110 protein-coding genes and 1 tRNA gene (2 of these 111 running past the window's edge) are annotated in these 112,718 nt (G+C 61.2%); 64 read left to right on the forward strand and 47 right to left on the reverse strand.

Going from position 1 to position 112,718, the window contains the following annotated elements; genetic code table 11:
- A protein-coding gene (locus tag FCL40_RS12180) for a DUF368 domain-containing protein (RefSeq protein WP_136853573.1) crosses the window boundary here: on the reverse strand, positions 1-164 show its start. The gene continues 757 nt to the left of window position 1, outside the view; 164 of the gene's 921 nt are visible here — the first part of the coding sequence; its start codon is at positions 162-164; its stop codon lies beyond the left edge, outside the window.
- A gap of 83 nt (positions 165-247) precedes the next feature.
- Here FCL40_RS12180 and FCL40_RS12185 point away from each other — a divergent pair, with 83 nt between their 5' ends.
- The gene (locus tag FCL40_RS12185; RefSeq protein WP_136853574.1) at positions 248-1,393 is read left to right on the forward strand and encodes a MalY/PatB family protein; all 1,146 of its coding nucleotides are present in this window, start codon (positions 248-250) and stop codon (positions 1,391-1,393) included.
- On the opposite strand, the gene FCL40_RS12190 is transcribed toward FCL40_RS12185, so the two are convergent.
- Together FCL40_RS12190 and yfcE are read right to left on the reverse strand one after the other, a co-directional pair.
- Complete coding sequence (locus FCL40_RS12190) at positions 1,390-1,968, reverse strand: VOC family protein (protein WP_136853575.1); 579 nt, start codon at positions 1,966-1,968, stop codon at positions 1,390-1,392. The genes FCL40_RS12185 and FCL40_RS12190 overlap by 4 nt on opposite strands.
- Positions 1,958-2,533, reverse strand: coding sequence for a phosphodiesterase (gene yfcE / locus FCL40_RS12195; protein ID WP_229360326.1), 576 nt, complete (start codon positions 2,531-2,533; stop codon positions 1,958-1,960). The genes FCL40_RS12190 and yfcE overlap by 11 nt, the downstream gene beginning before the upstream one ends.
- Before the next feature lie 172 nt (positions 2,534-2,705).
- On the opposite strand from yfcE, the gene FCL40_RS12200 reads away from it, so the two are divergent.
- The 5 genes from FCL40_RS12200 to FCL40_RS12220 all read left to right on the forward strand — a co-directional run bounded on the left by FCL40_RS12200 (position 2,706) and on the right by FCL40_RS12220 (position 5,838).
- Complete coding sequence (locus FCL40_RS12200; RefSeq protein ID WP_136853576.1) at positions 2,706-2,987, forward strand: hypothetical protein; 282 nt, start codon at positions 2,706-2,708, stop codon at positions 2,985-2,987.
- Positions 2,988-3,141: 154 nt separating this feature from the next.
- Positions 3,142-3,594, forward strand: coding sequence for a hypothetical protein (locus FCL40_RS12205; protein WP_136853577.1), 453 nt, complete (start codon positions 3,142-3,144; stop codon positions 3,592-3,594).
- An 86-nt stretch (positions 3,595-3,680) separates the two neighbouring features.
- A complete protein-coding gene (locus FCL40_RS12210) occupies positions 3,681-4,139 on the forward strand; it encodes an ATP-dependent zinc protease family protein (RefSeq protein WP_136853578.1) in 459 nt (152 codons plus the stop codon).
- A 3-nt stretch (positions 4,140-4,142) separates the two neighbouring features.
- Complete coding sequence (locus FCL40_RS12215; protein ID WP_136853579.1) at positions 4,143-5,015, forward strand: EamA family transporter; 873 nt, start codon at positions 4,143-4,145, stop codon at positions 5,013-5,015.
- A gap of 67 nt (positions 5,016-5,082) precedes the next feature.
- Complete coding sequence (locus tag FCL40_RS12220; protein ID WP_136853580.1) at positions 5,083-5,838, forward strand: NYN domain-containing protein; 756 nt, start codon at positions 5,083-5,085, stop codon at positions 5,836-5,838.
- Between the two features lie 143 nt (positions 5,839-5,981).
- Here the strand turns inward: FCL40_RS12220 and FCL40_RS12225 are convergent, their stop codons facing one another.
- Positions 5,982-7,172, reverse strand: coding sequence for a class I SAM-dependent methyltransferase (locus tag FCL40_RS12225; protein ID WP_136853581.1), 1,191 nt, complete (start codon positions 7,170-7,172; stop codon positions 5,982-5,984).
- Positions 7,173-7,320: 148 nt separating this feature from the next.
- Positions 7,321-8,295: a CDF family Co(II)/Ni(II) efflux transporter DmeF gene (gene dmeF / locus FCL40_RS12230; RefSeq protein WP_136853582.1), complete on the reverse strand. Its 975-nt coding sequence runs from the start codon at positions 8,293-8,295 to the stop codon at positions 7,321-7,323.
- 186 nt (positions 8,296-8,481) lie between these two features.
- Between dmeF and FCL40_RS12235 the strand changes: the two genes are divergently transcribed.
- From FCL40_RS12235 to FCL40_RS12245, 3 genes are all read left to right on the forward strand, one after another.
- On the forward strand, positions 8,482-9,255 hold the full coding sequence (locus FCL40_RS12235) for a methyltransferase domain-containing protein (RefSeq protein ID WP_136853583.1): 774 nt from the start codon (positions 8,482-8,484) through the stop codon (positions 9,253-9,255).
- Between the two features lie 96 nt (positions 9,256-9,351).
- Positions 9,352-10,599 (forward strand): peptidoglycan DD-metalloendopeptidase family protein, encoded by a 1,248-nt coding sequence (locus FCL40_RS12240; RefSeq protein WP_136853584.1) that lies wholly within the window; start codon positions 9,352-9,354, stop codon positions 10,597-10,599.
- Between the two features lie 110 nt (positions 10,600-10,709).
- Entirely contained in the window at positions 10,710-11,312 is a 603-nt protein-coding gene (locus FCL40_RS12245) for an AAA family ATPase (RefSeq protein ID WP_136853585.1), read from the forward strand.
- Between the two features lie 9 nt (positions 11,313-11,321).
- Here the strand turns inward: FCL40_RS12245 and FCL40_RS12250 are convergent, their stop codons facing one another.
- Both FCL40_RS12250 and FCL40_RS12255 read right to left on the reverse strand, forming a co-directional pair.
- Entirely contained in the window at positions 11,322-11,933 is a 612-nt protein-coding gene (locus FCL40_RS12250; protein WP_136853586.1) for a GNAT family N-acetyltransferase, read from the reverse strand.
- A 208-nt stretch (positions 11,934-12,141) separates the two neighbouring features.
- Positions 12,142-13,623 (reverse strand): methyl-accepting chemotaxis protein, encoded by a 1,482-nt coding sequence (locus tag FCL40_RS12255; RefSeq protein WP_169307109.1) that lies wholly within the window; start codon positions 13,621-13,623, stop codon positions 12,142-12,144.
- Positions 13,624-13,767: 144 nt separating this feature from the next.
- Between FCL40_RS12255 and FCL40_RS12260 the strand changes: the two genes are divergently transcribed.
- From FCL40_RS12260 to FCL40_RS12290, 7 genes are all read left to right on the forward strand, one after another.
- On the forward strand, positions 13,768-14,715 hold the full coding sequence (locus tag FCL40_RS12260) for an NAD(P)H-quinone oxidoreductase (RefSeq protein WP_169307110.1): 948 nt from the start codon (positions 13,768-13,770) through the stop codon (positions 14,713-14,715).
- Between the two features lie 110 nt (positions 14,716-14,825).
- Complete coding sequence (gene pheS, locus FCL40_RS12265; RefSeq protein ID WP_136853589.1) at positions 14,826-15,809, forward strand: phenylalanine--tRNA ligase subunit alpha; 984 nt, start codon at positions 14,826-14,828, stop codon at positions 15,807-15,809.
- A gap of 10 nt (positions 15,810-15,819) precedes the next feature.
- A complete protein-coding gene (gene pheT / locus FCL40_RS12270) occupies positions 15,820-18,207 on the forward strand; it encodes a phenylalanine--tRNA ligase subunit beta (protein WP_136853590.1) in 2,388 nt (795 codons plus the stop codon).
- 4 nt (positions 18,208-18,211) lie between these two features.
- On the forward strand, positions 18,212-18,517 hold the full coding sequence (gene ihfA / locus FCL40_RS12275) for an integration host factor subunit alpha (protein ID WP_136853591.1): 306 nt from the start codon (positions 18,212-18,214) through the stop codon (positions 18,515-18,517).
- 85 nt (positions 18,518-18,602) lie between these two features.
- The gene (locus FCL40_RS12280; RefSeq protein WP_136853592.1) at positions 18,603-19,337 is read left to right on the forward strand and encodes an SGNH/GDSL hydrolase family protein; all 735 of its coding nucleotides are present in this window, start codon (positions 18,603-18,605) and stop codon (positions 19,335-19,337) included.
- A complete protein-coding gene (locus FCL40_RS12285) occupies positions 19,334-19,693 on the forward strand; it encodes a VOC family protein (RefSeq protein ID WP_324614079.1) in 360 nt (119 codons plus the stop codon). Before FCL40_RS12280 ends, FCL40_RS12285 begins: the two co-directional genes overlap by 4 nt.
- Positions 19,690-20,160 (forward strand): hypothetical protein, encoded by a 471-nt coding sequence (locus tag FCL40_RS12290; RefSeq protein WP_136853594.1) that lies wholly within the window; start codon positions 19,690-19,692, stop codon positions 20,158-20,160. The genes FCL40_RS12285 and FCL40_RS12290 overlap by 4 nt, the downstream gene beginning before the upstream one ends.
- A gap of 46 nt (positions 20,161-20,206) precedes the next feature.
- On the opposite strand, the gene FCL40_RS12295 is transcribed toward FCL40_RS12290, so the two are convergent.
- Positions 20,207-21,973 (reverse strand): sensor domain-containing diguanylate cyclase, encoded by a 1,767-nt coding sequence (locus tag FCL40_RS12295; RefSeq protein WP_136853595.1) that lies wholly within the window; start codon positions 21,971-21,973, stop codon positions 20,207-20,209.
- Between the two features lie 178 nt (positions 21,974-22,151).
- Between FCL40_RS12295 and FCL40_RS12300 the strand changes: the two genes are divergently transcribed.
- Positions 22,152-22,628 (forward strand): GNAT family N-acetyltransferase, encoded by a 477-nt coding sequence (locus tag FCL40_RS12300; RefSeq protein ID WP_229360327.1) that lies wholly within the window; start codon positions 22,152-22,154, stop codon positions 22,626-22,628.
- 20 nt (positions 22,629-22,648) lie between these two features.
- Here the strand turns inward: FCL40_RS12300 and FCL40_RS12305 are convergent, their stop codons facing one another.
- On the reverse strand, positions 22,649-23,080 hold the full coding sequence (locus FCL40_RS12305; RefSeq protein WP_136853597.1) for a nucleotide triphosphate diphosphatase NUDT15: 432 nt from the start codon (positions 23,078-23,080) through the stop codon (positions 22,649-22,651).
- Between the two features lie 130 nt (positions 23,081-23,210).
- On the opposite strand from FCL40_RS12305, the gene FCL40_RS12310 reads away from it, so the two are divergent.
- From FCL40_RS12310 to lpxM (FCL40_RS12320), 3 genes are all read left to right on the forward strand, one after another.
- A complete protein-coding gene (locus FCL40_RS12310; protein ID WP_136853598.1) occupies positions 23,211-23,636 on the forward strand; it encodes an OsmC family protein in 426 nt (141 codons plus the stop codon).
- A 167-nt stretch (positions 23,637-23,803) separates the two neighbouring features.
- Positions 23,804-24,757 carry a lauroyl-Kdo(2)-lipid IV(A) myristoyltransferase gene (gene lpxM, locus FCL40_RS12315; protein WP_136853599.1) on the forward strand — a complete coding sequence of 318 codons (954 nt, stop codon included), beginning with the start codon at positions 23,804-23,806 and terminating at the stop codon, positions 24,755-24,757.
- Positions 24,758-24,886: 129 nt separating this feature from the next.
- Complete coding sequence (gene lpxM / locus FCL40_RS12320) at positions 24,887-25,837, forward strand: lauroyl-Kdo(2)-lipid IV(A) myristoyltransferase (RefSeq protein ID WP_136853600.1); 951 nt, start codon at positions 24,887-24,889, stop codon at positions 25,835-25,837.
- Positions 25,838-25,929: 92 nt separating this feature from the next.
- Here the strand turns inward: lpxM (FCL40_RS12320) and FCL40_RS12325 are convergent, their stop codons facing one another.
- Entirely contained in the window at positions 25,930-26,181 is a 252-nt protein-coding gene (locus FCL40_RS12325) for a hypothetical protein (RefSeq protein WP_136853601.1), read from the reverse strand.
- 594 nt (positions 26,182-26,775) lie between these two features.
- Between FCL40_RS12325 and FCL40_RS12330 the strand changes: the two genes are divergently transcribed.
- From FCL40_RS12330 to FCL40_RS12350, 5 genes are all read left to right on the forward strand, one after another.
- Complete coding sequence (locus tag FCL40_RS12330; protein ID WP_136853602.1) at positions 26,776-27,042, forward strand: hypothetical protein; 267 nt, start codon at positions 26,776-26,778, stop codon at positions 27,040-27,042.
- A gap of 407 nt (positions 27,043-27,449) precedes the next feature.
- Positions 27,450-28,424 (forward strand): transposase, encoded by a 975-nt coding sequence (locus tag FCL40_RS12335; protein ID WP_136853603.1) that lies wholly within the window; start codon positions 27,450-27,452, stop codon positions 28,422-28,424.
- Positions 28,425-28,781: 357 nt separating this feature from the next.
- The gene (locus tag FCL40_RS12340) at positions 28,782-28,997 is read left to right on the forward strand and encodes a hypothetical protein (protein WP_136853604.1); all 216 of its coding nucleotides are present in this window, start codon (positions 28,782-28,784) and stop codon (positions 28,995-28,997) included.
- Between the two features lie 23 nt (positions 28,998-29,020).
- Complete coding sequence (locus FCL40_RS12345; RefSeq protein ID WP_136853605.1) at positions 29,021-30,835, forward strand: GGDEF domain-containing protein; 1,815 nt, start codon at positions 29,021-29,023, stop codon at positions 30,833-30,835.
- A gap of 68 nt (positions 30,836-30,903) precedes the next feature.
- Positions 30,904-31,707 carry an SAM-dependent methyltransferase gene (locus tag FCL40_RS12350; protein WP_136853684.1) on the forward strand — a complete coding sequence of 268 codons (804 nt, stop codon included), beginning with the start codon at positions 30,904-30,906 and terminating at the stop codon, positions 31,705-31,707.
- A gap of 78 nt (positions 31,708-31,785) precedes the next feature.
- Here FCL40_RS12350 and hisIE read toward each other — a convergent pair whose 3' ends face one another.
- The 8 genes from hisIE to hisG are packed head-to-tail and all read right to left on the reverse strand — an operon-like array spanning position 31,786 to position 38,812.
- On the reverse strand, positions 31,786-32,382 hold the full coding sequence (gene hisIE / locus FCL40_RS12355) for a bifunctional phosphoribosyl-AMP cyclohydrolase/phosphoribosyl-ATP diphosphatase HisIE (RefSeq protein WP_136853606.1): 597 nt from the start codon (positions 32,380-32,382) through the stop codon (positions 31,786-31,788).
- On the reverse strand, positions 32,379-33,152 hold the full coding sequence (hisF, locus tag FCL40_RS12360; protein ID WP_136853607.1) for an imidazole glycerol phosphate synthase subunit HisF: 774 nt from the start codon (positions 33,150-33,152) through the stop codon (positions 32,379-32,381). Before hisF ends, hisIE begins: the two co-directional genes overlap by 4 nt.
- On the reverse strand, positions 33,134-33,871 hold the full coding sequence (gene hisA, locus FCL40_RS12365; RefSeq protein WP_136853608.1) for a 1-(5-phosphoribosyl)-5-[(5-phosphoribosylamino)methylideneamino]imidazole-4-carboxamide isomerase: 738 nt from the start codon (positions 33,869-33,871) through the stop codon (positions 33,134-33,136). Before hisA ends, hisF begins: the two co-directional genes overlap by 19 nt.
- A complete protein-coding gene (hisH, locus tag FCL40_RS12370) occupies positions 33,868-34,488 on the reverse strand; it encodes an imidazole glycerol phosphate synthase subunit HisH (RefSeq protein WP_136853609.1) in 621 nt (206 codons plus the stop codon). Before hisH ends, hisA begins: the two co-directional genes overlap by 4 nt.
- A complete protein-coding gene (gene hisB, locus FCL40_RS12375; RefSeq protein WP_136853610.1) occupies positions 34,488-35,555 on the reverse strand; it encodes a bifunctional histidinol-phosphatase/imidazoleglycerol-phosphate dehydratase HisB in 1,068 nt (355 codons plus the stop codon). The genes hisH and hisB overlap by 1 nt, the downstream gene beginning before the upstream one ends.
- A 2-nt stretch (positions 35,556-35,557) precedes the next feature.
- The gene (hisC, locus tag FCL40_RS12380; RefSeq protein ID WP_136853611.1) at positions 35,558-36,604 is read right to left on the reverse strand and encodes a histidinol-phosphate transaminase; all 1,047 of its coding nucleotides are present in this window, start codon (positions 36,602-36,604) and stop codon (positions 35,558-35,560) included.
- Between the two features lie 17 nt (positions 36,605-36,621).
- Positions 36,622-37,902 carry a histidinol dehydrogenase gene (gene hisD / locus FCL40_RS12385; protein WP_136853612.1) on the reverse strand — a complete coding sequence of 427 codons (1,281 nt, stop codon included), beginning with the start codon at positions 37,900-37,902 and terminating at the stop codon, positions 36,622-36,624.
- Between the two features lie 10 nt (positions 37,903-37,912).
- A complete protein-coding gene (gene hisG / locus FCL40_RS12390) occupies positions 37,913-38,812 on the reverse strand; it encodes an ATP phosphoribosyltransferase (protein WP_028110612.1) in 900 nt (299 codons plus the stop codon).
- A gap of 359 nt (positions 38,813-39,171) precedes the next feature.
- Here hisG and FCL40_RS12395 point away from each other — a divergent pair, with 359 nt between their 5' ends.
- The 9 genes from FCL40_RS12395 to FCL40_RS12435 all read left to right on the forward strand — a co-directional run bounded on the left by FCL40_RS12395 (position 39,172) and on the right by FCL40_RS12435 (position 51,248).
- Positions 39,172-41,085 carry an ATP-dependent DNA helicase gene (locus FCL40_RS12395; RefSeq protein ID WP_169307111.1) on the forward strand — a complete coding sequence of 638 codons (1,914 nt, stop codon included), beginning with the start codon at positions 39,172-39,174 and terminating at the stop codon, positions 41,083-41,085.
- Entirely contained in the window at positions 41,085-41,774 is a 690-nt protein-coding gene (tsaB, locus tag FCL40_RS12400; RefSeq protein ID WP_136853615.1) for a tRNA (adenosine(37)-N6)-threonylcarbamoyltransferase complex dimerization subunit type 1 TsaB, read from the forward strand. Before FCL40_RS12395 ends, tsaB begins: the two co-directional genes overlap by 1 nt.
- A gap of 20 nt (positions 41,775-41,794) precedes the next feature.
- Entirely contained in the window at positions 41,795-42,073 is a 279-nt protein-coding gene (locus tag FCL40_RS12405; RefSeq protein ID WP_136853616.1) for a hypothetical protein, read from the forward strand.
- 173 nt (positions 42,074-42,246) lie between these two features.
- The gene (locus FCL40_RS12410) at positions 42,247-43,131 is read left to right on the forward strand and encodes an alpha/beta fold hydrolase (protein WP_136853617.1); all 885 of its coding nucleotides are present in this window, start codon (positions 42,247-42,249) and stop codon (positions 43,129-43,131) included.
- 100 nt (positions 43,132-43,231) lie between these two features.
- Positions 43,232-44,917 (forward strand): long-chain-fatty-acid--CoA ligase FadD, encoded by a 1,686-nt coding sequence (gene fadD, locus FCL40_RS12415; protein WP_136853618.1) that lies wholly within the window; start codon positions 43,232-43,234, stop codon positions 44,915-44,917.
- On the forward strand, positions 44,914-46,029 hold the full coding sequence (gene rnd, locus FCL40_RS12420) for a ribonuclease D (protein WP_136853619.1): 1,116 nt from the start codon (positions 44,914-44,916) through the stop codon (positions 46,027-46,029). Before fadD (FCL40_RS12415) ends, rnd begins: the two co-directional genes overlap by 4 nt.
- A gap of 225 nt (positions 46,030-46,254) precedes the next feature.
- Positions 46,255-47,925 (forward strand): long-chain-fatty-acid--CoA ligase FadD, encoded by a 1,671-nt coding sequence (fadD, locus tag FCL40_RS12425; protein WP_136853620.1) that lies wholly within the window; start codon positions 46,255-46,257, stop codon positions 47,923-47,925.
- Between the two features lie 224 nt (positions 47,926-48,149).
- The gene (locus FCL40_RS12430; RefSeq protein WP_136853621.1) at positions 48,150-50,057 is read left to right on the forward strand and encodes a methyl-accepting chemotaxis protein; all 1,908 of its coding nucleotides are present in this window, start codon (positions 48,150-48,152) and stop codon (positions 50,055-50,057) included.
- A 183-nt stretch (positions 50,058-50,240) separates the two neighbouring features.
- Positions 50,241-51,248: an AraC family transcriptional regulator gene (locus FCL40_RS12435; RefSeq protein ID WP_136853622.1), complete on the forward strand. Its 1,008-nt coding sequence runs from the start codon at positions 50,241-50,243 to the stop codon at positions 51,246-51,248.
- Positions 51,249-51,264: 16 nt separating this feature from the next.
- On the opposite strand, the gene rimO is transcribed toward FCL40_RS12435, so the two are convergent.
- Together rimO and FCL40_RS12445 are read right to left on the reverse strand one after the other, a co-directional pair.
- On the reverse strand, positions 51,265-52,707 hold the full coding sequence (gene rimO / locus FCL40_RS12440; RefSeq protein WP_136853623.1) for a 30S ribosomal protein S12 methylthiotransferase RimO: 1,443 nt from the start codon (positions 52,705-52,707) through the stop codon (positions 51,265-51,267).
- A gap of 101 nt (positions 52,708-52,808) precedes the next feature.
- On the reverse strand, positions 52,809-53,738 hold the full coding sequence (locus FCL40_RS12445) for a LysR family transcriptional regulator (RefSeq protein WP_136853624.1): 930 nt from the start codon (positions 53,736-53,738) through the stop codon (positions 52,809-52,811).
- Positions 53,739-53,847: 109 nt separating this feature from the next.
- Between FCL40_RS12445 and FCL40_RS12450 the strand changes: the two genes are divergently transcribed.
- The 7 genes from FCL40_RS12450 (at position 53,848) to FCL40_RS12480 (ending at position 60,495) form a co-directional block, all read left to right on the forward strand.
- Positions 53,848-54,027, forward strand: coding sequence for a hypothetical protein (locus FCL40_RS12450; protein WP_136853625.1), 180 nt, complete (start codon positions 53,848-53,850; stop codon positions 54,025-54,027).
- A 2-nt stretch (positions 54,028-54,029) separates the two neighbouring features.
- Positions 54,030-54,971, forward strand: coding sequence for a sodium-dependent bicarbonate transport family permease (locus tag FCL40_RS12455; RefSeq protein ID WP_136853626.1), 942 nt, complete (start codon positions 54,030-54,032; stop codon positions 54,969-54,971).
- 18 nt (positions 54,972-54,989) lie between these two features.
- A complete protein-coding gene (purE, locus tag FCL40_RS12460) occupies positions 54,990-55,469 on the forward strand; it encodes a 5-(carboxyamino)imidazole ribonucleotide mutase (protein ID WP_136853627.1) in 480 nt (159 codons plus the stop codon).
- Complete coding sequence (locus tag FCL40_RS12465) at positions 55,466-56,596, forward strand: 5-(carboxyamino)imidazole ribonucleotide synthase (RefSeq protein ID WP_136853628.1); 1,131 nt, start codon at positions 55,466-55,468, stop codon at positions 56,594-56,596. The genes purE and FCL40_RS12465 overlap by 4 nt, the downstream gene beginning before the upstream one ends.
- Positions 56,597-56,722: 126 nt before the next feature.
- A complete protein-coding gene (locus FCL40_RS12470) occupies positions 56,723-58,165 on the forward strand; it encodes an MBL fold metallo-hydrolase RNA specificity domain-containing protein (RefSeq protein ID WP_136853629.1) in 1,443 nt (480 codons plus the stop codon).
- Between the two features lie 324 nt (positions 58,166-58,489).
- Positions 58,490-59,944 (forward strand): methyl-accepting chemotaxis protein, encoded by a 1,455-nt coding sequence (locus FCL40_RS12475; protein ID WP_136853630.1) that lies wholly within the window; start codon positions 58,490-58,492, stop codon positions 59,942-59,944.
- 104 nt (positions 59,945-60,048) lie between these two features.
- Complete coding sequence (locus tag FCL40_RS12480) at positions 60,049-60,495, forward strand: YaiI/YqxD family protein (protein WP_136853631.1); 447 nt, start codon at positions 60,049-60,051, stop codon at positions 60,493-60,495.
- A 46-nt stretch (positions 60,496-60,541) separates the two neighbouring features.
- On the opposite strand, the gene FCL40_RS12485 is transcribed toward FCL40_RS12480, so the two are convergent.
- Positions 60,542-62,377 carry a M2 family metallopeptidase gene (locus tag FCL40_RS12485; protein ID WP_136853632.1) on the reverse strand — a complete coding sequence of 612 codons (1,836 nt, stop codon included), beginning with the start codon at positions 62,375-62,377 and terminating at the stop codon, positions 60,542-60,544.
- A 227-nt stretch (positions 62,378-62,604) separates the two neighbouring features.
- Here FCL40_RS12485 and FCL40_RS12490 point away from each other — a divergent pair, with 227 nt between their 5' ends.
- Both FCL40_RS12490 and FCL40_RS12495 read left to right on the forward strand, forming a co-directional pair.
- Positions 62,605-63,270: a TetR/AcrR family transcriptional regulator gene (locus FCL40_RS12490; RefSeq protein ID WP_136853633.1), complete on the forward strand. Its 666-nt coding sequence runs from the start codon at positions 62,605-62,607 to the stop codon at positions 63,268-63,270.
- Positions 63,267-65,546 carry an acyl-CoA dehydrogenase gene (locus FCL40_RS12495; protein WP_136853634.1) on the forward strand — a complete coding sequence of 760 codons (2,280 nt, stop codon included), beginning with the start codon at positions 63,267-63,269 and terminating at the stop codon, positions 65,544-65,546. Before FCL40_RS12490 ends, FCL40_RS12495 begins: the two co-directional genes overlap by 4 nt.
- A 129-nt stretch (positions 65,547-65,675) precedes the next feature.
- Here the strand turns inward: FCL40_RS12495 and pyk are convergent, their stop codons facing one another.
- Together pyk and FCL40_RS12505 are read right to left on the reverse strand one after the other, a co-directional pair.
- Entirely contained in the window at positions 65,676-67,112 is a 1,437-nt protein-coding gene (gene pyk / locus FCL40_RS12500; RefSeq protein WP_136853635.1) for a pyruvate kinase, read from the reverse strand.
- A gap of 239 nt (positions 67,113-67,351) precedes the next feature.
- Complete coding sequence (locus FCL40_RS12505) at positions 67,352-68,206, reverse strand: MurR/RpiR family transcriptional regulator (protein WP_136853636.1); 855 nt, start codon at positions 68,204-68,206, stop codon at positions 67,352-67,354.
- 267 nt (positions 68,207-68,473) lie between these two features.
- Between FCL40_RS12505 and zwf the strand changes: the two genes are divergently transcribed.
- From zwf to FCL40_RS12525, 4 genes are read left to right on the forward strand one after another with little or no spacing between them, the layout of a single operon-like run.
- Positions 68,474-69,952, forward strand: coding sequence for a glucose-6-phosphate dehydrogenase (gene zwf, locus FCL40_RS12510; protein ID WP_136853637.1), 1,479 nt, complete (start codon positions 68,474-68,476; stop codon positions 69,950-69,952).
- A 10-nt stretch (positions 69,953-69,962) separates the two neighbouring features.
- Positions 69,963-70,667, forward strand: coding sequence for a 6-phosphogluconolactonase (gene pgl / locus FCL40_RS12515; RefSeq protein WP_136853638.1), 705 nt, complete (start codon positions 69,963-69,965; stop codon positions 70,665-70,667).
- A complete protein-coding gene (gene edd / locus FCL40_RS12520; protein ID WP_136853685.1) occupies positions 70,667-72,478 on the forward strand; it encodes a phosphogluconate dehydratase in 1,812 nt (603 codons plus the stop codon). The genes pgl and edd overlap by 1 nt, the downstream gene beginning before the upstream one ends.
- Before the next feature lie 12 nt (positions 72,479-72,490).
- Positions 72,491-73,132 (forward strand): bifunctional 4-hydroxy-2-oxoglutarate aldolase/2-dehydro-3-deoxy-phosphogluconate aldolase, encoded by a 642-nt coding sequence (locus FCL40_RS12525; protein ID WP_136853639.1) that lies wholly within the window; start codon positions 72,491-72,493, stop codon positions 73,130-73,132.
- Between the two features lie 93 nt (positions 73,133-73,225).
- Here FCL40_RS12525 and FCL40_RS12530 read toward each other — a convergent pair whose 3' ends face one another.
- The 3 genes from FCL40_RS12530 to FCL40_RS12545 form a co-directional block, all read right to left on the reverse strand.
- Positions 73,226-73,756, reverse strand: coding sequence for a hypothetical protein (locus tag FCL40_RS12530; RefSeq protein WP_136853640.1), 531 nt, complete (start codon positions 73,754-73,756; stop codon positions 73,226-73,228).
- Positions 73,757-74,179: 423 nt separating this feature from the next.
- Complete coding sequence (gene gap / locus FCL40_RS12540) at positions 74,180-75,190, reverse strand: type I glyceraldehyde-3-phosphate dehydrogenase (RefSeq protein WP_136853641.1); 1,011 nt, start codon at positions 75,188-75,190, stop codon at positions 74,180-74,182.
- A 235-nt stretch (positions 75,191-75,425) separates the two neighbouring features.
- Positions 75,426-76,214, reverse strand: a complete 789-nt coding sequence (locus tag FCL40_RS12545) for a DUF2989 domain-containing protein (RefSeq protein WP_136853642.1) — start codon at positions 76,212-76,214, stop codon at positions 75,426-75,428.
- Positions 76,215-76,436: 222 nt separating this feature from the next.
- Between FCL40_RS12545 and FCL40_RS12550 the strand changes: the two genes are divergently transcribed.
- A complete protein-coding gene (locus FCL40_RS12550) occupies positions 76,437-77,864 on the forward strand; it encodes a glyceraldehyde-3-phosphate dehydrogenase (protein WP_136853643.1) in 1,428 nt (475 codons plus the stop codon).
- A gap of 60 nt (positions 77,865-77,924) precedes the next feature.
- On the opposite strand, the gene FCL40_RS12555 is transcribed toward FCL40_RS12550, so the two are convergent.
- From FCL40_RS12555 to FCL40_RS12575, 5 genes are all read right to left on the reverse strand, one after another.
- Positions 77,925-78,254, reverse strand: coding sequence for a TusE/DsrC/DsvC family sulfur relay protein (locus FCL40_RS12555; RefSeq protein WP_136853644.1), 330 nt, complete (start codon positions 78,252-78,254; stop codon positions 77,925-77,927).
- A 2-nt stretch (positions 78,255-78,256) separates the two neighbouring features.
- A complete protein-coding gene (gene tusB / locus FCL40_RS12560) occupies positions 78,257-78,538 on the reverse strand; it encodes a sulfurtransferase complex subunit TusB (RefSeq protein ID WP_136853645.1) in 282 nt (93 codons plus the stop codon).
- 2 nt (positions 78,539-78,540) lie between these two features.
- A complete protein-coding gene (gene tusC / locus FCL40_RS12565; protein ID WP_136853646.1) occupies positions 78,541-78,897 on the reverse strand; it encodes a sulfurtransferase complex subunit TusC in 357 nt (118 codons plus the stop codon).
- Complete coding sequence (gene tusD / locus FCL40_RS12570; protein ID WP_136853647.1) at positions 78,897-79,286, reverse strand: sulfurtransferase complex subunit TusD; 390 nt, start codon at positions 79,284-79,286, stop codon at positions 78,897-78,899. Before tusD ends, tusC begins: the two co-directional genes overlap by 1 nt.
- Before the next feature lie 63 nt (positions 79,287-79,349).
- Positions 79,350-80,006: a Bax inhibitor-1/YccA family protein gene (locus FCL40_RS12575; protein WP_136853648.1), complete on the reverse strand. Its 657-nt coding sequence runs from the start codon at positions 80,004-80,006 to the stop codon at positions 79,350-79,352.
- Positions 80,007-80,362: 356 nt separating this feature from the next.
- Between FCL40_RS12575 and FCL40_RS12580 the strand changes: the two genes are divergently transcribed.
- The 5 genes from FCL40_RS12580 to FCL40_RS12600 all read left to right on the forward strand — a co-directional run bounded on the left by FCL40_RS12580 (position 80,363) and on the right by FCL40_RS12600 (position 85,051).
- Entirely contained in the window at positions 80,363-80,743 is a 381-nt protein-coding gene (locus tag FCL40_RS12580) for a nuclear transport factor 2 family protein (RefSeq protein WP_136853649.1), read from the forward strand.
- 4 nt (positions 80,744-80,747) lie between these two features.
- Entirely contained in the window at positions 80,748-81,236 is a 489-nt protein-coding gene (locus tag FCL40_RS12585) for a GNAT family N-acetyltransferase (protein WP_136853650.1), read from the forward strand.
- A gap of 74 nt (positions 81,237-81,310) precedes the next feature.
- Positions 81,311-81,401 (forward strand) — tRNA-Ser (locus tag FCL40_RS12590).
- Between the two features lie 746 nt (positions 81,402-82,147).
- Positions 82,148-84,235, forward strand: a complete 2,088-nt coding sequence (gene fusA, locus FCL40_RS12595) for an elongation factor G (RefSeq protein WP_136853651.1) — start codon at positions 82,148-82,150, stop codon at positions 84,233-84,235.
- A gap of 138 nt (positions 84,236-84,373) precedes the next feature.
- Positions 84,374-85,051 (forward strand): nitroreductase family protein, encoded by a 678-nt coding sequence (locus FCL40_RS12600; protein WP_136853652.1) that lies wholly within the window; start codon positions 84,374-84,376, stop codon positions 85,049-85,051.
- On the opposite strand, the gene FCL40_RS12605 is transcribed toward FCL40_RS12600, so the two are convergent.
- Entirely contained in the window at positions 85,052-85,717 is a 666-nt protein-coding gene (locus FCL40_RS12605; RefSeq protein WP_136853653.1) for a substrate binding domain-containing protein, read from the reverse strand.
- Positions 85,718-85,755: 38 nt separating this feature from the next.
- On the opposite strand from FCL40_RS12605, the gene FCL40_RS12610 reads away from it, so the two are divergent.
- The 4 genes from FCL40_RS12610 to FCL40_RS12625 all read left to right on the forward strand — a co-directional run bounded on the left by FCL40_RS12610 (position 85,756) and on the right by FCL40_RS12625 (position 91,899).
- Complete coding sequence (locus FCL40_RS12610; RefSeq protein ID WP_136853654.1) at positions 85,756-86,172, forward strand: LuxR C-terminal-related transcriptional regulator; 417 nt, start codon at positions 85,756-85,758, stop codon at positions 86,170-86,172.
- Positions 86,173-86,238: 66 nt separating this feature from the next.
- A complete protein-coding gene (locus tag FCL40_RS12615; protein ID WP_136853655.1) occupies positions 86,239-87,894 on the forward strand; it encodes an isovaleryl-CoA dehydrogenase in 1,656 nt (551 codons plus the stop codon).
- Between the two features lie 185 nt (positions 87,895-88,079).
- Positions 88,080-89,987 carry a methyl-accepting chemotaxis protein gene (locus tag FCL40_RS12620; protein WP_324614082.1) on the forward strand — a complete coding sequence of 636 codons (1,908 nt, stop codon included), beginning with the start codon at positions 88,080-88,082 and terminating at the stop codon, positions 89,985-89,987.
- 211 nt (positions 89,988-90,198) lie between these two features.
- Positions 90,199-91,899: a hypothetical protein gene (locus FCL40_RS12625; RefSeq protein ID WP_136853657.1), complete on the forward strand. Its 1,701-nt coding sequence runs from the start codon at positions 90,199-90,201 to the stop codon at positions 91,897-91,899.
- Between the two features lie 60 nt (positions 91,900-91,959).
- Here the strand turns inward: FCL40_RS12625 and FCL40_RS12630 are convergent, their stop codons facing one another.
- Positions 91,960-92,739 (reverse strand): AraC family transcriptional regulator, encoded by a 780-nt coding sequence (locus FCL40_RS12630; protein ID WP_136853658.1) that lies wholly within the window; start codon positions 92,737-92,739, stop codon positions 91,960-91,962.
- A gap of 118 nt (positions 92,740-92,857) precedes the next feature.
- On the opposite strand from FCL40_RS12630, the gene FCL40_RS12635 reads away from it, so the two are divergent.
- The 4 genes from FCL40_RS12635 to cydH all read left to right on the forward strand — a co-directional run bounded on the left by FCL40_RS12635 (position 92,858) and on the right by cydH (position 95,916).
- Positions 92,858-93,982, forward strand: coding sequence for an MFS transporter (locus FCL40_RS12635; protein ID WP_136853659.1), 1,125 nt, complete (start codon positions 92,858-92,860; stop codon positions 93,980-93,982).
- A 93-nt stretch (positions 93,983-94,075) separates the two neighbouring features.
- On the forward strand, positions 94,076-95,023 hold the full coding sequence (locus FCL40_RS12640; RefSeq protein WP_136853660.1) for a LysR family transcriptional regulator: 948 nt from the start codon (positions 94,076-94,078) through the stop codon (positions 95,021-95,023).
- A 67-nt stretch (positions 95,024-95,090) separates the two neighbouring features.
- Positions 95,091-95,702, forward strand: a complete 612-nt coding sequence (locus FCL40_RS12645; RefSeq protein WP_136853661.1) for a LysE family translocator — start codon at positions 95,091-95,093, stop codon at positions 95,700-95,702.
- 124 nt (positions 95,703-95,826) lie between these two features.
- Complete coding sequence (cydH, locus tag FCL40_RS12650) at positions 95,827-95,916, forward strand: cytochrome bd-I oxidase subunit CydH (RefSeq protein WP_136853662.1); 90 nt, start codon at positions 95,827-95,829, stop codon at positions 95,914-95,916.
- 268 nt (positions 95,917-96,184) lie between these two features.
- On the opposite strand, the gene FCL40_RS18780 is transcribed toward cydH, so the two are convergent.
- From FCL40_RS18780 to rsxA, 12 genes are all read right to left on the reverse strand, one after another.
- Positions 96,185-96,460 (reverse strand): PIN domain-containing protein, encoded by a 276-nt coding sequence (locus FCL40_RS18780; RefSeq protein WP_229360329.1) that lies wholly within the window; start codon positions 96,458-96,460, stop codon positions 96,185-96,187.
- 168 nt (positions 96,461-96,628) lie between these two features.
- Positions 96,629-97,795 carry a glutathionylspermidine synthase family protein gene (locus tag FCL40_RS12660; RefSeq protein WP_136853663.1) on the reverse strand — a complete coding sequence of 389 codons (1,167 nt, stop codon included), beginning with the start codon at positions 97,793-97,795 and terminating at the stop codon, positions 96,629-96,631.
- Positions 97,795-98,454, reverse strand: coding sequence for a DUF1190 domain-containing protein (locus FCL40_RS12665; RefSeq protein WP_169307112.1), 660 nt, complete (start codon positions 98,452-98,454; stop codon positions 97,795-97,797). Before FCL40_RS12665 ends, FCL40_RS12660 begins: the two co-directional genes overlap by 1 nt.
- 9 nt (positions 98,455-98,463) lie before the next feature.
- Positions 98,464-98,880: a DUF350 domain-containing protein gene (locus tag FCL40_RS12670; RefSeq protein ID WP_136853665.1), complete on the reverse strand. Its 417-nt coding sequence runs from the start codon at positions 98,878-98,880 to the stop codon at positions 98,464-98,466.
- Positions 98,881-98,933: 53 nt separating this feature from the next.
- Complete coding sequence (locus FCL40_RS12675; protein ID WP_169307113.1) at positions 98,934-99,413, reverse strand: DUF2919 domain-containing protein; 480 nt, start codon at positions 99,411-99,413, stop codon at positions 98,934-98,936.
- A gap of 208 nt (positions 99,414-99,621) precedes the next feature.
- A complete protein-coding gene (gene nth, locus FCL40_RS12680; RefSeq protein WP_136853667.1) occupies positions 99,622-100,263 on the reverse strand; it encodes an endonuclease III in 642 nt (213 codons plus the stop codon).
- A 38-nt stretch (positions 100,264-100,301) separates the two neighbouring features.
- Complete coding sequence (locus FCL40_RS12685) at positions 100,302-100,994, reverse strand: electron transport complex subunit E (RefSeq protein ID WP_136853668.1); 693 nt, start codon at positions 100,992-100,994, stop codon at positions 100,302-100,304.
- The gene (rsxG, locus tag FCL40_RS12690) at positions 100,991-101,623 is read right to left on the reverse strand and encodes an electron transport complex subunit RsxG (protein ID WP_136853669.1); all 633 of its coding nucleotides are present in this window, start codon (positions 101,621-101,623) and stop codon (positions 100,991-100,993) included. Before rsxG ends, FCL40_RS12685 begins: the two co-directional genes overlap by 4 nt.
- Complete coding sequence (gene rsxD, locus FCL40_RS12695) at positions 101,623-102,678, reverse strand: electron transport complex subunit RsxD (protein WP_136853670.1); 1,056 nt, start codon at positions 102,676-102,678, stop codon at positions 101,623-101,625. The genes rsxG and rsxD overlap by 1 nt, the downstream gene beginning before the upstream one ends.
- 3 nt (positions 102,679-102,681) lie before the next feature.
- The gene (rsxC, locus tag FCL40_RS12700; RefSeq protein WP_267873510.1) at positions 102,682-104,976 is read right to left on the reverse strand and encodes an electron transport complex subunit RsxC; all 2,295 of its coding nucleotides are present in this window, start codon (positions 104,974-104,976) and stop codon (positions 102,682-102,684) included.
- Between the two features lie 7 nt (positions 104,977-104,983).
- Positions 104,984-105,535, reverse strand: coding sequence for an electron transport complex subunit RsxB (rsxB, locus tag FCL40_RS12705; RefSeq protein ID WP_136853671.1), 552 nt, complete (start codon positions 105,533-105,535; stop codon positions 104,984-104,986).
- Positions 105,536-105,538: 3 nt separating this feature from the next.
- Positions 105,539-106,117, reverse strand: coding sequence for an electron transport complex subunit RsxA (gene rsxA, locus FCL40_RS12710; protein ID WP_136853672.1), 579 nt, complete (start codon positions 106,115-106,117; stop codon positions 105,539-105,541).
- Between the two features lie 534 nt (positions 106,118-106,651).
- Between rsxA and FCL40_RS12715 the strand changes: the two genes are divergently transcribed.
- Positions 106,652-107,557, forward strand: coding sequence for a DMT family transporter (locus FCL40_RS12715; RefSeq protein ID WP_205729137.1), 906 nt, complete (start codon positions 106,652-106,654; stop codon positions 107,555-107,557).
- A 29-nt stretch (positions 107,558-107,586) separates the two neighbouring features.
- Here FCL40_RS12715 and FCL40_RS12720 read toward each other — a convergent pair whose 3' ends face one another.
- Positions 107,587-110,550: a putative bifunctional diguanylate cyclase/phosphodiesterase gene (locus FCL40_RS12720; protein WP_136853673.1), complete on the reverse strand. Its 2,964-nt coding sequence runs from the start codon at positions 110,548-110,550 to the stop codon at positions 107,587-107,589.
- A gap of 321 nt (positions 110,551-110,871) precedes the next feature.
- On the opposite strand from FCL40_RS12720, the gene amrA reads away from it, so the two are divergent.
- Complete coding sequence (amrA, locus tag FCL40_RS12725; protein WP_136853674.1) at positions 110,872-111,438, forward strand: AmmeMemoRadiSam system protein A; 567 nt, start codon at positions 110,872-110,874, stop codon at positions 111,436-111,438.
- Here the strand turns inward: amrA and amrS are convergent.
- Positions 111,435-112,532, reverse strand: a complete 1,098-nt coding sequence (gene amrS, locus FCL40_RS12730) for an AmmeMemoRadiSam system radical SAM enzyme (RefSeq protein ID WP_136853675.1) — start codon at positions 112,530-112,532, stop codon at positions 111,435-111,437. The genes amrA and amrS overlap by 4 nt on opposite strands.
- A 64-nt stretch (positions 112,533-112,596) precedes the next feature.
- Between amrS and amrB the strand changes: the two genes are divergently transcribed.
- A protein-coding gene (gene amrB, locus FCL40_RS12735; RefSeq protein WP_136853676.1) for an AmmeMemoRadiSam system protein B crosses the window boundary here: on the forward strand, positions 112,597-112,718 show its beginning. 661 nt of this gene lie beyond the right edge of the window; 122 of the gene's 783 nt are visible here — the first part of the coding sequence; it begins with the start codon at positions 112,597-112,599; its stop codon lies beyond the right edge, outside the window.

The raw sequence follows: 112,718 nt of genomic DNA on the forward strand, positions 1-112,718 counted from the left end.
CGGCGGATGCGGCCGATCAGGCTGGGGTTGATGCGGCGGATGCTCTCCAGCAGCTGATCGTAGATGCCGGTGATGAAGGCGATGGTGCCGCCGGAAACCCCGGGCACCACGTCGGCGGCCCCCATGGCCATCCCTTTCAGGAAGGTCTTAATGTCCAATCTCATTAACAACGTCGTATCTGGTTGAGTTTGTCGGCATTATAGGGCGAGGATATGGAAAAGTCGTGCATTGTGAGGAGAGCGGGCCCATGAGTTTTGAGCGATTGATCGACCGGCGCCGCAGCGACAGCCTGAAGTGGCAAAAATATCAGGACGCCGATGTGCTTCCCCTGTGGGTGGCGGACATGGATTTTGCCATCCCCTGGGAGGTGACCAAGGCGCTGCGGGCGCGGCTGGAACACGACATCTTCGGCTACGGCGTGCTGTCCCAGAGCACCAAGCAGACCCTGTGCCGCTGGCTCCATCAGCGCTGGCAGGTCGAGGCGACCCCCTCGCAACTGGTGACATTGCCGGCGGTGGTGCCGGGCCTGAATTTTGCCATCGAGGCGATGGCCTGCAGTGACATCGGCTTCTTCTCACCCATCTATCCCCCGATACGTCAGGTGGCGCAGAACCTGGACATTCGCGGCCGTGCCCTGGAGATGCCGCTGGAACAGGGGCGTTACCGCATGCCCCTGGAGGCGATCGAGCAGGCGGCCAGGGAGGGGATGCAGGCGCTGCTGCTGTGCAACCCCCACAACCCCGGGGGCACCATCTGGCACGCGCGGGAGCTGGAGGCGCTGCTGGCGCTCTCCCGCCAGTACGACCTGCTGCTGGTCAGCGATGAGATCCATGGCGATCTGATCATGCCCGGCAATCGGCATCACTCCCTCTCCGCCCTGGCCACAGAGGAGGACGCGGTGATCACCCTGATCTCCGCCGGCAAGAGCTTCAACCTGGCGGGACTGCCCATCGCCTTCGCCCTGGCCAAGCAGGGGGAGATACGCCGCCGTCTCAAGGCGCAGTTGACCGGACGCTGTGCCACTCACAATGTGCTGGCGGCGGTGGCCATGGAGGCCGCCTTCGGCCGCTGTGCCCCCTGGCTGGATGAGCTGAGGCAATACCTGGGGCAGAACTGGGGGCGCATCGAGGCGCGACTGGGCGGTGTCGACGGGATCAGGTTGATGAAGCCGGAAGCGACCTACCTGGCCTGGATAGACTGCCGGGGCCTGGGGTGGGAGGAGGAGCCCTCCAAGGTGTTTACCCGGTTCGGAGTGGGGCTCTCCTGTGGCACCGAGTTTGGGGCCCCGGGGTTTGTCAGGCTCAACTTTGCCTGTCCCGAGCAGACCCTGAACCAGGCCCTGGAACGGATGGTCAGGGCCCTGACAGATCATGGGAAGCGGGTGGCAGGCTAGCCCTGGGACGGGGCGGGGCGGTGGCCGATCACCTCGCGGATATCGTAGGGGTGCAGCTTGATGGTCAGCGGCCCCTGCTTGAACGACACCGTCGGGTTGGGCAGGGGCTCATCATCGGCCTTGGACCCGCTGCTCTTCACCTCGATATCCAGGGTGCCATCGACGATCACCGGCCACTTGGCGGTGATCACCGGCAGTTTGCGCACCGCGTCCAGCATCTCCTCCTGGGTCTGGGCGCCGCAGGGCAGCACAAACTCGATGTGCTCCCAGCCATCCCGGCGCCTGCGGCCATCGGGGAAGGGCAGCTCAATCACCTCGACCTGCCACTCACCCACCTTCAGTGGCTCATCCAGCTCGATCAGATAGATGGGGCGGCCGCCGATCACCTTATCGGAGAGCACCCGGCCTCGCTTGCGCAGATGGTTCAGCAAGTGGTCGGCGTCGGCCTTCTCGGTCACCCTCAGGGCGATGTGGTCGACCTGCAGCGCCGCCTTGACCAGCCCGAGCCGGTTGGCGAACAGGGTGATGTTATGGCCAAACTCAGGGAGTTTGGATAGCAGTTGTTCAATATTCATTGATCTCCGCCTGCTCTATGGTGTTGCCGTCCAGGCCCATGACGGTGAGGTGTGTACCATCGAAATGGCCCAGGCTCGGGGCGTAGCCGCCCTTGGGCAGGGTCACCGAACCCGGGTTGAACATCAGGCGCCCCTCCTGCCAGCGGGCCATGGGGATATGGGTGTGGCCGAAGCAGAAGATATCGCCCCGGGCCAGCGGCGGCAGCTTGGTGTCGTTCCACAGGTGGCCGTGGGTGATAAAGGCGCGCTGTTTGCCCAGCAGCATGTTGGAGTAATCCGCCAGGAGCGGAAACTGACACAGCATCTGGTCCACTTCGCTGTCGCAATTGCCCCGGACCGCCAGGATTCGCTCGGCGTGCTCATTCAGCCGCTCGGCCACCCTGGGCGGGTTGTAGCCGTCGGGTACCGGGTTCCTGGGACCATGGTTGAGAATGTCGCCCAGCAGGATCAGGTGGCGGCAGTTCAGCTTGTCCGCCCATTCCAGGGCCCTCTCAAGGGCCGGCAGGCAACCGTGGATGTCAGAGATAAACAGCATCAGTGAAACTTCGTTCTTGGTAGGATTCATCGAGTGTAACTGGCCCCTGTTCACATGGCCAGCTAAGAGCCGCTTAACGCTTTCAGGCTGTGAACTCTTCGAACAATTTCACCCAAAACCGCGGATTTTCGGCGTTTTCATTCCGGAGAAGCTGGGGTAACGTCAAACGGCAACCTCACAACGTCGATGAAGGGGAGTGGCTATGAGCAGCAGCGACAAGCACCCACTGGAGGCCGGTCCATTGGAGGGACGGGCCCAGGTGGACCAGGAGGTCAGCAGCGGCGCCGTGGCGGAGATGTGGCTCTGCCTGCTGACCAACCTGAAAAAGCACGAGGTTAACGCCCTGGGCGACTGCAACATGGCCCTGGCGTTCGATCTGGAGTTGGCGGTTCGGGTGGCGCAGCGTGAGAGTCAACCGGTGGCGGCAGTGATGGGGGAGGTGCTCGCCTACTACAACGACAGGCTGTCTCTCTCTGGACTGTGACCAACTGGCGCCGAAACTGGCGGTCAGCGTCAGCCACCATCGTCGCGGCGGAACCCGGCTGCACTGATACCGGGATCACCCCCTCAGCCTGCGCCGCTGGCCAACGGTCGGCGTGGGCGCTACCCTGGGGACCCCTGGCCAGTTCGGTGCGGTAATGTTACGCAGTTTTCTGATAATCCTACTTTTTTATCCATTCATTCTGCTGGCGGACAGCCTGCCGCGCCTGCTCGGCGAAGACCAGTTTGGCCAGCCCTGCGCCGTGGACCGCGCCACCTCGCTGCTGCTGCTCTCCCACGACAAGGCCAGTGCCCACCTGGCGATGGAGGCGATCTCCCGCCTCTGGCCGCGGGGGGATGCCCCGTTGCAACTCGTGGTGGACACCCGGGAGGTGCCCAGCTGGGTAATGAGCTGGTTCATGCTGCCCAAGCTGCGGCGCCATAACACCCCGCTGTGTCTGGATGACCAGGGGCGGATGACCCAGGCGCTGGCACCGGGCGACGGCGAGGTGCTGCTGATCGAGCTGCGCCGGCTGGTGGTGGAACGGCGCCGGCAGTTTCGCGACGGCGAAACGCTGGGGCGGGCACTCGAGCGACTCTCTTCTCGCTGAAAGTGATATAGTTACCTCAAACCTTCAGTCATCGGGGGCCAGCCGTTGTCGGCGAGCGGGCCGTCCGTTTCGCGTTAAGGGTAAGGATGCGAACCGCCACCTATCTTCTGCTGTTGTGCCTGTGGGTGACCCCTGTCACGGCCAAGGAGCTGGTGGGCGCCACCGAGCGGGTTCAGGTGGGCACGGGGGCCACCGAGTTCCTGGCACGGGTGGACACCGGCGCCGCCCTCTCGTCGCTGCACGCCAGCGACATCCATCTGCTGCACAGCGGCAGCCAGCCACTGGTGCGCTTTACTACCGAGAACCGCCGTGGCGATCGGCTGACCCTGACCCTGGCGGTGGTGGATATCATCAAGGTGCGCTCCGCCCAGGGCAGCGAGCGGCGCTACGTGGTGTGGCTGCCGGTGCGCTTTCGCGGCAGCCAGAGGAGCATCAGGGTCAACCTGAGAGATCGCGGTAATATGAGCTATCGCCTGTTGCTCGGGCGCAACTGGCTCAGCGGCCACTACCTGGTGGATGTCGACCGTCCCCCCTCTCAGGAGTAACCCATGTCCTATCTGATGTCTGTCACCCTGCTGTGGGCCTTCTCATTCAGCCTCATCGGCCAGTTTCTGGCGGGCAGGGTGGATCCCTGGTTTTCCGTCTGGTTCCGGGTGTTGCTGGCCCTTGGGGTGATGCTGCCCTGGCTGAGGCTGCGCTACCTGAAACCCTCGCTCACCCTGAAGCTGATGGCCATCGGCGCCTGCCAGCTGGGGGCGATGTACGGCTTCTACTACCACGCCTTCGAGTACCTGTCGGTGGCCGAGGTGCTGCTGTTTACCGTGCTGACCCCGGTCTACGTTACCCTGTGGTACGACTGGCTTTGTGGCCGCTTCTCCCCCTGGTATCTGCTGACCGCGGTGCTGGCGGTCGCCGGGGCGGCGGTGATCAAGTACACCGGGGTCGAAGGGGAGTTCCTGATGGGATTCCTCATCGTCCAGGGGGCCAACCTCTGTTTTGCCATCGGCCAGGCCAGCTACAAGTGGTTGATGGCGAGTGAGCCCCAGGGCCTGCCCCAGCACCAGGTGTTTGCCCTGTTCTACCTTGGTGCCTTCCTGGTGGTGACCCCGGCGCTGCTGCTGTTCGGCCAGTTCGACAAGCTGCCCGGGACCCCGACTCAGTGGGGGGTACTGCTGTGGCTGGGTGCCATCGCCTCCGGCGCGGGCTACTTTTTGTGGAACAAGGGGGCCACCCGGGTGGACGCCGGCGCCCTGGCGGCCATGAACAACCTGCTGGTGCCCGCGGGGCTGCTGGTTAACCTGCTTATCTGGGAGCATGATCCCGACTGGACGAGGTTGCTGGCCGGGGGCGGGGTGATACTGCTCTCCCTCTGGTTTAATGAAGCCTGGGTCAAGCCCAGGGTGGAGCGGGGCGTCGCCTGATGGGGTTTCAACGGGCCGGCTTTGCCGGCTGGCCCCTGGGTAAGATATTTATGGGAAAGGTGAATGGATGAAAGATCTCGATGATCATAAAAAAATTGCCGTGCTAATCGATGCCGATAACGCGCAGTACGCAAAGATCAAGTTGATATTGGATGAGATATCCTCCCAGGGACACATAGTGATCAAGCGGGCCTATGGTGACTGGTCCAGCGAGTACCTGAAAAACTGGAAGGGGCACCTGAACGAACTGGCGATACAGCCGATTCAGCAGTTTGCCTACACCACGGGCAAGAACGCCACCGACGCCTCGATGATCATCGATGCCATGGATCTGCTCTACTCGAACAAGTTTGACGCCTTTGCCATCGTCTCCAGTGACAGCGATTTCACCCGGCTGGCTTCTCGGCTGAGGGAGTCGGAGATCTTCGTGTTTGGGGTGGGTGAGAAGAAGACCCCGGTCTCCTTCAGGAACGCCTGTGACGACTTTATCTTCACCGAGAACCTCAGCGACGCCACCGACGCCGACGACGAGCATGCGGTCGATGACACAGAGCGGGCGGAAGCGGATATCGAGGAGCTGATCCCGGTGCTGACCAAGGCGTGGGAGCGGTTTCAGGACGACAGCGGCTGGGCCAATGTCGCCCCCGTCGGTGGCTACGTGAAGCGCGCCAAACCGGATTTTGATCCCCGATCCTACGGAGTCAGGAAGCTGCCCGAGGTGATCGCCGAGTTGTCCGGCGCCTTCGAGATGACCAAGTACAAGGGCAAGGGCACGGTCAACATCGTCGCCTACCGGCCGGTCGATCATCACCAGGCGAATTAGCCCTGGCCGGCCCTGGGGGAACCGGTGCCGTTGACGCGATGCCCGTTGTAAAGGTGGGTATCTGGATCTGAAAGCGGATGTGTCGTTAAGGGGGATAACACAAAGGGGCCGTTGGGCCCCTTTGTTTTTCCGGATTTGGTGGCTTACCAGACCCGCAGGGCCAGGCCCTTGAGGTAGAAGCCCTCGGGGAAGGCGCTGCCGATGGGGTGGTCCGGGGACTGGCTGAGGCGCTCGAGGATCTGGGCCTCACGGCCGGCGTCGACGGCGGCGTCGGCGACAATCTTCTGGAACAGGCTGGCGTCCATCAGCCCGGAGCAGGAGTAGGTCAGCAGCACGCCTCCGGGCCTTAAGATCTGCATCGCCACCATGTTGATGTCCTTGTAGCCGCGGCAGGCGCCGGGCAGCTGCGCCTTGTTGTCGGCGAACTTGGGTGGATCCAGGATGATCACGTCGAAGCTGCGCCCCTGGTCGCGGTACTCCCGCAGCAGCTTGAATACGTCCGCTTCCACGAACTCGGCCCGGCTCAGATCCAGGCCGTTGATCTCGGCGTTCTGCCGGGCCAGGGCCAGGGCCGGGGCGGAGACGTCGGCGTTCACCACCTTGGCGGCTCCCGCGTTGAGGGCGTAGGTGCCGAAGCCGCCGGTGTAGCTGAAGCAGTTCAGCACCTCCTGGTCCTTGGCGTAGCGGCTGGAGGCCAGTCGGTTGTCGCGCTGATCCAGGTAGTAGCCGGTCTTGTGGCCGGTGACCACGTTCACCAGCAGCTTGAGGCCGTTCTCCTCGATGGCCATAGGCTGTTCGGGCAGCTCGCCCCGGAGCAGGCCGGAGGTGGGTTGCAGCCCCTCCTTCTTGCGCACGTCCACATCGGAGCGCTCGTAGATGGCACACTGGGGATAGAGCTCGCCCAGCACCGCCACCAGGGTGTCGCGCCAGGCGTCGGCACCGGCGGAGAGCAGCTGACACACCAGCACGTCGTTGAAGCGGTCGATGGTGATGCCGGGCAGGCCGTCGGACTCGGCGGCCACCAGTCGGTAACCGGTCACCGAGCCGGCGCCGGGCAGGGAATCGCGGCCCGCCTGGGCGCGCTCGATGCGGCGGCGCAGCATCCGGGCGTCCACCGCCTCATCCTGGTTGAAGGTCCAGACCCGCACCCGGATCTGGGATTGTGGGGAGTAGGCGCCACGGCCCAGCCAGCGGCCGTCGTGGGCGAAGATCTCCACGGTGTCACCAACACCGGGCTTGCCGTCGACTCTCTTGATCCCCTTGGAGAACACCCAGGGATGGCGGCGCAGCAGGGATTTCTCCCGGCCTTTTACCAGAACAACGCTGTTTTGCATCACTTTGTCCAACAATTCGCAATTGGCGCGGATTGTAGGAGCTTGGGGCCGTTACGGCAAGGCCGAAGGGGGGAAACCTTCGGCCTTGTAACGGCGGCACCGTGACTTTCGGTCAGGCGGGGCCCGCCGGCGACCGGCCCGAAGCCATTTAACCCAGGCAGGGGGCGTCGGTGCAGTGGTGCACCTCGACGGTCACGTGGGCCAGCTGAGGCACGTCCGCCAGCAGCTCCTTATAGTAGGTGGGATCCTTGGGGTGGTGGGTCACCAGGCTGATGATGGCTGCGCTGTGGTGTCCGGAGAGACGCCACAGGTGCAGATCCGCCACCCGGTTGTCACAGTCCGCCTCGATGCGGCTCTTCACCTGATCGGTCAGATGATCGTCCGGGCAGCGATCCAGCAGGGTGGGGTAGGTGTCCTTGATCAGGCCCCAGCCCCAGCGGGTGATGATCACCGCGCCGACCACGCCCATGATGGGATCCAGGCCGGGCATGTCGAAATAGCGGGCCGCCAGCAGGGCGAAGATGGCGGTCAGCGAGGTCAGGGCGTCGGCGATCACGTGCAGGTAGGCGGCATAGAGGTTGTGATCATGGCCGTGATGGTGGTGACCATGGGAGTGGCCATGATCATGACCGTGGTGGTGATGGTCGTGGCCGTGATGATGGTGGTCCTCTCCCTGGTGCAGCAGGTAGGCGCACACCACGTTGACCACCAGTCCGACCACGGCCACCATCAGGGCGTTGTCGTAGTCGATGGCGACGGGTTCAATCAGGCGCCAGACGGACTCGATGGCCATCAGCAGGGCCACCAGCACCAGGGCGACGGCACTGGTGAAGCCTGCCAGGATGTTGACCTTGCCGGAGCCGAAGCTGTAGAGGGGGTCTTTGGCGGCCTTGCGGGCAAAGCTGTAGGCGAACAGGGTCAGGCCAAAGGCCGCCACGTGGGTCGCCATGTGCCAGCCGTCGGCCAGCAGCGCCATGGAGCCGGTCAGGTAGCCTGTGGCGATCTCGATCACCATCATGGCGGCGGTGATCATTACCGCGTACAGGGTGCGGCGTTCGTTTTTCTTCTGCTCCAGGGCGAAGCTGTGTTGGTGTTGCCAACGTTCCAGAGAGTGACTGTGCATAGCATTGAGAATCAGTATTATTATGGTTCTCTGATTCTAGAGGGGCTGGCGTCGAAAAAACATGCTCCAGGTCATGTTATTCACCCTGTTTTTTTATGGGAAGAGCCGGGGTGATACGCCGACGCCCTTTACAGCGGGCCGACCATGACGACAATAGGGCCATTGGCGACGACGAATGGCGACTGAGTGACTGACACCAATTTCGATACCCGGGCATCCAAGTTTGCCCGCAACATCTACAACAGCAGCAAGGGGCGGATCCGCGAGGCGGTGGTGATGCGTGAGCTCACCGAGCATCTGCTCCCCCATTTTCCCGCCGGGGCGCCGATCCTGGATGCCGGGGGCGGCCAGGGTCAGGTGGCGTTGCAGCTGGCGGCCCTGGGCCATCCCGTTACCCTGTGTGATCTCTCCAGCGAGATGCTGGAGCTGGCCCGGGACAACGCCGAGGCGCAGGGGCTGACCCAGCGGCTGACGCTGGTCAACGCGCCGATCCAGTCGCTGAGCCGGCACCTGGCGGCACCCGTGCCCATCATCCTGTGCCACGCGGTGATGGAGTGGCTGGCGCAGCCCAGGGAGACCCTGATGGAGCTGGTTGGCCACCTGGCCCCGGGCGGCTACCTGTCCCTGATGTTCTTCAACTATCGGGGCATGGAGATGCACAACCTGGTCTCGGGTAACTTCGACAACCTGGGGCACGCCATGGTCCACGGCAAAAAGAAGGTGAAGCTGGCCCCCAGGCACGGGTTCGACAACCAGCAGGTGATCGACTGGCTGGAGCGGGCGGGCCTGGAGCCGGTGCGCCAGGTGGGGGTTCGGGTTATCCATGATTACCTGAGGGATAAATCGATGCAGCAGAGCCAGTACCAGCGACTGCTGGAGCTGGAGCTGGAGTACGCGTCCAAGCCGGTGTTCCGGGATCTGGGCCGCTATACCCACCTGATCATGAAGCGGCCCGGATGAGGGCTGGATCGGAACTTCTGTCATCTTTTTTGACAATAACAGGTTGAAAGTGCACTTTATATCGCTAAATGTGAACAGTTCTCATTGGAGTGGGTCTTGAAACAGAGATTACAGGCACTGGAGCTGCCGACCCTTCAGCCCAAGTGGCTGATGGCCGGCGCCCTCAGCATCGCCCTCTTCGCCATGCTGCCCAGTTCCCAGCCCTACCGGGTCGATTTCCCCACCCTGGTCTCCTCTCCCGCCCCCGAGCCGGCGGCCCCGTCAGAGGTTGAGATGCCGGAAACCCTGAGCTACGAGGTGGCCTCGGGGGACAGCCTCAGCGGCATCTTCTCCCTGATTGGCGTCAGCCAGCAGCAGATGGTTCAGGTGCTGGAGGCGGACTACTCGGTGCTGGCCCTGGACACCCTCAGGCCCGGCCACCGGCTCAATTTCTGGCTGGATGAAGCGGGCAACAGCCTCAACAAGCTGGAGCTGGTGCTCAGCCCGGCCCACAAGGTGCGCTTTACCCGGGTGGAGCCCGGCAGCTTCGAGGTGGAGGAGAGCATCATCGATGGCCAGTGGCGCACCAAGACGTTTGAGGGCGAGGTGCACGGCAGTTTCGCCCGGGTGGCGACCCAGGCAGGCCTGAGCGTCAGTGACGTGGCCAATATCGAGAACCTGTTCAAGGATAAGGTGGACTTTCGCCGGGACCTGCGCGCCGGCGACCGCTTCGGGGTGGTGCGCAACTCCCAGTTCGTCGATGGCCAGGCCACCGGCGCCCACGAGGTGCTGGCGGTGAGTTTCATGATGCGGGGCCGGGAGGTCAGCGCCTTTCGCCACAGCGACGGTCAGTTCTATGACCAGGATGGCAACAGCCTGCAGCGGGCCTTCCTGGCCAAACCCTTCAACGGCAAGTACCGCATCAGCGATCACTTCAACCCGAGGCGCAAGCACCCGGTGACCGGGCGGGTGAAGCCCCACAACGGCACCGACTGGGCCCTGCCCGGCGGCACCCCGCTGCTGGCCGCCGGTGACGGGGTGGTGACCCGGGTGGAGAACCACCCCTATGCCGGCCGCTACGTGGTGATCGATCACGGTGGCCGCTACCGCACCCGCTACCTGCACATGTCCAAGATCCAGGTGCGCAAGGGCCAACGGGTCAGCCGCGGCCAGCGTATCGGTCTCTCCGGTTCAACCGGGCGGGTGACCGGCCCCCACCTCCACTACGAGTTCCATATCAACGGCCGTCCGGTTAATGCCCTCAAGGCGGACATCCCCATGGCCTCTTCGGTGCCCAGGAGAGAGCGCCAGGGGTTCTTTGCCGAGTCCCACCAGTATCGCAAGATGATGGGGATGGAGGGCTGATTTCGCCGGTCATCGGTGCTGCTTGAATATTTTTTGCCGAAACTCAATGGGGTTATCCCTATCACTGGCGTATTCTTTGAACAGGGCGTCAGTGAACAGGGAGAGGCGGGATGACAAGACAGCTGAAGGTGGTGGTGACCGGCGGTCCGGGAGGGGGCAAGACCACGGCGCTGGACCTGTTCCGTCGTGAACTGAGCCACAAGATTGCCATTGTCCCGGAAGCGGCGACCCTGCTGTTTTCCAGTGGCATCAACCGCAGCGACGATCCCCTGGTGTTAAAGTCGATTCAGAAGACCATCTTTTCCCTGCAGCAGAACCTGGAGGCGATCCAGCAGTCCGCCTACCCGGATCGGCTGCTGGTGTGTGACCGGGGTAGCCTCGATGGCTTGGCCTACTGGCCGGGAGAGGAGGCGGAGTTCTTTGAGGCGGTGGACACCACCTTGGAGGCGGAGTTTGCCCGTTACGACGCGGTGATCTTCTTCGAGTCCGCCGCTACCACGGGCCAGGACATCAGCAGCAACAACCCCGCCCGGCACGAGTCGACCGAACAGGCTGCGGTGCTGGACAGAAAGCTGCAGACCGTCTGGTCGAAGCATCCCAACTTCCACTTCGTGGCGAATTCGGCCTCGTTCTTCAGGAAGATCGCGTTCGGCATCATGACCATCGAGAATGTGATCAATCACCACAGCCGCAGTGCTGAGTCGCAGCGGTGATCCGCCGCCTCAGACCGCCTGGTGCATGGCCGCCATGGTGGTGCGGTAGCTGGCGCGGTTCTCATCGCTGGGCGGCTGGCTGATGTCCAGGGTGACGGTGAACTCCCCCTCATCGAACAGCATCTCGCAGGGATAGCCTTGGTTCTTCAACAGCCTCAGCATTGGGTGGTTTTCACTGTGCACCAGGGCGATCACCTGCTCGATCCCCCAGGCCTTGCCGGCCTGGAACAGGTCTGCCACCAGCGCATTGCCCACCCCCTGATGCTGATAGTGATCCACCACCAGGCAGGAGAGTTCCGCCACCTTGGAGTGCTCGGTGGCGCGGATCAGCCGGCCGGCGGCGACGATGTTCTGGTTGGGACCCTTGGTGACCACAAACGCCAGGGTGGTGGCAAAATCCACGTTGGTGTAGCGGCTCAGGGATTCCAAGCTGGGGGCCTCGATCACCCGGAAGAAGCGCATATACAGGGTGCGCTGGGACAGGGTGGGGAAGATATCCAGGATCTCGTACTTGTCGTCCGGACGGATGGCACGGATAACGACTTCGACGCCCTTATGGGTCGGCACCCGCTTGTAGTAGCGGCTGGCTTCGTCGGCAGTCAGGATCTCGTCTGTCACCATGGAGGCTGGCGTTCCTAAGTCAAGTTGAGCTGGTGTGTCGCTGGATAACGTTGGGTGCAAAGGGTCTGACCTTTGTCGAATTTACGCACAGTTTACCAGCTTTGGAGCGGATAAGAATAGGGCAGATTATCGCCGGGGTGGTGGGATGTAACAAAAAATGAACGCGCCTCGCAAAAGTGGCGAGGCGCGTGAAGGGGGCCGCGCGGAGCTAGGTGCGCAGATTGGCCAGACGGCCCTTGAGATCGTCGGCGGTGCGGGTCAGGGAGTCACACCCCTGGCGGGACTCGTTGGCGGCCACCTCCACTTCGTGGGACTGGTTGCGCACCTGGGTCAGGCTGGCGGCGATCTCGTTGGCGACCGCGGTCTGCTGTTCGGCGGCGGTGGCAATCTGGGCGCTCATGCTGTTGACCCGTTCGGAGTGCTGGGTGATCTTGTTCAGGTCGTCGCCGGCCTGGCTCACCAGTTCACGACCGGACTCGGCGCGCTCCACGGTGCTGGTCATCACCTGCTCCAGGGACTGGGTGCCGGTCTGCAGCTCCTCGATCATGGTCTGGATCTCCACCGTGGCCGCCTGGGTGCGGGCGGCCAGGTTGCGCACCTCATCGGCCACCACGGCGAAGCCGCGACCCTGCTCACCGGCCCGGGCGGCCTCAATGGCGGCGTTCAGCGCCAACAGGTTGGTCTGTTCACTGATGGCGTTGATGGTGGTGACCACTTCGTCGATCTTGGCGGCGTTGCTGTGCACCTGGTTGACCGCGGCCGAGGCGTTGTGCACATCGGCCACCAGGGACTCGATGGCGGTGATGGTCTGCTTCAGGTTGTGGTGACCGTGCTGGGACTGTTCGTTGGCCTGACGGGTTTCGTCGGCGGTGTGCTCGGCGTGACTGGCCACCTCCCTCACCGTGGCGCTCATCTCCTCCATGGCGGAGGCCAGGCTGTCCAGGTGCTGGCGCTGGCCGACGGCCATCTCGCTGGAGGTCTGCATCTGGTTCAGAACCTGGTGGGCGGACTGGTTGATGGAGTCGGAGATGGTGCGCAGGCTCAGCACCACGTTGCGGCGGGTGTCGATCAGCTCATCGATGGAGTTGGCCAGGGGTCGGAAGTCATCCCGTCCCGGGACGAAGTTGAGGCGTACGGTCAGGTCGTTGGCGCAGGCCTTGGCCATCACCTCTCGCATGTAATCCATGGCGCCCAGCACGAAGCGGCGAACCACCACCGCCCAGAAGGTGCAGAACAGTGCCACGCAGATGATCAGAATCATCGGCGTCTTGAAGATGTTCAGCATCTGCTCGTCCACCTGGTAGGCTTCGCTGGACACCAGAATCTGGTCGCCGACCAGGGCGGCGCTGCGTACCTGGCGTTCATCCACCAGCGACAGCCCCCGCCTGGCGGCCTGGGCCAGATTCCGATCGGAGGACTGGGGTACCAGCGTCACGTTGTCCAGGGTGTTTACCAGCCCCTGGCGCTGCTCGGCGGTGAGGGGCGTGAGCAGCTTGCTCAACTGGGCAACCTGCTGCTGCTGCTCCTGCTGGTGGGCGAGCACCAGCTCATCCTGAACCTTGGTGTAGACGGCTCCGGCGATGATGACGAATCCCAGCAGCGGGAAGACCGCCAACAGGGCGAACTTCTCCCGGAGTGATAACGTGATCAGCAGGCGCTCCAGCCAGCTGGGCTTGTAGGTATCAGACATATGTGCTCTTTTTAGGAAAAACAACGACCATTTAGACAAGATATCGAACCTTGTGGGGTGGTCTTTAGCGAATTTCACACCAATGGTGACCGGAGTCACAAACATGACTCGCATTTTGAATCGAGTGGCGAAAAAGGAATCATTGTGCAGGTACTGAAGGCAGATGCGCAGGGGCGGCTGGTCGTCTGCACTGTGAAGCAGGGGGGCCAGGCGCCGGACCGGGTCGAGGTTCGGGTGAAGGCGGCCGGGGTGAACCGGGCCGATCTCTTGCAACTGGCGGGGCATTACCCCCCGCCGCCCGGCGCCAGTGAGATCCCCGGCCTGGAGGTGGCCGGGGTGGTTGCCAGGGACCAGGGACCCTGGCATCGGGGGCAGCGGGTGATGGCGTTGTTAGACGGCGGCGGCTATGCCGACCGGGTTTGGGTGCCTCAGGGACAACTGATGCCGCTGCCGGACAACCTGGACTATATCCAGGGTGCCGCCATTCCCGAGGCGTTTCTCACCGCCTATCAGGCGCTGATGACCATTGGCGACCTGGCCGCGGGTGAGCGGTTGCTGATCCACGCCGGTGCCTCCGGGGTGGGCAGTGCCGCCCTGCAGCTGGGTCGGCTGCTGGGGGCAGAGGTGACGATCACCTGTGGCAGCAACGACAAGGCGGCGTTCTGCCGTGGCCTGGGCGCAGATCGGGCCATCAACTATCGCGCCGGCGACTGGTGGCAGGGGCTGGAGGAGCAGGATCTGATCCTGGACATGGTCGGCGGCTCCTATCTGGATCCGAATCTGCGCAGTCTGGCGCTGGATGGTCGAATCGTGACTCTGGCGATGCAGGGTGGGCGCCATGGGCAGTTGGATTTTGCCCGGTTGCTGGCAAAAAGGGCGACCTTGACCGGTTCCACCCTGAGAAATCGTACCAGTGCCTATAAAGCGCGATTGGTTCAGCGGTTTTGGCGGCGTTTTTCGGACAGTTTTGTTTCGGGTGAACTGAAACCTGTGGTGGACAGCAGCTACCCCTGGCAACAGGTGGCACAGGCCCACCGGCGGATGGCCGCCAACGAAAACCGAGGAAAATTGATATTATCCCTTGAATCCTGATGAACCGGGCCAAATTGCGGTTTTGCTTGGGTCAACAATGGAGTACAATTGAACGTTTTCACGGAAACTCTCCCCCCATTATTGCGGTTGGTACAGAGAAAATAACGATCATGCAGCAATTAGCAGAAATTGTCGCTCAGGGTCTGGCTGCGGTGGAAGCCGCTGCCGATCTGAAGGCGCTTGACGACATCCGGGTTCAGTACCTGGGCAAGAAGGGCGAAATCACCGCCTTGATGAAATCCCTGGGCGCGCTCCCCCCAGAGGAGAAACCCAAGGCGGGCCAGGCCATCAACGAAGGCAAGCAGCAGGTGCAGCGCGCCCTGAACGAGCGCATCCAGGCCCTGCAGACCGAGGCGTTGAACGCCAAGCTGGCTGCCGAGGCCATCGACGTGACCGCCCCCGGCCGCAAGCTGGCCGCCGGAGGTCTGCACCCCGTGACCCGCACCATCGAGCGCATCGAACAGTTTTTTGCCGAGATCGGTTTCTCCGTGAGCACCGGTCCCGAAGTGGAGGACAACTTCCACAACTTTGATGCCCTGAACATTCCGGCGCATCACCCCGCTCGTGCCGATCACGACACCTTCTTCTTCAACCCCGAGCTGATGCTGCGCACCCATACCAGTGGCGTGCAGATCCGCACCATGGAGAAGCAGCAGCCGCCGATCCGCATCATCTGTCCGGGCCGGGTCTACCGCAACGACTACGACATGACCCACACCCCGATGTTCCACCAGGTGGAAGGCCTGGTTGTGGCCGAGAAGGTGAGCTTCACCGAACTCAAGGGGGTGCTGCACCAGTTCCTGCGCAACTTCTTCGAAGAGGATCTGCAGGTGCGCTTCCGTCCCTCCTACTTCCCCTTCACTGAACCCTCTGCCGAGGTGGACGTGATGGGCAAGAACGGCAAGTGGCTCGAGGTACTGGGCTGCGGCATGGTTCACCCCAACGTCCTCAAGGCGGTCAACATCGACCCCGAGAAGTACTCCGGGTTTGCCTTCGGCATGGGCGTTGAGCGCCTGACCATGCTGCGCTACGGCGTTAACGACCTGCGTGCGTTCTTCGAGAACGACCTGCGTTTCCTGAAACAGTTCCAGTAAGAGGCCGTCAATGAAATTCAGCGAATCCTGGCTGCGTGAGTGGGTGAGCCCTGCCATCTCCACTGACGAGTTGTCCGAACAGATCTCCATGGCCGGCCTGGAAGTGGACGGCGTGGAGCCCGTTGCCGGTGAGTTCACCGGCGTGGTGGTGGGTGAGGTGGTCGAGTGTGGTCAGCACCCCGATGCCGACAAACTGCGCGTCACCAAGGTCAATGTGGGTGGCGAAGAGCTGCTGGACATCGTCTGCGGCGCGCCGAACTGCCGCCTGGGCCTGAAGGTGGCGGTGGCCACCGTGGGCGCGGTGCTGCCCGGCAACTTCAAGATCAAGAAAGCCAAGCTGCGTGGCCAGCCTTCTCACGGCATGCTCTGCTCCTTCTCCGAACTGGGGATCGACGTCGAGAGCGACGGCATCATGGAGCTGCCGGTCGATGCCCCCATCGGCACCGATTTCCGCGAGTTCCTGGGGCTGAACGACAGCGTCATCGAAGTGGATCTGACCGCCAACCGCGCCGACTGCCTCGGCCTGGCCGGTCTGGCCCGCGAAGTGGGCGTGATCAACAGCCTGCCGGTGACCCAGCCCGCCATCGACGCCGTTGCCCCGGTGATCGACGATGTGGTTGGCATCAAGGTGGACGCCCCTGAGCAGTGTCCCCGCTACCTGGGTCGGGTGGTGAAGAACGTCAACGTCAAGGCCGCCTCTCCCCTGTGGATGCAGGAAAAGCTGCGCCGCTCCGGCATCCGCTCCATCGACGCCATCGTCGACATCACCGCCTTTGTGATGCTGGAGCTGGGGCAGCCGATGCACGCCTTCGATCTGGCTCGCATCAACGGCGACATCCAGGTGCGCATGGCCAAGGAGGGTGACGAGCTGACCCTGCTGGACGGCAGCGAGTGCAAGCCCAACACCGACACTCTGCTGATCGCCGACGACAAGGGCCCCCTGGCCCTGGCCGGCATCTTCGGCGGTGAACACAGCGGCGTCAATGGAGACACCACCGACGTGCTGCTGGAGTGTGCCTTCTTCGCCCCGTTGGCGATCCTGGGTCGCGCCCGCGCCTACGGCCTGCACACAGATGCCTCCCACCGCTTCGAGCGCGGTGTGGATCCCCAGTTGCAGGCCCGCGCCATGGAGCGCGCCACCGCGCTGCTGATCGAGATCTGCGGCGGTGAGGCCGGCCCTGTGGTGGAAGCGGTGTCCGAAGCGCACCTGCCCAAGGCCGCCACCATCACCCTGCGTCGCGACAAGCTGGATGGTCTGCTGGGTCACCACATCGCCGACGAGCAGGTGGAGGAGATCCTGACCCGCCTGGGTTGCGACGTCAGCGCCATCGACGGCGGCTGGCAGGCCAAGGCGCCCAGTTGGCGTTTCGATATGGCCATCGAGCAGGACCTGATCGAAGAGGTGGCTCGCATCTACGGTTACAACAACATCCCCAACCTGGCGCCAGTCGCCAAGCTGGAGATGGTGGAGCACCGTGAAGCGGATCTGCACGGTAAGCGCCTGCGCTCCCTGTTTGTGGACCGTGGCTTCCAGGAAGCGATCACCTACAGCTTCGTCGATCCCAAGCAACAGGCTCTGTTGCACCCCGGCGTTGAGCCGCTGGTGCTGCCAAACCCCATCTCCTCAGAGATGTCCGCCATGCGCCTGTCCCTGTGGACCGGCCTGCTGAGCTCCGTGGCCTACAACCAGGCCCGTCAGCAGTCCCGCGTGCGCCTGTTCGAGACCGGCTTGCGGTTCATCCCCGACGAGGGCGCCGAGAACGGCATCCGCCAGGAGCCGATGATCGCCGGAGTGATTGCCGGTCAGGTCGCCGATGAGCACTGGCAGATGGACAGCCGCGCCGTCGACTTCTTCGACCTCAAGGGTGACGTGGAAGCGATGCTGGCCCTGACCAACGACGCCGACGCCTTCAGCTTCCGTCCCGCCAGCCATCCCGCCCTGCATCCTGGCCAGAGCGCCGAGATCCTCAAGGGTGACAAGGTGGTGGGCCTGATGGGCGCGGTTCATCCCCAGCACGAGAAGAAGCTGGGCCTGAACGGCCGCACCCTGGTGTTCGAGCTGGAGATGGCCGCCGTGGCCGACCGCCAGCTGCCCGACGCCCAGCCTGTTTCCAAGTTCACCGCCAGCCGTCGTGACATCGCGGTTGTAGTGAAAGAGGAGGTCGGCGCAGGTGATGTTATCGGTTTGATCAAGAAAGTTGGCGTAAAACAGCTGGTTGGCGTAAACTTGTTCGATGTATACCAAGGGAAGGGAATCGAACACGGCCACAAGAGCCTGGCGATCGCCCTGACCTTGCAAGATGTCGAGCGTACGTTAGAAGATCAAGACATCGCCGACGCTGTCGATACCATCGTTGCCGCTCTTGCTCAAGAGTTCAACGCACAGTTGAGGGACTGATATCATGGCCTTAACCAAAGCCGATATGGCAGAGCACCTGACCGAAACTCTCGGCATTCACAAGAAAGATGCCAAGGATCTGGTAGAGGCGTACTTCGAGGAGATTCGCCTGGCCCTGGAGTGTGGCGAACAAGTGAAACTGTCGGGTTTTGGTAACTTCGAACTTCGGGATAAGAATCAGCGCCCTGGGCGCAACCCCAAGACCGGTGAAGATATTCCCATCTCCGCCCGTCGCGTGGTGACCTTCCGTCCCGGACAGAAGTTAAAAGCCAGAGTAGAGGATCTACAACTGGACATGGAAGAAGCCTGATCAGCTTCTGAGTCCTCGAAAAACCCAGCCCCAGCGGCTGGGTTTTTTGTATAAGCTCTTTAAGGGAAATGATGGGAGAGGGGAGATGGGCTATCTGTTGACCAGTGTGCTGCTGTGGCCACTGCTGCTCTACCAGGGGATACGGGTACGCAGGACCACGGTGCGTCTGCCTCAGGCCTCGGGCCGCCGCCATGGTCAGGCGGGGCAGGGGCCCCGGCTGAGGGTGCTGGTGTTGGGTGATTCCGCCGCCGCCGGGGTCGGGGTGGAGCATCAGCAGCAGGCGCTGTCGGGGCAGTTGGCCGAGGCGCTGCAGCCACGCTTCTCGGTCCAATGGCGGCTGGTGGCCCGCAGCGGCCTGACCACAGCTAAAATGTTGAGATACCTGAGCAAACGCAAGGCAGAGCCCTTCGATGTGGTGGTAATCTCTCTGGGCGTCAACGATGTGACCCGGGGCGTGGCAGCCGGATCCTGGCTGGACCAGCAGCGGCAGTTGATCGCGCTGCTGAGGGAGAAGTACGGCTGCCGCCATGTGGTGGCAGCGGCCATTCCCCCCATCGGCCAGTTTCCCGCCCTGCCGCAGCCGCTGCGCTGGACCCTGGGGCGGCACGCCAGCAAGTTGGACCGCCATGCTCGCCGCTGGATGGCAGAGCAGCCCGATTGCGACCGGGTGGAGTTTGGCTCACTGGACGACCCGTCGATGATGGCCGCCGATGGTTTTCACCCCGGGGCGCCCATCTACCGGCTTTGGGCTCAGGAGGTGGCCAGGTGCATCGAACGGCGCTGGACAGAGTCTGAGGATCCAACAGGGAGTTGCCCATGAACGAAACCATCAACTACATCGAGTTCGGATCTCGCCACCTGGCGGCCAGCAAGAGCTTCTTCGAGCATGCCTTCGGCTGGCGCTTTACCGACTATGGCGCCGACTACACCGCCTTCGAGGGCGGTGGCCTGCAGGGGGGACTGTTCCGCAGTGAGCGGGCCAGCCGGGCGGAGCAGGGCGGGGCGCTGCTGGTGCTGTTCAGCGAGGATCTGGAGGCCAGCCTGGAGAAGGTCTCTGCCCTGGGGGCGCAGATCTGTCGCCCCATCTTCCCCTTCCCCGGCGGCCGCCGCTTCCACTTCGTCGAGCCCGGCGGCAATGAACTGGCCATCTGGAGTGATAAGGAACCCAACCCATGAGACAGCTCCGGCTGCTGTTGGCCGTCACGCTGCTGGCCGGATGCCAGTCGGCGCCCAAGACGGCCGCACCCGAGGCGTGCGGCCAGCTAGCGCCCCGCGTCCACCTGGTGGAGGGGGAGGCCCTGGCGGTGGATCACCCTCAACTGACTCCCATGCTGGCCGCCAGGGGCGACCTGGACGGCGATGGCATCGATGAGGGGGTGGACGTGGTGGTGCACCAGCCCGGGGGCAGTGGCAGCTTCTACTACCTGTCGGTCAACCGGGGGCTGGCGTGCGGATTCGAGCCGCTGGCCGCGGTGTTTATCGGCGATCGCATCGCCTTGGACGCCCTGGAGGTGAGTGGTGGGCGCCTGTCGCTGACCTTCCGTGACCGGGATCCGCAGGAGCCGATGAGCGCCTCCCCGACCCGGCTCAACCGCTGGCGTTTTGCCCTGGAGGAGGGCCGGCTCAACAAGCTGGCGCGCTGAGGGCCGCCAGGCCGGGCCGACACTGCCCCGGCGACGCCAACGCGCACTAGTTCAGGGTGTTGACCTGGTCGCCGCCCCCCTGCTTGGCCCGGCTCAGGGACTGGCGGACACGGCTGATCATCTGTTCCAGCGAGTAGTCCGGCGGATACTGGGCCACCCCCAGGCTGGCGGTGCAGTGTTCACCGTGGGTGAAGTGGGTCTGGCCAAACATGGCATACAGCTTGACGGCCGCCACCTTGGCCTCGGCCAGTTGGGTGTCGGGCAGGATCACCATAAAGGTTCCGCCCTCCCAGCGCCCCACCATGTCGGTTCGGCGGGTGTGGGCCGACAGCAGTTGAGCGGTCTCCGCCAGCACCTCGTCGCCGATGAGGCGGCCATGGCGGTCGTTGATCTCCGCCATGTTATCGATGTCCATTAGAATCAGTGAGAAGGGGCGGCCGTAACGCTCCTCGCTCAGGATCTCCTGGGTGAGCAGCTCCTCCATTTGCACTCGATTTGGCAGCTGGGTCAGCTTGTCCACCGTGGTCTTCTCCTCCAGCTCGTGGCTGGCTTGCTGCAGCTCATCGGTGACCGCATCGATAAAATGCATCAGCCGGCCCATGATGCGCAGGTGCTGGTTGGCATAGGGGTCGTCAACCAGCTCCGCCGCCTCCTCGGGCGGATCCCGAAGCGTCTCCCGGGCGGGGGGCGCCTCGCCCTCTCGCAGGCCCACGGCCACCATGGTGGAGTTCAGCAGCAGCAGGTCCTCACCGTTTCCATAGAACTCACCATAGGTGTAAAACCCCGTGGTGGGCGCCAATTTGGCAAACGGCAGGGTTTCCAGCTCCACCTGCTCTTGCATCAGGAAGCGCCGGCAGCCGCAGCTGTAGAGGAATACCGCCTCCGGCGCGAACCGGGTCATCTTGTCGTGCACCTGGCGGGCATCGCGGATGATCATCCTCGGATCGCCGTAGCCCAGCCGTACCTCCTCTCCCTGGCGAATGTCGGCGAAGAACTCGACGCTGCGATCCCTGCAGACGCTGATCGGCGTGCGGGCCAGAGTATGCTTGCCCCGGGTCACCATCAGCGGAAACTCCAAGCAGTTGAGGTGGAAGCGCTCGTCGTTGGCGATATTGAGGTAGCGGGCAAGCACCTCGAAGGCGGGCCGGTTATCCAGCAGCGTCAGGGTGAGCCCCTTGACCTCGGTGGCGATCATCGGCCGGCTCAGGGCCCGCCAGCCGAGGTAGCTGTGGCAGTCGATATGCAGATCGTCCCCTTTGAAGATCACCGCCACTACGCCACTGTCCCGGCAGCGCTGCTGATGCAGCACCAGGGAGCGCTTTACCCGGCCATAGTCGGCGGCGCCGCCGCCGAAGACGGGGTAGGCCAGGCGACCCCGGTTCAGCCCGGCGATCAGGGTATTGGCATTGAAGGTGGTGGAGGTGGTCAGCAGCAGCAGCCCGGCAACTTTCAGCCTCTGGGCCAGAATCTGCAGCAGCTCCTTGGCGGTGTGTTCCTCATCTCCGCGCTTACAGGGCAGAAACAGGGTTTCCACGCCGCTGGACTCCAGCAGGGTGACCCCGACCACGGTGCTGCCGGTGAGGGTGTGGCCGAGGTGAATCTCGCCCACGGTGGAGGCACCCACCACCCGGGCCTGGGGATAGCGCGCCAAAATGGCCGCAGCGATGCTCTCCAGCCACTCGGGCTCCTGCTGGGCGCTGTAGATCTGCACCAGCATGGCGCTGGCCCTCTCTGCCCACCGCCCCAGTTCCGGGTCGGCCAGTAACGAGGTCAGTTCGCTGTTGCTGTCGAGGTTGAAAGAGAGCTGTTTCATCCGTGCGTCAGGCCATTCCTTGGTTAAACCGGTGATCCATCGAAAGGTGTATGTAAATCACTTGCTGCGGATCTCAGGTTCATTCTGACAAATTTGCCAACGGAATAGAATGGATGGTAAGTAAAGAGTGGCCTTCGGGCCGTGGTTTTGTGAGCTCGGGGTACTCAGGGGGAGAATGATGAAAATTCGACAGATCTGTACGGATGACAATTCGCAGCTGGCTAAAATTATTAGGGATGTGCTCGCCGAGTATGGCGCCAATCGACCGGGGTTTGCCTGGCAGGATCCCGAGCTGGATGCCCTGAGCCAGGTCTACGTCGGTGATGGCCGTCGCTACTGGGTGGCGGAACTGCAGGGGCGGGTGGTCGGCGGTGTCGGCATCGCGCCGTTTGACTGCCACTGGCCGGCCACCTGTGAGCTGCAGAAGATGTATCTCAGCCGCGACTGCCGGGGGCAGGGGATCGGCCAGACCCTGCTGGAGACGGCGCTGGGTTATGCCCGGCAGCAGGGGTATCGCCACTGCTACCTGGAAACCTTCGGCCCCATGCTGGCCGCAAGGGGGTTGTATGAGGCCAGCGGCTTCGAGTCGTTGCCGGCTCCCTGGGGGGACAGTGGCCATACCGCCTGTGACTGCTGGATGATGAAGGCGCTGTAGGGGCGCCTTTTGTTGCCGAATCAGGCGTCGGCGGCGGGCAGGTAGTGGGTGCCGGCCAGGTAGGAGGCGACGCTCTGTTCGCTGGCGTCGAAGTGGGGTTGGGGTAGGGCGCTCGGGTCGACCCAGATCCAACCCTCGCACTTGTCCGGCTCCAGGTTCAGCGGCTCCTCGCCCTGGTGTTCGGCCAACAGCACCACGGAGACGTAGTGTTTCCCCTCTTCGCGATAGGTGCGCAGGTTGTTGGTGATGGCCAGTACCCTCGGGTCTTCGATGGTGAGCCCGGTCTCCTCCCGGGCTTCTCGAATGGCGGTCTGCTCGAAGGTCTCTCCCAGCTCCAGGTGCCCCCCGGGGATGGAGTAGTAGGGGGCGTGGGCGCCCTTGCGTTTGCCAATCAGGATTTTGCCGTCCCGGCGTCGAATAATGACACCGATTCCGACCTTTGGATGAGTCATAATCTGTATTCGGGTGATCCGGGCCACAAAGGATCACCCAGAGCCGATGTAATGTCAAAGAGAGGCTTGCGCGGGGGACGGCAATTCCCTAGCATGCTTTAGCTATTTCTAATGTAAGAGACTTTCCACTATGGCTGACAAGATCTACCACGTTCGTTCCTCCATGACCGAGGGCTGGAAAATTACCGCCCAGGTGCGCAAGCATACCCTGGTTATCGACCAGCCCAGCGGTGGGGACGAGGGTGCCAACCCACTGGAGACGTTCCTGTTCTCCCTGGCCGCCTGCATCTCCACCATCGGCAAGATGGTGGCCCGCGAGGAGAAGATCGAGCTGCGGGGCATCGAGGTGGACGTCAAGGCGGTGCTCAACCCCGCCGGCCTGGTTGGCAAGGAGAGCGACGACCCCGTGGGCTTCAAGTCCTTCGAGATTGTGGCCGACATCGACGCCGACCTGACCGATGAGGAGAAGATGGCCCTGCTGGACAAGACCTGCCACCGTTGCCCCGTCCACGACAACATCCTGCGGGCGAGCCTGGCCACTCACCAGATTGCCTGAGGGTTAACTTAAGTAACACTTTGTTTTGCACTACAGTTTTTCTATGCGGCTGCTATAATCCGCAGCGTGTGAAGCGTCCCCAGGGGGCCGGGTACCAGCGCCGACTAACGGCTTGGTTCGGCCCCTTGTCGATCCTGCGTTTCGGTAGCAGCATCAAGAGAGTGAAAGTGACTGCCCGTATTAATCCTCCTAGCCCCGAGCATCGTCCCTCATTTCGTCTGGCCCTGTTGCACCCCAAATACCTGGGGGTGTGGCTGTCTATGCCGCTGTTTATCCTGCTGGCCTTCCTGCCGTTCCGCTGGCGAGACGCCGTGGCGGTCCGGCTGGGGCGCGTGGTCGGCCGCCGCGCCCGCCGCAGCCGCCGCAGGGCGGAGATCAACCTCAGGCTCTGCTTCCCCCAGTGGAGTGAGCAACGGCGTCAGCGGTTGGTGGATGAGATGTTTGAACTTGCCGCCATCTCGCTGCTCTCCGGCACCACCTTGCTGGTGCGCAGCCGCCGCTGGCTGGAGCGCCACATCAAGCTGGTGGGGGAGGAGCATCTCAAACCCTATCTGGGGGGCGACAAACCGCTGATCTTCGTTGTGCCCCATACCTGGTTTGTGGACTTCCCCGGGCTGCTGCTGGCCTCCAGGGGCTACCCGATGACCACCATGGTCAATCCCCAGAAGAATGAAGCCACCGACTATCTGATGCAGAAAGCCCGCAGCCGCTTCGGCGGCAAGATCTTCGGCCGAGGCGCCGGCATCCATTCGCTGCTCGGGGCGATCAAGGAGGGGTTCTGCGCCTACTACCTGCCGGACCAGGACCACGGCCAGGCACGAAGTGAGTATGTGCCACTGTTTGCCAGCCACAAGGCGACGCTACCCTGCATGGGCAAGATGCTGAACGCCACCGGTGGGGTGATCTTCCCCATGGCGGCAACCTATGATCGAAGCCGCGGTCAGTTTCGTGGCGTGATTCGGCCCGCCATCACCGAGGTGGCGGCGGACAGAGCGGCGGATGCGCGGCGCTTGAACCAGGAGATCGAGGCGCTGATCGGCGATGACCCGGCTCAGTACATGTGGATCCTGAAATTCTTCAAGAGCCAGCCGCCGGGTACGCCGGATCCCTACGCCCGCTGATGAAATCCTGTTCAGTCATTACCTTGAAACCGGTCTGTCGCCGGGGTTTGCAAGGGGAGGCGTTGTGAGTCAGTCGGGGTTCAGGTAAGGTGTGAACGTCTTCAAAAGCATCAATACCAGAACAATACTATGTCCCTGCCTTTGTCCGCTAGCCAGCCCTACAGGGTGAAATTCCGCTACAGCATGCTGTCGCCAAAGTATTGGCCCTCGTGGCTGGCCGTAGGGTTGATGCTGCTGACGGCCTACCTGCCGCACCGGGTTCGCTATTGGTTGGCCAGGGGGTTGGCGCGGATCATTCGTCCCTTCTGCAAGAAGCCCATTCGTATCGCCCGGGCGAATCTGGGCGCCTGTTTCCCCGAGATGAGCGAGGCCCAGACCGAGTCGATCTTAAGGAACATGATGTTCTGTTTCGCCCTGGTGGGGCTGAGCATGGGGGTACTGGCGGTCAAGTCACGTAAGAATTTGGAAAAACACATCTCTATTAAAGGGCTGGAGCACATCGAGCGGGCCCGGGCCCAGGGCAAACCCATCGTGTTCCTGGTGCCCCACCTGTGGGGCATTGAGTACGCCGGCGCCCGGCTGTCTGCCTGGGGACTGCCGATGATGGGGATGGTGAAGCACCACAAAAACCCGGTGTTTAACTGGCTCAGTGTGCGCCAGAGGTGCCGATTCGGTGGCACGGTCTATCACAGGGACGCGGGCTTGCGTACCCTGGTGCAGGGGCTACGCCGTGGTGAGAGCTTCTTCTACCTGCCGGATCAGGATCATGGACCCAAGAAGAGCATTTTTGCCGATTTCTTTGCCACTCAGAAGGCCACACTGCCGGTGATCAGCCGACTGGCCAACTGCGGGGGCGCCGTGGTGTTGCCGTTGACCATAGGCATCGACAAGGAGCGGGGCCACATGACTATGGAGGTGTTCGAGGCCCTGGAGATGGATGAGAAGATCTCCAAGGAGGAGGAAGCCAAGTTGTTGAATCAGCAGCTGGAGCGATTGATTGGTGCCCACCCCGAACAGTACATGTGGTTTTTGAAGGTGTTGCACACCAGGCCTGAAGGCGCCAAGCTGCTTTACCGCTAGAGAACAAAACGCCCGGCAATGCCGGGCGTTATCTTTTCGGTGTCGGGGTATCGCTTGCGACAGACACCCGGGAAGGAGGCTGGATTCATCAGTTATGCCTCAAAACTGCTGAGGGAGCTGTGTCTGGTGTGTGCCGCGCTTTGAAACAGCAGCAGCTCCCAGGCCAGGTTGTGCAGGGTCTGGCTGTCGCTGCTGGTGAGCTCCTGCATGCAGATGTCACCGGCTTCCAGCATCTCCTTGAGCTCCGGTTCCTGCAGGCGCATGACCGCACGGCCACTCATCGAGTGGTAGACGGTGAGGCTGCAGGGACGCTGGTCCAGGCGGGCATCGATGGTAAACAGCATAACGGATCTCCTCTATCGTTTATGTAAATGATAACGGTTCTCATTTGGTTGTCAAGAACGATGTCACTGATTTTTGGCAGGGTTCTGACGCGGTATGCCATCTGGTCGGAAAATAGTAAAAAAGCATGATAATTCAATTCCTTAAAATATCGAATTGAAGAGTTCTCTACTCGAAAGAGGATAAATGGCTGTATCGGTTGGAATTGATAATTACTAATTATAAATTCAGTGACTTATTCAATAATGATCTTGTCGGCGACCACTCTTTACTATCCTCCTAATTTAATGGGATAAAGTTCACTGTCCACTGTTAATGTGATAATTTGTTACAGTGCATCATTTCCTAAATGAATGATATGCATGAGGATAATGCTTTTCCTTGGTGGAAATGCGTCAATATTCAGTCGCGCTTGATGAAAATGCTTTTGATTTTAACTTCTATGGCCGCGTGATCCGCTTAACGTTTTTCTTATCAGGTTTGTATTTATAAGTGGCTGTAAAACAAAGCTAATAAAAAATATATTTTTAAGCTCTTTTAATTTACGTCCAGCCAGTATAACTTAAGCATCGAATTGTACTTGAAGGATAACGAAAATGGACTACGTGGTTTTTGGGAGAGCCAACGAAACCGATGCCGAGGATAACTTCATCGGTTTCCATTTTGAGCAGTTTGATGTGCAGGCTGACAGCGCCGAAGACGCGCTGGAGCTGGCGGAAGAGCAGATGTGTCAGCGTCTGGATGACGTGAACCTGCAGCAGAATAAGCTGTTTCTGGGTTTCGAGCTGGCCGGCTTGAGGCTGAGCGACTACCTGGATATGAAAGCCGAGATCGACTCTGGCGAGTTTGAGCTATTCAATTAACCACTCCAAGTGGCTTTGGGGGGATGTGTCGCGCCACCTGTTGGCGTTGCTGTCATAACAGGACGTTTAATAAAAATAACGGCAATACAATTAATTGAAAAAGCCGAACTGAGATGATGCCCCTCAAGAGGGTGAAACAGATCAGTACTGATGGCCCCGCAATCGCGGGGTCATTTTCTTTGCCCGACCCAAACCGCCCGTTTCCTCTATCAAGACACCCATCTTTAGTCCCCCTCTCGCGTTTCCTCTATCAAGACACCCTTCTTTTGTGTCTCCGCCCTATCTAAGCCCTGATATCTAGGCTGGGCGATATCAAGAAAGTAATCGCAACCGCAGACCATCGGCCAGAGTTAGGCGAAAGGCCTCTTGCACTACACTTATCGTTCGCTTTTGGAACGGAGGGAGCCATGCCAAAGGCCAGGAAGCAACAAGTCAGCTTGGATCACACACGCCACTACCACTGCATCAGCCGATGCGTCAGGCGTTCATTTCTCTGTGGCAAAGACCAGTACAGCGGCAAGTGCTATGAGCACCGGCGCCGCTGGGTGGAGGACAGGCTGCTCTGCCTTGCCAAGGTGTTTGCCGTCGATGTGCAGGCGTACGCGGTAATGAGCAACCATACCCACGTGGTGCTCTATATCGACCTGGAAGCTGCAAGGGCCTGGGAGGACCTTGAGGTGATATCGCGTTGGCACCAGCTGTTCAGTGGCACCTCGTTGACCAGGCGATTTGCCGATAGCGAGAGACGCGGGTCCATGGAACCCTGGGAGTTGGACTTGGTCAGGGCGCAGGTTGATCTCTACCGGGCCCGACTGGCGGATATCAGCTGGTTTATGCGGGCGCTTAACGAGTACATTGCCCGTAAGGCGAATAGGGAGGACGAGTGCACGGGAAGGTTCTGGGAAGGGCGTTTCCGCTCCCAGGCGCTGCTGGATGAGCAGGCGCTGCTCTCCTGCATGGCCTATGTTGATCTCAACCCGATACGTTCCGGTATTGCCCAAACACCGGTGAGCTCCAAGCACACCAGCATCAGACGGCGTATTCGAGCGGCAGAAGATGGCAAGCAGCCCTCTGAGCTCAGGTGCTTTGCCTCACCAAAATCCTCCACAGAGACCATTCCTTGCCACCTCAACGACTATTTAGAGCTGGTTGATGTTACCGCCAGGGTGATGACTAAAGGAAAAGGTCATCTACCAGCATTATCACCGCCCCTGTTGCAGCGGCTCGATGTTGACTTCGATTGCTGGTTGGAGCTGACTCAAGGGTTTGAGTATCAGTTCAGTCATTACGCCGGGCGGGTGGAGAGCTTGAGACGTTGTGGTGAGGCCAAACAAATTCAGCGTGTACGCGGAACCTCGGCAGCCAGACGGCTTTTCGGTTAACCTATCTTCTCCTATATGCCCGTAATTCGCCCTGGGAGAATGGCGAATGATTTTTCACGGATCTTGTCTGAATCTAAAAGGTATTGAGGAGAAACAAGTGCAGCTGAAAGTGAGTTGATATCGCAGGTGATATCAAAAATTGAGTTTGTACCAATGAAACTGTTCAAGGATTGATAACCTGGGTGTCTTGATAGGGTGCGATTGGGTGAAAAGGTGGGTGTCTCGATAGGATGTTGCCAAAAGGTAACGAAGTGCTTTACTCGGTGTGGCTGGCATTGGTATGATTTTTCATCGGTTTCTGTCGTTGTAGTGGTTCGGAAACCACTCAGGGACTGTCACAATTAGGGAATTGAAAAAATGTCTAAACTGCTCGACTACCTTAATGAACTGGATAGTAACGCCAATCTGAAGTCTGCACACGATAAGGATCCCGAGGGGACAATGAAAGGCTATGGTCTGAGCGAGGATGAATGCAATGCCATGCTTTCCGGGGATCGTAAGAGAGTGGCTAAAGTGATGGGAGTCTCTGACCAAGAGGTTGAGATTATGACTATCCACGTTAAGCAGTTCTAGCTGACCTAATTGGGAAGCAGACAATGAGGCAACTATTTTATCTTTGGCTTTTTTTCTTGTTTCCTTTTGGCGCAATTTCATCACAAGATAGTAAAGAAGTTGACGTAATGCTGACCTCACTGGTGGAGGTTATCTACGATGATGAAAAGGAAGCGGAAAAACTTTTCTCCTATCTTTTTGAACGCCGAGAACACCTTAAAGAAAGCCAAGTTCAAAGGCTTATCCTTCTAAAATCCTATCAGCTTGCGATAATAGAAGAGCATAATAGTAGAATTAGATTGCTGAACAGCTATCCTTGGTCTGACGCCGAGGGTGAATACAGGCTTCGAGCTTACCATCAGTACTCGGAAGCTTATGGAAGCATTGGGGAGTACAAACAGGCATTTGAATATGCGACTAAATCAGTCGAGCTGTCTGGAACTTCCAGTGACCCAACGTTGCAGATGTTATCTCTGCAAGCATTGTACTCATCATTCAACTCTATTTACCTTTATGATAAGTCTATTGCGGTGGCAGACAGGATATTTCAATTAGGAGTGGATAATGATTCATTGAGAATTCAATGTTATGGTTTGGCGGATAGAGTCGAAGCACTATTTCACAAGAGACATTATCAAGCGGTCATCGAGTCTGCTCAGAAGGTAAAAGACACATGTTCACTGAGTGATGATGACCTAATCAAAGATATTGTTGATATATATTTAATCTCAAGCGGTCTGCTGTCAGGTGATGTCGACAAAGACGCGTTAAGAAAAGTGGTCGAAAAACACAAGCGTCTGTCCGAACTGCCTTATCAATACGCTCTTGTCCTCAATAACGCATTGGGCAGTGCTTTTTTTCATTTTGGTGACCTGTCGAAATCATACGATTTTACTGTGCTAGTGACAAGTTCAAACAAGATCTCCAAGACAGAGGAGATATATCTCGACTCTCTTAAAAGGTTGCTGGAGATAATGGTTGTTCAAGGTGATGGGGCATCAGTCGCTGCCATATCGAGAGAGCTATCTGATGTTTACGATGAATTTATTCGCAAAGTGCTGGAGCGGCAGGCATTCTATTATTTGAGCAAGGTCAGTGAACAGGAAGAAAAAAGAAAGAGCAACCTTCTTGAAAGAAATAGGGAGCGATTGGAGTGGCAGGCCAAGCTTAACGCGACAAAGTACCAGCAGGTTAAGTTCATGCTGATCTGGTCATTGGTCGGCTGCATAATCTTGATACTACTTGTGACGCGCGTGTATTTGCAGAAGCGGAAGATCAAAGTCTCCCTCGAGACAGATAATCTGACCAAGGTCTTGTCCCGGGTCAGCCTGATGAAGTCCTGCACCAAGGCGGTGGCGGAGGCGAAGCGGCGGGAGCAGCCGTTGTCCTTGGTGGTGTTTGATCTGGACCTCTTTAAACGGATTAACGACACCTTCGGTCATGCGTTGGGGGACTGGGTATTGAAGACCGTGTCGCGGGTGGTGCGCAACAGCATTCGTGACAAGGATATTCTGGGTCGTCTTGGTGGCGAGGAGTTTGTTATCTGTTTGCCCAATACGGATATCGAGCAGGCCAGGCTGTTGTCGGAGCGCTGCCGTGAGGGGCTGGAGCGGATTGTGGCGCCGGTGGCCGGTCGTGCCCCCGATATCAGTGCCAGTTTCGGGGTGGCAAGGTTGGATGAGACCGTGGACAGCCTGGATAAGCTTCTGGTCACCGCCGACAGGTGCCTGTACCAGGCCAAGCATCTTGGGCGCAACCGGGTGGCGACGGTACTGGATGAAACCTCTACCGATGCCTATCAGCCGTCGATGGGGCTGTGCACCCTGCAGGCAGAGCAGGGTCAGGTACCAGTGAAGTAGAGCGGGCCTACCCGGAGGCGGCTTGCTGCCGCCGGGTAGGATTTTTTGTTGCAGGAAGAGTGTGAGTGATGGGCAAACAGGGCAGTTTGGTTTGTGTGGGCTCGGGGATGCGGTTGGCGGGACAGCTTACTCCCAAGGCCAAGAGCTGCATCGAGCAGGCGGACGTGGTGCTGGCGGCGATGGCCAACCACCTGAGCCGGCAATGGATCAAGGAGATGAGCAAGGAGTACCGCTGCCTGCTGGATCTCTACGGTGAGGGGGGCGGCGAGGGCAAGCCGCGGGGCCAGACCTATGATGAGATGGCCGCGCGCATCATGGAGGAGGTGCGCAAGGGGCGCAGGGTGTGCGCGGTGTTCTACGGCCATCCCTCGGTGTTCTCCTGCATCTCCAAGAAGGCGATCGATCTGGCCCGCGCCGAGGGTTTCCCGGCCCATATGGAGCCGGGGATCTCGGCGGCGGACTGCCTGTTCTCGGATCTGGAGATCGACCCGGCCAGCGATGGTGAGCAGGCGATGGAGTGCACCCAGTTTATGATTTATGAGCGGCGCATCGACCCCAGTGCGCTGCTGATCCTGTGGCAGCCCGGGGTGGCCGGGGATCTCTCCATGAAGCGCTTCGAAACCAACCAGGCCTACATCCAGCTGCTGGTGGAGAAGCTGTCGCGGGATTATCCGCTGGACCATGAGGTGATCCTCTACGAGGCGGCCACCTCGCCGCTGGAGTCCACCCGCATCGAGCGCCTGCCTCTGGCCGAATTGCCCCAGGCTACCCTGAATCAGATCACCACTTTGGTGGTGCCACCCTGTCGGGAGATGACTCCGGATAACGCCATGTTGGATAAGCTGAAAACCTTGGCTGAAACGGTGTGGTAGTGTCGGCTTTAAAACGGAATGAAAATAGAAAGGGCAGCCCAATGGCTGCCCTTTCTTCTATGCAGTTCTTTGAAACCGCTATTTATGCCGCTGCGCTAGCCTGGCGATCACCTCGGGCAATGGCAGCTGCTGCTGCTCCAGCAGTACGGTGAGGTGGTAGAGCAGGTCGGCGGTCTCATCAAGCAGGTTTTCCCTGTCGTTGGTGGCGGCGGCCAGGGCCACCTCCACGCCCTCTTCACCGACCTTTTGGGCCACCCGTCTGGGGTTGCCCGCCAACAGCTTGGCGGTGTAGCTGCTGTCCGGATCGGCGCCTCGGCGGGCAGCCACCACCTGGGCCAGTTTGCCCAGGAAGGGCTGGTTGTCCAGATCGTTAAAGCAGCTGGTGTTGCCCAGGTGGCAGGTGGGGCCGGCTGGGGTGGCCTGCACCAGGATAGCGTCGTTGTCGCAGTCGGTGCCAATGCTCACCAGGGTGAGCACATTGCCGGAGCTCTCCCCCTTGGTCCACAGCCTGTCCTTGGAGCGGCTGTAGAAGGTGACCTTGCCGCTCTCCAGGGTGACCGCCAGGGCCTCCGGGTTCATGTAACCCAGCATCAGCACCTGACCACTGTGGTGGTCCTGAACCACGGCGGGGACCAGGTTGTTCATCTTGTTCCAATCAATTGAGAGAGTGGTCATAGCCGTACCTCGATGCCTTGCTGTTTCAGATAGCCCTTGAGCGCCATAATATCGATGATCTGTTTGTGGAACACCGAGGCGGCCAGGGCGCCGTCCACCCGGGCCTGCTTGAACACCTCGGCGAAGTGCTCCATGGCCCCGGCACCGCCGGAGGCGATCAGCGGCAGGCCACTGACCTGACGGATGGCGCTGAGCTGGTCGATGTCGTACCCCTTGCGCACACCGTCCTGGTTCATCACGTTGAGGACAATCTCGCCGGCGCCACGCTTCTCCACCTCCTGGGCCCAGTCCTGGGTGTACCATTGGGTCTGGCGGGTGGCAGACTCGTCGCCGGTGAACTGGTACACCTTGTAGCTGCCGCTCTCGGTGTCAAACCAGGAGTCGATGCCCACCACCACGCACTGGCGGCCGAAGGTGTCGTTGAGGCGGGTGATCAGGCTGGGATCCGCCAGGGCAGGGGAGTTCACCGAGATTTTGTCTGCGCCATCCGCCAGGATCTGGCGGGCGTCTTCGATGGTGCGAATGCCGCCGGCGACGCAGAAGGGGATGTTCAGGCGCTCGGCCACGGCGCTGACCCAGCTCTTGTCCACGGTACGGCCGTCGCTGCTGGCGGTGATGTCGTAGAACACCAGCTCGTCGGCGCCCTCGTCGGCGTAGCGCTGGGCCAGGTTGAGGATGTCGCCCACCACTTCATGGTTGCGAAACTGCACGCCCTTGACCACCTGGCCCGCCTTAACGTCCAGGCAGGGGATTATCCGTTTTGCCAGCATGCCAGAGCCTCCTCGATGGTAAAACGGCCGGTGAGCAGGGCCTTGCCGATGATGATGCCGCCGATGCCGATGGCTTTCAGCTGCTTGAGATCCTCCAGCTCGGCGATGCCGCCGGAAGCCTGCCAGCTTATCTCCGGGTATTGGCCAATCAGGGTCTGGTAGAGGGCCACGTTGGGGCCGGTCAGCATGCCGTCGCGGTCGATGTCGGTGCACAGCACGTGCTTGAGGCCAGCCTGGCGCAGCGGGGCGATCACCTCTTCCACCAGTTTGCCCGAGCCTTTCTGCCAGCCGTGGGTGGCCACCTGAGCGTTACCTTGATCGTCCAGCAGCAGGTCCAGGGCGACGGTGATGCGCTCGGCGCCGAACTGCTGGATCCAGCCCGCCACCAGTTGTGGGTCGCGGGCGGCCAGGGAGCCGATGACCACCTTGTCCACACCCAGCTTCAGCAGGGCCTCCACCTCGGCCTTGTCGCGAATGCCTCCGCCCACCTGGATGGGGCAGCTGAGGTTCTCCACCAGCCGGGTCAGGGTGTCCAGCTGGCGGTTGGCGGGATCCTTGGCGCCGTCGAGGTCGACGATGTGCAGCAGGGCACTGCCGGCGTCGCGGTAGTGGCTGAGCTGGGCCAGGGGATCGGTATCAAATTGGGTCACCTGGTTGAAATCGCCCTTTTTCAGACGCACCACCTGGCCGTTGATTAAATCGATGGCTGGAATGATCACGCTGTCATCTCCAAGAAATTGCTGAGTATCTTAGCGCCCACGGCGCCACTGCGTTCGGGGTGAAACTGTACCCCCATCAGGTTGTCCCGGCCCACGGCGGCGGAGAAGGGCTGGCCGTAGTCGCTGCTGGCCAGGGTGAGTTCGCCCACCGGTGCCGCATAGCTGTGGACGAAGTAGACGTAGCTGCCGGCGTCGATGCCCTCGAACAGCGGGTGATCGCTGGGCGCCAGGGTGTTCCAGCCCATGTGGGGCAAGGGCTGACCGGCGGTTTCCAACTGGGCGACCTTGAAGGGCAGCAGGCCGGTCATGGGAGTCTCTTCGCCGCCGGTGGCGCTCTCCTCGCTGGCCAGGCCCAGCAGCTGCATCCCCAGGCAGATCCCCAGCAGGGGCTGGCTGACCTTGCCCAAAGTGTCCAGCACACCGCTCTGTTTCAGGGCGGCCATGCCGGCGCCGGCGCTGCCGACCCCGGGGAGGATCAACCTCGGGCTGGCGAGGATCACCTCCGGATCCCGGCTGACGGTGACCTGGGCGCCCAGACGGGCCAGGGCGAAGCGTACCGACGCCAGGTTGGCGCAGCCGGTGTCGATGATGGTGACTTTAGGGGCATCCTGGCTCATCAGAGCACCCCCTTGGAGGAGGGCAGCTCATTGCCTTCGATGCGTACCGCCTGGCGCAGGGTTCGGCCAAACACCTTGAACAGTGCCTCGACCTTGTGGTGCTCGTTGTCGCCGTCCACCGACAGGTGCAGGGTGGCGCCCAGGCTGTCGGCCAGGGATCGGAAGAAGTGGGGCACCATTTCGGTGCTGAGATCCCCCACCTTGTCGCGGCTGAACTCGGCCTCGAAGCGCAGGTAGGGGCGACCGGACAGGTCCAGCAGGCACTGGGCTCCGGTCTCATCCATGGGCAGGGCGAAGCCAAACCGACCGATGCCGCGCTTGTCGCCCAGGGCCTGCTTCAGGGCCTGGCCCAGGGTCAGGGCCACGTCCTCGACGCTGTGGTGTTCGTCGATGTGCAGGTCGCCGCTCATGGAGAGGGTCAGGCCGATGCCGCCGTGGGTGGCGATCTGCTCCAGCATGTGGTCGAAGAACCCCACGCCGGTGTTGATGCTCACCGGGCCCGGGGTGTCGAGATCCACCTCAATCTGGATGTCGGTCTCACGGGTGGTGCGCCGGGCGGTGGCACGACGTTCACCTTGGGTGAGCTGAGCCAGGATCTGCTCCCAGCCGAAGTTGTCCCTGTCGTAGCGGATGCCGGCTACGCCCATGGCGCGGGCCAGCTCCATGTCGGTCTCCCGGTCGCCGATGACGGCGGAGCGGGTGAAGTCCACCTTGCCCTGGGTCAGGTAATCGCGCACCAGCCCCAGCTTGGGCTTGCGGCAGCTGCAGTTGTCGCTGTCGAAGTGGGGGCAGATCAGCACCTCGTCGAAGCGCACCCCCTGGCTGGTGAACAGCGCCATCATGGCGTTGTGGGGGGCATCGAAGTCCGCCTGGGGGAAACTGTCGGTGCCCAGACCGTCCTGGTTGGAGACCATCACCAGGCGGTAGCCCGCCTGCTGCAGGGCCAGCAGGGCCGGCACCACCGCGGGCTCAAACACCAGCTTCTCCAGGGAGTCGAGCTGTTTGTCGATGGGCGGCTCCTCTACCAGGGTGCCGTCACGGTCGATAAAGAGGATGGGTTGTTTCATGGTTATGCATCCTGTTGAAAAGCGGTCAGGGCGTTGGTGAGCAGCGCCATTTCGGAATCGCTGCCGATGCTGATTCTGAGCCAGCCGGGCAGGGCACCGTAGGCTCGAATCAGTATCCCCTGAGTTTGTAGGGTTTTAAAGAGGTCGTCGGCACCATCGGCCTTAAACAGAACAAAGTTGGCGGCGGACTCCAGCACCTGATCGACATACGCCAGTGTGCCGAGGGCGGCCACCAGGGCGCTGCGGCGAGCGTTGAGCTGAGCCACCTGGCTCTGCATACGTCGGATGCCAAAGTCGCTCAGGGTCTCCAGGGCCAGGTCCGCCACGGGCTTGGGCACCGGGTAGGGGGCGATCACCTTCTCCAGCATGGTGATGATCTCTTTGCCTGCCAGCAGGAAGCCGCAGCGGGCGCCGGCCAGGGCAAACGCCTTGGAGAGGGTGCGCAGCACCACCAGGTTGGGGCAGCCTCCAATGGCGCCTGCCAGGCTCTGGTCGGCGCAGAACTCGATGTAGGCTTCATCCACCACCACCAGGGTGTCTGGCAGGGCGTCCGCCAGGGCCAGCAGATCCTCGCGAGGTACCAGGGTGCCGGTGGGGTTGTTGGGGTTGCAGACGAACACCAGCTTGGCGCCGCGGCCCGCCTCGGTCAGCGCCAACGGCAACTGATAGCCCTCCTCCCAGGGCACCGCCTGATACTCGACGCCGCAAGTGAGGGCGCTGATGCCGTACATGCCGTAGCTGGGGGCCAGGCTGACCACCTTGTCCTGGCCCGGGACACAGAAGGTGCGGATCAGCAGCTCAATCCCTTCGTCGGCCCCTCGGGTGATCAATAGCTGCTCCGGGCGCACGCCGGCATAGCCAGCATAGGCGGCGCGCAGCTCCGGTGGCTGACAGTCCGGATAGCGGTTGACGTCCGCCACATTGGCGTTACGCCAGGGGCTCTCGTTGGCATTGAGCCAGACATCGCCGCCACTCATGCTGCGGCGGGCGGAGGCGTAGGGAACGAGTTCCCTCAGTTCGGGGCGACAGAGGCGTTCGGCCAGGTTCATTACTGCTCTCCTTACTCTTAATCCAGTTGCGCCATGCGTAGGGATACTGCCTTGGCGTGGGCATCCAGGCCTTCGGCGTCAGCCAGGGCGATCACCGTGGGGGCCAGTCCCTTGAGACCGTCGCGGCTCAGCTCCTGCACCGTATAGCGACGGCAGAAGTCCGCTAGGGACAGACTCGACGCACTGCGGGAGGCGCCATAGGTGGGCAGCACGTGGTTGGTGCCACTGGCGTAGTCGCCCACAGACTCCGGAGACCAGGGCCCAAGGAAGATGGAGCCGGCGGCGCGCAGTGTGCCGAGCAGTTCCCTGGGGGCTTTGGTTTGCACAATAAGGTGCTCGGGGCCATAGGCGTTGGAGACCTCACAGGCCTGCTCCAGGCTCCCTACCACCAGGGCGCGGCTCTGTGACAGGGCGGCGGCGGCGATCTCCTTGCGGCTCAAGGTGGTGAGCTGACTCACCAGGGCGGCGTTGACCCGTTCGGCGAAGCTGTCGCTGAGACACACCAGCATCGCCTGGCTGTCCTCACCGTGTTCTGCCTGGGACAGCAGGTCGGCGGCCACGAACTCGGGGTTGGCGTCGTCATCGGCGATCACCAGCACCTCGGAGGGGCCGGCGGGCATGTCGATGGCGGTGCCACTCTGGCTGACCTGGGTCTTGGCTTCGGTGACGAAGCGGTTGCCCGGGCCGAAGATCTTGTCCACCTTGGGCACGGTCTCGGTGCCGAAGGCGAGGGCGGCGATGGCTTGGGCTCCGCCGACGGGGAACAGCTGCTGCACCCCGCAGCGCCAGGCGGCGTAGCAGATGGCGTCGCTCACCGGAGGCGGAGTGGTCATCACCCGCACTTCGCAGCCAGCCAGCTTGGCGGGAAGGGCCTGCATCAACACAGAAGAAACCAGGGGGGCACTGCCGCCGGGGACATAGAGACCCACCCGCTCAATGGCTTCGCTGCGCAGTTCGCACACCACGCCGGGCCGGGTTTCCACTCGTACCGGCTGGAACTGCTGAGCGTCGTGGAAGGCGGTCAGGTTGTCGATGGCGGCGTCGATGGCGGCCTTGAGGCTGGCATCGATGCGCTGGCCGCGGCGGCCCAGTTCGTCGTTGTCGTACGTCAGGGCGTCGGGACGGCCTCCGTCGAACTTCTCGCTCAGCTCAAGCAGGGCGTTGTCGCCACCGCTGCGAACCTGGTCGAGAATGCCGGCCACCGCCTGGGTGAGATCCCGGCTCTGCACCTGATCCGCCCGGGCCAGGGCCAGAGTCTGTTCGGCGTCGCACAGCTGGTTCCAGTTGAGTACTTTCATCTTTAACCTCTTAACCCAGCATCTTCTCAATGGGCAGCACCAGGATGGAGCTGGCACCCAGGGCCTTAAGCTGTTCCATGGTTTCCCAGAACAGGGTTTCGGAGCTGACCGCGTGCAGGGCCACCCGCTCGCTGTCCTGGGCCAGGGGCAGTATGGTGGGGTTCTCGGCGCCGGGCAGCAGGGCCACCACCTGGTCCAGTGTCGCCTTGGGGGCGTGCAGCATGATGTATTTGCTCTCCCGGGCCTGGATGACGCCATTGATGCGGGTCAGCAGCTTGTCCACCAGTTCCTGGTTGGTGGCGCTCAAGGGGGAGGCGGTCTGAATCAGGGTGGCCTTGGAGCGGAAGATCACCTCGGTCTCCTTCAGGCCGTTGGCTTCCAGGGTGGCACCGGTGCTCACCAGATCGCAGATGGCGTCGGCCAGGCCGGCGCGGGGAGCCACCTCTACCGAACCCTTGAGCATGCAATCGCTGAAGGGGACGCCGGTCTTCTTCATGTAGCTGGCCAGTAGGTAGGGGTAGGAGGTGGCGATGCGTTTGCCCGCCAGGGTGGTGGGGCCGTCCCAGGCCAGATCCTTGTCCACCGCCAGAGAGAGGCGGCAGCCGCCGAAATCCAGGCGACGCAGGGTGGTGAACTCACAGGGGCGATTCATCGCCTCGCGCTCCAGGCGCTCCTCCTCCAGCACGTTTTCGCCAACGATGCCCAAGTCCACCACGCCGTCCATCACCAGACCGGGGATGTCATCGTCGCGGACACGCAGGATGTCGATGGGCAGGTTCTGGCAGTGGGACAGCAGGCGCTGGTCCCGCAGGTTGAGCTTGAGGCCAGCACCCTTGAGCAGGGTTTGGCATTCATCGGCCAGGCGGCCGGATTTTTGGATGGCGATTCTCAGTCGTTGTTGAGTCATGATTCAGTCCTGATAAAAAACAAAAAACCCTGGGCGCTTGCTCCAGGGTTCTTGTGTGTTCAGGATTCTGAATCCGCTGGAGGGCGCCGTTTAAACAGCAGCCTCCAGCGACAATGCCAAAGGCTACCGCTTGAAATGATGATGGTGATGTAGGGCAGCAAACTTCAGCATGGGTGCGAATTCCTAATGATTCAGTACAAAATTCTGTGCACGTTCAACGTGGCGTGCTTTTAAGCTAATTCAGTGAATAAATAATTGCAACAACCAATTTACGCTTTTTTTCTGATGAATCCATAACCCCGCTGCCAGGGACGGCAGGCTGTGTCATAATGGCCGCCCCTTACAAGCTCGTGTGTCGCTCCATGTCCCGTTTCTCCAGCAAAATCAAAAAGGCGTTCGCCGCCGATGGCCTGCTGGCGGAGACTCTGGAGGAGTTTCGCCACCGCCCGCAACAGCAGCAACTGGCCCATGCCCTGGCGGAGCACAGCACCCCGGGTAAGGTGCTGGTGGCGGAGGCGGGCACCGGCATCGGCAAGACCTTCGCCTACCTGCTGCCGGCCCTGCTGAGCGGCAAGAAAGTGGCCATCAGCACCGGCACCAAGAACCTGCAAGATCAGCTCTTTTTCAAAGATCTTCCCCGACTTTTGCCGCTGATCGACTCAGGGGTCAAGGTGGCGCTGCTCAAGGGACGGGGCAATTACCTGTGCCTGTATCACCTGACTCAGCAGCTGGCGGACCCCGAGGCGCAGACCCCGGTGGAGATGGACCAGCTGATTCGCATCCGCAGCTGGGCCAATGGCACCGGCAGCGGCGATATGGCGGAGATGGACTCCCTGGCGGAGGACGCCCCCATACTGCGTAAGGTGACCTCGACCCAGGACAACTGTCTGGGCAAGGCCTGCCCGGATTTCGACCGTTGCTTCCTGAAAAAGGCCAGGGCCAAGGCGATGGGGGCGGATCTGGTGGTGATCAACCACCACCTGTTCTTCGCCGATTCGGCGCTGAGAGAGGGGGGCTTTGGTGAACTCCTGCCGGAGCTGAACTGGATCATCTTCGATGAGGCCCATCAGCTGCCGGACATCGCCCTGACCCGCTACGGCGAGCGCCTCTCCGCCTCCAGCTTTCACTACCTGGGCCGGGACGTGCGCCGGGTGTATAAGACCCTGAAGGATTGCAAATCCCTGGAGACCCGGGCCGACGAGCTCAGTCAGTGGGCGGATGAACTGACCGAGGCGATCCAGGCCAACGGCGAACCGGCCTGGCAGGCACAGCTGGGGTTTGAGGCGGTGGCGTCGGCCTGGCAGGGGCTGACCCGCTCCCTGGGGATGTTGAAGACCGAACTGGGCTACCACCTGGGGCGGGATGAGCTGGGGGATCAGTGCTTCGAGCGCAGTGCCCGGCTGATGGGGCTGCTGGACCATTTCGGCAACCCGGATGCCAAGCGCATCTACCGGCTGGAGCGGCGGGAGCGGGGCTTTGGCCTGGTCTCCAGTCCCATGTCGGTGCGGGACGAACTCAAGGCGCTCTATAACAGTTACCACTGCGCCTGGGCCTTTACTTCGGCCACTTTGCAGGTAGGGGGCGATTTTGGTTACTTTTCCCGGCAGATGGCCCTAGAGAAGGCTGATTCACTGATTCTGGACAGCCCCTTTGATTACGCCAGCCAGGCGCTGATCTGTGTCCCCCGGCACCTTCCACAGCCCCATGAGGCCAATGTGGCCGAGCATCTGGCCGAGATCGCCTCCAGGCTGATTGAGGCGGCAGATGGGCGCACCTTCCTGCTGTTTACCAGTTACCAGATGATGTACCGGGTGGGGGAGTTGCTCAGTCACCGTCAGAGCCGGCCCCTGCTGGTGCAGGGGATGGACTCCAAGCGGCAGCTGCTGAGTCGCTATCATGCCTATGGCAACGCGGTTCTGCTGGGTACCGCCGCGTTCTGGGAGGGGGTGGACGTTAGAGGCCGGGCGCTCTGTTGTGTTATGATCGACAAGCTGCCTTTCGTCTCTCCGGACGACCCCCTGACCCAGGCCAGGCTGACCGCCTGCGAGCGCAGTGGTCAGGATCCCTTTGCCATGGTGCAATTGCCTCAGGCGATCCTCGCCCTGAAGCAGGGTGTCGGCCGGTTGATTCGCAGCGAACAGGACCAGGGGGTGCTGGTGATCTGCGACCCCAGACTGGTTCAGCGCCCTTACGGCGAACAGTTTATACGCAGCCTGCCTCCGATGACGCGGACCCGCGGGCTGGACAAGGCTCTAGCACGATTAAGAGAAGTTTGATGTCTGAAAAGATTTTAATCATCGATACCGCCACCGAGAACTGCTCGGCGGCCCTGGTGCTCGGTGATCGGGTGATTGACCTGTGTGAAGAGGCTCCTCGTGAGCACAGCCAGAAGATTCTGCCCTTCGTGGAGCAGCTGTTGGCGGAGGGGGGCGTGACCCTGGCGGAACTGGACGCCATCGGCTTTGGCCGGGGTCCAGGCAGCTTCACCGGTATCCGTATTGGCACCGCCATGATGCAGGGACTGGCCCTGGGCGCCGAGCTTCCGGTACTGCCCATCTCCAACCTGGCCGCCATGGCCCAGGGCGCCATCGATGCCGGGGCCAGCACGGTGGTCGCCGCCATCGACGCCCGCATGGGCGAGGTGTATGTGGGCCGCTACGAGAGCCGCGATGGCCTGGCCACCCTGGTGGAGCAGGAGCTGGTGATCGCTCCCGATGAACTGCTTGCCCTGGAGCTGATGCAGGGGGACGAGCTGGTGGCTGTGGGCACAGGGTTTGAGACCTACCCAGAGCTGCTGGATGACGGACGCCTGACCGTCAGTGGCGATCATCGTCTGCCCAGTGCTAAGATGATGGTGCCTTTGGCACTGGAACTCTATCGCAACGGCGGCGCTCTGCCTCTGGAGCAGGTGGAGCCGGTGTACCTGAGAGACAACGTTGCCTGGAAAAAGATGCCAGGTAAGTAACCGGAGACTGCGACACTGCCATGATCCATCAGGTTGGATTATCCTCCCAGGCCCCTTTTCCGGCGAAACCGCAGGGCAAGGGGAGCCCGGAGAAAGCCAAACAGGCTGAGCCGGCGGTCAAAACCGCCGAGCTGGTGGTGCCCAGCGATCCCCAGGGCTGGCAGGCATTTGCTGCCGGCCGAACCCGCCTGATCCAGGAACACCCCGACTCCCGGGCCATCTCCGCCTACATGGAAACCGCCAATCAGGGGCTGCGCCAGGAACTGCAGTCGATGATGGGGGTGGATCTCTACGTCTGACCCGCCCGCCGTCTGTTGAGACAGTTGCAATCTTTCATCGTCGCGATAGCTTATAGACTCTGACCCCAACTTCGAGCCTGACCCGCTCCAGGAGGGATGCATGGGAGCCCGTGTGCCGGCGACTGCCTGGGCCGGTGACATCACCCCGAACCTTGTCTAGCCGGAGAGCCCGCGTGACCACAGAGAGTGACCCCAGGGAGCGGCGCTTCCAACTTGAAAACCTGTCGCTGGCGGCGCTGGAGTGGGGCCCGCCTCAGGGCCCGCTGATCCTGGCACTGCACGGCTGGATGGACAACGCCCACAGCTTTGTCCCGCTGGCTCCGGCATTGGCCGCAATGGGTTATCGTGTGTTGGCGCCGGAGTTTCCCGGCCATGGTCACTCCGACCACCGCCCGGTGGGCAACTACTACCACTTCCTCGACTACCTCTATGATCTGCACCAGCTCTGGCCGCAGCTGGATGAGACGCCGGCGCTGCTGCTGGGGCACTCCATGGGCGGCATCCTGGCGGGGCTGTTTGCCTCCCTCTACCCGGAGCGGGTCTCGAGGTTGGCGATCATCGAGGCGATGGGCCCCCTGACCGCCGAACCCGGCGACAGCCTGGCGCGAATGCGGGCGGGCTTTGTCAGCCGGGACAAGGGGTTTCGGCCCCAGGGGTATCCGGATCTGGCACCGCTGGTCAAGGCCAGAGCCGCCGCCGGTGGGTTGGACGAGTCCCTGGCCCGGTTGCTGCTTGAACGAAACCTGAAACAGCGCGACGGGCTGTGGCACTGGCGTTCCGACCCACGGCTGCGCACCCGTTCGCCCTGGATGATGACCGAGGCCCAGGGGCAGCAGCTGATGTCGGACCTGCAGGCCGACACCCTGGTGGTGCTGGGGGAGGCCGGCTTCGACGGGCTCAGGGAGGCGTGGCCGGAGCGCCGGGGATGGCTGAATCAACCTCGGCTGAAACAGATTGGCGGCGGCCACCATTGCCATATGGAGTCGCCCCGGGAACTGGCGGCGCTTCTGGAACGGTTTATTGGTGTAAAAAGCAGCGAACACACCAACTTAGGTTAGGTTTCATCGCAGATGGCGGTATCATTGGGCCATCGACGTCGCGCCCCGCTGTCACTGAGGGCGCACAGACCCTAAGTCCTGTTCCAGAAAGGAGAACAGTGTGGACAAGGCATGGCTTAACAGCTATCCCGCCGGCGTTCCGGCGGAGATTCATCCCGAACAGTACCGTAACCTGCTTGACCTGTTTGAGCAGAGTTGTCACACCTACGCCGATCAGGTGGCCTTCATCAATATGGGGGCGGTGCTCACCTATCGTCGCGTCGAGGAGCAGAGCCGCGCCTTTGCCGCCTACCTGCAGAACGAACTGAAGTTGCAGAAGGGCGACCGGGTGGCGATCATGATGCCCAACCTGCTGCAATATCCGGTGGCCCTGCTGGGCGTGCTGCGCGCCGGCATGGTGGCGGTGAACGTCAACCCCCTCTATACCCCCCGCGAGTTGAAGCATCAGCTGAGTGATGCCGGCGCCAAGGCGATCGTGCTGGTGACCAACTTTGGTCAGAGCCTGCAGCAGATCGTCGACGATACCCCGGTCGAGCACGTGATCCTGACTAAGATCGGTGACCACCTGTCGGCACCCAAGCGCACCCTGGTGAACTTCGTGGTGAAGTACGTGAAGAAGATGGTGCCCAAGTACCACCTGCCCTACGCGGTGTCCATGCGCAAGGCGCTGGCGGTGGGGCGTCGGCTGCAATACATCAAGCCCAAGGTGGCCCTCGATGACATCGCGGTGCTGCAGTACACCGGCGGTACCACCGGGGTGGCCAAGGGGGCGATGCTGACCCACAAGTCGCTGATTGCCAACATGCTGCAGGCGGAGGCATTTTTTGGCTCTCTTATAGATGATGGCAGTGACTTGGTGGTGACGCCGCTGCCGCTGTACCACGTGTTTGCCAACACGGTGAACCTGCTGCTGTTCTTCAAGAAGGGCTGCCAGAACCTGCTGATCACCAACCCCAGGGACATGCCAGCCTTCCTCGGCGAGCTGAAGAAGTACCCCTTCACCGCGTTGACCGGGGTCAACACCCTGTTCAACGCCATGCTCAACCAGGAGGCGTTCCGCGAGCTGGATTTCAGTCATTTGAAGATCACTGTGGGCGGGGGCATGGCGGTGCAGCGAGCCGTGGCCGAGCGCTGGCAGGAGGTGACCGGCCAGCCGCTGATCGAGGGCTATGGCCTGACCGAGTGCTCGCCGGTGGCGGCGGCGGGCACCTATGATCAGAAGGAGTACACCGGCGCCATCGGCCTGCCGATCCCCTCCACCGAGATGCGGGCGGTGGACGACGACGGCAACCCGGTGAAGCCAGGCGAAACCGGCGAACTGCAGGTTCGCGGGCCCCAGGTGATGAAGGGCTACTGGCAGCGCCCCGACGAGACCGCCAAGGTGTTGACCGACGACGGCTGGCTGTTCACCGGCGACATCGGCTACATGGACGACAAGGGCCAGTTCTTTATCGTCGATCGCAAGAAGGACATGATCCTGGTGTCCGGCTTCAATGTCTTCCCCAATGAGGTGGAGGACGTGGTCGCCAGCCATCCCAAGGTGCTGGAGGTGGCTGCCGTCGGGGTGCCCCACGAGGTGTCCGGCGAGCTGGTGAAAATCTTCGTGGTGGCCAAAGATCCCTCCCTGACTGACAAGGAGCTGATTGCCCACTGCCGCAAGTCGCTGACCGGCTACAAGGTGCCTAAACTGGTGGAGTTCCGTGATGACCTGCCCAAGACCAACGTGGGCAAGATCCTCCGCCGTGAGTTGCGGGAAGAGCAGACCAAGGAGGCCACCGGCGTATGAGTGAACTGAGCTGGCAGTGGATCGATAGCGACGAGGGGCTGGCTCGGCTGTGCGACCAGGCCAGCCGAGCCGAGGCGGTGGCCCTGGACACCGAGTTTGTCCGCACCCGCACCCTCTATGCCCAGCTGGGGCTGATCCAGCTGTATGACGGGACCAACCTGGCTCTGGTCGATCCCCTGGCCATCGATGACCTGGGCCCCTTCTGGCGCCTGCTGGAGAACGAATCGGTGGTCAAGGTGCTGCACTCCTGCAGCGAGGATCTGGAGATCTTCGCTCAGCAGGGTGGGGTGCAGCCCAAGCCGCTGTTCGACACCCAAGTGGCCGGCGTGTTGTTGAACAAGGGCGCCCCCATGGGCTACGGCAAGATGGTCGAGGCCTACCTGGGGTTGGAGCTGGACAAGGGGGAGTCGCGCACCAACTGGCTGGCTCGCCCCCTGCGGGACAGCCAGCTGCAGTACGCCGCCGCCGACGTGCTCTACCTGCTGCAGATCTATCACACCATGAAGCAGGAGATCGCCGACGTTGGTCGCTATCACTGGCTGATGGAGGAGGGGGAGCGCCTGACGGAGGGGCGGCTGGCCCCGCCGGACCCACAAGCCGCCTATCTGAAGGTGAAAAATGCCTACCAACTGCGTCCGGAGCAGCTGGCGATCCTCAAGTCCCTGGCTGCCTGGCGGCTGGGGGTGGCCCAGAAGCGGGACCTGGCGCTTAACTTCGTCATCAAGGATGCGGCAATGCTGACTCTGGCCAAGCGGGCGCCCCGGAGCATCAACTACCTGACTCAGCTGGACTGCCTGACCGAGCGTGATGTGCAGCGCCATGGCAAGGCGATCCTGCGGGCGGTGGCCGAAGCCGATCTGGACAACCCACCCGAGCCGGTGGATCCCCTGTCTGCCGACCCGGCCTTTCGTGATGCCGCCAAGCTGGTGCGCAAGGCCCTGACCCAGGTGTGTGAACAGCAACAAGTGGCCACCGAGCTGATGGCTTCGAAGAAGCTGGTGCACCAGTACCTGAAGTGGCGGCTGGGCGGCGAGCAGGGTGAGCAGCCGGTGGTGTTGCGCGGCTGGCGCGGTGAACTGGCCCGCGGGAGCCTGGAGGAGCTGAGTCTCTGAGCCCAGGTGTTTGAGACGGGGACCCCATGGGGTCCCCTTTTTTGTGGGTTTTTCACCGCCTGTGGCGGTGGATAGCCAAATGGAATAAAGATGTTAATTGCATGTATATCAAGGCTGACAATTGCCCAAATATGTGTGATGATGCTCACGTTTATACGCCCGTTTAATACGGGCGATTAAAAATGAGAAGCGGCGTGGAGAAGCCGCGTGAACAAGGAGCGACACATGGAAAAGGTCTGGTTAGCGAGTTACCCCGAGGGCGTGCCGACGGAGATTGATCCCGATCGGTTCTCCTCACTGGTCGATCTGTTCGAACAGTCGGTAGCCCGCTTCGGAGATAAACCTGCCTTTATCAACATGGGAAAAACCATCACCTATAACGAGCTGGACAAGCTGAGCCGGGACTTTGCCGCCTACCTGCAACAGGATCTGAAGCTGACCCAGGGAGACCGGGTGGCGATCATGATGCCCAACCTGCTGCAGTATCCGGTGGCGCTGTTCGGTGTGCTGCGGGCGGGGATGGTGGTGGTGAACGTCAATCCGCTCTACACCGCCCGGGAACTGAAGCACCAGTTGACGGACGCCGGTGCCAAGGCGATTGTGGTAGTGTCGAACTTCGCCTCCACCCTAGAGCAGGTGGTGGATGACACTCCGGTGGAGCACGTGATCCTGACCAGGCTGGGGGACCAGCTCTCCCCGTTCAAACGCACTCTGGTCAACTTCGTCGTCAAATACATCAAGAAGATGGTGCCCAAGTACCACCTGCCCGACGCCCACTCCATGCGCAGCGCCCTCTATAAAGGCGGCCAGCGCCCCTTTACCAAGCCAGCCATCGACAACGGCGATCTGGCGTTTCTGCAGTACACCGGTGGTACCACCGGTGTGGCCAAGGGCGCCATGCTGACCCACAGGAACCTAGTGGCCAACCTGGAGCAGGTGAGCGCCTGGATAGGGCCCACCCTGACCGAGGGTGAGGAGATGGTGATCACCGCGTTGCCCCTGTATCACATCTTCGCCCTGACCTGTAACTGCCTGACTTTCATGAAGTTGGGCGGAACCAACCTGATGATCACCAATCCCAGGGACATGCCGCTGTTTATCAAGACCATCAGGCAGTACCCCTTCACCGCCATCACCGGGGTGAACACCCTGTTTAACGGCCTGCTCAATACCCCGGGATTTGACCAACTGGATTTCAGTAAGCTGAAGGTGGCCCTGGGGGGCGGGATGGCGGTGCAGGCCGCGGTGGCGGACAAGTGGCAACAGGTGACCGGATCCCGTCTGCTGGAGGGGTTTGGCCTGACCGAAAGCGCCCCCGTGGCCTCGGTGGCGCCCTACAACGCCAAGGGGTACGACGGCACCATTGGCCTGCCGCTGCCCTCCTGCGCCATCCGCCTGGTGGATGAGCAGGGCCAGGAGGTGGCTCTGGGTGAGCGTGGCGAGTTGCAGATCCAGGGGCCCAACGTGATGAAGGGGTACTGGCAGCGTCCCGAGGCGACCGCCGATACCATCTCACAAGATGGCTGGCTCTCCACCGGAGACATCGCCACCATGGATGAGCGGGGCTACTTCAAGATTGTCGATCGCAAGAAAGATATGATCCTGGTGTCGGGGTTCAACGTGTTCCCCAACGAAATCGAGGATGTGGTGGTGATGCACGAGGCGGTGGTGGAAGCCGCCGCCATCGGCGTGCCTAACCCCGCTTCCGGGGAGGTGGTGAAGGTGTTCGTGGTGGCCAAGCCCGGCACCAGTGAGGAGAGCATCATCCGTCACTGCAAGAAACACCTGACCGGCTACAAGATCCCCAAGATCATCGAATTCAGGGAGGAACTGCCCAAGACCAACGTCGGCAAGATCCTGCGGCGGGCGTTGCGGGAGGAGGAGCAGGCCGCCTGACATCTCTCTGTCATACTGGTTCGATAGTCTGAGCGGGATAGCTCATCTGTATTGATGCTGATTCCGTCTGGATTCGCTGCTGGCACCCCAAGGGGTGCCTTTTTTTATCAAATTTTTTCAATGTCTTGGCTCCAACCTGCCGGGACTCAGCGATTCTCACGGTTTGGAACGGGTTCCTGGCGTATAAGCGTTGGCACTTGTTATCCGCCTAGGGAGATTCCGCCGTGCACCATCTGGGGTTAAAGAGGACCATTACCCTGTACATCATCGTTCTGGTCACCCTCTGTCTCTGCTCGACCAACCTGTTGGGCTATCTCAATCTGAAGACCACGACCCAGGCCAGCGTCGACCGGGAGATGAGCGCTCGCACCCAGGAGGCGGCGCAGAAGATTCAGCGCTGGTTTCAGGCCAAAGCCGAGGGGGTGAGGGCGGTGGCGGAACACTACCGCCGGGGCGCACTGGAGGGTCGCTACGTGGCGACCGCCCGCCTGTCCACCGACAGCCTGGATCTCTACTCCATGTACTTCGCCTTCGAGGATGGCCTTGCCTACGCCAGTGCTGCCGAGGATGGGGTGTGGCACGACGGGGTGGCCGACCCCGGCCAGTATGATCCCAGGGGACGTGGCTGGTACAAGCTGGGACGCACGGCGCCGCAGGGTAAGCTGACGGAGATCTACACAGATGTGGTGACCGGCAAGCCGGTGATCTCGGTGGTGATCGATCTGGGGGACGGGGTGTTGTCTGGCGACATCGGGCTGGGCATTTTGCAGCAGACCGTATCCGAGGTGAGCCTGCCCGGGGTGGTGAGCTTTATCGTCGATGACTCTGGTACTGTGCTGGCGTCCAGTTCAAAGAGCCTGAAGAGCGGTGACAGGCTGGCGGATGCCGGACTTGAGGAGCTGGGCCAGACACTGGGGGCCCAGGTCACCAAGACCCGTTATCGCTTCGAGGGGGTGGATAAACTGGCCTACGCCAGTGCCATTGATCTGATCGGCGCGGAGCGCTGGCATCTGGTGTTCGCGCTGGAGGAGTCGGTGGCCTACGCGGCGTTGGAGTCGGCGGCAGTCAAGGCGGTGGTCACCTCTGTGGGGATGCTGGCCATTGGCGTGGTGCTGGCGGTGGTGGTGCTGAACTATCTCTACCGGCCGGTGCTGGAGCTGAAGGCGATGGTGGCCGACTTGACCCAGGGCAACGCCGATCTGACCCGGCGGCTGGCGGTCAAGGGGGAGGATGACCTGGCCCAGATCTCGCAAGGGATCAACCAGTTTATTGACCGGTTGCAGCAGCTGATGTTGCGTCTGCAGCATCACTCGCTGGAGATCGGCCGCAGCATTGAGGCCCTGGAGTGTCAAAGCAGTGAAAACCACGCCCTAATCGCTTCCCACCGAGGCGAAACCGACCAGGTGGTCTCGGCGGTTCAGGAGCTTAGCGCCACCTCGGCGGACGTGGCGGGTAATACCAATACCGCCGCCAGCTTTACCCAGGTGACCCATGAACTGGTGGGGCACTCCGAGCAGTCGGTAGGCCAGGCGACCGCGTCGGTCTCTCAATTGGTGGAGGAGATCGCCCTGACCGCCGATAACCTGGCTGAGATTGAGCGGGATACCTCCACCATCACCGACATCATCCGCACCATCGGCGAGATTGCCGATCAGACCAACCTGCTGGCACTGAATGCCGCCATCGAGGCCGCCCGGGCCGGCGAACAGGGGCGGGGGTTTGCGGTGGTGGCCGATGAGGTGCGGGCCCTGGCCGCCAGGACCCGAACCAGCACCGCCGAGATTGAGCAGAGCCTGATGAAGTTGCGTCAGGGTTCGGAGAGGGCAATCGAGTCGATGGGCCGCACCCACAGCCGTTGTGACGCCGCCACCGCCTGCACCTCCGACGTGGCCGACGAGCTGCGACAGATTGCCGACAAGGTGTCCCACATCAACGACCTCAATCGTCAGATTGCGACCGCGACCGAACAGCAGAGCTGCGTCAGCAACGAGGTGGCGGGCAATATGACCACCATAGGGCAACTGGCGGGGCAATTGGAGCGGAACGACGGGGCGGTGGTTCGTGAGACCCAGGCGCTGGCCCGGGCTAACGAGGGGTTCAACCGGGTGGTGGCAGAGTTCAGGCTCAGCTGACGACTCCGTCGTTGTAAATTTATGACGAATGCCGCTCTTGCGCCGGATCCCAATGTGGGGTCCGACTGGGTCGCGCCGGGCCAAATGCGGCCAGGAAGTGACCGCGGGAAGCCGCTGATGGTTGCTTTTGTTTGGAAACTTTGATCATATGTGGTCAGTCCTGAAAGCGGGGGGAGTGACAGCATGGGAGAGAAGCGGTATCCACTGGATGCCCGTTGGCGATATGCTTTCGAGCGGCTGGGTCTTGATGCCGGTACGGCCCTAAGTCGCGCCGGGCTGTCTCCCGAGGTGCTGGCAAACCCAGACAGCAGGCTCACCACATTGCAGTATCTTGGCCTGTGGCGCTCGCTGGAGCAGAGCCTGGCGCCGGGTCAGCTCAGTCAAAGCGTAGCCCAGTTCTGCAGCAGCACCTTCACCGCACCGATGATGGCGGCGCTGTGCTGCCCCACCTTGCTCGATGCCATTCGCCGGGTGGAGCGCTTCAAACCTTTGCTGGGACCGCAACGGCTTAGGGTGGAGGAGAGCGAGAACCGGGTCACCATTCGCCAGTACTGCGATCCCGACGCGTTGACCCTGCCTAACTCGCTGGTGGTGCTGGAGTGGCACCTGATCCTCAACCTGGCCCAGATGGCCACCAAGGTCGATCCCATAGTGGTCTCCCTGACCCTGCCCGAAGCGTGTCCCGAGGGACGTCAGCTGGCCGACAGCCTGGGACTGGAGCTGACCCTGGGCGAGGGCAATGCCCTGGTGCTGCCTAAGGGGGAGTGTCAGCGGCCGTTCATGACCCTCAACGACGCCATGTGGCAGCATTTCGAACCCGCCCTGCTGGCGCAGATCCGCACTTTGCATGCCCAGGGCGATTTCGCCAGCGAGGTCAAGGCGATCCTGCTGGAGTGCCTGCCGTCAGGGATGGTGGACAAGGAGCGGGTGGCCTCGAGGCTGGGGATCAGCCCCAGCACCCTGAAGCGCCGCCTGGGGGCGGAGAAACGCCCCTTCAAGGAACTGCTGGCCGAGACTCGCAAGGAGTTGGCCTGCCACTATCTGCAGCAGTGCCACCTGTGCCACACCGAGATCAGCCTGTTGCTGGGCTTCGACGACCCCACTAGCTTCTACCGGGCTTGCCAGCGCTGGTTTGGCCTGACCCCAGAAGGGATCAAGAACAAGCAGGCCGGCATAGTGCCGGCCTGGTAACGCGCGCGGGGCTGGGTTACCCCAGCTCCTCGATCTCGCCATCCTCGTCGCGGACGATGGTGGCGTAGAGGTCGTATTCGTTGGCGAACTCGATGGAGGCCCACACCATCTGGCCCATATCCACGTCAAACTCGCCGCCGAGGATCACCTTGCCGTCGATCTCCGGGGCATCGGAGTAGGCACGGGCGACGGCGCCCTCATCGTTGAGCTCATCGACAATCACCCGCATCTCGGTGCCCACCCGCGCCTGCAGGCGCTCGGCGCTGATGCGGGCCGCCACCGCCATGAAGCGCTGGAAGCGATCCTCCATCACCTCTTCGGGCACCAGCTCCGCCAGATCGTTGGCGACGGCGCCGTCCACCGGGCTGTACTTGAAGCAGCCGACCCGGTCCAGCTGCGCCTCCTCCAGCCACTCCAGCAGGATCTGGAAATCCTCTTCGGTTTCTCCGGGGAAGCCGACGATGAAGGTCGAGCGAATCACCAGGTCGGGGCAGATCTGCCGCCACTTTTTGATCTGCTCCAGGGTGCGCTCGGCTTTGCCGGGACGCTTCATCGCCTTGAGGATACGCGGGGACGCATGTTGGAAGGGGATATCCAGATAGGGCAGGATCTTGCCCTCGGCCATCAGCGGAATCACCTCGTCCACATGGGGGTAGGGATAGACGTAGTGCAGCCGCACCCAGATCCCCATCTCCGCCAGTTTCTGGCACAGTTCGGTCATGCGGGTCTTCACCGGCATGCCATTCCAGAAACCGGTCTTGTGCTTCACATCGACCCCGTAGGCACTGGTGTCCTGGCTGATCACCAGCAGCTCCTTGACGCCGGCCTCCTTAAGGCGCTTGGCTTCGTCCAGTACTTCGCCGATGGGGCGGCTGACCAGATCGCCGCGCAGGGCAGGGATAATGCAGAAGGTGCAGCGGTTGTTGCAGCCCTCGGAGATCTTCAGATAGGCGTAGTGACGGGGCGTCAGCTTGACGCCGTGATCCGGGATCAGCGAGGTCAGGGGGTCGTGTTGTGGCTTGGGCAGGTGCTGGTGGACCTGTTCCAGCACCATCTCGTAGGCATGGGGGCCGGTGATCCCCAGCACCTTGGGGTGCACCTGGCGAATCTCATCCTCTTTGGCGCCCAGGCAGCCGGTCACCAGCACCTTACCGTTCTCGCTCAGTGCCTCGCCGATGGTGTCCAGGGACTCCTGCACGGCGCTGTCGATAAAGCCGCAGGTGTTGACGATCACCAGGTCGGCGCCCTGGTAGGTGTTGACCACGTCGTAGCCTTCGGTGCGCAGCTGGGTAAGGATGCGCTCGCTGTCCACCAGGTTCTTGGGGCACCCCAGGGAGACGAAGCCGATGCGACTGCCGCTGCCCTGGCCCATGGCCGGAGCCACCTTGGTGGCGTGGGTGGTGCTGGGCTGCTCAGCCTTGGGCTGATCACTGCCGGGAACGAAGGTTTCGACGGTCATAGAGTCCTTTTTCTGTTCGCTGCTGGAATAAAGAGCGCGGATTATACCTGAGTCCGGACGATTGTGCATGGCGAAAAAGTGACCGGTTCGGGCTGGGCGATTCACTCGGTATCGGAGCGGGGACCATCCCGGCCGGGTTGGGCCGGCGAACCTTGCTCTGCCCACTGCAGGAAGGTGCGCGCCACCGGCGACAGGGGGTGGCCCTTGTGGTAGGCCAGGGACCACTGTGACGGTATCGGCAATCCCTCGACCGGCAAGATGGTCAGTCCGGTGTCGGCGCCGAACGCCAGGGTGTGTCTGGAGAGGATGGAGACCCCCAGGCCGGACATGACGGAGTGGCGGATGGCTTCGTTGCTCTCCACCGTCATCCGCACATTGAGTTTGATGCCGCGCCGCTTCAGGAACTTCTCCAGAGCATAGCGGGTACCCGATCCCTGCTCGCGGATCAGGAAGGGTGCCTGGGCGAACTCCTTCAGGGTCAGCCGCCGACGGCTGGCCCAGGGGTGGTCGCTGGCGGCGATGGCCACTAACGGATTGTCCAGGAAGGGGTGCAGGGTCAGCGGGGCGTCCTCTGGCGGATGGCTGAAGACGTAGAGATCGTCCTGCCCCTGGGAGAGGCGGTCAATCATCTGCTGGCGGTTGCCGACCTTGAAGTCGATCTCGATCAGTGGGTGACGCTCGCAGAAGTCCCCCAGCAGATGAGGAATAAAGTACTTGGCGGTGGTCACCACTCCCAGGCGCAGGGTGCCACGCTTCAGTCCCCTGAGGTCGTCCAGATCCATCTGCAGCCGCTCCAGGCTGCCCACCACCTCCCGCGCTGCCTGAACCGTTCGCTCCCCGGCGTCGGTGAGCCGAAGCCGTCGGCCAATCTGGTGGTAGAGGGGGAGGCCCACCAGGTCGGTGAGTTTCTTCAGCTGCATGGAGACCGTGGGCTGGGTCAGGTGCAGGTGTTCTGCCGCCGCGCTGACCGATCCGGCCTCCTGCAGGGCCAGGAGGATCTCCAGTTGGCGCAGGGTGGCTCTGATGCTCATCGGATTTCTCATATAGATAAACGTCTATGCAATATAAATGAAAATTCGATTTAACTCTATCTGTTTGGCGCGGCACACTGGCGCCGTTGCTGGAGTTAAGGAGAATCCCATGAATGTCCCGAAAGCGGTGTTTGAGTTGATGGTAGGCCTGTCGATACTGATCGGCGGGGTGACCGGGGCCGTCAATGGCGTGGTGGGCTGGGGGCTGGCGGTCACCGGGACCCTGTTGCTGACGGCGACTCTGGTTGCCCATGCCCGGACTCTGCCCCTGCGAGCCGGGGCCCGCTGACCATGGAGCTGGATATCGTAGTCGCCTTCTTCCTGTTCGGCGCCCTGGCTCAGCTGCTCCGGGCGGAACTGACGCTGCCCGACGGCTTGTACCAGAGCCTGGTGATCCTGTTGCTGCTGGCCATTGGCCTCAAGGGCGGCGTCGCCCTGTCGGAACACCTGACTCTGACCCTGGTGGCGCAGGGCGGCGCCATCGTGCTGATGGGGATCATAATGCCGCTGCTGGCGGTGCCGATCCTGTCCACCATCGGACGCTTCTCACGCGTTACCACCGCCACTATTGCGGCCCACTACGGATCCGTCAGCGTGGCCACCTATGCGGTCGCCGTCGCCTTCCTCGAGAGCCGGCAGATCCCCTACGAACCCTATTTTCCCCTGTTCGTTGCCCTGCTCGAGGTGCCGGCCATTGCCGTTGGCCTGTGGCTGGCCCAAGGGCGAGGCACGTTCTCCTCCGGAAAGGTCAGGCGCCATCAGTTGGTGCGAGAGCTGTTGCTCAACCAGGGGATGGTGCTGCTGATGGGCGGATTGCTTATCGGCTGGTGGGCCGGGGAGCGTACCGAACGGATCATGCCGCTGTTCGGCGATCTGTTTCATGGGGTGCTGGCGCTGTTCCTTCTGGCCATGGGCCAGAAGGCGGCGCAGCGGTGGCGCACCCTCGGCAGCGACGCCAGCTTCCTGGCCAGTTTCGGTGTGGCCATGCCGCTGCTGGGCGCCCTGTTGGGCAGCGCCTTGGCACTGATGCTGGGGTTGAGTGCCGGTGGCACCCTGTTGCTGGCGGTGTTGGCGGCGAGCGCCTCCTACATCGCGGTGCCCGCGGCCTTCTCGGTAGCCATGCCCAAGGCGGATCTCGGTCCCGCCATCACCGCCTCTCTGGGGGTGACCTTTCCCTTCAACGTGCTGGTGGGGATTCCCCTCTACAGTGCGTTGATCCAAACCTATCTCTAGATTGCACAAGGAGTTGTTATGTCACAGGCTCAAGTGAGCATCATCATGGGTTCCCAGTCTGACTGGACCGCCATGGAGGACGCCCTGGCCCCGCTGGAGACCCTGGGGATCGCCTATGAGACCCGGGTGGTGTCGGCCCACCGCACTCCGGATCGGCTGTACCGATTCTGCCAGGAGGCCCATCTGCGCGGGATCCGGGTGATCATCGCCGGAGCTGGGGGATCGGCCCACCTGGCGGGGATGGTGGCGGCCATTACCCATCTGCCGGTGGTGGCGGTGCCGGTGAGCAGCCGGGATCTCAAGGGGATGGACAGCCTGATGTCCATGGTGCAGATGCCCCGGGGGGTGGCGGTGGCCTGCCAGGGGATAGGCAACGCCTTCAACGCCGGACTGATGGCCGCCCAGATGCTGGCCCTGTCCGACCCCGAGCTGACCCGGCGGCTGATCGATTGGCGCCACAGCCAGAGTCAGGCGGTGGTCGAGGAGGTGCGGGGGTGAGGGTTGCCATCATAGGGTGTGGTCAGCTGGCGAGAATGCTGGCCCTGGCCGGCATCGCCCGGGGGCTGGAGTTCAGTTTCCTGGCGATGGAGGGGGAGGAGTGCACCCCGGTGCAGGGATTGGGGCCTGTGGTGCGATTCGGCGAGGGCCGCGATCTGAGCCGGCTGTATGCCGAACTGGGTGAGCCTCAGGTGATGACAGTGGAGCGGGAACAGCTGCCCCTGTCTCTGCTCCGCGCCCTGGACCGGTTGGCGCCGGTCCACCCCTCGCCGGACGCAGTGGCAATCTGCCAACATCGCCGGAAAGAGAAGTCGTTTCTGGGGGGGCTGGGATTGCCGACGGCTCCCTGGCGCCTGGTGGATGCCGACACCGATCTGATGGCGTTGGCTGGCGAGCTAGGCTGGCCCCTGTTTGTGAAAAGCTGTGAGCAGGGCTACGACGGCAAGAACCAGTGGTGCTTGACTGAGCACAGTACCGCCACGCCACCCTTGCCCGCCGGTAATGCCTACATCGCCGAGGGCGTCATCCGCTTCGATCGCGAACTCTCCCTGGTCGCCGTTCGGGGCCGAGACGGGCAGATGGCGTACTACCCGCTGACCGAGAACCGGCACCACCAAGGAATCCTGCACTGTTCGGTCGCCCCGGCCCCCGCCCTTTCGCCGGGATTGCAAGGGGTGGCGCAGGAGATGGCGACGACCCTGATGACGGCGATGGGGTACGTTGGGGTGTTGACCCTTGAGCTGTTCCAGGTAGGAAATCGGCTTATCATCAACGAGCTGGCCCCCAGAGTACACAACAGTGGTCACTGGACTCAGGATGGCAGCCAGACCTGTCAGTTCGACAACCATCTGAGGGCCATCACCGGTGCCGCCCTGGGCAGCACCAGTACCAGGGGTGGCGGGGCCAGTGCCATGATCAACCTGCTGGGGATGGCGTCGCCGCAGTCGTTGCCGAGCGCCAACACCCGGCTGCACTGGTACCACAAGCCGGTTCGGCCGGGCCGGAAGCAGGGGCACATCAACCTGGTGGGGGCGGATCGGGCCCAGGTGGAGGGAGAGATGACTCGATTGCTGAAACGGCTCTACCCCGGGATCCACCGCCGCCTGCAGCAGCCGGTGGCCCCCTAAAGGGGCGGGGCCCACCGGTTTGCCTAAACCTTGGACAAGGCGTAATACTGTAGAGGGAGAAAGGCGGGTGAGAGAAAGCTTTGACACGCCTTTTCAGGGAGATAACTGACGCCGGGAGGGCGCATTATGACAATGACCCTGACCTTTCTGGGCGCGGCCGGTGAAGTGACCGGCTCCTGCCATCTGCTGACTCTGGGGCACCACCGGGTACTGCTCGACTGCGGACTGATTCAGGGCAGTCGACAGGCCGAGGCGCGCAACCGGGAACCCTTCGACTTCGATCCTGGCGCCATCGATGCGGTGATACTGAGCCATGCCCATATCGATCACTCCGGCCGGCTGCCGCTGCTGGTGAAGCAGGGGTTTACCGGGCCGGTGTACACCCACAACGCCACCGCCGAGCTGTGTGACATCATGCTCAGGGATGCGGCGATGCTGCAGCGCCGTGATGCAGAGCGACTGAACAAGAAGCTGGAGGCCAAAGGGGAACCGCCAGTGGAGCCGCTGTTTACCGAGGAGGATGTGGATGCCCTGATGGGGTCGATGGTTCCCCTCGAGTACGGTCAGTTGCAGCAGGTGGTGCCCGGGTTGCGTCTGGTGCTGGAGGACGCCGGCCACATCCTGGGGTCGGCCATCGTCCAGTTGTGGCTCGAGCTGGGGGAGTGGCGGAAGAAATTGGTCTACAGCGGCGATCTCGGGCGCAAGGGGATGCCGGTGATCCAGGACCCCAGCTACATCGACAGCGCCGACCTGGTGGTGATGGAGAGCACCTACGGGGACCGGCTGCACCGCAGCCTGCCTGAGACCCTGGAGGAGCTGAAGGGGATCTTTGCCCGGGCCATCGAGACCGCCACGGGCAACATTCTGATCCCCGCCTTTTCCGTAGGCCGGGCCCAGGAGCTGCTCTACCTGCTCCACCTTAACGCCAGGGAGTGGGGCCTGGAGCGCTGGCGGGTCTACCTGGACAGTCCGATGGCCACCGAGGCGACCCGGGTCTATGTGCGTCATTTCCGCCTGTGCGACGATGAGTTCAGGGCCTTTACTCGTCAGCATCCTGGCCGCCACCCGCTGTTGTCCAACATCGAGTTTATTCAGACCACCGAGGAGTCCATGGCATTGAACGAGGTGGACCGGGGGATGATCATCATCGCCGGCAGCGGCATGTGCACCGGCGGTCGTATCCGCTGCCACCTGGAGCACAACCTGTGGCGCAAGGAGGCGGATGTGATCATCTGTGGCTACCAGGCCAAGGGGACGCCGGGGCGGGCGCTGGTGGATGGCGCCCAGAGCCTGAAGATCGCCGGAAAACCGATCGAGGTTCGGGCCAGGATCCACACCCTGGGGGGCCTCTCGGCCCATGCTGACCGCGATGAGATGACCGACTGGTACCGTCATATCAGCGGTACTCCGCCGGTGGTGCTGGTCCATGGTGAGCCGGAGGCACAACAGAGCTTTGCCGAGCACCTGTCCCAATACAGCCGTCATCTGGTGGTGGCCCAGCGTCACGACTGCGTCGATCTGACCGCCCTACCGGAACTGGTGTGGTTGGGACCGGCGAAGGATGATTAAACCCTGGTCGTGTGAACCTCATTTCGGAATTCTCGATTCAAGCCCCAGGTGTCACAGGTCGATAACAGGGCCATAGGGGACGGCGCGCGATCGATCTGGCTGTAGTGATACTAAACCGAGTTAAGCAGTTGTGCTTTTATTACAGTCATGGCCATATTCACCCCCAAAAAAATGGATGGCGCCCCCAAAAATGCCGCTGTTTATGTGATCAAAACTACTGAAACGTAAATTGCATAAACTTTAGTATTGCTCAGCGGCTGCGGGAAAATACAAAAGCAAGCGCCAAAAATGTTAACGCCAATGTAAGAGCGTATGAGGGGTCACATGAGAGAAGTAGAGTTCAGAACCATAGACAGGTTGTTTATCAAACTGACGCTGAACGAGAAGTTTTGGATACTGTTCCTGATGGCCGCCCTGGCGGTGATGGGGGTGGCCACAAAGGGATACCTGGAGGTCAGCCAGATGGCCGAGCAACGGAGCCTGGCACAGGCCCAGGGGCGGTTGTCGGCGGCGGTCGAGGCCGTCGACGCCCTCGAGGGGGAGGCCCGCGATCAGGTGGCCCGGGCCCTGGGACTGAAGCTGACCGTCCCGGGCGGTGAACCCCGTCGCCATGAGAACCGCATCATCCTCAGTGCCCCCCTGGCTGCCGGAGGCCAGGGTGAACTCAGCATGGCGATCCCCGCCGAAGAGGCGGCAACCAAGTCTGATGCCCTCACCCGCGTTGGCCTCGCCTCGCTGCTGCTGCTGCCCATCGCCCTGTTCTCCTACTGGCTGGCCACCTTCCTGGGCGGAGCGCTGTGGGTGAAGCACCAGGCGATCCAGCGTATCGCCGACGGCGATTTGACCTCTCGGCTTGGGTTCCATGTGGGCCGTGAGGAGTTTGGCATCATCGGTCATCAGTTGGACCGCACCATGGACACCCTGAGTGAACTGGTCAGTACGGTGCAGCACAGCTCCGCCACCCTCAACCAGAGCGCCTCGGTATTCAGTGCCGACAGCCGCAACAGCCAGGAGCAGATCACCTCTCAGTACGGCTCACTGGACTCTGTGGCCACCGCCATGGAGGAGATGAGCGCCACCGCCAAGGATATTGCCAATCTGGCACAGCAGACCTCCGAGCGCCTGGAGCAGGATGGCCATAAGGTGGCCCAGAGCAACGACAAGGTGCAGAACGCCATCATCGAGACCAATGAACTGGCGGACAAGACCGATGCCGCCTCGGTAACGGTGAACAACCTGACCGCCAAGGCCACCGAGATCAATGAGGTGATCACCACCATCAACGCCATCAGCGAGCAGACCAACCTGCTGGCCCTGAACGCCGCCATCGAGGCCGCCCGGGCCGGAGAGCAGGGCCGAGGCTTTGCGGTGGTGGCCGATGAGGTGCGTACCCTGGCCAGTCGCACCCAGCAGGCCACCGTCGAGATCCAGACCATGATCGACAACCTGCAGACCGAGACCCGCGGCATCTCGGAGATCACCTCCCACACTCTGAAGCAGGCGCACCACAGCCGGGAGCTGATCAGCGAGATAGGCCAGGATGTGAACGCCATCGCCGATTCAGCCCGGCAGGTGATGGAGATGAGCGCCCAGATTGTGGCGGCGGTGGAGCAGCAGACGGCGGCGGCCAACGACATCGCTTCCGAGCTGTACGACATCCGCGGCCAATCCAACGCCATCCGTACCAGCGCCGAGCAGTCGGCGGTGAGCGTCAGCGAACTGGCGGAGAGCTCGCTGCAGCTGGGGGAGATCCTGAAGAAGTACCGCACCCAGGCTTAACTGGCTGGGAGGACAGCGGGGAGCCTTGGCTCCCCTTTTTTGTGCTTGTGTCACGCCGGCCCAGGGGATACCCTGCGGGCAGACAAGCCATATGAGAGACCGACATGACCATCTGGGTGGATGCGGACGCCTGTCCCGTCGTCATCAAAGAGATTTTGTTCCGCGCCGCCGAGCGCACCCAAACCCCGCTGGTGCTGGTGGCGAACCGGGGCATGCGCACCCCGCCCTCAGCCTGGATCCGGGTGCAGGTGGTGCCCGCCGGTTTCGACGTGGCGGACAACGAGATCGTCAGGCAGGTGCAGCCGGGGGAGATGGTGATCACCAGTGATATCCCGCTGGCGGCGGAGGTGATCGAGAAGGGGGCGGAGGCGCTCAGCCCACGGGGTGAGGAGTTTACTGCCCAGAACATCCGCGGCCGCCTCAACATGCGCGACTTCATGGACACCATGCGGGCCTCCGGCGTGCAGACCGGCGGGCCGCCGCCGCTGAGTCAGCAGGAGCGCCAGGGGTTTGCCAACGCCCTGGACCGCTACCTGGCAAAGCAGAGGTAAAAAGAACCCGGCCATCTGGCCGGGTTCTTTCGTCTCTGGGGCCGGTTTACCAGCCGCACTGGCGGCCGGCGGCCTGGTTCTGCTGATCCAGCCAGGTGTGCAGTGGCTTGAAGTAGTTGAGGATGGCGTCGCCGCTCATCTTCTCAGAACCGGTCACCATCGCCAGGGTCTGGGGCCAGGGCTGGGACAACCCGGACTCCAGCATGGCGTTCAGCTTGGCGCCCGCCTCTTTGTTGCCATAGATGGAGCAGCGGTGGATGTCGCCCTGATAGCCGGCGGTGTCGCACAGGGACTGGTGGAACTGGAATTGCAGGATGTGCGCCAGGAAGTAACGGGTGTAGGGGACGTTGCCGGGAACATGGTACTTGGCACCGGGGTCGAAGTCCGCCTCGGTGCGTGTCACCGGCGCCGCCACTCCCTGGTACTTGGCGCGCAGCTCCCACCAGGCCTGGTTGTAGTTGTCCGGGGTGATCTCGCCGGAGAACACCTTCCAGCGCCACTGGTCGATCATCAGGCCGAAGGGCAGGAAGGCCACCTTGTCCAGGGCCTGGCGCAGCAGCAGGCCGATGTCGGCATCGGCACTGGGCACCTGATCCAGCAGGCCGATCTGCTTCAGGTAGCTGGGAGTGATGGAGAGGGCGATGGTGTCGCCGATCGCCTCGTGGAAGCCGTCATTGGCGCTGTCTTTGAACAGGAACGGCTGGTCCTTGTAGGCACGCTGGTAGATGTTGTGCCCCAACTCGTGGTGGATCACCACGAAGTCCTCGGCGTTCTTCTGGATGCACATCTTGATGCGGATGTCGTCCTCGTTATCCAGGTCCCAGGCGCTGGCGTGGCACACCACGTCGCGGTCCGCAGGCTCGGTAAACAGGGAGCGATCCCAGAAGGTCTGGGGCAGGGGATCGAAGCCCAGGGAGGTAAAGAACCCCTCCGCCTGCTCGACCATCCTGACCTCGTCGTAGTCGTGCTCCGCCAGCAGGGCGGTCAGGTCGTAACCGGGATCGGCCTGGTTCGGGGCCACCAGATCGTAGATGTTGCCCCACTGCTGGGACCACAGGTTGCCCAACAGGTGGGCGGGGATCATCCCGTCCTGGGGTACCACATCGGTGCCGTACTCCTCAGCCAGTTTGCCGCGCACGTAGCAGTGCAGGGCGTCATACAGCGGCTTGACCTCGCCCCACAGGGCGTCCAGCTCCCCGGGGAACTGTTCGGCGGGCATGTCGTACTTGGAGCGCCACAGCTGGCCGACATCCTCATAGCCCAGCTGCCTGGCGCCTTCGTTGGCCAGTTCCACCTGGCGGGTGAACAGCGGCCGCATCGGCTTGGCGATCTCTCGCCAGCCCTGCCAGATATCCAGCAGCTGCTCGGGATCCCGGGAGGTGGCCATCAGGGCGGAGAGTTGGGGCTGACTCAGGCACTCACCGCCCTTCAGGCAGTGGCGGCCCTTGCCGTACAGCCCGCCGAGTTCGGCGTTGAGTTTGGCCAGTTCTTCGCTCTTGGCCGGGCTGACGGGGGAGGGCAGGACGATGGTGCGCTTGAGCACCTCCAACTTGCGCAGCTCATCGTCGGTCAGGCCGCGGGTGTCGGCGGTGGCGGCCCGGCTGGCGTACTCCACCGCCTTGTCGTTGAAGCGGCGCTCGGCGTCGGAGGCCAGGGCGGCGGTGTCTTCGGTGATGAAGTTGCTGTAGATCCAGGAGGCGCGGCTGGCCTCCTCGACCAGATTGGACAGATCCGCTTCGGCGGCGGCGATAAACTCGCTGGTGCCGGAGTCGGGAGCCTGGGTGGTTGCGGCCTTGTCGTTGGTTTTTTCGGCCGGCGCGCAGGCGGTGAGCAGAGCCAGTGCCACGGCCGACAGGGCCATGGGGGTTCGCTTAAGAGCCATAGAGCTTTCCTTTGCTTGTGGTTGTTGATCTGAGCCGCATTCTAGTATGCCTGCCGCCGTGTGAAAAGCGACACAGGCGCCTGACCCAGGTTCGGCGGGGATCTGTGGCTAACGGCCGGAAAAGAGGGGAATATTCCGGAGTTCAAACAGTTTCGGCCGGGCTGCTTTGACATTACCCAGCCCCCAGAGTAAGTTAAAACAAGTGTTTTAATCAGGAAGACGCACACATGTCTAATAAGCAAGGTACAAAATCCCGTATCTTGGACGCCGCGGAGAGGCTGTTTGCGGAGAGGGGCTTTGCCGACACCTCACTACGGCTGATCACCAGCAAGGCGGAGGTGAACCTGGCCTCGGTGAACTACCATTTCGGTTCCAAGAAGGAACTGATCCAGGCGGTGCTGGCGCGCTACCTGGACCAGTTTATGCCTGCCTGTGAGCAGGCCCTGGCCGAGCTCGATGGTCAGTCGGAGCTGAGCGTGTCCGCCATCTTCGAAAGCCTGGTGCAGCCGCTGCTCTCCCTGGACCAGCTGCGTCACCGCGGTTCCACCATCTTCCTGCAGCTGCTGGGCCGCGGCTATATCGAGAGCCAGGGCCATCTGCGCTGGTTTGTCACCACCCATTACGGTCGTCCGCTGGAGCTTATCGTCAAGCTGATCCACCAGGTGGATAAGGATATCGACGATGCCGAGCTGTTCTGGCGACTGCACTTTACCCTGGGTACCATGGTGTTCACTATGGCTTCGCTGGAGGCCCTGAATGACATCGCCCAGGCCGATTTCGATCAGCACAACAACGTGGAGTCGGTGATCAAGAGACTGATCCCCTATGTGGCCGCCGGCGTGGTCGCCCCGGCTCCCCATCTGTCAAGGACACAGATTAAGGAAGTATCATGACGACGCTGTTTATCCTGGTAATCATTGCCCTGCTGCTACTGTTTGGCGTGACGGACATTCGCCGACAGTTTATCACCAAGCCGGTGTTTTCCTTCTTTACCAAGGTGCTGCCACCGCTGTCCCAGACCGAGCGGGAAGCGATGGAGGCGGGCACCGTGTGGTGGGACGGCGAGCTGTTCTCCGGTCGCCCCGACTGGCAGCAGTTGCACGCCATGCCCGCACCGGAATTGACCGGTGAGGAGCGCGCCTTCCTGGAGAACCAGGTGACCACCCTGCTGAGGATGCTGGATGATCACCAGACGGTTCAGCAGGACAAGGATCTGCCCAAGGCGGTGTGGGACTACCTGAAGCAGGAGCGCTTCTTTTCGATGATCATCCCCCGGGCCTATGGCGGCCTGGAGTTTTCGGCGCTGGCGGCGTCCACCATTGTGGCGCAGATCGCCTCGCGCAGCCTGACCGCCGCCATCACCGTGATGGTGCCCAACTCCCTGGGCCCAGGTGAGCTGCTGTCCCACTATGGGACCGAGGAGCAGAAGCAGCGCTGGCTGCCCGGCCTGGCCGACGGCACCGAGGTGCCCTGTTTTGCCCTGACCGGTCCGGAGGCCGGATCCGACGCCGGCGCCATCCCGGACAGCGGCGTGGTGTGCATGGGCGAGTATCAGGGCGAGGAGGTGCTGGGCCTGAAGCTGAACTGGGACAAGCGCTACATCACCCTGGCGCCGGTGGCGACAGTATTGGGATTGGCGTTTAAGATGCGTGATCCCGACGGGCTGCTGGGTGACAAGAGGGAGATTGGCATCACCTGTGCGCTGATCCCGGCTAATCACCCGGGGGTTGAACTGGGCCACCGTCACAACCCGCTGAACATGGCCTTTATGAACGGCACCACCCGCGGCCGAGATGTGTTCATCCCCATGGATTGGATCATCGGCGGCCCGGATTACGCCGGTCGTGGCTGGCGGATGCTGGTGGAGTGCCTCTCCGCCGGGCGCGGCATCTCGCTGCCGGCCCTGGCGACCTCGGCAGGCCACCTGGCGACCCGGACCACCTCCGCCTACTGCGGCGTGCGCCAGCAGTTCGGGGTGAACATCGGTCAGTTCGAGGGGGTTCAGGAGGCGTTGGCCCGCATCGTCGGCAACACCTACCTGCTGGAGGCGGCCCGCAAGATGACCGTGGGTGCCATCGACATGAAACAGAAGCCCTCGGTGGTCACCGCCATCGCCAAGTACCACATGACCGAGCTGGGGCGCGCCATCATCAATGACGCCATGGACATCCACGGCGGCAAGGGAATCCAGCTGGGTCCCAAGAACTACCTCGGCCATCAGTATATGGCGCAGCCGGTGTCGATCACCGTCGAGGGCGCCAACATCCTCACCCGCAACCTGATGATCTTCGGCCAGGGGGCGACCCGCTGTCACCCCTATGTGCTGTCGGAGATGGAGGCGGTGGCCATGGAGGACAAGGAGCAGGCACTGAAGGTGTTCGACGGCCTGCTGCTGTCCCACATGATCCACGGCGCCCGCAACGCCCTGGTCTCCCTGAGCAGTGCCCTAACTGGATCCCGGTTGAACTCGGCCCCGGTGGCCGGCGATACCGCCCGGCACTACCGTGACCTGGGCCGCCTCAGTGCCAACCTGGCGCTGATGTCGGACCTGGCGATGGCCACCTTGGGCGGCAGCCTCAAGCAGAAGGAGATGATTTCCGCCCGTCTCGGCGATGTGCTGAGTCAGCTCTACCTGGCGTCGTCGGTGCTGCGCCACTACGAAGCGGAGGGGCGTCAACAGAGTGACCTGCCCCTGGTGCACTACTCGGTGGCGCGCTGCACCCACCTGGCGGCGGAGGCGATGGAGGAGGTGATCCGCAACTTCCCCAGCCTGCCGGCGCGCTGGCTGGCTAAGGTGCTGATCTTTCCTGTCGGCAACCATTTCCATGGGCCGTCAGATGAACTGGCTCAGCGGGTGTGCGCCACCGTGGCCCAGCCCGGGGTGCTGCGTGAGCGACTGACCCACCTCTGCCCCATGCCGGAAGGGCTGCAGGATGGCATCAGCGAGGTGGAGTCCGCGTTCCTGGCGCTGCACAAACAGCAGCCGCAGATGAAGAAGATCAAACAGGCGATGCGCCAAGGCACCCTGGCCAAGCAGGCGATCACCCCGGAGGTGATCGACCGGGCCAGGGAGGAGCAGGTGCTGACCGAATCGGAAGCCAAGGATCTGCTGGACGCCTGGACGCTGCGTACCGCCGCCATCGAGGTGGATGAGTTCGCCACCCTGTAGGGAAGCACCGATGAGAGGGGCCGGCACTATGCCGGCCCTTATTTTGGGAGCGTGTCAGTGACCGGCGCCGCTGCGTCCGGGCACAAAAAAGGGTTGGCCAAGGCCAACCCTTTTCAGGGGGAGGAGTGATTAGTCGACCACCACCACCTTGGTGGTGTTGGTGCCGCCGATGGTTTCCATCATGTCACCCTTGGTCACCAGGACCATGTCACCGCTCTCCAGCAGGCCGGCCGCCTTGATCTCGGCGATGGCCGCAGACACCATGTGACCGGCTTGATGCTTGGTGGAGTCGAAGCTTACGGGGTAGACGCCACGGTACAGGGCCATGCGCGCCAGGGTGGAGCTGTGACGAGACAGGGCGATGATGGGCAAGCCGGAGGTGATGCGGCTCATGATCATCGGGGTGTTGCCGGACTCGGTCAGCGCCACAATGGCCTTGACGCCTTCCAGGTGGTTGGCGGCGTACATGGTGGCCAGGGCGATGGTCTCTTCAACGGTCTTGAAGCGCTCGTCCAGACGGTGGCCGGAGACCTGAACCCTGGGGTTCTTCTCGGCGCCGATGCAGACGCTGACCATCGCCTTGACGGTCTCTTCGGGGAAGTCGCCGGCGGCGGTCTCGGCGGACAGCATCACGGCGTCGGTGCCGTCGAGCACGGCGTTGGCCACGTCCATCACCTCGGCTCGGGTGGGCATGGGGTTGGAGATCATCGTCTCCATCATCTGGGTCGCGGTGATCACCACCCGGTTCAGCTGACGGCAGCGGGCGATCAGCTTCTTCTGAACCCCCATCAGTTCGGCGTCGCCAATCTCAACACCGAGGTCGCCACGAGCCACCATGACGGCGTCGGAGGCCAGGATGACGTCGTCCATCGCTTCGTCGGTGGCAACGGCTTCGGCACGCTCCACCTTGGCGACGATGTGGGCGTTGCAGCCGGCTTCGCGAGCCAGTTCGCGAGCGTAGTGCAGATCCTCTCCGGTACGGGGGAAGGAGACGGCCAGGTAGTCCACACCGATCTTGGCGGCGGTCTTGATGTCAGCCTTGTCTTTCTCGGTCAGGGCCGCTGCGGACAGGCCGCCGCCCTGCTTGTTGATGCCCTTGTTGTTGGACAGGGGGCCAGCCACGGTCACGGTGGTGATCACCCGGTTGCCTTCCACCTTCTCTACGCGCAGCTGAACTCGGCCGTCATCGAGCAGCAGCACGTCGCCGGTCTCGACATCCTGGGGCAGGTTCTTGTAGTCCAGACCGACTTGATGCTCATCGCCTTCGCCCTTGGCAAGATCGCTGTCCAGCACAAAGGTATGGCCCAGGGGCAGGTTGATCTTGCCCTCTTTAAAGGTGGACACCCGGATCTTGGGACCCTGGAGGTCACCCAGGATGGCCACGTGGAGGTTGTGCTTGGCGGCAAGCGCTCGTACCTCGTCGGCGCGCTTGATGTGATCCTCGGGGCTGCCATGGGAAAAGTTCATCCGTACGACGTTGGCGCCGGCCTTGATGATCTTCTCCAGGTTGCCGACGCGGTCAGTCGCTGGACCCAACGTGGTTACGATCTTAGTTCTTCTGAGCATAGGTAACTCCATCAGAATACTGGCTCTAAAGTTTAAATAGATGAAACTCGCGGCCTGGTGGCTGAAAGTTCAACATGAAAGAAAATTACGTAAATTATAGATGTTGCTGCATGACAAAAATGTGACCTGGCGCAAGGTCGACAAGCCTAAGGAAGCAATTTGTTGAGGTCAAGTGTAGTCGTTGTGACAAAGAAAATGCCGCTGAGTGGGGTTCACAGCGGCATTTATTGGGGAAGGGCTTACAGGTTAGAGGGTTTTTCGAAGCGGGATTCCCGTATCGCTTCTTTGACCCGCTTCAAATTCTCGCGGAAACGGGGGCCGCGGCGCAGGGTGAAGCCGGTGGCCAGCACGTCGATCACCGTCAGGTGCGCCAGGCGAGATGCCATGGGGATGAACATGTCGGTGTCCTCCGGCACCTCGACGGTGACCGCCAGGGTACTTTCGCGGGCCAGGGGGCTGTCCTTGGCGGTGATGGAGATCACCTGCGCATTGCTCTCCCGGGCAAGGCGCGCCACCTCCACCAGGGCTTTGGTGCGGCCGGTGTGGGAGAACAGCACCAGCACCGAGCCGGCGGACGCGTTGATGCAGCTCATGCGCATCATCAGCACATCGTCGAAGCAGCTGACCGGCACGTTGAACCGGAAGAACTTGTTCTGGGCATCGTGGGCCACGGAGGAGGAGGCCCCCAGGCCGAAGAAGGAGATGTGCTGTGCCTGGGTCAGGATGTCGACCGCACGATTAATCGCCATAGGATCAATGGATTGGCGTGCCACGTCCAGGGCGGCCATGGAAGATTCGAAGATCTTGTTGGTGTAGGAATCCGGGCCATCATCCTCATCCACGTGACGGGACACGTAGGGAGTGCCGTTGGCCAGGCTCTGTGCCAAATGTAACTTGAAGTCCGGAAACCCTTTGGTATCGAGGCGTCGGCAGAAGCGGTTCACCGTAGGTTCACTTACGTCTGCCATCTTTGCCAGGGTGGCAATGCTGGCGTGTATAGCGGTCTGGGGTGAGGTTAAGATGACTTCCGCTACCTTTCGCTCGGACTTACTGAAGTTACTGAGGTTCGTCTGTATTTTTTCTAGTGTATTCATAAGAATATTCGCCCAGTTAACCGAGAGTATGACTGCCGCTCTTTGCCTGAACGCGCCTATAATTGGCAGTAAAGCGCTGTATACTGAGGCGATGATCTCAGGTTAAGAGATGCAGTTAGGATAAGTTTACAAACAGTGTTGTAATTTATCTAGCTTTCGAGTGACCGCCGAGGTTGCGTCAGCGAAAAAAATTCTCTTTAATGTAGTTAATTTACGAAAATGTGATGCCGCCGTGGTGGCGACATCCTTCCATATAGGAGTTGGATAGTGACTCACTTTACCGGCTCGGTAGCCAAGCCCTGTGACTTCGTGCTGTTTGGCACCGTGGGTGACCTGGCGCGCCGCAAACTGATCCCGTCCCTGTACCAACTGGACAAGGCTGGGCTGCTCCACAGCGGCACTCGCATCTTCGGCGTCGCCCGTCGTGAGATGAGCCAGGAGGAGTATCAGCAGGTGATCCGCTCCTCCTTGGGCGAGTTCCTGAAGGAGGAGGTGGACAAGGACACCCTGACGCGGCTGCTGGCCCGCTGCACCTACGTGGCGATGGACTTTACCCAGCCGGAGGGGTACGAGCAGTTCCACGCCCTGCGTCAGGCCCAGCCGGACAACGTGATGGTGAACTACTTCGCCACGCCGCCCTCCATCTACGGCGTCATCTGCCGCTGTCTGAAGACCGCTGGCCTGATTGAGCCCGCCACCCGGGTGGTACTGGAGAAGCCCATCGGCCACGACCTGGAGTCCTCCAGGGTGATCAACGACCAGGTGGCCGAGTTTTTCGCCGAGAACCAGATCTACCGTATCGATCACTATCTTGGCAAGGAGACGGTGCAGAACCTGGTGGCACTGCGTTTCGCCAACTCCCTGTTCGCCTCCAAGTGGGACAACCGCACCATCGATCATGTGCAGATCACCGTCGCCGAGGAGGTGGGCATCGAGGGGCGTTGGGATTACTTCGATAAAGCGGGCCAGATGCGGGACATGATCCAGAACCACCTGCTGCAGGTGCTGTCACTGGTGGCCATGGACCCGCCGGTCAACCTGGATGCCGACTCCATCCGTGATGAGAAGGTGAAGGTGCTGAAGTCGCTGCGGCCCATCGACAGCAACAACGTGTTTGAAACGGCGGTGCGCGGCCAGTACTCGGCCGGCTTCCTCAAGGGCAGCCCGGTACCCGGCTACCTGGAGGAGGAGGGGGCCAACCTGGACTCCGATACCGAGACCTTCGCCGCCTTGAGGGTGGATATCGACAACTGGCGCTGGTCCGGTGTGCCCTTCTACCTGCGAACCGGCAAGCGGATGCCCTACAAGTGCTCCGAGATCGTGGTGCACTTCAAGAACCCGCCCCACAACCTGTACCGGGGCAGCTATCGCCAGTTGCCCCCCAATAAGTTGACCATCCGGCTCCAGCCTCACGAAGGGGTGGAGATCCAGATGATGAACAAGGTGCCCGGCCTGGACGAAACCCAGCGCCTGCAGACCACCAAACTGGATCTCTCTTTTTCCGACACCTTCAAGAACGAGCGCGTTGCCGATGCCTACGAGCGTCTGCTGCTGGAGTGCATGCTGGGTAACCAGTCGCTGTTCGTTCGCCGGGACGAGGTGGAGCAGGCGTGGAAGTGGTGCGATTCCATCTTGGCGGCCTGGGCCGGCTCCCATGAGCCGCCCAAGGCCTATCCCGCCGGAACCTGGGGGCCGGTGGCGTCGGTGGCGCTGATCACCCGCGACGGCCGTTCCTGGGATGAATAGGACAGAAGCCATGATCACTTTGCCCGTATATAAAGAGTTCGATACCGCGCAGAAGCTGGCCAAGGTGCTGGCGGCCAAGATTGCCGGTCAACTGCAGGAGGCGATCGATGCCAGGGGGAAAGCCGCCCTGGTGGTGTCCGGCGGCAGCACCCCGCTGATGCTGTTTTCCGAACTGTCCCGCCAGGCGATCGATTGGCAGGATGTGTATATCACCCTGGCGGATGAGCGCTGGGTCAGCCCGGAGCACGCCGACTCCAATGAGCGGCTGGTTCGGGAACACCTGCTGGTTCGCCGTGCGGCCAAGGCGAAGTTTCGTGGTCTGAAGAACATCTACTCCGTGGTGGATGAGGGAGTGGGGATGACCGAAGAGGTGCTGTCCAACCTGCCGCGCCCCTTCGATGTGGTGGTGCTGGGGATGGGCAACGATGGCCACACCGCCTCGCTGTTCCCCTGCTCAGAGCAGTTGCAGCTGGGGCTGACCACCGGCCGCACCTGCCTGGCAGTGCATCCGACCACGGCGCCCCACGGGCGACTCTCCCTCTCCCTGAAGGCGATTCTGGATAGCAAACAGATCTATCTGCACCTGCATGGCGACCCCAAGCGAGAGGTGCTGCGGCAGGTGCTGACGTCAGATGATGCGACTGAGATGCCGATCCGGGCGGTGCTCAATCAGCGACACACCCCGGTGGACGTATACTGGAGCCAAGCCTCATGATCCATGAAACCGTACAGGCGGTGACCGAACGCGTGACTCAGCGCAGCCGTGCCCGTCGTCAGGCGTACCTGGCCCGCATGGCCAAACTTCAGGAGCAGGGGGTCAACCGTCAGGCGCTCTCCTGTTCCAACCTGGCCCACGGCTTTGCCGGGTGTGGCAAGCAGGACAAAGAGGATCTGCGCCACTTCAACAAGGCCAACATTGGCATCGTCACCGCCTACAACGACATGCTGTCCGCCCATCAGCCCTATGGTGTCTATCCCGACATCATCAAGGAGGCGTGCCGCGAGGTGGGTTCGGTGGCCCAGGTGGCCGGTGGTGTGCCTGCCATGTGCGACGGGGTGACCCAGGGCCAGCCCGGCATGGAACTGAGCCTGATGTCCCGCGATGTGATCGCCATGGCCACCTCGGTGGGTCTGTCCCACGCCATGTTTGACGGTGCGCTGATGCTGGGGATCTGCGACAAGATCGTCCCCGGCCTGTTGATGGGAGCGATGAGTTTTGGCCACCTTCCGACCCTGTTTGTCCCCGCCGGTCCCATGCCGTCGGGCCTGCCCAACAAGGAGAAGGCCAAGGTGCGTCAGGAGTACGCCGAGGGTAAGGTGAGTGACGAGGATCTGCTGAAGGCGGAGTCGGCGTCCTACCACAGTCCCGGCACCTGCACCTTCTACGGCACCGCTAACTCCAACCAGCTGGTGCTGGAAGCGATGGGCCTGCAACTGCCCGGTTCCTCCTTCGTCAACCCCGCCAGCCCACTGCGCCAGGCGCTGACCCGGCTGGCCAGCCAGCAAGTGTGCCGCATGGCCCAGGAGGGGGAGGGATTCACTCCGCTGTACAAGATGGTGGATGAGAAGAGCGTGGTCAATGGCATCGTGGCCCTGCTGGCCACCGGTGGTTCCACCAACCTGACCATGCACATCGTGGCCGCGGCGCGCGCCGCCGGCATCATCGTTGACTGGCAGGATTTTGCCGAGCTGTCTGCGGTGACCCCCCTGCTGGCCCGGGTCTATCCCAACGGTCAGGCAGACATCAACCACTTCCACCGCGCGGGTGGCATGGCTTTCCTGATTCGGGAGCTGCGTCGCGGCGGCCTGCTGCATGATGATGTGACCACCGCGGCCGGCCAGGGGCTGGCGCGCTATACCCAGAAGCCTGAACTGGTGGATGGCAAGGTGGCTTGGAGCGATATCCCCGAAGCCAGTGGCGATGACGAGGTGCTGCGGCCCATCGACAGCCCCTTCCTGCCGAACGGTGGCATGAACCTGGTGAAGGGCAACCTGGGCAGGGCGGTGATCAAGACCTCCGCGGTGGCCGAGGAGCACCAGGTGGTGGAAGCGCCAGCCATGGTGTTTGAGTCTCAGGCGGCCCTGACCGAAGCTTTCAAGCGGGGCGAAATGAACAAAGACCTGATCGCGGTTGTCCGTTATCAGGGACCTCAGGCCAACGGCATGCCCGAGCTGCATAAGCTGCTGCCGCCTCTGGGGGTGTTGCAGGACAAAGGTTTCAAGGTGGCACTGGTGACCGACGGTCGCATGTCCGGTGCCTCGGGTAAGGTGCCCGCTGCGATCCACGTCAGCCCCGAAGCCCTGGACGGAGGCCTGCTGGCCAAGGTCCGCGACGGCGATATGGTGCGGCTGGATGCCAAGCGTGGCGTAGTTGAACTATTGGTTGACGAGACTGAACTGGATGCCCGTGAAGTTACTCCAGTCGACCTGCGGGACAACGATGAAGGCTTTGGCCGCGAACTGTTCCGCAATGTGCGTAAGCTGCTCTCCAGTCCAGAGACTGGGGCTTCGGCGCTGTTAGATTAAGCGAGGAAAGAGATGGAAAATTGGAGCATCCAGCCCAAAGAGGTATTTGCCATTAGTCCGGTGGTGCCTGTGATGGTCATCGAGCGGCTGGACCAGGCGGTTCCCCTGGCCAGGGCGCTGGTGGCCGGTGGCATCCGTATCCTTGAGGTGACGCTGCGGACCGAGTGTGCCCTGGAAGCGATTAAATTGATTCGCAAAGAGGTGCCGGAAGCCTTGGTGGGCGCGGGCACCGTGCTTAATCAGGAGCAGTTGAAGGCGGTCGCCGAGGCCGGCGCCCAGTTTGCTATCAGCCCTGGGGTGACCACCTCGCTGCTGGAGGCGGGGGCCCACAGCAGCATTCCGCTGATCCCCGGGGTGGCTTCTGTGTCCGACGCCATGAAGGCGATGGATTTCGGCTACACCTATCTGAAGTTTTTCCCCGCCGAGTCCAGCGGTGGTGCCAAGGCGATCAAGTCCATGGGCAGTCCACTGTCCGGCTTGGTGTTCTGTCCCACCGGTGGCATCGGCCTGGCCAACTGCAAGGAGTATCTGGCGCTGGATAATGTTGCTTGTGTCGGCGGCTCTTGGGTGGCCCCGATGGATGCGGTACGTGACGGTGACTGGCCGCGGATCAGTGACCTCTCCTCCCAGGCGCTGGCCCATATCAACGGGTAATGCCCCGGCCCGGTAAGGCCGTCGGAGAAAGAAAGAGGCCGCTACCCGGGTAGCGGCCTTTTTCGTGGTGAAACCGGGCCTCCTCGATACCGATCAGTCTCGGGTGCCCACCGGCACCATGATGTGTTCGTAGGGGGTCCCCTTCCACATCACATAGGGGCCGCCGTAACCGGGGTCGGTAGGCAGGGAATCCAGCAACGCCCGGTCCGGAGTGATGATCATCAGGTGGGGCCCCTCCTTGATCCACTGATTATCCTCGGTAGGCCCTTCCGCGTAGGGGTCTATGTTGCTGGCTCCCTCATCGCCCGCCAGCATGTAGGAGATGCCGAGGGCCTTAGCCTGGAACGGCTTCTTATTCATCCAGGCGTCTGCCCAGGCCATCCAGGGACCATCCATGCACATCGGGGCTTTGCCCTGGAGCTGGGGCGGTGTGGGGAAACAGGTGTAATCGCTGCTGCCCTCCTTCAACACGTTGTTGTTCCAGTCCATCACGGTGACCTTGTCGCGTAGGGTCGGCGGAGCGGCACTCAGGGCATCTTCCAACATGGCGGCGGTATCGCTGGCAGGGACGGCGGCGGCGAACAGGAGCGCGCCGGATAGGGCTACTGCGGTGACGGGTTTCATCTTTACCTCACTCGGTTTAGTTGGCCTTATCGCCAAGTAATCCAGTATAGACAGTAGATGAGCGGCTGGGAGCACTCCGCCCGGACGGCGGGAGGTTTGTGGGCAGGACAAACAGAAGGCCGCCGCAGCGGACCTGGTGCTGCACACATTCAGCGGATAAACGTCTTACTTGGCGGGCATCGCGGCGGGCTCCCGGGGACAACGACGTTGTCCAGCATCCGGTTGGAGAAGCCCCATTCGTTGTCGTACCAAGCCATGACCTTCACCAGACGACCGTTCACTCGGGTCTGAGTGGCGTCGAAGGTGGAGCGGTTGTGGGTCTGGCGGGCTGTGGTTGACGTCGATGGCCCCACCGAATGGCAGGCAAAAGAAAAGGTCCGCCGGGGCGGACCTTTTACTGCACACATTCAGCGGATAAACGTCTTACTTGGCGTTCATCAGGACAACGGCGTTGTCCAGCATCCGGTTGGAGAAGCCCCATTCGTTGTCGTACCAAGCCATGACCTTCACCAGACGACCGTTCACTCGGGTCTGAGTGGCGTCGAAGGTGGAGGAGTAGGGGCTGTGGTTGAAGTCGATGGACACCAGAGGCTCGTTGTTCACTGCCAGCACCTCGGACAGCGGACCCTTGGAGGCGGCTTCGGCGATGATGGCGTTCACCTCTTCCACGGTGGTGTCACGGCTGGAGATGAAGGACAGGTCGACCAGGGAGACGTTCACGGTAGGTACGCGAACGGCACCGCCATCGAACTTGCCGGCCAGTTCAGGCACAACCAGACCCACAGCGGCGGCGGCGCCGGTCTTGGTGGGAATCATGTTGATGGCGGCCGCGCGGGCACGACGCAGGTCGGAGTGGTATACGTCCGACAGACGCTGGTCGTTGGTGTAGGCGTGCACCGTGGTCATCAGACCGGACTCGATGCCCAGGGCATCGTTCAGCGGCTTGGCGAAAGGCGCCAGGCAGTTGGTGGTGCAGGACGCGTTGGAGATCACGGTCATGTCGGAGGTGATCACGTCGTGGTTGACGCCATAGACCACGGTGGCATCCACGTCACCCTTGGCGGGGGCAGAGATGATCACCTTCTTGGCGCCGGCTTCGATGTGCTTGGAGGCGGTCTCTTTCTTGGTGAAGATACCGGTACACTCGAACACCACGTCCACACCCAGCTCACCCCAGGGCAGCTTGGAGGGGTCGCGCTCGGAGAAGGTCAGAATCTTGTCACCGTTGATGGTGATGGCATCTTCGCTGTGCTCAACTTTGGCGTTGAAGCGACCGTGTACGGAGTCGTATTTGGTCAGGTGAGCGTTGATGGAGGCGTCACCCAGGTCGTTGATGGCAACGATTTGGATGGGATAGTCTTTTTCGCTTTCATACAGTGCACGGACGACGTTGCGGCCGATACGGCCATATCCATTGATGGCAACTTTGATCATAGCGATACCTGTCTCATAACTTATATAACTGTGGTTAATTTACAACAATGCGGTCGGTGGTCAAGGGTGACAACGGAAAAATTGGCTGTAATTGAGTAAATGTTACGACACATCAAGTTTTGACAGCTTAAAGATTAGTACACAACGGCCCGTAGCGTGGTGAAGATCACATTGAGCGGCGGGACGTTGTGAGCAAGAAATCATCATCCAGATTGAAAGGGCAAAAGAAATTAAATTACAGTTTCAGGTTCTCTGGTGTGAATCGCCCCGCTTCAAGCAGTTCGTCGATCTGCTCGGCGCGCTTGTCCAGCGAGTGGCGATCCACCTTGGTAGAGCTGGCCAGCAGGCGCAGTCGTTGCTCATTGACCAGCTTGGGCTCATGCCTGGAGACCAGTTTGGCAAACAGGTAGGCCTGAGTCGGCCGGTCAAGATTCAGGTACTCCTTCGACAGTTGCAGGTAGGTGTCGATGGCGGGGTAGGGCAGCTCGTTCAGGGTATCGAGCAGGTAATCTACGGCTTTTTCAGGGTTTATTCGAGAGTAATAGGTCGCGGCAAACTGTTTCAGCACCACGGTGTCCAACTCGCCCCGGCGCTCAGACTCGAGAAACTGCCCCAGGGCCTGGGTATCGTTCAACCGGGTCCACCGATAGAAGGTCACGTAGGGTGATACGTCGCCAGCCGTGCTGTTTTGCAATTTATTCAGGGACTTCTGTGAGGCGAGGTAGCTCTCGATACGAGCGGTTTCCCTCTCCTTGGCCACGACCCGGTTTTCTATCATGGTGGCCTTCTCCATGCACTTGACGTAATTCTCCAGTGCGATGAGTTCGTTATACAGGGTGTGTCGGTCCGAGTCCTGGTGCTCATAGCGGGTCCAGATCACCTGGGAGCGCTCTTTGACACACCAGCCGGTGAGGGGAACATCGGCGCACATCTGGGGGTTGCCTTCGCACACCTCCTGAAGGGTGACCCGGGTGTCACAGCCGGTGAGGGGCAGCAGCAGTGCCGCTAAAGCAATTACTCGCATTGTGTAAACTTACCAAAAAAATTCTCTATAACAGCGCAAACTCGCTAATTTGTCTAATTAAATTACGGGTTTAGCCAGCTGGAATCAATACAACGATCTTCTGTAGAATACCGCCAGCTGGCCAACGTAGCCACGTAATCTGTACCCATTTCATGGTCTTTTGACTTAGTCGACATTATAGGTCCTAAGCTGCTGATCATGCCTAGAAAGGATTTGTCCAAAATGACCGCTGACAAGCATCTGAAAAGCTGGCAAGAACGTTTTGAAATGGCGGAAGCGATGCAGCCCCTCATCGGCAAGCTGTACCGCAACCAGGGCATCGAAGTGTTGGTGTATGGCAAGAGCCTGCTCAACGCCTCTACCATCGACATCATCAAGATGCACCGCCTGGTTCATAAGCACGAAGGTGAGAAGCTGCGCCTGCGTGAGAGCTTCCCCTTCCTGGAAGCGTTGAGCAAGCTGGACGTTAAGTATGCTCGCGTCGACCTGGGCAAACTGGCGATCAACTACTGGCGAAACCATAGCGACGGCAGCGAAATCGAAGCCTATGTTGCCAAGGAGATGGAGCCGGCCTCCAATCAGGATGTTGAGCCTCGTGACGTGGTCCTCTATGGCTTCGGCCGTATCGGCCGTCTTCTGGCCCGCCTGATGATTGAGCGCACCGGGGTGGCCAACAACATGCGCCTGCGTGCCATCGTGGTTCGCGGTGGCCGAGACGGTGATCTGGAGAAGCGTGCTAGCCTGCTGCGCCGTGATTCCATCCACGGTCCTTTCAACGGCTCCATTGAGGTGGATGCCGAAAACAACGCCATCATCGCCAACGGCACCTACATTCAGGTGATCTACGCCAACAGTCCGGATCAGGTGGACTACACCGAGTACGGCATCGACAACGCCCTGGTGGTGGACAACACAGGCATCTGGAAGGATGAAGAGGGACTGGGTCTGCACCTGAAGTCCAAGGGTGCCGCCAAGGTGCTGTTGACCGCGCCAGCCAAGGGCGAGATCAAGAACGTGGTGTACGGTGTGAACCAGGATGACATCCTGGATGAAGACCTGATTGTGTCCGCGGCCTCCTGCACCACCAATGCCATCACCCCAGTGCTGAAGGCGATCAACGACGAGTACGGCATCCGCAACGGACACGTCGAGACCGTTCACTCCTACACCAATGATCAGAACCTGATCGACAACTACCACAAGGGTGACCGTCGTGGCCGCAGTGCGCCGCTGAACATGGTGCTAACCACTACCGGTGCCGCCAAGGCGGTGGCCAAGGCTCTGCCTGAACTGAAGGGTAAGCTGACTGGTAACGCCATCCGGGTGCCTACTCCGAACGTGTCCATGGCGATCATGAACCTGAACCTTGCCGAGGAGACCGATCGCGACACGCTCAACGAGTATCTGCGTGACGTTGCTCTGCACTCCAACCTGCAGAGTCAGGTTGATTTCACCGAGTCCACCGAGATTGTGTCCAGCGACCTGGTCGGTTCCCGCTATGCCGGCGTGGTCGACTCCCAGGCCACCATCGTCGACGGCGACCGCGCGGTGTTGTACGTCTGGTATGACAACGAGTTTGGCTACAGCCGTCAGGTGATTCGCGTCATGAAGAAGATGCTGAACCTGACTACCCACGTGATCCCCTCCTAAGGCAGTTTGGGGACAAAAAAACCGGCGCTTGGCGCCGGTTTTTTATGGGTCTCTGCCCTGTTAAATGCAGCGGGCCGGCTTGGGCAGGCCGGCAATCTTGGTGGCCTGCTTGGCGGGCCCCTTGGGGAAGAGTCTATAGAGGTACTTGGAGTTGCCCTTCTCCTCCCCCAACTTCTGACCGATCGCCTTGACCAGTACCCGGATGGCGGGGCTGGTGTTGAACTCCTCGTAGAAGCTTCGGACGAAGTGGACCACCTCCCAGTGGGCATCGGTCAGCTCGATGCCCTCCTGTTTGGCCAGCAGGGGGGCCATCTCCGGCTGCCACTGGCTGGAATCCAGCAGGTACCCCTGCTTATCGGTAGGGATCTCTTGACCGTTAAAGTTCAACATAGTTACCACGCCTGTACCTTTTCAAACTCCAGCGTCAGCTGGACAAATTTGTCATAGTCGACCACCTCAATGGGGACTCGGACCCGGGAGATCAAGCCCCTGGCCTCAAGATCCTCCCTGAGGGCATAGCAGGGCCTGCCGGCAAGCACCTGCTGCCAGTGGGGCAGGGTAGCGGCGATTACCGCATCTTGCATCAGCAGCACGCCGTCGCCCGGGGTCAGGGTTCGAAGCATCAGCTCCAGGGCGTCGGAATCGGCCGGGGAGCGGGATTGGGTATGGAGCACGTTCAAAATGTCAGTACCTGTTCTGTTTGGTTCAATGCCAGGGCGAACTGTCCGGGTTCGGCCACCGCCACCTCGATCAGCAGATCGTCGGCACACAGGCCCCGCTCATTCAGGGAGTGGCCGCACACCAAGATCTCCTCGACGTCGTACAGGGGCAGCGCCTTGAAGGTGGCAATGTAGTCCCGGGCCTCGATGCGATCCGGCTGCTGTGCCTTGAGCAACTGATAGACGCCATCGCCGCTAAAGAAGAGCCGGGTAGGAATGTCGTAGCTGGCGCTGAGCAGGGCCAGATCCAGGGCTTCTCGGCCTCGGGCGGTGCCATGGGGGGCTCGGGTAAAGAGGATGCCTAGTGGTTTCATCAGAATTGTACCGTCCTGTCGACCTCTTGCATGGTGGTCACCAGCTCTCCCAGGCCGCCCAGGATGAACGGTGAGGCGAGGTTGGCACTGTCCAGGCCGCCATCTTCGGCGGCTTCCGCATCGATGACGCCCCGGCGCAAGCCGGCGGAGACGCAGCTGATCAGGGGAACCTGGTGCTGCTGATGCAGCGACTGCCAGCGCTGGGCCAGGTTTAACTCGTCACTGGCCGGCATCAGCAGGCGACTGGCGTTGAGGACGCCATGCTGGTAGAAGAACACCTGCTCCAGGGTGTGCCCCTGTTTCAGCAGGGTTTCACAGAATTTCAGGGCAGACCATGAGGAGTGGCTGCCATAGGGTTCGCCGTTGACGACGACAAGGAATGAACTCATGTTAGATTCGTAGCAAAAGAAAAAGGCCCCGACTGGGGCCTTAGTGTATCTCAAATCGGGCGCTTAGTCGTCGCTCATGCCCAGCAGGCTCAGCAGGCTGACAAAGATGTTGTACAGGCTGACGAACAGGGTCACGGTGGCGTTGATGTAGTTGCGCTCACCTCCGTGGATGATGGCGCTGGTCTGCATCAGAATGGCACCGGAGGAGAACAGGATGAACAGGCAGCTCAGGGCCATGCTCAGCGCAGGAATCGCCAGGAACAGGTTGGCGATGAAGGCGGCGATGATCACCCAGAAGCCGGCCATCATCATGCCGCCCAGGAAGGACATGTCCTTGCCGGTCACCAGCACGTAGGCGGAGAGGCCGAAGAAGGTGAGGGCGGTTCCGCCCAGGGCCATCAGTACGATGTCGCCCATGCCGGCACCGAGGTACATGCCGAGGATAGGGCCCAGGGTGTAGCCCATGAAACCAGTCAGGGCGAACACGGACACCAGGCCCATGGCACTGTTGGCGGTACGGCTGACCAGAAACAGCAGACCGTAGAAGCCCACCAGGGTAATGATGATGCCTGGGTGGGGCAGTTGCAGCGCCATGGTGACACCGGCAACCGCGGCAGAAAATGCCAGGGTCATGGCCAGCAGCATGTAGGTGTTGCGTAGAACTTTGTTGACCTCGACGCCGCTGTGGCTGGCGACGGTTTCAAAACGTTGGGTCTGCATGTTGACTCCTTTGACTGTGGCCCGTTTCTGACAGGTTAGAGCCACTGATTCCTGAAAAGTTTAACTGTACAAGCAGATGTGGGAATGGGGCAACGGCTTTTCAAGCGATTTGGTAACAAAACTACTTTTGCACTCGACACTTAGCTCGTGAGTTCGGAAATACCGTTATAGAACCGTAGCCTGCCCGAGCATTTTCGCTGCGTTGACGATTTATGACAAAACTTCTACCTTAGTCGCGCTACTCTTGCGGGAGCCGGTGGTAACCTGCGCAATGCGCGACCGCCACAGGCCGTCAGTTGTCATGTCGTCGTTTGATTTGTACGGTTTTTAACAGGTTAAGGATTACCTCTCTCATCATGGATACTGTTAGTGCTGCCCTGGAGCTTGAGCCCCACCTGATTGCCCTGGAAAAAAGAGCGTTTGCCCCCGCCACCCGCCGCAGTCGCGAGTTGCTGGCGTTTCTGATCCATAAGGAGTGTATCGAGGTCGATGTCGCCGGTCGCGAGCGGGCCCTGGAGGAGAGACTGGTTCGACTGCCTGACGAGGCGCCTGTCGAGTTGGAGAGTCGGGATTTCCGGGTCAGGCAGTTGGCGGCCAACCTGTGTCAGGTGCTGTACAGGGCGAAGTTGATCCGGGGGACGGTGGTCAGTCACTCCCACCGAAGTTCATTGTGGACCCTGGAGGATCACCGCTGGCAGATGATCCACCACCAGGAAACGCCCTGTCGGCCGTTCTAGCACCATGACCCATCTGCATATACGCCCCTACCGGGAGCAGGATGCCCGGGCGCTCACCGATATCTTCTACGATACCATCCACCATACCGGCCTGGCGCATTACACCCATGCCCAGGTAAACGCTTGGGCGCCCTTGCCAAAGGAGTATCATCGTTGGCAGCAGAGGCTGGCTCTATGGCCTCCGATCGTGGCCGAACTGGATGGCAGAGCGGTGGGGTTTATCACCCTGACCCCCTCGGGGCATATCGAATGGACCTATACCCATAGAAACTATCAGCGGCGTGGCATCGCCTCCCGGCTGTACCGGCGACTGGAGGAGCAGGCGCGGCAGCTGGGGATCACCAGCCTGACCGTGGATGCCTCGCGGTTTGCCCGCCCCTTTTTCGAGAAGCAGGGCTTTGCGGTTGTCCGGGAGAACCGCACCATTCGGGCCGGGGAAAAACTGCAGAACTGGCACATGGCCAAGCCACTCTTTGAGAAGGGGGCATCCTAGGGGGAAATCTTTTTCTATCCCGCTGGATTCAGGGGTTTACACCAGCCGCTCCTTTCACTATCATTGCCGCCACTGGAGAGATGGCTGAGTGGTTGAAAGCACCGGTCTTGAAAACCGGCAAGGGTTAATAGCCCTTCTAGGGTTCAAATCCCTATCTCTCCGCCAAATTAGCAATACCTCCGAGTTTAGTCGCCTTTCACGGGCTGGGTTCGGAGTCGGTGAGAGATGGGGTGCAGAACCCTAGCCGGGGTTCGCAATGAGCACAGCGAGTAACGCCGAAGGCGGCCGAGCTTGCGAGGGAATCAATCCCTATCTCTCCGCCATATTCAATAGCGCGCCGACATTGGATGCTTGTAAGCACAGGCGTCGGGGTGAGGTAGAGATAGGGTGCAAAACCCTAGCCGGGTTCGCAACGAGCGCAGCGAGTAACGCCGAAGGCGGCCGAGCTCCGCGAGGGAGTCAATCCCTATCTCTCCGCCATTTTCGTTCAACCCGCCTTTGAGGCGGGTTTTTTCGTACAACTCGCACTCTGCGAGAGAGTCACAGTTTGAGGCCGCCATGGCGGCCGGACGACTTAGGATTGTCACAAGGGTGTGCGAGGCTCTGCCAGCGGCAGCAAAATCGGAGCGCTCCTCCAATGGTATCGGTACCCGCCGGGCGGGCACAGGGTAACGTTGAGGGAGAGCCTTGAGATTCCGGCCCCGAATCCCCGTTGGCATTGATGAAGTGGGCTATAATTCGGTCGGCAATGTCAGGCTTCCCAAACGACGTCGGACGTGAGTATTTCAGCCAATGACACCGGATGCGCGCTGACTGTCGAAATCATTTCGGCTGGCGCGTATCTTTTGGTGGCAAAAGTGGTATACTCCCCCGCCGAAAAGTGACAACGATTGTTTTTTCAGAGTAAAGCAATGACTGATTTATCAAAATACAGAAATATTGGTATCTTCGCGCACGTTGATGCCGGTAAGACCACCAGTACCGAGCGTATCCTGAAGCTGACCGGTAAGATCCACAAGACCGGTGAAGTGCATGACGGTGCCGCCACCACTGACTTCATGGAGCAGGAAGCTGAGCGTGGTATTACCATTCAGTCTGCTGCTACTACCTGTTTCTGGAACGATCACCGCCTGAACATCATCGATACCCCCGGACACGTTGACTTCACCGTTGAAGTTTACCGTTCCCTGAAGGTGCTCGATGGTGGCGTTGGTGTATTCTGTGGTTCCGGTGGTGTTGAGCCCCAGTCTGAAACCAACTGGCGTTACGCTAACGAATCCGAAGTAGCCCGTCTGATCTTCGTGAACAAGCTGGACCGTATGGGTGCAGACTTCTACCGCGTTGTGGACCAGGTGAAAAACGTCCTGGGCGCCCGTCCTCTGGTGATGACCCTGCCCATCGGCATCGAAGACGACTTCAAGGGCGTTGTCGATGTACTGAGCCAGAAGGCCTTCATCTGGGACGACTCCGGTCTGCCTGAGAACTACGAAGTAGTAGATATTCCTGCCGAGCTGCAGGAGAAAGCTGCCGAGTACCGCGAAGAGCTGATGGAAACCGCCCTGGAGATGGACGAAGACCTGCTGATGGAGTACCTGGAGGAGGGCACCGAGCCTTCTCTGGAGCAGATCAAAGCCTGCATCCGTAAGGGTACCCGTGACTTGGCGTTCTTCCCCACCTACTGTGGTTCCGCCTTCAAGAACAAGGGCATCCAGCTGGTTCTGGACGCGGTAGTAGACTACCTGCCTGCGCCTACCGAAGTAGACGCTCAGCCTCTGACCGACCCAGAGACTGGTGAGCCTACCGGTGAAGTGGCCACCGTATCCGCCGAAGAGCCTCTGCGCGCCCTGGCGTTCAAGATCATGGACGACCGTTTCGGCGCCCTGACCTTTATCCGCATCTACTCCGGTGTGATGGAGAAGGGTATGACTATCCTGAACTCCGCCACCGGTAAGACCGAGCGTATCGGCCGTATGGTAGAGATGCACGCCAACGACCGTACCGAGATTACCCGCGCCCAGGCCGGTGACATCATCGCCGTTGTTGGCATGAAGAACGTGCAGACCGGTCACACCCTGTGTGATCCCAAGCACGAGTGCACCCTGGAGCCGATGATCTTCCCCGAGCCCGTAATCTCCATCGCTGTTGAGCCGAAGGACAAGGGTTCCGTTGAGAAGATGGGTATCGCCATCGGTAAGATGGTTGCCGAGGATCCCTCCTTCCAGGTTGAGACCGACGAAGAGTCCGGTCAGACCATCCTGAAGGGTATGGGCGAACTGCACCTGGACATCAAGGTCGACATCCTGAAGCGTACCTACGGCGTTGAGCTGGTGGTTGGCAAGCCTCAGGTAGCCTACCGTGAGACCATCACCGCCGCCATTGAAGACAGCTACACCCACAAGAAGCAGTCTGGTGGTTCCGGTCAATACGGTAAGATCGACTACCGCATCAAGCCTGGCGAGCAGGGCACCGGCTTCAAGTTCGAGTCCACTGTGGTCGGTGGTAACGTGCCTAAGGAGTTCTGGCCCGCCATCGAGAAGGGCTTCAAGGAGATGATGCAGACCGGTCCTCTGGCTGGCTTCCCCGTGCTGGACGTCGAGGTTGAGCTGTTCGACGGTGGCTTCCACGCCGTTGACTCCTCTGCCATCGCGTTTGAAATCGCCGCTAAGGGCGCTTTCCGTCAGTCCATGCCTAAGGCGTCTCCACAGCTGCTGGAGCCGATCATGAAGGTTGACGTGTTCACTCCAGAAGATCACGTTGGTGACGTCATCGGTGACCTGAACCGTCGCCGCGGCATGATCAAGGACCAGGAAGCTGGTGCTACCGGCGTACGCATCAAGGCAGACGTTCCTCTGTCCGAGATGTTCGGCTACATCGGTCACCTGCGTACCATGACCTCCGGTCGTGGCCAGTTCTCCATGGAGTTCGCCCACTACGCACCTTGTCCTGCCAACGTTGCCGAAGAGGTAATCGCGGAGACCAAGGCCAAGAACGCCAAGTAATTCTTGAGTTCTTCCCTAAAGCCCTGGCCCAGTGCCGGGGCTTTTGTTTTTCTGATACAGAATCCACATGGATCACACTTGTTCAATCCGCGCCGGGTGTTAGCCTTACTCTATTGAGCTTTCACAAGGATTGAGTGCATGCAGCCCCACGATCGACTCCCCCTGGACGACTTTGTCGAGTACGACGCCGAGCAGATGGTCAGGCGTTCTCGCGAACATCTGGACCATATTCGTCGTCGCCACTCCATTCGTACATTCTCGGATAAGCCGGTGCCCAGGTTGGTGATCGAGAACTGCATCCTGGTCGCTGGCAGTGCGCCCAGTGGTGCCAACCACCAGCCCTGGCACTTTGTGGTCATCAGTTCTGACGAAGTAAAGAAGCAGATTCGCGAGCAAGCAGAGCTGCAGGAGCGGAGATTTTACGATGACAAGTGTGCGGGGGAGGAGTGGTTGAAAGCGCTCAAGCCTCTGGGCACCGATGCCAACAAACCCTACCTGGAGGTCGCACCCTGGCTGATAGTGGTATTCAGTAAGAAACGGGGCGGAATGCACGATGATGGGGAGACCACCAACTATTATGTGCATGAGTCGGTGGGGATAGCGACCGGATTCTTGCTCAATGCGCTGCACAGCAGCGGTCTGGCGACCCTGACCCATACCCCAAAGCCGATGGGCTTTCTGTCCAAGGTGTGTGGGCGGGGGGATAATGAGCGGCCTTTTATGCTGATTGTGGCGGGCTACCCGGCCAAGGACGCGACCATTCCCCTTCATGCGACCCACAAGAAGTCCCTTGAGGAGATCTCCAGCTTCCTGTGATCAGATCTGGGCCGGGGCAGGCTTGCCCAGCAGTTGACTGTCCCTGGCCATCTCGATAAACAGCCTCAGACGCTGATTTTCAAAGGGCGTTCTGGGGTAGATGGCCCACAGTGGTCCCGGGGTGGCATGGCGGCCCTCAAACAGGCGCACCATCTCGCCGCTTTCCAGGTACTTCTCACAGCAGAAATCCGGTAACCAGCAGATGCCGTGACCCAGCAGGGTCATCTGCAGGGCGGCTTCCGCTTCATCCAGCATCAGGTTGCTTTTCACCTGCAGGGTCTTTTGCTGCTCCCCATCCTGCCACAGCCAGTCACCATCTTTGAAATCGGTGTAGTTGAGTACCACCAGATCATGGTCAGCCAACTCGGTGATGCTGTCAGGGACGCCTCGTCGCGCCAGATAGTCGCGGCTGGCGTAGAAGTCCCTCTGGGTCAGGGAGAGGGGCTCATTGACGAAGCTCTTGTCCTCCAGGGGCTTGGTATTGAACATCAGGTCCACATCGAACTTGGTGGCGTCCGGGGCCGACCAGGTGGACTTGAGCTCCAGATCGATGCCCGGGTAGGCTTTGACGAAGCGGGACAATACCGGGCCGGCTATGACCCGGTTGAACAGGCCTAGGGCGCTGACTCTAAGCCGGCCCCTGGGTTCGCCGGAGTCTGTTGCCAGGAGCTGTTCCTCTGGCCGATGGAGGAGCTGCCTGCTAAATGAGCCGCTGCCTGCGACGAGCCGGGGTCGACGCCCTGTTCTCCTTTACCGTTGCCTGCCCCCTGTCGACGGGGTTTCGCGGACGATTCATCCTGCTGCTGCCGGATGCCCGGTTCCGGGAGCAGTTGGTTGCCAACGCCGACGAGGTGAAGGCGCAACTGCAGGCGCTGCGGGTCAGGGTGTCCCTGGCGTTCGTTAGATCCATCGACCCTCTGGTGGATTACAACATCGTCAACCCGTTATCGGCCTACATTCTTGGCTTGCTGGCTCAGGGACAGGACAGAGAGCAGGTTTCCGCCCAGCTCAGGTTGACTCTGCGCGGCGTGGACTACCACGTCAGCGTGCTCAAAGAACTGTTGGAGGCCAGGAACATTGCCCAACTGGTGCATCGTGCGGGGCAGTGCCAACTGATTTGATTTCTTTACCCAGCGGAGTCTAAACGCTAGCTTAATTGTTCAGCAATTGAGCAGGGAGAGTCGTTGATGAACAACCCTAAAGGCCCGAGCACCGAAACCCATGAGGTGTTTAACCAACCGCCCGCGCTGGAGAATCACAACCTGTTTGACACCGATATCCCGCTTAAGGAGCTGCTTGCCAGGGAAGGGGGCGGCTGGGGCGAGGAGCGGGTTCGCCACCTCGGCGCCATCCTGGGCCGGCCGGAGTGGATCGCCCGCGGCTTTCAGGCCAATGACTGCCCACCGACCTTCCACAGCCACGACCGCTTCGGTCACCGCGTCGACGAGGTGGCCTTTCACCCCGCCTACCATGACCTTATGACGCTGGCGGTGGACGCCGGCCTGCCGACCCTGCCCTGGACCGACCCCCAGCCCGGGGCGCATGTGGTGCGCATGGCCCTGAGTTACCTCTACAGCCAGGTGGAGGCGGGCTCCGGCTGTCCCCTGACCATGACCTTCGCCGCCGTGCCCACCCTGCGTCAACTGAGCCCCCAGGCGGGGCCGTGGCTGCAGAAACTGCTGCATGGCCGCTATGATCCGGCCAATGCGCCTATCGAGCGCAAGCAGGGGGTGACCATAGGGATGGCGATGACCGAGAAGCAGGGCGGCACCGACGTGCGCGCCAACACCAGTCGCGCCGAGCCGCAGCAGGGGGAGCTCTACCGGCTGACCGGCCACAAATGGTTCTGCTCGGCGCCCATGTGCGATGCCTTCCTGGTCCTGGCCCAGGCGTCCGGGGGCCTCACCTGCTTCCTGATGCCCAGGTGGTGCCCCGATGGCCGCAAAAACCGCCTGCAGGTGCAGCGGCTCAAGGAGAAGATGGGCAACCGCTCCAACGCCTCCGCGGAGGTGGAGTTTCGCGATGCCCTGGCCTGGCGCCTGGGGGAGGAGGGGCGTGGGGTGGCCACCATCATCGAGATGGTGGCGTTGACCCGCTATGACTGCATGATCGGCTCCACCGCCCTGATGCGCCAGGCGGTGGCCCAGGTGACCCACCACATTGCCCACCGAAGCGTCCTGGGCAAGCGCCTGATCGACCAGCCGCTGATGCAGAATGTGGTGGCGGATCTCTGCCTGGAGGTGGAGGGGGCCCTGGCGATGACCGGGCGGGTGGCCAGGGCGCTGGACAACCCGTCCCAGGAGTCGGAGCGGCTGCTGCTGCGCATCGCCACCGCCGTGGGCAAGTACTGGATCTGCAAGCGGGCCACCAGCCAGATAGGTGAGGCCCAGGAGTGCCTGGGCGGGGCAGGGTACGTGGAGGAGAGCATCCTGGCCCGCCTTTACCGCGAGGCGCCGGTGAACTCCATCTGGGAGGGCAGTGGCAACGTTCAGTGCCTGGACCTGCTTCGTGCCCTGGCCAGGACGCCGGAGGTGGCGGAGGTGTTTATGGGGGAGCTGGGCCAGGCCCGCGGCGGCCACCGACTGTTTGATGCCCACCTCGACCGCCTGGGGCAGCTGATGATCGAGAGGGGGGAGATGGAGTACCGGGGCCGCCGGGTGATGGAGCGCCTGGCGCTGAGCTTCCAGGCGGCGCAACTGATACGAGCCGGCAATGAGACCCTGGTGGACGCCTTCTGTCGTAGCCGGTTGGCGGCGAATCACGGCTACTGTTTCGGTAACCTGTCCAGCGGCATCGATTGCCGGGCCATTATTGAGCGGGCTCGTCCTACGGTTGGGCTTTAGGTGAAAGAGTTGGACTGTCGGTTTGCCCACCTGAGAGCAGCATCACATTAATCGAGTGTCAGATGAATGTGGCACATTTGAGAGCTCCCTCTAACTGGCTGAAAAAAAAGGAATGAGCTACACTCTCGCTCCCTTTTTCTGGGGTTCGGATGAACCTCGTTGATGCAAAGAGCAAGAGTGTAAATGTGAAATCTTTGGGCTTTAAGCGTTCCATCATCCTGTCGGTGGTGTTGTTGGTGACCCTGAGTCTGGTGGCCGCCAACTGGCTCTCCTACCTAAACCTGAGAGCCAGCGTGATCGACAGCGTCAACAGGCAATCCATGGCCACGGTTCACTACGAGGCCCTGAATATTGAGACCTGGTTTGCCGCTAAAAAGAGCGCCATCTCTGCCATGGCAGAGCACTACCAGCCAGGTCTCACTCCCCGTCAGTACGTTGCGGAAGTGCATATGATGCGCAGTGCCAGCGGCATAGATCAGGTCCTGATTGGATTGGAGGATGGTCGGGCGTTTTCCACTATCCAAGGGGGCTACTGGGCCGAGGGTATCGCCGATGCGGCCAGCTATGACCCTCGCCGTCGGCCATGGTATCAGCAGGCCAAGGCGTCTGGGGGCCTGGACATTACCGACCCTTATGTGGGCGCCAGCAGCGGTAAACTCCTGGTGGGTGTTGTGAGGAGTGTCGCTGATGGCGTCATTCTGGGGGACATCGAACTGAGTGTTCTTCAAAAAACCGTGAAGAGTGTTGATTTTCCGGGAGCGGTCACTGCCATCATGGATCAACATGGCAAGGCATTGGCCTCCAACTCACCAATGCTGACTGAAGGCACCTACTTTGGCGATGTGGGTATGGGCGTGGTACAGGAGGCCATGTTGGCCAAGGAGGAAAACAGCACGGCTTACGTTCTGGATGGCGTAGAAAAGCTGGCCTTTACCAAAGCGATCCCCCTGGTGAACGGCAAGAGCTGGTATCTGTTCGTCGGCGTGGACAAGTCGGTGGCCTACGCTTCTCTGGAGCAGGCGCTGTGGGATGCGCTGATCCTGTCTGCTGTGCTGCTGGCCATCGGTGTCGGTCTGGCACTGGCCATCCTCAATGTGCTGTTCCGGCCCATTATATCGCTGAATAATATGGTTACCGATCTGTCCCAGGGCAACGGCGACCTGACTCGCAGGCTGCCGGTTAGCGGCAACGACAACCTGGCGCAGATCGCGGATGGCATCAACCGTTTCATCGGCAATCTGCAAACCATGATGCTGGAGGTGTCCGCGGCTTCGGAGCACATCAGTCGTTCGGTGGAGTTGGTGCAAGCCCAGGCACAGTCCAATAATGGCGTGCTCAAGACTCACACCACAGAAACGGAGCAGATTGTGGCAGCCATCGAGGAGATGAGCGCTACCGCTAATGATGTGGCTCGTAATGCGGCCGAAGCGTCCCGTTTTACCACCGAAACCAACAGTAAGGTCCACGACTCCAAGGCGATTGTTACCTCTGCCACTCAAACCGTCTCTCAACTGGTCAGTGATGTGGACACCACCTCTGACAATATCACCAGCATCGGTAAGGACACCGATGACATCACTTCGGTGCTGAAGGTCATTGGGGAGATTGCCGATCAGACCAACCTGCTGGCTCTCAACGCCGCCATCGAAGCGGCTCGTGCGGGCGAGCAGGGCCGTGGCTTTGCGGTGGTGGCCGATGAGGTGCGAGCCCTGGCGGCCAGGACTCAAAGTAGCACCGCCGAGATTGAAGCCACCCTGGGCAAGTTGCATCAGGGTACGGGGGCGGCCATCGAAGCGATGAGCGTGACCAAGAGCAGCTGTGAACAGACCGCTGCAGGTGCCAGTGAGGTGTCCAATGACCTGGATGACATTGTCCAGTCGGTAACGAAGATCAACGATCTCAACACCCACATCGCCACCGCCGCTGAGGAGCAGAGCTCGGTAGCCACGGAGATCAGCCGGAACATCACCACCATCCGCGAGATTGTGGGGGAGTTGTCCGCCAACGGTCATGCTACAGAGACCGAGACCAGCAACTTGTCTGCCGCCAACAGCCAGTTGAAGTCGATCGTGGGTCAATTCAAGCTGCAGTAAGTCAGCTTCCTTGGAGTGAAAGGGCCGCAGATGCGGCCCTTTCTGTATCAGGCGCCAAGAGACAGGCGTGTCCCGGGCGACCTGTTTTCCACTGGGACAGCTCATCCACATGGGGTGTCAGGTCTCCGGTGACGTATATATTCGGTGACAACTGGCTAAGGTATTGTTCTAATTGGTGTCAGCTTAAATTTGAACAACAAGGAAGATGATGATGAAGAAACTGGGTCTGTCCGTGATCGCCGCAGCGGTCATCGCCGGAGGGGTTTACATCAATCAGATCCGAACCGGTGAGTCCAGCATGCTGGCTCAAGTTCCCGTGGACACCGTATTCTTCGCCGCCCAGGTCACGCCCTACCCACTGCGGGCGCAACTGGAGCAGTTCTTCTCACCGGTTCTGAGTGAGCGGGAGCTGGCCCAGTTAAAGCGGGAGCTGGAGGAGACCACGGCGCCGTCGCAGCGTTTCCTGATGACCTGGTTTCTCCACTATGCCGAGACGGCGGACGATGCCGATCGCTTCCTGAACGACTATGGGCTTGCCGACGATATCACCGGCTACAGCTACTTTATCGGCATGATACCGGTGCTCAAGTCCAGCCTGGCTCACCCCGACCGGCTGTTTGCCACCCTGGACCGTTTCGAGGCGCAAAGCGGTCAGCGCCATGAGATGCGCACCCTGGGTGAGAGGCAGGCACGGGTCTACCCTCTGGATCTGGAGGGGAACGGAGAGGTGGTCGAGTTGTGGGTTGCCCACCACCAGGGCGAGTTGACCCTGACCCTGGGAGCGCCGTTTCTGGCTGAACAACAGATCAAGCAGGCTCTGGGCGTGACTCATCCGGCCAAGTCCCTGGCGGACAGCAAAGAGGTGGCTCAAATCAAGCAGCGCAACGGCTTCTCCAGTGACAACCTGGGCTTTATCAGTCACCGGCAGCTGGTGACCGGGCTGTTCAGCGAGGATGGCAACGAGTTCGCCCGCCAGATGACCAAGCTTATCGACAATCCCTCAGAGGTCGCCTCTTTCCGCAATCCCGAGTGCCTGAGCGAATGGTCGGCCATCGCCGGCAACTGGCCCCGTACCTCTTTTGAAAACGACTACCGCCTGGAGAATGGCAAGCTGGCCATCGAGGGGCAGATGGTGGTCGAGTCATACAATGGTGTGATTGTCGACGCGCTGGCACAGATGCGCGGCTTCCTGCCGGATCTGGGGCGGGGCCTGGAAGGCCCCTTGCTGAGCATCGCCATGGGCATCAACGCCGACACCCTGCAGCAGAGCCTGACCACCGTCCGTGACCAGTGGCTGGAGCAGGAGTATCAATGCCAGGCCCTGGGAGAGATCCAGGATGAACTGAAGATGATGCCGCCGGAAGCCCTGGGCCTGTTTGCCGGTTTTACCGATGGTGTCCAGGGGATCAGCCTGAGTGTGTTCGACTATGTGTTGAATCAGCGGGGGCAGGGCGCACAGATGCTCGAGAGCGTGGATATGCTAGTCAGCTTTACCGCCAAGGATCCCGGCAAGATCATCGCCACCGGATCCACCCTGCTGCCGCCCCTGGCCGAACTGAACATCAAGCCCGGGGAAAAGAAGCAGATGGACCAGATCATGGGGGAACCTCTGCCCCAGATCATGACCGCGGAGATCGCCGGTGAGCACCTGATGATCTACGTTGGAACCCAGTCTGAAGCTGCGGCACAGAGGCTGGCCGGCCAAGCCCCTACCGCCAATGGTCTGTTCTCGGTGGTGATCGATTATCGTCGTGCCATCGAGCCGGTGTTCAGCCTGCTGACGGTCATGAGTCCTGAGGCGGCCGCCGAGCTGGTTCCCTACGCGGAGATGGATGCACGCCTGGCTCTGGATCTCGATGTTGACAGCCGGGGCCTGGTGTTTGGCTACCGCCAGGTACCCACAGGTCAATAATCTTCAGCCTGCTTTGAGCCTGCCGTTATCCTCTGCCTGTGGGCCAAAAGGGGTTTAGATTTAGGTGCGCCCGCTGGGCAAATAGCGCTTCGGCGTAGTACCCAGCTGTTGCCTGAAGAAGGCGATAAATGCGCTGTCACTGGAAAACTCAAGTTGGCAGGCGATCTCACTGAGGGTACTACCTGTGGACAGCAGCTCAATTGCCTTTAGGGCTCGCCACCTCTGACGCCAAGCCTGATAGGGAAGGCCTGTATCTCGGCTGAAAATACGGCTGATGGTTTTTTCACTGGCGCCAACGCGCTTCACCAGATGGTTCAGCGGTCCGGGTATCAGCACCCCCTCACTGATCTGGGTTAACCACCCCGCCAGCCTGTGGTCCCTGGGCAGCTGAACGGTAAAGGTTTCTTCCTGCGCCTGCGCCAACTCCTCCCAGAACAGCGCCAGGATCTTCTCTTGTTGTGGCGGCGGCATTGCCCACTCCCAGTGCGCCATTCTTTCGGCCAGCGCCTGGAGCAGCGGATTCAGTCGAATAACTCGGCAGGAGCCGAACCGACTGGGGAGGGTGACTGGCTCAAAGTAGAGCGAACGGTATTGGACCACGTTGCTCATCCGGGCGCGGTGTGACACGCCTGCTGGAATCCAGGCGGCATACCCGGGCGGCAGGACGGTATGGCTGTCTTTCAGGGAGATGCGCATACAGCCATGGGCGGCAAACAGCAACTGGGCCCGTTTGTGCTGATGCACGCCGGAGTCGTGCTTCGCCACCTCCAGGCAGATGCCGATACAGGGTGCCTCGGTCAGGTCGGGGTCAAATGGCGTGTCTGCATCGATCTTGGCCATGGGAAGAGAGCCTGGAAAGGGATTGTCCGAATGTTGATATTTTATGTTCTTATGTTGGTAATGGGTAGTCGGCGATTTCGATAGTCTTCCCTCTCCAAGATGATAAGGAGAGAAGACCATGACTCTGAAACGGCCCGCTACCGGCCTGGTGGTGGCATTGATGATGTTTCCCCTGGTGGTTGAGACCATCTACAGTCCAGCGTTGCCGGGCATTGCTGAGGGGTTTGCCATCAGTGCCAGCCAAGCCTCTCATACCATGTCGGTGTACTTCATTGCCTTCGCCTTGGGGGTACTGGCCTGGGGAGTATTCGCGGATCTCATCGGCCGTCGCGCCAGCATGCTGGCTGGCTTGAGCTGTTACGCCCTGGGGGCGGTGCTAGCCTTGTTGGCCCCGGATTATCTGGTGTTGCTGCTGGCGCGGGGTTTGAGCGCTTTTGGGGCCGCAGCCGGGTCGGTGGTAAGCCAAACCATACTGAGGGATCGCTTCAGAGGCACCGAGCTGGCTCGGGTATTTTCCCTGATGGGCGGTGCCATCGCCCTAGGGCCGGCCGTCGGTCTGGGCATGGGAAGCCTGTTGGTGAGCCTGGAAGACTACTCCCTGGTGTTCTGGGCCTTGGCAGCCCTGTCGCTGATCCTGTTAATGCTGTCGGCCACCGGGCTGCCTGAGACCTTGGAAGGGGCCGCTGCAAGAGTTTCGCTGACAAGGTTGGCCCGCGCCATGGCGAGGGATGGGGCCCTGTGGTGCGATGCCTTGCTGGTGTCTCTGTTCAACTTGATGGTGTTCGGCTACTACGCCCTTGCCCCGTTTCTGTTTCAGCAGATGGGCATGGAGCCCCAAGTCTTCGGACGCAGTGGCGTGGTGTTGGCCCTGGGGACAGCCCTGGGCTCGTTGCTTAATCGTCGATTTGTTACGGCGGGTGTGGGAGACCGACAGCTGGTGATCGGGTCGTCAATGTTGGCGCTGACGGCCGGTCTGATGCTGGTGGTGCTGCAGCACAGTTTGTGGTTCCTGTTGCCCATGATGTTGGTGGTGTTGGCATTTGGTGCGGCTCTGCCTAACATCCTCAGCCGCGCCCTGAGACACTACAGCGCCAATGCCGGCAGCGCTGCCGCCCTGTTTGGCCTGGCCTATTATATGATGCTGGGAGGCGGTTTGGCCCTGACGGCCTGGGGACAGAACCTGGGTGTGACGGTGAGCCTATCGGGCGTCCTGGCGCTGGCAGCGGCCGCAGTGCGCCGCTAGGGTCATCACCGTGGCCCCCGTCGTTGAAGCCCAGGTTTTGCCCTTGGTTTTCATGTCGTAACATAGGGGCTTGATTATCGGCTTGGACCTCCTATGCGCCATAACCTCAATCAGCTCAAAGTGTTAAATGCACTCCTGCATACGCCAAACCTGACCAGGGTGGCGGAATCGCTGCATATGACCCAGTCGGCGATCAGCAAGACCCTGGCGCAGCTGCGCGACGACTTTCAGGATCCACTGCTGATCCGTGATGGCCAGCGCTATCTGCTTACCCCCAGGGCAGAGGAGCTCAAACAACGTCTTCCCGAGATGATGAAGCAGCTGGAGGGTCTCTATCAGCCACCTGCCTTTGAGCCGGCCCGGTGCCAGCGTACTTTCGTCTTTGCCTCCTCGGATTATGTGGCGCAGTACATCTACCCGCTGATCGCCGCCGAAGTGGCCCGGCAAGCACCGAAGGTCACCCTCAAGTACCGGCTGTGGCAGCGAGAGCAGTTGCATCAGCTGGCGGAGCTGCCCGTTGACCTGGTCTCCACCATATTGGAGGCGGAGGAGGTGCCGCCGAGCCTGTGTCATTGGCCCGGCGGAGAAGATGGATTGGCGGTGGTGATGCGTCGGGATCATCCACTGGCAACGGGAGAACTCACCCTTGAGGGCTACCTGGCCAGTCGCCACCTGCTGGTGAGCGGGGGCGGGGATAAGGACACCCCGGTAGACTGCTACCTGGCAACCTTAGGTCATCAGAGGCGGATCTGGGCGGAGGTGCCCTTCTTTCAGGCGGCGGCGGGCATCCTGTGTCACTCAGATGCACTGTTGACCACCCCACTGCATATCGGGGTTCAGCTTGCCGAAAGCGCCCCACTGACTGTACGACCCTTGCCCTTTACCCTGGCAAGGCAGGGATACCGAACGTTGTGGCACCAACGATTCGATCTGGACCCTGCCCATCGATGGTTCCGTGAACTTGCCCAGCCCCTGCTCGAGGGGCATCTTGGCGCCTACGTGGCAAAGGGCATGAGTATTTGGAATGATGGTAATGAGTAGAGATCGTTTTGTGGCATCCTTTCGCGGAATTATGCTGGGGTCAATGAAGTTCAGATAGGAAAGAGCGATGAGTTTTACCACCTGGTTGCCCCTGGCCACCATCTGCGTGTTGGGCGCCATCAGCCCCGGCCCCAGCCTGGCGCTGGTGATCAATAACACCGTGCAGAGGGGGACGGCAACCGGTCTCAACACCGCCATTGGCCACGGCCTGGGTGTGGCCCTGTACGCGCTGCTCACGGCCATGGGGTTGGGGCTGATGATCAGCCAGACCCCCTGGCTGTTTCAGGGACTTCAATACGCCGGGGCAGCATTTCTGCTCTACATGGCGTTCAACATCCTAAGGGCAAAGCCTGCCGCCGAGACCGAAGAGGCCAGGCCCCATAAGAGTCGCTTTGTCGGGTTCGGCGGCGGTTTTATGGTGGCCTTTTTGAACCCCAAGCTGGCGATCTTCTTCCTGGCGCTGTTCAGCCAGTTTGTCCGGAAGGATCTGACCCTGGGAGACCAACTGGTGATGATGGCCACCGCCGGTGGCATCGATGCCCTGTGGTACGCCGCCGTGGCCCTGGGGATCGGCCGCACTGGTCTGCTGGGCTGGCTCAAGTCCAATGCCCTGTGGGTCGACCGCGCCAGTGCCCTGATCTTCATCGCCCTGGCGACCGCGGTGGTGCTGCGCAGCTGAAGATTTTTTCGATTAAAGTGAACAAGATTATCGGTGTGATCCAGATAACAGATGTGATTGAGCTCACTTGAGTCACCCACCACGGGGCGTAAGCTGGTGTCAACCGTTGTTGAGCTAAGGAGTGATGTTGATGGACACTAACCTGAAATTCGCCCTGGGTGCCGTGGTCGGCTCCCTGGGCATGATCGTGGTACTGGCTTCCTTTATCTTCTAAGGAAGACCTGAACCGAACAAAGCCGCCTGAGGGGCGGCTTCGTTGTTTCTGGCGTTGGACTCAGTTGTATTGAACGTTGTCTCCGGAGATACGAATCACATTGTCAGCGATCAATTGCTGGAACTGGTTTTGAATGGCAACATCATTTCCCTGAATTCTCATATGGCTAGCAATATGGTTTTTCAGGGTGGCTATGGTTTTCGGTCGTTTATTCTTGGGGATTGAGGTGAGCTGCTGCAACATCTTGTCCGGATTAAAGGGGCTGTACTCACACGGACCTGGTGGCATTGGCGGCCGTTGCTGCGGATATGAGCGACCAGGGGGTAAAGCCGTTGTCATTACTTATTACATCAAAGGCGATCTCCGGTGCCTCCAGGGCATCAAACTTGCCCAGATAATAGCTCAGGTGAAAATCCAGATTATTCGACTGAATCTCCTGCACTTGGATAAGCGTCAATTCTATGGGGGAGGGGTAGTGCTGTGATCCTAGGTCCACTTTATCCAGTCTGCCAATATTTTCATAATCGATGAATGCCCACTTCATGCTCACCTCCCCGTGGCTGTTAGTCTCTGGACAGTAAGCATGGTACAAAGCCGGTAGTTCAACAAAGTATGTACGATCAGGAGGTTTATCTGTACTGCGGAAGCCGACGGCTAGCCCATGAGAAGGCTAAAAGAACGCCCCTGAGAGTGACTCTCAGGGGCTGTTGATTTACGGCAGGATGATATGGGGTATGAAGCGGGAGAGATCCTGGGTGATCAGGCTTGAATCTTCCCGGACCGAGATGCCGGCGGCCTGATCTCCTACCAGCCAGGAGCCGATCAGGGCGTAATCCTTGTCGAAGCGGGGCAGGGGCTGGAACGCCTGGTAGATCACTCCCTCCTCGCCGTAGGGGCCGTCGCTGTCCGCCACCGTCTGGCCCCCTTCGAGAATGCGCACGTTGGCGCCTTCGCGGGAGTAGATCGGCTTCTCCACCAGCTTGCTCTTACCGGCCAGGTGCACCTCGTCGGCGAAATAGGCGGGCAGCAGGTTGGGGTGGTTGGGGAACAGCTTCCACAGCATCGGCAGCAGCGCCTTGTTGGAGAGCACCGATTTCCAGCCGGGCTCCAGCCAGCGGGTCTGGCTCTTGTCCAGGTACTGACCAAACTCCTCCCGCAGCATAAACTCCCAGGGGTAGAGCTTAAAGGCGGCGTGGATGGGGCGGTCCTGGCCGTCGATAAAGCCGCCGTGGGGTGTCAGGCCGATCTCCTCGATGTAGGTGAAGTAGGCCTTCAGGCCCGCCTCTTCGGCGCAGTCCTGCAGGTACTGCACCGTGCCCCGGTCCTCGTCGGTGTCCTGGCAGCAGGCGAAGTGCAGTGGCACCGGCGGCCAGCTGCGCTTGAGCTCGGCGAAGCGGGTGATCAGTTTGTCCTGGATGCTGTTGAACTGGTCGCTGCCCGCGGCCAGGGTGCCATCCTTGAGGCGGTCCTCCAGCCACAGCCACTGGAAGAAGGCGGACTCGTACAGGCTGGTGGGGGTGTCGGCGTTGTTCTCCAGCAGCTTGGCGGGGCCGTTGCCGTCGTAGGCCAGGTCCAGGCGGGCATACAGGGCCGGGTCCTTCAGCCGCCAGGAGCGGGCCACCATCTCCCAGTGCTCCCGGGGAATGGCGAACTTGGTCATCAGCTCCTCGCTGTCCACCACCTTGTCCACCACCTCCAGGCACATCTGGTTCAGCTCGGTGGTGGGATCCTCCAGATCCCGCTCGATCTGCTCCAGGGTGAAGGCGTAGTAGCGGCTCTCGTCCCAGTAGGGTTCGCCATACAGGGTGTGGAAGTTAAAGCCGTAGCTCTCCGCCTGGCTCTGCCAGTGAGAGCGGGGAGTAATCAGTTCGCGCCGCATCAGCCGCCCCAACTCCTTGAGCTGCTCCTAGTGTTGCGGGCCTGGGCGGATTTGACCTTGGCCATCTTGCCGAAGCCGCCACGCTGGGTCACCGTGGTGGCCTTTTGCGGGGTGAAGGCGGAGGCGGAGGTGCGCACCACACGATCACCTGCGCGGCCGACGGTGTCACCGGCGCCGGTCACCAGCTTGCCGTACATGGGCGAGCGGGCGTTCTTGGAGCTGTAGACCGGGGCGGCGCGGTACTTGCGCGAGGAGCCGCTGAGCATGTTGCCCAGCATGTAGCCGTACATCATCGGCATAAACCAGCCGCCACCGCCGCTGTCGGCGTACTGGTCGCCGTCGGCCAGGGAGCCGGCCAGATCGCCACCGCCCATGCACTGGTCGGCGCCGAACTCCGCTTCGCAGTCGGACAGTGAGGTAAAGCGGGGGGCGGTCTCCTCGGCCAGCGCCTGGGCTTCGCCGAATACGTCGCGGCACAGCTGCTCCTGGTCCGGGTTGACCAGGATGCACTCCTCGGCGGTCTTGTAGACCCGGGCGGTCTCCTGCTTGGGCGCAGGGCTGCAACCGGAGAGGATAAGCGAGACGCTGACGGCCGCGGCCGTTGGGGCGGCGGCCTGCTTCTTAAACCTGGGGGATAGGACGGAACGGCTTCGTTTCACTATCGGCTCCTAGTAGCTCATGCAGGCCGCGTTGAGCAGGCCTACGCAGAGGTTGATGGCGGCCAGCACGATGGCGGCGGCCACGTTGTTTTGTTCGATCTTCTCCACCAGGCCCGGCAAGATCACCAGGCGCACCATGGTGAACGCCAGCAATTGGGCCACCAGGGCCACCCCGGCCCACAGGGCGTAATCGATCAGGGAGACCGAGTTGGCGGCGGCGGCGGCTAGGGCCAGGGTGAAGCCCACCAGGGCGCCGCCGATGGCGATGGCGGCCGCCTGGCTCTGTTCACGCTTCACCAGGCCCCACTCGTCGTAGGGAGTGAGGGCGGAGTAGATCACCTTGAACAGGGCGATAAGCGCCAGGCCAATCACCAGGTAGGTAAAGAAGGGGCCGATTCCGGCCAGGGAGTCTGTCAGCATATCCATATGTGTATCCGCTAGGTGGAAAGGGGCATTGTAAACAAAAGCTTTGAAGGGGGCTAACCCCGGGTGACACCATGACTCAGGACATGAGCACCGTCAAAGTAGTCGCTTATTCTGCGGCTTTTCAAAAGGTACCAGCCAAACCAGAAGCTGGCCAACAGGGGCAGGCTCTGATACAGGCCGATGAGACCCCGGGCATGGAGGATGCCGGAAAGCTGCAGGCTCAGATCCATCAGCCAGGTGGCCAGCAGCAGCCAGCGTCCGTGTCGCCACAGGGCTGACAGCATGGGGCGGTGGTCGCTCTTCAGGCGGCCGCACACCAGCAGTATCACCACGGGCAGACCGGCAGCGAGCCCGAGGTAGAAGTGGTGGTTATCCGGATAAAACAGCGTCAGGATATCCGCGCCAGTGGTCCGGCTGGCGGCGGCGATGGCCAGCAGCAGCCAGGTGCGCCCCAGGAAGGCGAGCAACAGGTACAGCCACACCGGTGCCTTAAGGCTGCCGTGTTGATCATAGGCGTGGATTGGGTAGTTCAAGAGGGCTCTCCCTGCGGACCGTTGGCTATGGGATGGGGGCGGCACAACCCAATTTCAACCGCCATGGCAGCAGTAAACCGAATCGGGATGGGGACAGGGTTTATGCACGGCATCCGGGCGGGGTAGCGACCCCAATCCCGGAAGGTGGTCACTCATCAGGAATTTGCTGACCGGCCACCAAAAAAGCCGGGTGTGGCCCCGCTTGCGGTTAATCGTCTGGGTAGACCTTCTCTTTGAACTCGCACAGATCCTCGATGATGCAACTGCCGCATCGGGGTTTTCGTGCCAGGCAGGTGTAGCGTCCGTGGAGGATTAGCCAGTGGTGCACATCCACCTTGAACTCGGCGGGGACCACCTTCAGCAGTTTCTGCTCCACCTGGTCGACGTTTTTGCCCATGGCAAACTTGGTGCGGTTGGACACCCGGTAGATGTGGGTATCGACGGCGATGGTGGGCCAACCGAAAGCGGTGTTGAGTACCACATTGGCGGTTTTCCGGCCTACACCGGGCAGGGCTTCCAGCGCCCCCCGGTCTTCAGGTACCTCGCCTCCATGTCGGTCTACCAGGATCTGTGCGGCCTTGATGACGTTCTCCGCCTTGGTGTTGTACAGGCCAATAGTCTTGATGTGCTCCTTCACCCCATCGACACCCAGTGACAGCATCGCCCGGGGGGTGTTGGCCACCGGGAAGAGATTGCGGGTGGCCTTGTTAACGCTGACATCGGTGGCCTGGGCAGACAGTGCCACCGCCACCAGCAGTTCATAGGGGGTGGAGAACTCCAGCTCGGTGGTGGGGTGAGGATTGTTGTCCCTCAATCGGGTCAGGATCTCCAACCGTTTCTCTTTGTTCATTGTACCGTGCGTTCCCAGTCTGTTGCGCGTCGTCGGGGTCAGTTGGTGACCCGGGCACGCTCGATCTTAACGGCTTGCTTCTTCCGGGAGAAGGCCGCTTCTACTCTGTCGTTGCTGGCGTTTTTGGCGGCGATCAGCAGTCCCATGGCGATAAAGGCCCCAGGAGGCAGCAGCGCCAGCAGAAAGGGGCTCTGGGCCTGCCACAGCTCGACGCGCAGCACGGTGGCCCAGTTGCCCAGCAGCAACTCCGCTCCGTCAAACAGGGTGCCCTGACCGAGGAGCTCCCGGACGCCGCCGAGCAGGCAGAGTACCAGCAGGAATCCGGAGGACATCATCAGACCATCGAAAGCGGCATGAGTCATGGAGTTCTTGGAGGCAAACGCCTCCGCCCGGCCGATGATGACGCAGTTGGTCACGATCAGCGGTAGGAAGATCCCCAATGACAGGTACAGGCCATAGGCGTAGGCGTTAACCAGCAGCTGCACACAGGTCACCAGGGCAGCGATGATCATCACATAGATAGGGATGCGGATCTCATCGGGAATGCCTTTGCGCAGGCCGGCGACCAGCACGTTGGAAGCCACCAGCACCACCATGGTGGCCAGGCCCAGACCCAGAGCGTTGGTCAGGGTATTGCTCACCGCCAGCAGCGGACACAGCCCCAGCAGCTGCACCAAGCCGGGGTTGTTTTTCCACAAGCCCTGCCAGGCAATCTCTTTCAGTTGGCTCATCTCTTCTCTCCACACGATGGGGCAGAGGGGATCTCTTCCTTAAATCTGCGTATGTAGTTCAGGGTGTGACGCACCGCCTTGGTGTATGCCCGAGGGGTGATGGTGGCGCCGGTAAACTGATCAAACTCGCCGCCGTCCTTCTTGACGCTGATGCGCTTGTCCTTCTCATCGATGAGGCGGTAACCGACGAAGCCCTGCACCCAGTCGGACTTGCGCAGGTCAATGCCGTCACCCAGTCCGGGGGTCTCCTTATGATCCAGGGTGCGCACACCGAGCAGTTCCTCGTTCCAGTTTACCCCGACGATCAGGTGAATCTCACCGTTGTAGCCGTCAGGGGCCGTGGTCTCCAGGGCTAGGCCGACCGGGCGGCCCTCTTTCAGGGCGATGAAGGCGCGTTGTGGCGCCTCAGTGCCCAGATACTGCTCATTGCTGACCAGGTGGCAGCTCTGGTGCAGAGGGATGTCGTACTCATCGGCAGGCAGGATCTGGTGCAGGGTCTTCAACAACTGCTTCTGTTGTTGATCGTAGATCCGCTCCTCGGTCAACTGGTGGGTCACCGCAACCACGGCGGTGGCAGCCATGCCAAACAGGGCCAGGACCAGGCCGTTACGTTTCATCGAGTTCAGCATCAGCGGCTCCCGTGTCCGTAGGTGCGAGGACGGGTGTAGTGGTCGATCATCGGTGCGCACATGTTGGCCAGCAGTACCGCAAAGGCGAAGGCATCGGGGTAGCCACCGAAGCTGCGGATGGTGTACACCAGCACTCCGATAACGGCGCCGAAGATCAGCCGGCCCCTGGGGCTGGTGGCTGCGGTGACCGGATCGGTGGCGATAAAGAAGGCGCCGAACATGGTGGCGCCGGAGAGCCAGTGGAACATCAAGCCACCGGTGCCATCAGGGTACAGCATGGTGCCCAGGATGGCGCTCAGCCCCAGGGCCAGCAGGACGGCAACCGGGATGTGCCAGCGGATCAGCTTTTGCTGGAGCATGATAAGACCACCCAGCAGGAAGCCGGCATTGACCCAAGCCCAGCCGATGCCCAACTGGTCGGCGAAGATCGGCTTGGCAAAACTCTCTCCTGCGGTCAGGCCCAGGGTCAGGTCGGTCTTCAGGGTGTCCAGCGGCGTCGCCATGGTGATGCCGTCGATGCCCACCGTCAGCTGGCTGATGGACAGCTCCAGGCTGTTGCTGCCTAGGAAGATCATCCGGATGGTGTCGCCCAGCTCCAGCGTATTAGCCGCCAGTGCCTGAGGAGGTATCCAGGCGGTCATCTGGACCGGGAAGGAGATGAGCAGGGCCACGTAGGCCACCATGGCCGGATTAAACAGGTTTTGGCCCAGGCCGCCGTAAAGCTGTTTGGCAACGGCGATGGCGAACAGGCTGCCCAGCACCACGATCCACCAGGGGGCGAGGGAGGGCATGCAGATCCCCAGCAGAAGGCCGGTCAGCATTGCGCTGTAATCGCCGATGGCACTGGTCACCGGTCGCCCTCTGGCCACCATAAACAGGGCCTCCACCGATATCGCCACGGCTATGGCGAGGGCGATCTGAACCAGGTTGCCCCAACCGAAGAAATACCACTGGGCGGCAACGCCAGGCAGGGTGCAAAGGGCCACCCGCTGCATCACCTGATGGGTCTTGGTGTGCACGGTGGCGTGGGGAGAGGAGGCTATTTTAAAGGCCATCGTTTACTGATCGTCCGTTTTTTGGGCAGCGTCTCGCTGCGTGTGTTCTTTTGCCGCGGCCTGCTTGGCCTTCGCCTTGGCGATGGCCCTGGCCACCGCCGCTTTGCGGGCATTGGCGTCGGCCGCTGGGGCAGCCTCGGTGGGAGCGGCGCCGTTGTCGGCAGAGGCGTCATCCTTCTCTGCGGCCTGCTTGGCTTTGGCCTTGGCCTTGGCAATGGCGGCGGCCACCGCGGCCTTGCGTCGGTCCTCGGTGGGGGCAGGCTCGTTGTCGGCGGAGGTGTCACCCTTGGCCTGGACCTGCTTGGCTTTGGCCTTGGCGATGGCGGCGGCCACCGCGGCCTTGCGTCGGTCCTCGGTGGGGTCGGCGCCGTTGTCGGCGGAGGTGTCACCCTTGGCCTGGGCCTGCTTGGCTTTGGCCTTGGCGATGGCGGCGGCCACCGCGGCCTTGCGTCGGTCCTCGGTGGGGTCGGCGCCGTTGTCGGCGGAGGTGTCACCCTGGGCCTGGGCCAGCTTGGCTTTGGCCTTGGCGATGGCGGCGGCCACCGCGGCCTTGCGTCGGTCCTCGGGGAGGGCGGCGCCGTTGTCGGCGGAGGTGTCGCCCTTGGCCTGGGCCTGCTTGGCTTTGGCGCGCGCGATTGCCGCGGCTACCGCTGCCTTCTTCGGATCCTCTCCCGCCTTCTGTGCCTTGGCGGCTCGGGCCTCGGCCTTACGTTGGGCACGCAGGGCCGCCATGTCCTGCTCTCCTTCGGCGCTGGGTTTGGCTTTCTTTATGCGGGCCAGAGCGGCCTGGACGGCATCACTGTCGGGTGTCGGCGCGCTGGAGCGGCGGCGGGCAGAGGCCGCCTTGTGGCGGTTCTCCCGCTCCTGCTTCTCCGCTTCCAGGCGTGCCTGGCGCGCTTCGAAGCGAATTTTGGCCGCTTCCGCCTTCTGCTGTTTCTGTTGATCGTGGCGTATGGCGGACTTGGCAATTCGGTAGTACTGTACCAGCGGGATGTCGGACGGACAGACGTAGGCACAGGCACCACACTCGATGCAGTCCAACAGGTTCTGCGCCTGCGCCTTATCCAGTTCCTGAGCGCGGGCATGCCAGTACAGCTCCTGAGGTTGCAACTGCGCGGGACAGGCCTTGGCGCACTCCCCGCAGCGGATGCAGGCAAGTTCTCGAGCATTGCCCGGCAGCTCTTTTTTGGATGGCAACAGCAGGCAGTTGGTGGATTTGATCACCGGGGCTTTCAGGCTGGGCAGGGTAAAGCCCATCATCGGCCCTCCCATGATCACCTTCTGACCAAACAGCTGTGGCTTGAACCGGGTCTGCTCCAGTAACCAATCGATGGGAGTGCCGAGGCGCACCCAGTAGTTGCCGGGTTGTTTGGTGCGCTCACCGGTTACGGTGACCACTCGTTCGATCAGGGGTTCATCGTTGAAGATGGCCCGCTTGATGGCAAACACCGAGCCCACATTCTGCATCACCATGCCAAGCTCGGCCGGGATCTTGCCGCTGGGGACCTCGCGGCCGGTGAGGACCTGGATCAGCTGCTTCTCACTGCCGGAGGGATACTTGGTGGGGATGACCCGAACCTGAAGGTGGTTGGCGTCATAACCGCTGTTCCTGATCGCTTGTTCGATGGCGGCGATTGCCTGGGGCTTGTTGTCCTCAATTCCGAACAGAATGCGTTTCGGGGTCAACAGGGTATCCAGTACCCGGATCCCCTGGATAATCTCGGCGGCAAACTCCCGCATCAGGGTGTCATCGGCGGTGATGTAGGGTTCGCATTCGGCAGCGTTGATCAGCAGCACTTCCACCGGCTTGGCGGGGGCGAGTTTGATGTGGCTGGGGAAGGTGGCCCCGCCGAGTCCGGCGATGCCGGCCAGGCGGATCTTGTCCTGGATCTGCTCACGACTGAGTTGTTCCAGGCTGCTGATCGGCCGGCGCTGACACCATTCGTCTTTACCATCGGCACGCAGGGTGATGGTGAGTTCCGGCAGTCCCGAGGGGTGGGCCGAGTCCCACTGGCCGATGGCTTCGATGGTGCCCGAGGTGGGGGCGTGCACCGGCAGGCTCATCATGCCTTCCGGCTGGGTCAGCGGCTGTCCCCTCTTCACCTGGTCGCCAATCTTCACCAGCAGGCTGCCGGGCTGGCCGATATGCTGGCTTACGGGAACATAGAAGCGCTCCGGCAGTGGTAGCAGGTCAATGGGAGTCTGGTTGGACAGCTCTTTATTTTCTGGCGGGTGGATGCCTCCGGGAAAATCCCAGAGCTTGCCGCTGTCGATCTCTTCAATCAGGGTGTGAATCATTCTTCGCTTACTCCACCTCGGTGACCGCGATGCGGTTTAGATCCCAGTTCCAGTTTTGTTTGGTGGTTTTCACCGGGATCATGTCGATGCAGTCGACGGGGCAGGGGGCCACGCACAGGTCGCAGCCGGTACAATCTTTGGCAATGACGGTATGCATCTGTTTGCCGGTGCCCACGATGGCGTCCACCGGACAGGCCTGGATGCACTTGGTGCAGCCGATGCACTCCGCTTCGCGAATGTAAGCCACCCGCTCAACCTGCTCTCCCCCCTCCAGGGGCTCGGGCTCCACGCCCAGCAGATCGGCCAGCTTATGAATCACCGCTTCACCCCCGGGTGGGCAGCGGTTAATGGGGGCCTGCCCCGAGGCGATGGCTTCGGCATAGGGGCGGCATCCCGGATAGCCACATTGGCCACACTGGGTTTGTGGCAGGATGCCGTCAATCTGTTCAACGACAGGGTCGGACTCCACCTTGAAGCGGATGGCGGCGTACCCCAGGGCGACGCCGAAGACCAGGGCAAGCCCGGCCAGAACCAAAATGGCAATTACTATACTGCTCATCGTCTATTTCACCAGCCCGGTAAAGCCCATGAAGGCCAGGGACATCAAGCCGGCTGTGATCATTGCAATGGAAGCGCCCTTGAAGGGCGCAGGAACATCGGCGGCCGCCAGTCGCTCGCGCATGGCGGAGAACAACACCAACACCAGAGAGAAGCCGATGGCGGCTCCGAAACCGTAGATCAGCGAGCCAAACAGGTCGTGCTGCTCCTGTACGTTCAGCAGGGCGACCCCCAGCACCGCACAGTTGGTGGTGATCAGCGGCAGGTAGATACCCAGGACCCGGTAGAGGGAGGCGCTGGTCTTGCGCACCACCATCTCGGTGAACTGCACCACCACCGCAATCACCAGGATGAACGCCAGGGTACGCAGATACACCAGGCCAAACGGGAGCAGCAGGTACTGGTTGATCAGGTAGCTGCACAGGGAGGCAAGGGTCAGTACGAAGGTGGTGGCCATGGACATGCCGATGGCGGATTCCACCTTGCCTGATACCCCCATAAAGGGGCACAGACCGAGGAATTTCACCAGAACGAAGTTGTTCACCAAAATGGTGCCAACCAGTAGCAGCAGATACTCTGACATTGAAATGAGGCTCGGATTACACTTAGCCCCCTATTATCGGTAATTGATAGGTTATAAACAACTGAGGAGCAATGGGGTTATTCACACAAGATGATTCGTTGACGACCCGTGATCGTTTTTTGAGAGGCTTCGCTTCGTTTTCAGTCGTTTACATTGCACCTTTTCTGGTCGCCATGCCTAAAAAGTGGTCCGAACCGGCTGGCGCGGGTTCATCCTTCCCGGGAGACGCGTGAGATGTAACCGCCAGGTAGCGGGGATGCTGTCATCCCCGGCGAGAGGTCGGTGAAAACTGTTATCTCGTTCACGTATTTGAGATCTGGTGGGGAAATGGCGGTTTTGAGTGAACAGGCGTCGCCAGTCCGGCATGGGTGGATTTTAAAGCCACTCCCATCCTTAGTTATGCGTTGGCGTCGAATTGGTAACGCTGTGTCCCTGTCCTTGGTCACTTATCCTCGTGCAAATGTCACCGGGAATCACTAAGATGTGCGCAAATTTGGGCCTATGTTCAGTCCGTGTTGTGAATGTGGAGAGTACGTGAAAGGAAGAGTTGCCGAGTGTGCGCTGGTGTTTGCCATGATGCTGTGGGCCAGCAGCTTTATTGCCCTGAAGCTGGCGTTTGTGAGCTACGACCCCTGGACGGTGATCGCCGGGCGGATGTGGGTGGCGACCCTGTGTTTTCTGGTGATGTGGAAGCGGGTCATGCGCTTTGAGTACCGCAGCGGTGACTGGAAGGTGCTGTTGATCCTGGTGTTGGCCGAACCCTGCCTCTACTTCATCCTGGAGGCGATGGCCCTGCAATACACCAGCGCCGGGCAGGCGGGCATGGTCACCTCCCTGGCGCCCCTGCTGACCGCCGTGGTGGCCTTTGTCTTTCTAAGGGAACGTTTGAGCCGGATCGCCGTCATGGGACTGAGTATCGCCATCGGTGGCGTGCTGCTGCTGGGGACCGACGGTCATGGTTCCGATGCTGCCCCCGATCCCATGCTGGGCAACGCCCTGGAGTTCGGCGCCATGCTTTGCGCCGCCATCTGCAGCGTCTGTCTCAAGCACCTGAGCGGTCGTTACTCCGCCCTGACCCTTACGGCTCTGATGTCCTTCGCCGGGTTGATCTTTTTTACGCCGTTGGCAATGATCCAGGGTAATTCCTGGCACTGGAACAGCCAGGGGATCGGTGCCATTGTCTTCCTGGGAGCCTTTGTCACCCTGGGGGCCTACCTGCTCTACAACTACGCCATTGCCCACATGCCGGTGACCCGCGCTGCCAGCTTTGTCAACCTGATTCCGGTGTTTACCCTGGTGCTGGCCTATCTGATTCTTGGGGAGCGGATGACTCTGGTGCAACTGGCGGCCTGCGTCCTGGTGATGATCGGGGTGGGGGTCAGCCAGATGAAGGGGCGAAAACCTTTAAAACCGCCGGTTGAGCAGCCGAACCAGGCCTGATAAAGACAGAGGGGGAAGCGCGGCTTCCCCTAACTGTCTCCGTCATCAGGCGGCATCCGGCCGGAGCCGTCAGCCAGCCATTGTCGCAACTGGTCGGCGGGCATGGGGCGCCCATAGAGGAAGCCCTGGAAGATCTGGCATCCCATCTGCTCCAACAGAGTCCTCTGCTGCTCGGTTTCGATCCCCTCTGCGATCACCCCCAGGTGCATGTGCTGGCCAATGGCGATCATCGACTCCAGCAGGGGATGGCTGTGGCCCTGAGCCAGTTCATTGATGAAGGATTTGTCGATCTTCAGTTCGTCCAGCGGCAGGTCTTTGAGATAGGCCAGGGAGGAGTACCCGGTGCCGAAGTCGTCCAGTGACACCTGAAATCCGGCACCCCGGATCTGTTGGAGTTTGCTGATGGTCTCTGGGAGATCCTGCAACAGGGCGGTTTCGGTCAGTTCCAGTACGAAACGATGGCTGTCGACTCCGGCGTTGGCTTGGAGGGTCAATAGCTGTTCCACAAAGTCGCGTTGGGCAAACTGCCAAGCGGAGACATTGATGGAGATCCGGTTCGGACAACACCCCTGACGTTGCCAGAGTACGGCCTGGGCGAAGACCGCCGAGAACACCCAGTTGCCCAGCCTGAGGATGAGGCCGGTCTCCTCGGCCACGGAGATAAAGCTGTCGGGGGAGATGAGGCGGCCATCCTTGCGCTTCCAGCGAAGCAGGGCTTCCACGCCAACAAGCTCGCCGTTGCTGCGGACCTGGGGCTGGAAATGGAGCTCGAGTCCGTTTCCTTCTAAGGCGTCGCGCAGGCCCCGTTCAATCTGAATTCGCGCATTGACCTTCTCCTGCAGTTCAGCGCGGAACATCACATACTGGTGGCGGCCATTGCTCTTTGCCTGGTACAGGGCGATGTCGGCGAACCGCAACAGGTCCAGCTCGGTTGGTCTTGGGGTGGGCAGACCCTCGGGGTAGAGCACCACGCCGATGCTGCAGCCGGCATTGAGCAGCCGATGGCCTACCTGCAGCGGCTTGGTCATCAGGGCAATCAGCCTGTCGGCCATGGCCTGTGCCTGGGCCTCCTCCTGATCCGGCTCACAGCAGTGCACCACCACGAACTCGTCTCCGCCCATGCGGGCGACGAAGATCGACTCGTCCAGGTGTTCTCTGAGTCGTCGACCCACCCCGCGAATCACCTCGTCGCCCACATCGTGCCCCAGGGTGTCGTTGATGGTCTTGAAGTGGTCCAGGTCCAGCAGGTACATGGCGGCGCCCACCCCTTTGAGCCGGCACTGCTCCAGGTTGTCCCTCAAATGCTCGTGGAGCAGGGCCCGGTTGGGCAGTCGGGTCAGGTAATCCTGATAGGCCATTTGCCGCATCTTCAGCTCGGCATCTTGCCGTTGCAGCTCGGCACCGGCGCGGGCGGCAAAGATTTCGAGAATCTCCTGCACCTGCCGCACCTGGATCAGTGGTTTCGTGTCCATTACCACCATGATGCCGATGGGCTGGTTCTGCCGATCCTGTATGGGCGTGCCGATGTAGGACTCGATGCCCAGATCCTGCAGTATAAGGTCGTGGGGAAACAGCCTCTGTACGTCGTTCTCGTAGACGCAGGTGTGGCGGCCGACGACGTTGGCACAGGGGGTGTCGGCCAGATCATAACTTAAGTTATCAATGATACGGCCCTCTGAGCAGAGGGAGTAGGTGGTGATACGGCTCCAGCTTCCCTTCTCCGCTTGCAGGCCGATGAAGGCCATCTTTGCATCGAACAGGTTGGCCAGGGCCAGAACCAGGTTGTCGAAGAACTGCAGGCCGCACTCGCCGGACAGCCCCCGGGCTATCCCCTCAACGGCCAGGACGGCGTTAAATTCACTGGTGACATCCTGGTGGTAGATGACCAGGGCAAAGGTACCTCCTGCAGCGGTTCTCAGGGGGTAGGCCCGGAAACGGACCCAGGCGCTCTGCTCCGGTGTCAGGCCGGCATACACTTCACCCCGCTTTAGCTCCAGGGTGGCGATATCCCGGTGTTCCCCCTGGGGCAGATCGGCAAAGTAGATCTCCAGGTCCAGGTCGTTGAGATCCAGCAGGTCCAACAGGCAACCCTGTTGGTCATCACAAAGGTCCCGTTGCCAGAAGCGGCGACTGGCGAGGTTGGTTTTCACCACCTTGCCATCGAGGTTGACCACCTGGATGCAGGAGGGAGACTGATCGACCACCATCTCCCACTGCTGCTGCTCCGGCAGCAGGCCGAGACAGGGCAGCTGCGCCTTGGCAGAACCGGATGGGTGGGGAGGACCGCCTTCCCGCAGGATGATCTGTGCCATCGTCATGGCCGTGAGGAACCAGGCCAGCCCCGACACATCGAGCCAGTAAAGGGTGGCGGAATCCGCTAGCCACTGGCCCAGTATCACAATGGGCGGGATCGCCAGCGCCACACTCAGGTGTTGGGCGGTCCGGATGCGCCCCTCCAGAGCGATGCGGCGGCACCGCAACCCACCCCATATCGCCAGTGACAGGGCGATGCCCAGGGTCAGCAGTGCTCCTAACCCTGGTGTGCCCCTGAGTAGGTAGACGGTTTCCCCCCAAGGCAGCGGCGCTGGTTCATAGAGTAGTTGTGAACCCACTCTGAGGGAGAAGGAACCCTGCATGTTGAGCAGGAACAGCCCGAGGCAGGCGGCGCCCAATCCCAGTGCCCATGGCGTCATCCGCCTCTGTCTGCTGATGTAGGCGACCAGCAGAAACAGGCTCAACAGGATCCCGGGAAGCAGGGCAGTTTGGCACTTCATGATGGTGTTGTGCAGCTCCAGCTCGGCCTTGGGCAGGGTGAAGGCGTAACACAGCTGATGACCGGCCACCAACATCACTAGGGCAACGCAGGCCAGTCGCTCGCGCCATTTGCCAGGGGGTGACTGGAGTGACAGGAGCTGCAAGGTGACATACAGGGACACGCCAATCGATCCAATGCTCAACAGCACGGTGATGGGGAGGCTGCTTGTTTCGGCCATAAAAGAGGGGCTGCCTTAGGTATTGTTAGAATTGGACTCTTACCCAGTGTAACAATAACTCAACATGGCGAATAGCCTGACAATGGCCTAAAACCCGGGAAAAAGAAGAGGTAAAACCACCTCTTTGACGGCAAGGAGTGGCATGGCGCGGGGCGCTGGCGTGGGCCACGGCGCGCCGGCGTCGCTGTGGCTGGTTTCTTCCTCTCGGATGGGCGTGTTGCACCCTTGTTGCCAGATCCCGCCCGTGGGCCGGCGTGGAATGGCGGAGCCCAGCTGGACCGATTACTCTGTCTGAGTCGATACTGAGGGAAAGGAGGAGCCATGGTACAGATTTCCCCACGACAACAACGACTCCTGCTGTCACTGGCGCGTTCGGCTATCGCGGCGAGGCTGGGCCGTGGCGAGCTGCTAGCCAAACCAGAGGAGGCGGGGGTATGGGATCAGCCCCTGGCCTGCTTTGTTACCCTGCATCAGGGCGAGGAGCTGCGTGGTTGCGTGGGGACCTTGGCACCCCATTATCCTCTGTGGCAGGCGGTAGAGAAGATGGCGGTGGCCGCCGCGTTTGAAGATGGACGTTTTCCTCCTCTGTCGCCGTCGGAACTGGACCACACCGCCATAGCCATATCGGTTCTGACTCCGCCCGAGCCCATTGAGGCGCGGGGTGAGGATGAACTGCTGGCGCAGTTGCACCCGGGCCTCGATGGCCTGACTCTGGACTATGGCCGCCACCACGCGACCTTTTTGCCGGCGGTGTGGGATACGGTGTCCGACCCGAAAGCGTTTGTGGCTCACCTGAAAGTAAAGGCGGGCCTGTCTGCTCATACCTGGAGTGATGAGATGCGTTGGTCCCGTTATGGCACCCTGGCCTTCGGGGAAGACCCAGGCTAGCCACAGTCGCGAATCCGCACCGGAATCCGCTGTCGACCGAAGTGGCCAGGCTCAGACTGAAACACCCCGGGTATGGGGTGGTGACACTGGGGACAATGGCCGTCAACCAGGTGCCATTCTTCCAGTTGATACCAGTTGCGGCCAATCAACAGCTCGCCGCACTGGGGACAGAGGGTCGCGTCGCCCTGCCGATCATAGACATTGCCGGTGTACACATAGTGAAGCCCGGCATCCAGGGCAAGTTTGCGCGCTTGCACCAGGGTGGACTTGGGCGTGGGCGGCTTGTCCATCATATGAAAGTCCGGATGGAAGGCCGAGAAATGCAGCGGAACCTCGGGGCCCAGATTGTCGACCAGCCATTGACACATCGACGCGATCTCCGCCGGCGAGTCGTTTTCACCGGGTATGATCAGGTTGGTTATCTCAAACCATACCGAGGTCTCCTGTTTTAGATAGAGGAGCGTGTCGAGCACCGCCTGAAGGTGGCCGTGGCACAGTTTACGGTAGAAGGCTTCGGTGAACCCCTTTAGATCGACATTGGCGGCATCCATGTGGCGGAAGAATGCCTCACGGGGGGCGGGGTCGATGTAGCCAGCGGTGACGGCAACAGACTTGATACCAAGCTCTTTGCAGGCCAGGGCGGTATCGACGGCGTACTCCATGAAGATCACCGGATCGTTGTAGGTGAAGGCTACGCTGGCACACTGGTGTTGCTGCGCCGCCCGGGCCAGCTGTTCAGGGGTCGCCTCATCGGCCAGCGTATCCCACTGTCGGGATTTGCTGATATGCCAGTTTTGGCAGAATTCGCAACTCAGGTTACACCCAGCGGTTCCGAAGGAGAGGACTGAGGTTCCGGGAAGGAAATGATTGAGCGGCTTTTTCTCTATGGGATCGATACAGAAGCCGCTGGAACGGCCATAGCTGGTGAGAACGATGGCGTCATCAACGTTGGCTCTGATGTAGCAGGCGCCTCGCTTGCCCTCCCTAAGCTGACAGTGGCGGGGGCAGAGATCGCACTGGACACGCCCATCCTCAAGCCGGTGCCAGTAGAGGGTGGGGTGTGCGCCGTTAAGAGTAGAGCGTGGTTCACCCATGGGGAAACTTCGCCTTTTTGACATACTCTTAAAAGTATACCTCTAAGACAGAGAGGAGGGAGTCATGAATGTACGACCTGCTGCAGTATCCGGAAGCTTTTATCCTGCCGATGCCGTAGTGTTGAATCAGCAGCTCAACGATCTGATTCAGCCTACGTTCGCCCTTGGGGTGCCTAAGGCGATCAT

The organism is Ferrimonas sediminicola, from assembly GCF_005116715.1.
Taxonomy (GTDB): domain Bacteria; phylum Pseudomonadota; class Gammaproteobacteria; order Enterobacterales; family Shewanellaceae; genus Ferrimonas; species Ferrimonas sediminicola.

Excerpts from the sequence above, each read along its gene's own strand:
- fadD (WP_136853620.1), top strand. The coding sequence starts at position 46,255 with ATGGAAAAGGTCTGGTTAGCGAGTTACCCCGAGGGCGTGCCGACGGAG.
- FCL40_RS12255 (WP_169307109.1), bottom strand. The coding sequence starts at position 13,623 with ATGTCTGATACCTACAAGCCCAGCTGGCTGGAGCGCCTGCTGATCACG.
- FCL40_RS12610 (WP_136853654.1), top strand. The coding sequence starts at position 85,756 with ATGAGCCGCTGCCTGCGACGAGCCGGGGTCGACGCCCTGTTCTCCTTT.
- FCL40_RS12210 (WP_136853578.1), top strand. The coding sequence starts at position 3,681 with ATGCGAACCGCCACCTATCTTCTGCTGTTGTGCCTGTGGGTGACCCCT.
- FCL40_RS12475 (WP_136853630.1), top strand. The coding sequence starts at position 58,490 with ATGAGAGAAGTAGAGTTCAGAACCATAGACAGGTTGTTTATCAAACTG.
- pheT (WP_136853590.1), top strand. The coding sequence starts at position 15,820 with ATGAAATTCAGCGAATCCTGGCTGCGTGAGTGGGTGAGCCCTGCCATC.
- FCL40_RS12350 (WP_136853684.1), top strand. The coding sequence starts at position 30,904 with ATGGGCAAACAGGGCAGTTTGGTTTGTGTGGGCTCGGGGATGCGGTTG.
- FCL40_RS12305 (WP_136853597.1), bottom strand. The coding sequence starts at position 23,080 with ATGACTCATCCAAAGGTCGGAATCGGTGTCATTATTCGACGCCGGGAC.
- hisH (WP_136853609.1), bottom strand. The coding sequence starts at position 34,488 with ATGAGCCAGGATGCCCCTAAAGTCACCATCATCGACACCGGCTGCGCC.
- pgl (WP_136853638.1), top strand. The coding sequence starts at position 69,963 with ATGATCACTTTGCCCGTATATAAAGAGTTCGATACCGCGCAGAAGCTG.
- purE (WP_136853627.1), top strand. The coding sequence starts at position 54,990 with ATGTCACAGGCTCAAGTGAGCATCATCATGGGTTCCCAGTCTGACTGG.
- hisB (WP_136853610.1), bottom strand. The coding sequence starts at position 35,555 with ATGAAACAACCCATCCTCTTTATCGACCGTGACGGCACCCTGGTAGAG.
- FCL40_RS12190 (WP_136853575.1), bottom strand. The coding sequence starts at position 1,968 with ATGAATATTGAACAACTGCTATCCAAACTCCCTGAGTTTGGCCATAAC.
- FCL40_RS12280 (WP_136853592.1), top strand. The coding sequence starts at position 18,603 with ATGGGCTATCTGTTGACCAGTGTGCTGCTGTGGCCACTGCTGCTCTAC.
- FCL40_RS12485 (WP_136853632.1), bottom strand. The coding sequence starts at position 62,377 with ATGGCTCTTAAGCGAACCCCCATGGCCCTGTCGGCCGTGGCACTGGCT.
- FCL40_RS12640 (WP_136853660.1), top strand. The coding sequence starts at position 94,076 with ATGCGCCATAACCTCAATCAGCTCAAAGTGTTAAATGCACTCCTGCAT.
- hisD (WP_136853612.1), bottom strand. The coding sequence starts at position 37,902 with ATGAAAGTACTCAACTGGAACCAGCTGTGCGACGCCGAACAGACTCTG.
- FCL40_RS12285 (WP_324614079.1), top strand. The coding sequence starts at position 19,334 with ATGAACGAAACCATCAACTACATCGAGTTCGGATCTCGCCACCTGGCG.
- rimO (WP_136853623.1), bottom strand. The coding sequence starts at position 52,707 with ATGACCGTCGAAACCTTCGTTCCCGGCAGTGATCAGCCCAAGGCTGAG.
- tusC (WP_136853646.1), bottom strand. The coding sequence starts at position 78,897 with ATGAAACCACTAGGCATCCTCTTTACCCGAGCCCCCCATGGCACCGCC.
- hisF (WP_136853607.1), bottom strand. The coding sequence starts at position 33,152 with ATGCTGGCAAAACGGATAATCCCCTGCCTGGACGTTAAGGCGGGCCAG.
- FCL40_RS12505 (WP_136853636.1), bottom strand. The coding sequence starts at position 68,206 with ATGAATACACTAGAAAAAATACAGACGAACCTCAGTAACTTCAGTAAG.
- FCL40_RS12495 (WP_136853634.1), top strand. The coding sequence starts at position 63,267 with ATGACGACGCTGTTTATCCTGGTAATCATTGCCCTGCTGCTACTGTTT.
- FCL40_RS12220 (WP_136853580.1), top strand. The coding sequence starts at position 5,083 with ATGAAAGATCTCGATGATCATAAAAAAATTGCCGTGCTAATCGATGCC.
- FCL40_RS12185 (WP_136853574.1), top strand. The coding sequence starts at position 248 with ATGAGTTTTGAGCGATTGATCGACCGGCGCCGCAGCGACAGCCTGAAG.
- FCL40_RS12600 (WP_136853652.1), top strand. The coding sequence starts at position 84,374 with ATGCAGCCCCACGATCGACTCCCCCTGGACGACTTTGTCGAGTACGAC.
- FCL40_RS12300 (WP_229360327.1), top strand. The coding sequence starts at position 22,152 with ATGAAAATTCGACAGATCTGTACGGATGACAATTCGCAGCTGGCTAAA.
- hisIE (WP_136853606.1), bottom strand. The coding sequence starts at position 32,382 with ATGACCACTCTCTCAATTGATTGGAACAAGATGAACAACCTGGTCCCC.
- FCL40_RS18780 (WP_229360329.1), bottom strand. The coding sequence starts at position 96,460 with ATGAAGTGGGCATTCATCGATTATGAAAATATTGGCAGACTGGATAAA.
- amrS (WP_136853675.1), bottom strand. The coding sequence starts at position 112,532 with ATGGGTGAACCACGCTCTACTCTTAACGGCGCACACCCCACCCTCTAC.
- rsxC (WP_267873510.1), bottom strand. The coding sequence starts at position 104,976 with ATGATTCACACCCTGATTGAAGAGATCGACAGCGGCAAGCTCTGGGAT.
- FCL40_RS12225 (WP_136853581.1), bottom strand. The coding sequence starts at position 7,172 with ATGCAAAACAGCGTTGTTCTGGTAAAAGGCCGGGAGAAATCCCTGCTG.
- FCL40_RS12310 (WP_136853598.1), top strand. The coding sequence starts at position 23,211 with ATGGCTGACAAGATCTACCACGTTCGTTCCTCCATGACCGAGGGCTGG.
- FCL40_RS12325 (WP_136853601.1), bottom strand. The coding sequence starts at position 26,181 with ATGCTGTTTACCATCGATGCCCGCCTGGACCAGCGTCCCTGCAGCCTC.
- amrA (WP_136853674.1), top strand. The coding sequence starts at position 110,872 with ATGGTACAGATTTCCCCACGACAACAACGACTCCTGCTGTCACTGGCG.
- FCL40_RS12330 (WP_136853602.1), top strand. The coding sequence starts at position 26,776 with ATGGACTACGTGGTTTTTGGGAGAGCCAACGAAACCGATGCCGAGGAT.
- FCL40_RS12545 (WP_136853642.1), bottom strand. The coding sequence starts at position 76,214 with ATGCGAGTAATTGCTTTAGCGGCACTGCTGCTGCCCCTCACCGGCTGT.
- rsxB (WP_136853671.1), bottom strand. The coding sequence starts at position 105,535 with ATGAGCAGTATAGTAATTGCCATTTTGGTTCTGGCCGGGCTTGCCCTG.
- FCL40_RS12685 (WP_136853668.1), bottom strand. The coding sequence starts at position 100,994 with ATGAGCCAACTGAAAGAGATTGCCTGGCAGGGCTTGTGGAAAAACAAC.
- FCL40_RS12245 (WP_136853585.1), top strand. The coding sequence starts at position 10,710 with ATGACAAGACAGCTGAAGGTGGTGGTGACCGGCGGTCCGGGAGGGGGC.
- rsxA (WP_136853672.1), bottom strand. The coding sequence starts at position 106,117 with ATGTCAGAGTATCTGCTGCTACTGGTTGGCACCATTTTGGTGAACAAC.
- FCL40_RS12660 (WP_136853663.1), bottom strand. The coding sequence starts at position 97,795 with ATGCGGCGCGAACTGATTACTCCCCGCTCTCACTGGCAGAGCCAGGCG.
- FCL40_RS12630 (WP_136853658.1), bottom strand. The coding sequence starts at position 92,739 with ATGGCCAAGATCGATGCAGACACGCCATTTGACCCCGACCTGACCGAG.
- FCL40_RS12470 (WP_136853629.1), top strand. The coding sequence starts at position 56,723 with ATGACAATGACCCTGACCTTTCTGGGCGCGGCCGGTGAAGTGACCGGC.
- FCL40_RS12575 (WP_136853648.1), bottom strand. The coding sequence starts at position 80,006 with ATGCAGACCCAACGTTTTGAAACCGTCGCCAGCCACAGCGGCGTCGAG.
- FCL40_RS12450 (WP_136853625.1), top strand. The coding sequence starts at position 53,848 with ATGAATGTCCCGAAAGCGGTGTTTGAGTTGATGGTAGGCCTGTCGATA.
- FCL40_RS12525 (WP_136853639.1), top strand. The coding sequence starts at position 72,491 with ATGGAAAATTGGAGCATCCAGCCCAAAGAGGTATTTGCCATTAGTCCG.
- FCL40_RS12405 (WP_136853616.1), top strand. The coding sequence starts at position 41,795 with ATGATCCATCAGGTTGGATTATCCTCCCAGGCCCCTTTTCCGGCGAAA.
- FCL40_RS12530 (WP_136853640.1), bottom strand. The coding sequence starts at position 73,756 with ATGAAACCCGTCACCGCAGTAGCCCTATCCGGCGCGCTCCTGTTCGCC.
- FCL40_RS12250 (WP_136853586.1), bottom strand. The coding sequence starts at position 11,933 with ATGGTGACAGACGAGATCCTGACTGCCGACGAAGCCAGCCGCTACTAC.
- FCL40_RS12580 (WP_136853649.1), top strand. The coding sequence starts at position 80,363 with ATGGATACTGTTAGTGCTGCCCTGGAGCTTGAGCCCCACCTGATTGCC.
- pheS (WP_136853589.1), top strand. The coding sequence starts at position 14,826 with ATGCAGCAATTAGCAGAAATTGTCGCTCAGGGTCTGGCTGCGGTGGAA.
- FCL40_RS12645 (WP_136853661.1), top strand. The coding sequence starts at position 95,091 with ATGAGTTTTACCACCTGGTTGCCCCTGGCCACCATCTGCGTGTTGGGC.
- FCL40_RS12585 (WP_136853650.1), top strand. The coding sequence starts at position 80,748 with ATGACCCATCTGCATATACGCCCCTACCGGGAGCAGGATGCCCGGGCG.
- FCL40_RS12295 (WP_136853595.1), bottom strand. The coding sequence starts at position 21,973 with ATGAAACAGCTCTCTTTCAACCTCGACAGCAACAGCGAACTGACCTCG.
- FCL40_RS12290 (WP_136853594.1), top strand. The coding sequence starts at position 19,690 with ATGAGACAGCTCCGGCTGCTGTTGGCCGTCACGCTGCTGGCCGGATGC.
- dmeF (WP_136853582.1), bottom strand. The coding sequence starts at position 8,295 with ATGCACAGTCACTCTCTGGAACGTTGGCAACACCAACACAGCTTCGCC.
- FCL40_RS12340 (WP_136853604.1), top strand. The coding sequence starts at position 28,782 with ATGTCTAAACTGCTCGACTACCTTAATGAACTGGATAGTAACGCCAAT.
- FCL40_RS12345 (WP_136853605.1), top strand. The coding sequence starts at position 29,021 with ATGAGGCAACTATTTTATCTTTGGCTTTTTTTCTTGTTTCCTTTTGGC.
- yfcE (WP_229360326.1), bottom strand. The coding sequence starts at position 2,533 with ATGAATCCTACCAAGAACGAAGTTTCACTGATGCTGTTTATCTCTGAC.
- FCL40_RS12555 (WP_136853644.1), bottom strand. The coding sequence starts at position 78,254 with ATGTTGAACTTTAACGGTCAAGAGATCCCTACCGATAAGCAGGGGTAC.
- hisC (WP_136853611.1), bottom strand. The coding sequence starts at position 36,604 with ATGAACCTGGCCGAACGCCTCTGTCGCCCCGAACTGAGGGAACTCGTT.
- ihfA (WP_136853591.1), top strand. The coding sequence starts at position 18,212 with ATGGCCTTAACCAAAGCCGATATGGCAGAGCACCTGACCGAAACTCTC.
- FCL40_RS12480 (WP_136853631.1), top strand. The coding sequence starts at position 60,049 with ATGACCATCTGGGTGGATGCGGACGCCTGTCCCGTCGTCATCAAAGAG.
- FCL40_RS12205 (WP_136853577.1), top strand. The coding sequence starts at position 3,142 with ATGTTACGCAGTTTTCTGATAATCCTACTTTTTTATCCATTCATTCTG.
- lpxM (WP_136853600.1), top strand. The coding sequence starts at position 24,887 with ATGTCCCTGCCTTTGTCCGCTAGCCAGCCCTACAGGGTGAAATTCCGC.
- tsaB (WP_136853615.1), top strand. The coding sequence starts at position 41,085 with ATGTCTGAAAAGATTTTAATCATCGATACCGCCACCGAGAACTGCTCG.
- FCL40_RS12615 (WP_136853655.1), top strand. The coding sequence starts at position 86,239 with ATGAACAACCCTAAAGGCCCGAGCACCGAAACCCATGAGGTGTTTAAC.
- rsxD (WP_136853670.1), bottom strand. The coding sequence starts at position 102,678 with ATGGCCTTTAAAATAGCCTCCTCTCCCCACGCCACCGTGCACACCAAG.
- FCL40_RS12670 (WP_136853665.1), bottom strand. The coding sequence starts at position 98,880 with ATGGATATGCTGACAGACTCCCTGGCCGGAATCGGCCCCTTCTTTACC.
- rsxG (WP_136853669.1), bottom strand. The coding sequence starts at position 101,623 with ATGCTGAACTCGATGAAACGTAACGGCCTGGTCCTGGCCCTGTTTGGC.
- pyk (WP_136853635.1), bottom strand. The coding sequence starts at position 67,112 with ATGCTCAGAAGAACTAAGATCGTAACCACGTTGGGTCCAGCGACTGAC.
- fusA (WP_136853651.1), top strand. The coding sequence starts at position 82,148 with ATGACTGATTTATCAAAATACAGAAATATTGGTATCTTCGCGCACGTT.
- FCL40_RS12490 (WP_136853633.1), top strand. The coding sequence starts at position 62,605 with ATGTCTAATAAGCAAGGTACAAAATCCCGTATCTTGGACGCCGCGGAG.
- FCL40_RS12550 (WP_136853643.1), top strand. The coding sequence starts at position 76,437 with ATGACCGCTGACAAGCATCTGAAAAGCTGGCAAGAACGTTTTGAAATG.
- nth (WP_136853667.1), bottom strand. The coding sequence starts at position 100,263 with ATGAACAAAGAGAAACGGTTGGAGATCCTGACCCGATTGAGGGACAAC.
- FCL40_RS12455 (WP_136853626.1), top strand. The coding sequence starts at position 54,030 with ATGGAGCTGGATATCGTAGTCGCCTTCTTCCTGTTCGGCGCCCTGGCT.
- FCL40_RS12720 (WP_136853673.1), bottom strand. The coding sequence starts at position 110,550 with ATGGCCGAAACAAGCAGCCTCCCCATCACCGTGCTGTTGAGCATTGGA.
- FCL40_RS12625 (WP_136853657.1), top strand. The coding sequence starts at position 90,199 with ATGAAGAAACTGGGTCTGTCCGTGATCGCCGCAGCGGTCATCGCCGGA.
- tusD (WP_136853647.1), bottom strand. The coding sequence starts at position 79,286 with ATGAGTTCATTCCTTGTCGTCGTCAACGGCGAACCCTATGGCAGCCAC.
- FCL40_RS12445 (WP_136853624.1), bottom strand. The coding sequence starts at position 53,738 with ATGAGCATCAGAGCCACCCTGCGCCAACTGGAGATCCTCCTGGCCCTG.
- rnd (WP_136853619.1), top strand. The coding sequence starts at position 44,914 with ATGAGTGAACTGAGCTGGCAGTGGATCGATAGCGACGAGGGGCTGGCT.
- gap (WP_136853641.1), bottom strand. The coding sequence starts at position 75,190 with ATGATCAAAGTTGCCATCAATGGATATGGCCGTATCGGCCGCAACGTC.
- FCL40_RS12200 (WP_136853576.1), top strand. The coding sequence starts at position 2,706 with ATGAGCAGCAGCGACAAGCACCCACTGGAGGCCGGTCCATTGGAGGGA.
- FCL40_RS12335 (WP_136853603.1), top strand. The coding sequence starts at position 27,450 with ATGCCAAAGGCCAGGAAGCAACAAGTCAGCTTGGATCACACACGCCAC.
- FCL40_RS12435 (WP_136853622.1), top strand. The coding sequence starts at position 50,241 with ATGGGAGAGAAGCGGTATCCACTGGATGCCCGTTGGCGATATGCTTTC.
- FCL40_RS12215 (WP_136853579.1), top strand. The coding sequence starts at position 4,143 with ATGTCCTATCTGATGTCTGTCACCCTGCTGTGGGCCTTCTCATTCAGC.
- FCL40_RS12395 (WP_169307111.1), top strand. The coding sequence starts at position 39,172 with ATGTCCCGTTTCTCCAGCAAAATCAAAAAGGCGTTCGCCGCCGATGGC.
- FCL40_RS12635 (WP_136853659.1), top strand. The coding sequence starts at position 92,858 with ATGACTCTGAAACGGCCCGCTACCGGCCTGGTGGTGGCATTGATGATG.
- cydH (WP_136853662.1), top strand. The coding sequence starts at position 95,827 with ATGTTGATGGACACTAACCTGAAATTCGCCCTGGGTGCCGTGGTCGGC.